The following is a 102082-nucleotide window of genomic DNA, read 5'->3' as shown; positions in this document are numbered from 1 at the left end:
TGCTGCTGCTCGTGATCGCCGCGGTGCCGGTCGTCGCGCTGCTGACCGCGGGCCTGCTCGCCGAGCTGCCCGTGCTGACCTGGGCGGGGACCCCGGTCGGCCTGCTCATCGGGGTCGGGCTCGGTTGGTGGTGGGGTGCGCTGGCCGAACGGCGGCTGGCCCGGCGCATGCCGGAACTGCTGGCCGAGGTCCGGGCGAGCTGATCAGTCCTCAGTGGACACCGATCAGCTCGCGATGGTGACGTGGCTGCGGATCAGCGTGGGATCCGCAGCGGCGCGCAGCAGCGCGTCGGCCAGATCAGCGCGCGGCAGGCTGCGCGCCCGGGGCAGCGGCTCGTCGATCGCGGTGCGGTAGCGCCCGGTCCCGGCACGGTCGGTCAGCCGCGGCGGGCGCAGCACCGTCCACTCCGCATCGCTGTCGGCGAGAACGTGCTCCATCCGGCGCATGTCCGCGTAGACCGCACCGAACACCCGGTGCAGCAACGGATGCACCACCAGGCGTTCCAGCGCGGTCTTGTCCTGCTCGGCGATGAGCGGCTCGGCGGTGACCGCCACGATCCGACGCACCCCGGCCTCGCGCATCGCCGCCAGCACCGCCGCCGTGCCCGCCGAATACACCCCGGCAGGCCGAGTGCGGTCCCGGCTGCCCAGCGCCGACACCACCGCATCCGCCCCGTCGACCGCCGCGCCCAGCTGCCCGGGCTCGGCCACGTCCCCGCGCACCACCCGCAGCTGCGGGTGCGTGCCATCGAGGGCGGCCGGGTCACGGGCCACCGCGGTGACCGCGTGCCCCGCCGCGAGCGCCTGCTGCAGCACCTGGCGCCCGGTAGCACCGGTCGCGCCGAACACAGCCAGTTTCACGACACCTCCCGGGACGGGTCCGAAGCTGCCGACCACGGTAGCGGCCGTGCCGCCGCGGCAGGGAGATCCCGGCTCAGCGGCGCTGCGACCCGCGCAGCAGCGGCACGGGCAACTGGCGGAGCTCCGGGCTGCGCGTCAGCAGCAGCACCAGCCATGCCGCGGCCAGCCCGCACACCGATGCGGCGGCCAGGCACGGCCAGGCCCAAGCGGGCGAATCCGGCAGCGCCCACCGCACGGCCAGCGCGCAGGCCCCAGCCGCCGCCGCGGCCGCCGCGGACCGGGCCAGCGCCGGGGCCACGTCCCGCCGCGCCCCGCCCAGCCGCGCGCGCAGGCACAGCTCACCGGCGACCCAGCCCACCACGAACGAACAGGAGTTGGCGAACACGACCCCGTGCACCACCTGGTGCGCGGGCAGCAGCACCGGCGACAGCATCGTCAGCGCCACCTTCACCGCCACGATCAGCAGCATGATCAGCGCCGGCGTGCGGGCGTCCTTGAGCGCGTAGAACACCCGCAGCTGCAGCAGCGTCACCGCATAGGGCAGCACGCCGAAAGCGCCTGCCACCAGCGCGGTTCCGACCGTCCCCGCATCGCTCGCGCCGTGCCCGACGGAGAACAGCGCGGTCGCCAGCGTCGCGCCCAGCACCACCAGCAGCGCGGTAACCGGCAGCATCACCACCGCCGACAACCGGGTCGCCAGCGACAGGTCGCGGCCCAGGCGCGGCAGGTCGCCGTCGGCCGCGGCACGGCTCATCCGCGGCAGGATCGCGGTGACCAGCGCATAACCGAGCACCCCGTAGGGCAACTGCACCAGCAGCCACACGGTGTTGTACGTGGTCAACCCACCGTGCGCGGTGGTCACGTTGATCACCGCGAGCACCCCCAGCTGGGCCAGCAGCGCATAGGCCACCGTCCAGGCCGCCAGCCCGCTGAACTCGCGGAACCGCGGATCCCAGCCCCATCGCCAGCGGAACCGGAAACCGCTGCGCAGCAACGCGGGAACCAGCGCTACGGCCTGTACCGCCACGCCCAGCGTGCTGCCCGCGCCCAGCACCAGGACGTCGGTCGCCGACAGCTGCAGCGGATCCAGGCTCAGTAGACCCGGGGCCAGGTAGAGGCCGAAGGCGGCGATGAGGATCACGTTGTTGAGCACCGGCGCCCATGCCGGCGGACCGAACACCTCCCGCGCGTTCAACGTCGCGCCGAACAGCGCCGACCAGCCGTAGAACAGGATCTGCGGCAGCAGCAGGTAGGCGAACGCCGTGGTCAGCCCGGGATCCGCGCGCCCGGTCGACTCGTCGACGAGCACCGAGGTCAGCACCGGGGCGCCCAGCACCGCCAGTACCGTGACCAGCAGCAGCGCGCAGGTCGTCATCGTGAACAGCCGCTGCGCGTAGAGCTCGCCGCCGTCCGGATCGTCCGCGCGGGCCCGCACCAGCAGCGGCACCAGCACACTGGTGAGCACCCCGCCGACCAGCAGCTCGTAGACCTGGTTGGGCATGCTGCCCGCGGCGTTGTAGGCGTCCGCGGCCACCGAGAAGCCCAGGACCCACACGATCACCACCGTCCGCAGGAACCCGGTGATCTTGCTGACCAGCGCGGCCACCGCCATCGACCCGGTCGCGCGGCGCGCCGACACCGGTGCCGCCCGCTCCTGCTGAACGTCCTGCACCCCGCCCGAACACCTCCGCTGGAACCGCGCCCGCGAGCACGGGCAGGTAGCAACATACGCCCGCCGGCCTCCGCGGTGGCCGACTTCGGACGACGGCCCGATGACCGGGGAGGGAGTGCGAACCGGGTGCCCGATGCCGCTATGTTGGGGGACGATGTTCGCCGGTCGCGGCTCCGGCGCGGCGGGCGTCCCGGGTGCCGAATCGTCGAATGCAGGAGGCCGCGGTGAGTCTGGTCCGGACGCTGTCGAAGGCGGAGGGTGCTCCGGCCGCGTTGTCCGACGCGGAGTACGTGCAGCTGCTCGGTGCCGACGGCGACGAGCTGGCGGCGCTGTGCCGCCTGGCCGATGAGGTGCGCCGCAGCGCGGTCGGCGCGGAACTCACCTACGTGGTCAACCGCAACCTGGACACCGGGCAGGTCGCCGGGCAGCACGCGCTGGTCGGTGACCTGGTGCGCGAGGCGTGGTCGCTCGGCGCGACCGAAGTGTGCATGCAGGGCCCGGTGCCGGCCGACGCCCCGGCGCAGGAGTACCTGGACCTGGTGCGCACGATCACCGCGGCCGCCCCGGTGCACCTGCACGCCTACCGCGCCGCCGAAGTCGCCGACGCCGCGCACCGGCTCGACACCACCCCGCGCGAGTTCCTACAGGAAGCGGCGGCCGCCGGTCTGGCCACCGTGCCCGGCACGGCCGCCCGCATCCTCGACGACGACGTCCGCGCCCGGCTCGCCGGTGGTCCGGACCTGCCGGTGCAGCGCTGGATCGAGCTCATCGGCACCGCGCACGAGGTCGGCCTGCGCTCCACCTCGACCATCGTCTACGGCCACGTGGAAACCCCGGAGCAGCAGGTCGCCCACCTGCGCACCCTCGCCGAAATGCAGGACCGCACCGGCGGTTTCACCGAGCTCATCGCCATGCCCATGACGCCGGAGGCGATGCCCGCGCACCTGACCGGCATCGCGCGCCCGGGACCGTCCGCGCGGGAGACGCGCGCGCTGCACGCGGTGGCCCGGCTGCTGCTGCACGGCCGCATCGACCACATCCAGGCGGCCTGGCCCAAGCTCGGCACCGAACTCAGCCGCGCCGTGCTCGCCGGTGGTGCCGACGACTTCGGCGGGCTGCTGCTCGACGGCACGCGGTGGCCGGCCGCGGGCGCGGAATCCGGGCTGCAGCTGTCCCGGGCCGAGATCGACTCCTGCGCCGAGCAGCTCGGCAGGCGGCCCCGGCAGCGGGCCACCGACTACGGCACCCCGCCGGTGACCGGGCGGCTCGGCACGGCGCGCGACGGGGCGAACGCAGCGCTGTGAGCGGCGCGGATCCGGACGGCGCGCCCGTCGAGGTCGCGATCGTCGGGGCGGGATTCGCCGGGCTGGGCACCGGGATCCAGCTCGCCCGCCGCGGCTGCCGGTCGTTCGTGATCCTCGAACGTGCCGACGACGTCGGCGGAACGTGGCGGGACAACCGGTATCCGGGCGTGTGCTGCGATGTGCCCGCGCACCTGTACTGCTTCTCGTTCCTGCCCAACCCGCACTGGTCGCAGTTCTTCGCCCCGGGCGAGGAGATCCAGGAATACCTGCGTTCCTGCGCGCGCAGCGACGGGCTCTACGAGCACATCCGGTTCGGCGCCGAGATGCACGGCGCGACCTGGCACGAAAGCACCCAGCTGTGGCGGATCGACACCGGCGCCGGGGTGTGGTGGGCGCGCACCCTCGTGATGGCGGCGGGACGCCTGTCCGAGCCCAGCTATCCCGATGTGCCCGGGATCGACGACTTCGACGGGCCGGTGCTGCACACCGCGGGCTGGCAGCCCGGTCTGGACCTCAGCGGGCGCCGGGTCGGCGTGGTGGGCACCGGTGCCTCGGCGGCCCAGCTCGTGCCCGGTCTCGCCGGTTCGACCGCCGGCCTGGTCGTCTTCCAGCGCAGCGCGCCCTACGTCGTCCCGCGCGGCAACCGCGCCTACTCGGTCGGCGAACGCGAGCACTTCGCCCGCAACCCGGCCGCGCTGCGCGACGCGCGCGAGCAGCTGTTCGCCGAGGCCGATGCGGCGATCGGCCAGCGGCACCGGGTGCGCCCGGACATCGACGCACTGCGCGCCCGCGCCCTGCAGCACCTGGCCGACAGCGTGCCGGATCCGCAGCTGCGCGCCCGGCTGACCCCGGACTACGAGATCGGCTGCAAGCGCGTGCTGCTGTCCGACGACTACTACCCGGCGCTGAACCGGCAGGACGTGGTTCTGGAACCCGGCGCCCTGGACCGGGTGGAGGGATCCGCGGCGGTGTCCGCGCACGGCCGCAGGCACGAGCTGGACGCGCTGGTGCTGGCCACCGGATTCCTGTCCACCCGGCCGCCGTTCGCGGACCGCATCGCCGGGCGCGGCGGCAGATCGCTGGCCGAGCACTGGAGCGGCGGGATGACCGCCTACGCCTCGACGACCGTGCACGGGTTCCCGAACATGTTCGTGCTGGACGGCCCGAACGCCAGTCTCGGGCACAATTCGGCGATCGAGATGATCGAGACGCAGATCGACTACGTGCTCGGGGCGCTGCAGCACCTGCGGCGCCACGGCGCGCGCACCTTGGAAGTCTCGCTGGAGGCCGAGCGCGCCTACACACGGGACATCGACCGGCGCAGCCGCTCCACGGTCTGGCTGACCGGGGGCTGCCGCAGCTGGTACGTCGACGAGCGCTCCGGTCGGCTCACCCTGCTGTGGCCGGATTCGGCGCGCGCCTTCCGCGAGCGCAACGGAACCTTCGACCCCGCGCCCTACGTCGTGCAGGAGTGACCGGCCGGCCCGGTCAGGGGTGCTCCCCGCACTCGTCACCGGGGCAGTGCCCGGTCTCGGCGGGCAGGTCCAGCATCGGGTTGCCGTCGAAGAAGCCGAACGGCCGCAGCCGGGTGGAGATCGCGGTCACCGGCATCACCGGCCAGTCCTCCGGGCGCACCACGTGGTGCGCGCTGAGCGTGCACCACAGCACGAGATCGCAGTCGTCCAGGTCGCGGTCGGCGGCGGTGTAGGCGGGAAGCCCCTCCCCGCCGCTGCTCTGCGCGACGTAGCGGCCCGCGGCGAAGTACTCGTCCGGGTCGAACGGGGTCGCCCACAGCTGGCGGGTGGCGAAACCGCCGCGCGCGGCCTGTTGCGAATCCGGTTGCCACAGCGGTGCGGTGTAGGGGCCGGGCTCGATCCGGTACGCGGTCGGTGCGCCCAGCGGGCCGGTGCGGTCCGCGCTCTGCACCAGCCAGGCGCGGCCCGCGAGCGGATCGGGTAGCCGCTGCGCCTCGGACTCGCTGCGCAACCGGCGCTGCCGGCTGCGCCAGGCGTTGCCGTGCGGGTTGTCCGGTCCCGGGGGAACGGCGACCGAGTCGACCTCGACGAGGTTGTTCCGGTCCCCGTCGACCCGCATGTCCAGCCGCAGGCTGAAGTAGTGCTCGTGGTGCGGACCGTACAGCCCCGGCGCGACGAGCGTGCCGAAATCCGGGGTTTCGCCGACGGGCAGTGCCCCGGTGGACAAGATCCCGGTCAGCTTCACCTCGAACTCGATGGACCCGTCCAGGTACAGGTGCCAGTAGAACCCGTACTCGTAGTTGCCGACGGTGGTGATGAATGAGATCACCAGCCTGCGGTTGCGGCGCACCTCGGCGCGGCCGGTGCGGAAGTCGGTGTGCTTCCAGCCGATCGAGGCGTCTTCCTCGTGCAGGCAGATCGCGTTGCCGATCGTGGTCGGCATGCCGTCCTGGTCGTTGACCACCGCGTCGAAGTAGCGGATCTCGCCGAGGCAGTCGCAGCCCAGTTCCAGCGAATTGGCCAACCAGCCGACCCCGTACTCGCCCTCGTCGAACACGTTCTTGTTGTGGTGTGTGGCGCCCGGATCCCCGTAGGGGACGTACATCTCGGCCAACGAAGCGCGGTGCAGAACCGGGCGCAGCCGCCCCCGGTCGACGTAGCCGACCTCGTGCAGCACGAGCCCTTCCCGCGGGGTGAACCCGATGCGCAACCGCCAGTTCGCCCACGCGATGGCGTGCCCCTCGACGCGGAACGACGGTCCGGCGGGCTGGTTGATCTCGATGGGGTTGAGCGGTTCGCGCTGCCCGGCGAATTCGGGGACGTTGTCCGCGGTGAACGCGAGCTCGGGGTAGTAGTTGCCGGGCCGGTCGGGCAACGGGACGGCGCCGTGATCGGTCACCTCCAGCACGCGCATCTCGTCGAGGTCGACGGTGACGATGAGCCCTTCGACCGGGTGCGCGTAGCCGTTGTCGTCCGGTCCGGCCCGCACGAACGTCAGCGGCCGGGCCAGCCGGCGCACGCCCGGATCGTCGTGCTCGCCGGTGTACCCGGCCGCCCAGGGGTCGACCATGGCCAGCTCCAGGTCCTGCACCCCGCGCTCGCGCATCGCGGCGATCCAGCGCTCGTCGCCGCGCACCACCGACTCGCAGGCCAGGAACTCCTCCTTGGTCATCGGCGCCTGCACGCCGCGCACGTCTCGCCAGCCGACCACCGCGGCCCGGCTCAGCGAGACCACGACCTCGCTGATGCAGCCGCGCGCGGGATCGCGCAGCAGCGCGTTCGCCGTGCGGTCCCACGCCGCACCGGGTGCGAAGGCGGCGAGATCGTCCTTGCCGGGTTCGGCCAGCTCGACGTAGACGAAACGGGCCGCCGGGGCGAACCGCGCGTCGCCGCGCACCAGCGCGGAAGCGGCTTCGATCTCGGCGCCGGTCAGCGGTTCCAGCGGGTGGGCGGGCAGCGGGGTGCCGGCTCGGGTGGTGGTCTCGCCCAGGGCGGTCATCGGCGTCCTCCAGAAGTCGGGATCGGTGTCCGGCGCGCGGGTGGTGCCCGGCGCGTCACCAGGGTTCGGCCAGCCCGAGCGCGACGGCCCGGGCGGTCACCTGCACGCGGTTGGCAGCTCCCAGTTTGCGCAGGATGTGCTCGACGTGCGTGCCGACGGTGCGTCGGGACAGCACCAGGTCCGCGGCGATCTGGGCGTTGGACATGCCGGCGGCGAGCAGGCGCAGCACGTCGGTCTCCCGCGGGGTCAGCGGTGCTGCGGAACGGACGCCGGCCGCAGCCGACAGCTCGGCGAACACGGCGCGCAGCTCGGCCAGGAAACCCAGCCAGGAGTCCGGGAACGTGCCCTGGCGCACGCTGATGTGCAGCGCCCCGACCTGGTGCCCGGACCCGTCGCGCAGGCACAGCGACGATCCTTCGCCGAAGCCGCTGGGGCGGAAGAACTCGGTGACGCTGACCGTGCGGGTGTAGCCGGGCAGCATCCGCCAGCACATCACCCGGTCCGGGTGCGTGCGTGCCGCGGCGTAGCCGGGGTCCCGGTGGATGAAATCGGTCAGCAGGTAGTCGGCGACCCGCGCGGAGTACCCGGATGCGGCTAGCGCCCGGTGCCCGCCGTCGGCCGGGTCGACGTAGCTGATCATCGCCGCCGCGTACGGCGCCGCCCGGTGCAGCTGCCGCAGGATGCCGTGCGCGCGCACCGACGGCGGTGCCGTCCGGGAGCAGGCCGCCGCGAGCTCGCCGACGGGGGAGCGGCGAGCGTCCATGGACCGACACCGTACGCGGCGGATCCGGTGCTGAGAACCGCTCGCGGGCAACGACATCCGTGCGCACCATCAGAAGTCGTCCCCCGGTCGGTGCTGCTGCCAGGGCTGTGCGGCCTCGAAGCAGGCCGCTGCGCGCAGCAGGGTGTCCTCCCGGTGCTGCGTGGCGCACAGCTGCAGGCCCACCGGCCGTCCGTCGGCGGTGAATCCGGCGGGCACGGTGATCGCCGGGGTGGTCAGCATGTTGAACGGATAGGTCAGCAGCCACCCCAGCAGCCGGCGCCGCAGCGATTGCCCGTCCAAGGACAGCGGCGCGAACCGGTCCAGCGGGAAGGTCGCCTCGCACAGCGTCGGGGTCACCAGCAGGTCGTACTCGGCCATGAACGCGGTGAACACGTCCCACATCCGGCCGCGGAACGCCTCGGCCCGGCCCACGTCCGTGGCGCTGACCCGGTCGCCCTCGGCGAAGAGCTCCAGCAGCTCGTCGTCGACCTGCCCGCGCAGTGAGTCCCAGTCCAGCAGGTCGCGCTCGGCGCCGTATCCGGGTACCCAGATCCCGTGCCACATGGCCTCTTCGGGGTCGCCGAGGGCGGGAGTGGCCTCTTCGACGACGGCGCCCAGCTCCGCGAAGACCTGCACCGCCTGCCGGCACACCTCGGTGACCTCGGGTGCGACCTCGGCGAAGCCCAGGTCCGGGGACCACGCCACGCGCCAGCCGCGCACATCGCCGCGCAGCGTCGCGGAGAACGAGAAGTGCGCGGGTGGTGTGGGCAGCGACAGCGGGTCGGCCGGGTGCGGTCCGCTGAGCACGTCGAGCATCAGCGCGTTGTCGGCGACGGTGCGGGTGATCGGGCCGTGGTAGGCCCACGTGGCGTAGCGCGCGGGCAGGATCGTCTGCGGGATGCGCCCGGGGGACGGTTTCAGGCCGACGACGCCGCACAGCGACGACGGGATGCGCACGGATCCCGCGCCGTCGCTGCCTTCGGCGAGTTGCCCGAGCCCGGCGGCCACCGCGGCCGCCGCGCCACCGCTGGATCCGCCCGCTGTGCAGCCGGGTTTCCACGGGTTGTGCGTCGGGCCGAACAGGTGGTTGTCGGTGCCGCCGTAGTAGCCGGCTTCCGGGGTGTTCGTCTTGCCCAGGAACAGTCCGCCCGCTCGCCGCAGCCGCTCGACGGCCACGGCGTCGTGCGCGCAGTGCTCCTCGGCCAGCGGACGCAGTCCGAACGTGAGGGGGAGTCCGGCCACGGCGGTCAGATCCTTGATCGTGAAACCGACGCCGTGCAGCGGTCCCAGCGGTTCCCGGTCGCGTTGGGCGCGTTCCAGTTCGGCGGCATCGCGCAACACCTGCTCGCGGTCGAAGCTGACCAGCGCGTTGAGCTCGGGGTCGATCCGCTCGATACGGTGCACCGCGGCTTCGGCGATGTCGATGGGGGACAGGCGGCCGGCCCGGACTTCGCGGGCCGTGTCCGCGGCGGAAAGCCAGCACAACTCGTCGGCGGTGGCGGTCGGAACCGAAGTCATAGCAACGCTCCTCGTTCGCGCCGGTGGTGATCTGCCTGCCGAGGCTAGGAAATCGACCGGTCCGCGCGGTATCGGTCAGCTGACCGATACCGCGCGGTGGGAGCAGGAGCATTCCCGGGAGTTCGGGGCAGCGCTGCCCGCATTCCGCGCCGCAGGAGCGGCACGTCGGCGGATCAACCCCCGTTCGAGGTCGGTTTCGAACGCGTTCCGCGGTGTCCGGGAATTCCAAAGAACCTTCATGTTGCTGCCTGCCGGGCGTTTCGAAGCGCGACATTGCGGACACGCTCCTACGGTGGTGCGTGCGCGTCGCATCGACGCGCATTCACCGCCCGGGTGAGCGAGAAGGCGCTCACGGTCCGGACGATCAGAGGAAAGGTGTGCTTCATCATGGCGAAGCTTTCGACCCGCCGAGTCGCCGGAGTTGCCGTCGCGGCCGGTGCCCTGCTGTTGTCGGCCCCTGCTGCGGCACTCGCGGACGGCTACAACTCCGAGGCGTCCTACGTCGGCCCGGGAGGGGTCGGTTCGCAGGAGCAGACCGCCGTGGTCGATGAGGACGGCAATGTCTTCTGGCACGCGGAAGCCAGCCACGTCGGCCCGGACGGCATCTACAGCGGTGAGCTGTCGGGCTGGGAGGAAGGTCGCTGACCCCAGCGGCGGCGACGAGGTGGCCGGAGCCCGGAAGGGTTCCGGCCACCTTCGTGCGCACGGGTCATGCGGGCAGCGGCATCTCCAGCACCGGATCGGTGGTGGGCTGCGGCGAACCGCCCGCGGGCTCATCGGTGACGCCCATGGCCTGGGTCCCGGGCGGGACGCCCGCGACCACCGGACGCATCGTGCCGTCCGCGGATTCGGTCATCACCCCTGCGGAGACGTAGCCGTAGTCGCCGATGAACCACAGCTGGTAGGCGCGGTCCGGCGGCGGGCTCTGCGCGGCCTCGCCCATGAACACCGTCTTGCCCTGCTCGGCCGAGAGTACGCTGGTCGCCGACACGTCCGGTCCGCCCGCGTTGACGATCCGGGCGTCCGGCGCCCCGAACACCTCGGCGATCTCCCCACCGCGCTGGCTGCCCTCGGCGAGCTGCCTGCGCGCGTCGTCCAGCTCGGACTGCGTGTGCAGCGCGACCGCGCCGAACGCACCGGCCAGCGCGATACCGACGACCGCGGCGGCCGCCGCCAACCGGGTGCCCCACGACCGGCGCCGCCGCGCGCGGTCGAGGTCGACGACGCCGCTGCCCGCATCGTCGGCGGGGGTCTGCGGCGGCTGCTGCCGGGTCTCCCGGATCTCGGCCAGCACCCGCTGCTTGAGCCGGTCCGGCGGCGAGGCCGCCGACGCCGCCCCGAGCCGGGCCGCCGTCTCCTGCAAGCTGCGGACTTCGGCGGTGCAGTCCGCGCACATCGCCAGGTGCCGCTCGAACTCCGCGCGTTCGTCCCCGGTGAGCGCATCGACCGCGTAGGCACCGGTCAGCGTGGGCATGTCGGTGGTCACGCGCCCACCCCCAGGCAGTCGCGCAGGCGGATCAACCCGTCGCGCAGTCTCGTCTTGACGGTGCTCAACGGCGCCTCCAGCAGCCCGGCCGCTTCCGGGTAGGTGTAGCCGCGGTAGTAGGTCAGCACCACCGACTCGCGCTGCAGCTCGGTGAGCGTGGACAGGCAGCGGCGCACCTGGCGCTGCTCCCAGCGAGTGGCCACCGCATCGCTGACCTCGTCGAACGGGCGCCGGTAGTCCTCGGCGCCCACGCGCGACTCGCGCTCGCGGGTCGCCTGCGCGGACCGCACCCGGTCCACGGCGCGGCGGTGCGCCAGGGTCAGGACCCAGGTCATGCCGCCCGCGCGGTCGGACCGGTAGCGGGTGGCCGTGCGCCAGACCTCCACCAGCACTTCCTGCGCCACCTCCTCGGACTGCGCCGCGTCACGCAGGATCCGCTGCACCAGGCCGAAAACCGGGCCGCTGACCAGGTCGTAGAGCTGCTCGAACGCCCGCTCGTCCCCCTTGGCGACCTCGGTCAGCAGTTGTTCGGCCGCGGGATCGTCCTCCTGCTGCTGCCGGTGCGCGGTGAACCGCGGTTCCCGCTGCGGACCGGTCGGTTCGTCCATCTGCTCCTCCTCGTCGGTCCGGTCGGATCAGCTGCCGTGCGGCTCGCCGAAGACGAGCTGGTGGACGTCCAAGTAGCCCGCGCGGAATCCGGCTTCGCTGTAGGCGAGGTAGAACTCCCACATGCGGCGGAAGTTCGTGCTGAACCCGAGCGCGGCGACATCGTCCCACCGTTCGAGGAACCGGGTGCGCCACCGGTGCAGCGTCTCAGCGTAGCTGGCCCCGAACGATTCCCGTTCCCGGACGCGCAGCCGGGTCAGTTGCGCCACGTGCTGCTCGATCGCCTCGACCGAGGGGATCTCCCCGCCCGGGAAGACGTACTTGTGGATCCAGGTGTAGGTGCCGCGGGTGGCCAGCACGCGCCGGTGCGGCATGGTGATCGCCTGCAGCGCGACTCTGCCGCCCGGCGCCACGAGCGCGTCCAGGGCCCGGAAGTAGTCCGGCCAGTACTCCGCGCCGACCGCCTCGATCATCTCCACGCTGACCACCGCGTCGTAGCGGCCCCGCTCGTCGCGGTAGTCGCGCAGGTGCACCGCGACCCGCTCCTGCAGACCCGCCGCGCGGATCCGCCGCTCGGTCAGCGCCTTCTGCTCGTGCGAGAGCGTCAGCGTGGTCACCTGCGCGCCCCGCGCGGCCGCGCGCAGCGCCAACTCGCCCCACCCGGTCCCGATCTCCAGCAGCCGGGTCCCGGTGCGCACCCCGGCCGCGTCCAGGATGCGGTCGATCTTGAGCCGCTGGGCTGCGGCGAGGTCCTCGATGCCCGGGCGGAACAGCGCCGCGGAGTAGGTCATCGTCTCGTCCAGGAACGTGGCGAAGACCTCGTTGGACAGGTCGTAGTGCCGGGAGATGTTGCTGCGCGCCCCGGCGGGCGTGTTGCGCTCCGCCGCGGGTTTGCGCGGATCCACCCACCGGCGCAGCGCCTGCAGCGGACGCGGCACCAGGGTCGACATCCGCGCGGCGAACGGGGTCAGCAGCGCGGCCGGATCCGGGCTGTCCCACTCGCCGGCCATGTAGGACTCGCCGAACCCGATCTTGGAATCGGCGCCGAGCCGGTGGAACAGGCCTGCCGGATCCGGTACGCGCATCAGCGGGGCGTCCGCGCCGCCCGCCCCGAGGCGTTCCCCGCCGGCCAGCGCCACTCGGACCGGCAGGTCGGCCACCACCCGGCGGAACAGGGCTTCGGCCGCGCGGGCGCGCAGCGGGGAATGCGGCGGCCCCTGCAGCGCATCCCAGATCGGCGGCGCGGCGGTCGTGATCGTGCTCATGCGTGGTTCTCCTGGTTCCGGCTGCTGGGCGCCCCGCGCAGCTTCAGACCGATTCCGTGCTTGCGGATGAGCGCGGCCACCCGCTGCGGGACCAGCGGCTGCCGCAGCAGCAGGCGCAGGAACTCGCGCCGGGTCGCCGGCCGCCGCGTGCCGGTCAGCGCCGCGGTCAGCAGTGGGGTGCCCGCGTCATCGCGCAGTTGAACCCGCACGCGCAGCGTCGTGCCGGGTTCGTCGAGGGTCATGGCGTAGTGCCCGCTGTTCGGCAGGAACGGCGAGACGGGGAACCGCTTGTCCGCCCGCGCCCGCCCGGCCCGGTCGGGACGCAGCACGTAGCAGTGCCTGCCGCCGTAGGTGTTGTGCACCTCGGCGAGCACGCAGGCCGGCTGCCCGTCCGGGTGGTAGCACCAGAACACCGAGATCGGGTTGAACACGTAACCCAGCACCCGGGCGTGCGCGAGCATCACGATCCGCCCGCCGCGCAGGTCGATGCCCTCGGCGGCCAGCCGGTCGTCGATGTTGTCCCGGATGCTGCGCCGCGGTGACCCGATGTGGTCGCGGGCGTCGAACCGGGCGAAGGGCCGCAGCCAGCGCGGCAGCGGATGCGGTTCGTCGAGGTCGACCAGCCAGGTGTGCAGCCGGTGCCGGAACGCGCCGCCGATGCGGTCGTGCCGTGCGTGGCCGACGGTGGTCTCGTACAGCGCTGGCGTGCGCACCGTCACCACCCCGCTCCCAGGTCCTGCGCGGCGCGCACCCCCGAGGCGCACCCGTCCTCGTGGAACCCCCAGCCGTGGTAGGCGCCGGCGAACCTGATCCGCTCGTCGCCGACCTCGCCGAGCCTGCGCTGCGCGGCCACCGAATCCGGTGTGTACACCGGGTGGCGGTAGGTCATCGTCGCCAGCACCCGCTCGGCGCGGATGTCGCCGGTGCCGTTGAGCGTGACCACGTAGTCCTCGGGTTCGGCCAGTCGCTGCAGCCGGTTCATGTCGTAGCTGATCTCCACCCGCCCCGCGTCGTTGCGGCAGGACGGCTTGCGGTGGTTCCACGAGGCGCGCGCACGCGGGGACCGCGGCAGCGCCCGCGGATCGGTGTGCAGCCAGGTCTCGTTCGCCGAGTACTCGAACGCGCCCAGTACTTCCTTCTCCGCCCCGGTCGGTTCGGCCAGCAGGTCCAGCGCCTGATCCGCGTGGCAGGCCAGCACCGCGTGGTCGAACGCGTGCTCCGCGCCGGCACCGTCGAGCACCCGGACTCCCCGCGCGGTCCGGTGCACCGCGCGCACCGGGTCGTTGAGCCGCACCGCGGGCAGCCGTTCGGCGATCCGCCGCACGTACTCCCGGGAGCCGCCCTCGACGGTGCGCCACACCGGCGAGCCGCGCACCGAGAGCATCCCGTGGTGGCGCAGGAACTCGAACAGGTAGCGGGCCGGGTAGGAGCGGCTGGTCGCCCGGTCGCTGGACCACACCGCGGACACCAGCGGCAGCGCGAAGTGGTCGGCGAAGTACGCGGAGAACCCGCCCTCGGCCAGGAACCGCCCGAGCGTGACCGCGTCGCCGGTGTCCGGGGAATCCAGCAATCGGGCGGCCCGCCGGTGGAACTCGGGAACCTGGGCCAGCATCCGCAGGTACTCCGGCCGGGCCAGGTTCCGGCGCTGCGCGAACAGCCCGTTGGCCCGCTTCGCACCGGCGTACTCGAGCCCGCATCCGTCGCAGCGCACGCTCAACGACATCTCGGATTCCCGCGTCGGGACGCCGAGTTCGTCGAACAGCCGCAGCAGGTTCGGGTAGGTGCGCCGGTTGTGCACGATGAATCCGCTGTCCACCGGCAGCGCGCGGCCGTCGGCGGTGGACAGCCCGTGCGTGTGCGCGTGCCCGCCGAGTCGGTCCGCGGCCTCGAACAGCACCACGTCGCAGTCGCGGCGCAGCAGGTACGCGGCGGTGAGACCGGAGATCCCGGAGCCGATCACGGCCACTCGGCGCCGGATCACGGCCGCTCCTCCCGGCTGTGCAGCAGCGTGCCGGTGAACCTGCGCACCAGTCCGTCCCAGCGCCGCCTGCGGCGCAGCAGGGCGTGCCCGGCGTTCGGCACGGTCTCGAACCGTACTGATCCGGCGTGCGCGGCGGCCCGGTCGGCGAAGTCCGCAGCGGCCGCCGCCGAGGTGGTGCGGTCCCGGGTGCCGTGCGCGATGAGCACCGCCCGGCCGTGCAGCTGGCGCACCGGATCGCCCGCTTCGGTCCAGGGCGCCAGGGCGCACACCCCGGTCACCGCGTCCCGGCCCGCGGCGCGCAGGGCGGCCCGGCCGCCCATCGAATGCCCGACCAGCACGACCGGCACGTCCGGGTGCCGCGCGGAAATCCGGTCCAGAGCCCAGCTCGCGTCCGTGACGGGGTCCCGGTCGGGTTCGTTCCAGCCGCGCAGCCGGTTGCGCAGCTGCCAGACCGCCACCCCGTTCGCGGCCACCGCGCGGTGCAGCTTGCTGCTGAGCAGCCGCATCCGCAGGTAGGCGAGGTGGTGCCCGCGCACCCGCCGGCGGTCGGTGGCGCGGCCGCCGTGCAGGACGAGGACCACGGCCCGCGTCTCCGCTGCGGTCGAGGCCAGCTCGCGCAGACCGGGCAGCGCTGCGTCGGGGGTCGGCGGGTCCGCCGAGGGTGCTTGCTGGTGCATATCGGTGGTTCGGTGCCATCCGGACGGTGGACGGGTCGGTGTGGCGGGCGACACAGGACCAGTCCGCGCCGGCGGCGGCTCCGAATGGCCTGTGCGAAACGGATCGGTTCAGGAGGACGAGTTGGTGCAGCGAACCACCCGGCACGCGGCGGCGCGGATCGAGCAGCTCATCCGCGAGCTCGTCGACGTGCCACTGCCCGTGGGGCTGACCGCCTGGGACGGCAGCGAGGAGGGTCCGGAGCAGGGCCCGCGCGTGCTGCTGCGCAACCGCCGCGCACTGCGCCACCTGCTGTGGCAACCCGGGGAGCTCGGCCTGGCCCGGGCCTTCGTCTCCGGGGACCTCGACGTGCGCGGTGACCTCACCGAGGCGCTGCGCCGCTGCTGGGCGGTGGCGCGCGCCCAGGACCGCGGTCCGCTCCGGCTGCGCGGGCGCCACTGGGGCCGGCTGGCCCGCGCGGCGCTGCGCCTCGGCGCCCTCGGTCCGCGCCCACCCGTCCCACCCGGCGAGGCCCGCCCGTCCGGGCGGCTGCACAGCCGGGGACGCGACCGCTCGGTGATCGCGCACCACTACGACGCGGGCAACGCGTTCTACGAGCTGCTGCTGGACCCGCAGATGGCGTATTCCTGCGGCTACTTCACCGCACCCGACGACGATCTCGAACAGGCCCAGGACGCCAAGCTGGACCTGATCTGCCGCAAACTCGCGTTGCAACCCGGGATGCGGCTGCTCGACGTCGGCTGCGGGTGGGGATCGCTGGTGCTGTACGCCGCGCGCCGCCACGGAGTGCGCGCCACTGCGGTGACCCTCTCGGCCGAGCAGGCCGACTACCTGCGCCGTTGTGCCGCGGAGCTGGGCCTTCAGGAGCAGGTGCAGGTGCTGCACCAGGACTACCGCGCGATCGGCGGCGAACCGTTCGACGCGGTCGCCTCGGTGGAGATGGGTGAGCACGTCGGCGCGGACAACTACCCGCGCTACGCGGCGACCCTGCACCGGATGCTGCGTCCCGGCGGGCGGTTGCTCATCCAGCAGATGTCGCGCGCGGGCAACGCGCCTGGCGGAGGCGCGTTCATCGAGTCCTACATCGCCCCGGACATGACGATGGTGCCGATCGGCAGCACCCTGGACCTGCTGGAGAGCGCCGGTCTGGAGGTCCGCGACGTGGAGGCGATGCGCGAGCACTACGTGCGCACCGTGCGCGCCTGGCTGGCCGCGTTGCAGGAGAACTGGTCCGCGGCGGTGGCGCTGATGGGCGAGCAGCAGGCGCGGGTCTGGTGGCTGTACCTGGCCGGCGGGGCGCTGGCCTTCGAGGAGAACCGGATGGGGGTGCACCAGGTCGTGGCCGTGCGCCCGGACGCCACCGGTGCCAGCGGGATGGCGCTCGGCGACCGCGCCGCGCTGCCGGGCCGGGGAGTACCGGCATGATGCCGCTGGTCTGGACGGCGGTGATGTCGCTGGTGACCGCGCTGGCCGTGGTCTGCGCGGCGTTCGGCATCGCGGCGCTGCGCGGCCGCTACGACACCATCGACATCGCCTGGGGGTCGGGTTTCGCCGCCATCGCCGCCGTCGCGGCGACCAGCGCGGCCGCGCTCGGGCGTGGGCCCGGATTGCCGGGTGCGCTGCTCGTCGTGCTCACCGCGGCGTGGGGGCTGCGGCTGGGCGCACACATCGCCGCCCGCGGCTGCGGAGCAGGGGAGGATCCGCGGTACCGGGCGATGCTGGCGCGGGCCCGGCGCTACCCCCGGTGGCGCATGTTCCTGCGCACCTACCTCACCCAGGCGGCGGTGATGTGGTTCGTCTCGCTTCCCGTCCAATTCGGACAGTTCGTCCCGACGGGGTCGCGGGTGCTGCTGGTGGCGGGGAGCGCGGTGTGGCTGCTCGGGATGGTCTTCGAGGTCGTCGGGGACGAGCAGCTGCGCCGGTTCCGCGCGGACCCCCGGAACGCGGGCCGGGTGCTGGATCGCGGTCTGTGGCACTACACCCGGCATCCGAACTACTTCGGCGACGCGTGCGTGTGGTGGGGGCTGTTCCTGGTGGCATGCCAGCAACCGTGGGTCGCGGCCGCGGTGGCCTCCCCGCTGCTGATGACTTGGCTGCTCGCGCGGGGCAGCGGAAAACCGCTGCTGGAGCGGGCATTGCGCCAGAACCGGCCCGGCTACGCGGAATACGTGCGGCGCACCAGCGGATTCGTCCCGGTGCCGCCGAAGCGCTGACGGACGCGCAGCCGCGGGCGGCCCGCGGCTGCGCGCACCCGGTCAGCTCCGCGTCGTGTACGCGGCCGAACCGGCCCCGGCCAACGCTCCGCGCTGCACGATGAGGTACTCGTCGCGGATCGGCGAGCCGGCCAGCCAGCTCTCCAGGATCTCGCGGGTTCCCGCCGCGTAGCGGGCCTGCGCCGACAGCGTTGTCCCGGACACGTGCGGCGTCATCCCGTGGTTGGGCATGTCCCGCCACGGGTGGTCGCGCTCCGGCGGCTGCGGGTGCCAGACGTCGCCGGCGTACCCGGCGAGCCGCCCGGACTCCAGCGCCCGGACGACCGCATCGCGGTCGCAGATCGCCCCCCGCGCGGTGTTCACCAGGTACGCGCCCCGCTTCATGCTGCCGAGCAGATCGTCGTCGAACAGCCCCTCGGTCTCCGGGTGCAGCGGGGCGTGGATGGACAGCACGTCCACGCTGCCGGCCAGCGAGCGGATGTCCTCGTGGTAGGTCAGGCCCAGCTCCTGCTCGATCCCCGGGGCCAGCCGCTGCTTGTCGGTGTAGTGCAGCTGCACGTCGAACGGTGCCAGCCGGCGCAGCACGGCCAGGCCGATCCGTCCCGCGGCCATGACACCGACCGACATGCCCTGCACGTCGTAAGCCCGCCGCGCCGCGTCGGCGATGTTCCAGCCGCGCTCGTCGGTGACCCACCGATGCGCGGGCAGGTAGTTGCGCACCAGGGCCAGGATCTGCATCACCGCGTGCTCGGCGACGCTGAGGCTGTTGGACTGCGTGACCTCGGCGACGGTGATGCCGTGCTGCTTGGCGGCGTCCAGGTCGACGTGGTCGGATCCGACGCCGGCCGTGATCGCCAGCTGCAGCCGCGGCGCCCGCTCGATGCGATCGGCGGTCAGGTACGCGGGCCAGAACGGCTGCGAGATGACCACGTCGGCGTCCGGGAGTTCGCGGTCGAACGCGGAATCCGGCCCGTCCTTGTCCGAGGTGACCACCAGGGTGTGCCCCGCGTCCTCCAGGAACCGGCGCAGGCCGAGCTCCCCGGAGACGCTGCCGAGCAGTTCGCCCGGCGTGAAGTCGATGTCGGCCGGTTCCGGTGCCGTCTGCCCGTCTGGGTAGGTGCTGATGTGCGGTACCTCGTCGCGCGCGGAGGTCGGCGGGTATCCGTCGACCGGGTCGTCGTAGAGCACGCAGACGATTTTCGCCATGGTTGCACCACCTTTCGCCTCGTTGCGCGCGGCGGTTTCCCCGCCGCGGTGCCGATCAAACACGGTCGGCGGAAGAGTCCGGTGTGGAGCGTCCGGTGGGTGGGCGGGCGGCGGAGGCGCCCGGTGCCCGGGTCTGCATCGCGACCTCGGCGTTGATCCGCTGCTCGCGCTGGCGGCGCCGCGTCCGGGTGAGCAGCGCCAGCACGATGCCGTGCGCGGCGGCCGTGATCAGCAGCAGGACGCCCAACCGGGTCACCACGTCCGGGAACCCGCCGCTGCCGGTCCCGGCCACCGACAGCAACGCCAGGATTCCGAGCATGCTCAACGAGAACAGCGTGGTGATCATCCGGTTCAGCGAGTCGGCCGAGCGTGGGTCGGAGTAGGCTCCCTCCAGGTAGGTTTCGCCGTGACGTCGGATGAGGTAGGCGTCGACGGCGATCACGGCGATGCCGATGGCCGTGACCGACGTGAACGAACCGATGTCGAGCACCGCGCACCTCCTTGCGGGCGGATCGTGCAGCGTGCCCGGTGATCTACCCGCGGTGATCGACGGACAAACATCCACCCGGTGAGAAGGGGAGGCGCTGCATGCAGCGGATCGGTTTCACATTGCCGCAATTCGGTTCCCAGGCGCAGGAAGGCGGCGAAGTCGCCCGGTTCGCCCGGGAAGCCGAGCGGCTCGGCGCGGACAGCCTTTGGGTCGGCGACCGGTTGCTGGCGCCGGTGGACCCGAGCGTCGGTTACGCGGGCGGGGACGCGATCCCGGAGGTGTTCCGCTCCGCGCTGGACCCGTTCGCACTGCTGTCGGTGGCCGCGGCGGTGACCGAGCGGCCGCTGATCGGTGCCAACGTGCTCAACGCGCCGTGGTACGCCCCGGCGGTGCTCGCGCGCTCGCTGACCACGATCGACCAGCTCAGCGGTGGGCGGCTGCTGCCCGGGTTCGGCACCGGTTGGTCGCCGGAGGAATACGAGGCCAGCGGGGTGCCCATGCGGCAGCGGGGTGCCCGGTTGGACGAGTGCCTGGACGCGCTCGGTGAACTGTGGTCGCACAACCCGGCGGAGTACCGGGGGACGCACTGGACCGTCCCGGCCACCTACGCCGATCTCAAACCGGTGCAGCAGCCGCGGCCGCCGATCTACCTGGCGGGTTTCGCGCCCGCGGCGATCGCCCGGGTCGCGCGGCGCGCGGACGGCTGGCTGCCGGTGCACGTACCGGGGCGGGGCGCGTTCGATCCGGAGGCGGTGAACACGGTGCTGGGCCGCATCCGCGAGCTCGCCGCGGCCGAAGGGCGCACCTCGGTCCCGCTGGGCGCGGTGTTGCGCATCTCGCCGGCGACCGACACCCCGCTGGAGGACGTCGTCGACACGATCATGCGCGCCGAGCGGGATACCGACATCCGGCACTGCTTCGTGGAACTGATGAACGCGGCCGATTCGGTCGACCAGGCCCTGGAGATCGCCGACGCCGTGCTGCGGCGTGTCCGGGGCTGATCAGCCGCGCGGGCTCACGCCGCGGCGATGCGCGCCGCCTCCTCTTCCTCGATCGCGCGGTTGAACTCGGCCTTGCCGGCCTGCCAGGCGTCCTCGTCCCCGCCCCGCTTCCAGTACCCGGAGATGGACAGCTGCTTCTTCGGGATGCCGTGCTCGACGCGCAGCAGCGAGCGCAGCTCCTTGACGAAGTTCGCCTCGCCGTGCACGAAGGCGTGCACCGCGCCGTCCGGGAAGTCCAGTTCGCGCACCGCCGGAACCAGGGAGGTGCCCACGCGCTGCTGCCCGCGGTGCAGCCAGGTGACCTGCACGCCGTCCGGCACCGCCACGTGCTGTTCGTGCTGCGGGCCCTCGACCTCGACGAACACGTGCGCGCGGCACCGGTCGGGGAGCGCCTCCACGGCGGCCGCGATGGCGGGCAGCGCGCTGTCGTCACCGGCCAGCAGGTGCCAGTCCGCCCACTGCCCGGGGGCGTATCCGCCGCCCGGGCCCATGAAGTGCAGCCGATCACCGGGTCGGGCCGCGGCCGCCCACGGCCCCGCGACGCCGCGGTCGCCGTGCACGACGAAATCGATGGTGAGCCGCCGCCGGTCGGGGTCCCAGGCGCGCACGGTGTAGGTGCGCTTGACCGGCCACTCCGACTTGGGGTGCTGCTCGCGGAACCGCTCGTAGTCGAACGGTTCGGGCAGCGGCCCGCCGTCGGCGCGCAGCAGGAGCTTCACGTAGCTGTCGGTGCACCCGTCGATCTCGAACCCGGACAGCCCGTCCCCGCCCAGCACCACCCGGACCATGCCGTCGGTGAGCCGCTCGGTGGACTCGACCACGCCGGTGTGCACCGCTTTCGGCCGCTTGCGCTGCTCGCCCACGGAAAACCTCGCCCTTCTCGCGCGTACCTCCGGCCGCTCCGGACCTGGCCTTTTAGGTTAGGCAACCCTAATGCACGCGACCATAGCGCTGCTCGCGACCCCGCGACAACCCCCAGGGCGCCGATGACGGCGTTGCGCGGTGCCGATAGCGTCGCACCGACCATCATGAGGGCCCCGGGTGCCGGCTCGGGGCGTGCCACCGGGAGGCGTCGTGGCCACGTTCGATCACGCACCTGTGCTGACCGTCCTCGGCGCGGGCGGTATGGGTCTCGCGACGGCCAGGAGGATCGGCAGCGGACACCGCGTGCTGCTGGCCGATTTCGACGAGGACGTCCTGGCCGCGGCCACCGAGCGGCTGCGCGACGAGGGCTTCGAGGTGACCGCGCAGCGCGTGGACGTCTCGGTGCGTGCCGAGGTGCGGGCCTTGGCCGACCGCGCCGCCGAGCTCGGTCCGGTCGCCGCCGTCGTGCACACCGCCGGTCTCTCCCCGGAACAGGCGTCGGCCGACGCGGTGCTGGCGGTGGACCTGGTCGGCGTAGCCCTGGTGCTGGACGAGTTCGCGCGGGTCGTGGCAGCGGGCGGCGCCGGTGTGATCATCGCCAGCATGGCCGGGCACCTGCCGTCCGGCACGCCCGATCCCGAGCGGGATGCGGCGCTGATGCGCGCACCGGCCGAGGATCTGCCCGACCTGCCCGCCGCCGATTCGGCGGTGCGCACCGAGGCCGGCGCCGCCTACGCGTTCGCCAAGCGCGCCAACCTGCTGCGCGTGCAGGCCGCGGCCGCCGCGTGGGGCGAGCGCGGCGCCCGGGTGAACAGCATCAGCCCCGGGATCATCTCCACCGCGATGGGCAGGCAGGAACTGGCCGGGGACAGCGGGGGCCACATGCGCGCGATGATCGACGCCTCACCGACCGGGCGGGCCGGCACTCCGCACGACATCGCCGGCGCCGCCGAGTTCCTGCTCTCCCCGGCGGCCGGGTTCATCACCGGCAACGATCTGCTCGTGGACGGCGGCGTGGTCGCCGCGGTGCGCGCCCAGTACGCCGGCGACGGCTGATCCGCTCCGGACCCCGCGTGCCGGTGCGGGAGTGCGCCATGTCCCGGTAGGACGGCGCCGCGGCCGCCTTGGCCGAACGCAGCGGCGGGGTAGTGCTTTCGGCCGAGGCCGAAGAGCGCAGCCGAACGGCGCGCGTTCCGCGCTCACCCGGTCCCGCCCCTGGTCGCGCGGTATGCCGGGGGACTCCTTCCTGCCGTGCCGCCCGGCGCGGGATGGGTCCGGGCACCGTCCGGCGGGGTGGCCCAACGGCCCCGCGGTCTGTCCCTTCGGTCGATCCCGCGGCCCGGTGCGGGCTCCTAATGTTCCCGTCGTCAGCCAGCACGGCGAGCGTCGGGAGTGGATAGACATGGCAGAGCACGGCGAAAACCGGCCGCGCAGAAGGAGAATGGCGGTCAGCGGCGCCGTGGGGGCCTGCGCGGCGATGGTCGCGCTGGTGCCGTCGGCGGCGGCCGGGGTGCAGCCCTACATCGTCGGCGGGCACGAGGCCACCGAGGAGTACCCGTTCATGGTCTCGCTGCAGTCGACCGAGGGGCAGCACAGCTGCGGCGGGTCGCTGGTCGCCGACGACTGGGTGGTCACCGCCGCGCACTGCGTACCGGTCGAGGGGCAGCTGCAGGCCCGGGTCGGCAGCGCCGACCGCGCCGCGGGCGGCACCGTGGCCGGGGTCAGCGAGACGGTCGTGCACCCCGGATTCAACTTCGGGAACACGGCCGGGGGCGACGACATCGCGCTGGTCAAACTCGATCGGCAGGTTCCGCAGCAGCCGGTCCGCATCGCCGAGGAAGCCGGACCGGCCGGTACGCCTACCCGGATCCTCGGTTGGGGCGTGACCTGCGACAACAGCCAGGAATGCCCGGAAACGCCGCAACAGCTGCAGGAGCTGGACACCGAACTGGTCCCGGCCGAGCGGTGCACCGAGATCAACGCTGAGCGCGAGCTGTGCATGGACAGCCCGACCGAGGGCGCCCAAGCCTGCTACGGCGACTCCGGTGGACCGAAGCTGCGCGGCAAACCGGGCGACTGGGAGCTGATCGGGGCGACGAGCCGCGACGGCGACGACGACCCGGCGTGCGGGACCGGGACCGGTATCTACACCGACGTGACCGCCTACGGCGACTGGATCGCGCAGCACATCGCGGCGTGACGCAGTACCCCCGGACCGCTGCGCGGGGGACGGCGGTGCGGGCCGACGTCCGAGGAGCGCCGGGGTTGCGCGGGGGAGAGTGATCGCACTGTTCGCCTCCACCGCGCATCCACCGCCGCCCTCGGACGTCTTCGGAGAACAGAGAACGCGGAAACGACCGAGGAGCACGAGCATGGCGAACGCACCGAGCAAGCGCACCACCCTCACCGCCGGCCTCACGGCGATGGCGGTGTCCGGGCTGGGCATGGCGACGATGGCCACGGCCCAGGCGACCCCGCCACCGCCGCCGCCCGCCTGCACCGCGGGTGACGTGTCGGTGTCCACCGCGGAACGTCCGTCGCCGAGCGAGCAGGAACGCCGCTACGAGATCGTCGTCGACGCGCAGCCCGGGGCCGTCTGCGAACTGAGCGGGACGCCCGAGGAACTCGCCTTCCACGGCCCCGGTGGACCGCTGCCCATGCCGGTCGAGACCGAACCGGCCAGCGGCGAGCGGATCACGCTGTCCGGCAACCACTCCGCGGCGGCGCTGCTGACCGGTCCGGCGACCGAGGGTCCGGCCCGGGCGACCTCGGTGAGCCTCACGCTGCCCGGGGACGACACGCCGATCCGGACCGGCTGGGTCCGCGGCGGCGTCGACGGTCCGCTGCGCGCGGGCTCGTTCACCGCGGGCGGCTGACCCCGCCGACCCCGGGCCGGAGAAGGGGAGAGCTCCGCGCCCGGTGCGGCGGGACCGGATACCGGTGATGGGGGCCGCCGGTCCCGCCGCAGGACAGGCCCGGTGTCGACGACCGGACGCGCGGCCGGACAGCTGATCGGCGCGACCGGACCGGTTGTCACCCGCCGCCGGGGAGCGCGGCGAAATCCGGCTCGCGCCCCTCGGCGAACGCGGTGAGCGCTTCCAGGTTCGCCGCAGAACCGAGGAGTTCGGCGAACTGCGCGTTCTCGCGCTCGCGGGCCGCGGCGATCTCATCGCGCAGCGGTGCGATCATCGTGGCCTTGACCGCCCGGAGACTGGACGTCGGCCGGGCCGCGATGGTGGCGGCGTGCTGCTGCGCCGCGCCCATGAGGTCCTCGGGCGGGCACACCTGCCAGACCAGCCCCATGTCGTGGGCCTGCTGCGCGCTGATCCATTCCGCGGACAGCAGCAGCCACGCGGCGTTCTGCCTGCCGACCAGGTGCGGGAGCAGGTAGCTGGAGGCGGCTTCCGGAGCCACGCCGAGACTGGTGAACGGACAGCGGAACCGGGCCTCGGTCGAGGCCAACGCCAGGTCGGCGAACCCGAGGACGGTCAGGCCCAGGCCCACGCCGAGCCCGTTGGCCGCCACGACCAGCGGCTTGTCGAACTCCGCCAGGGCGTCGATGAGCCCGAGGAAGCCGTGTTCGCCGGGCACGAAATCCGGATCGGTGCTGCGGGCGTACATCTCCTTGAGGTCGGTTCCGGCGCAAAACGCCCTGCCGGAGCCGGTGAGCAGCACGACACCGACACCCGGGTCGTCCGCCGCGCCGCGCAGCGCCTCGGTCAGCTCATCGTAGAGCGCTTCGTCGAACGCGTTGAGCGCGTCCGGCCGGTTCAGGGTCAGGGTGCGCACGCGGTCGTTGTCGGTGGTGGTGAGGATGGGCACGATGCGCTCCGGTCCCGTCGTGGCCGAACCCGGCCTGTAGTGTCCGATGTGGAACAGAAGTTACGACAGGAACCACCGCATGATCCGGTTCCCGAATCCGTAGCGGACCACCGCGTCCAGATTGCGGGCCACGGCCGCGGTGTAGGGGTACCAGACGTTCTCCTTCTTCAGCGGCCACCGGCTGAGCAGCAGCGGCTGCGGGTGGGTGAACCCGCGCAGCGAGTCGACGCCGTTGACCTGACCGACCCCGCTGTCCTTGCGGCCGCCGAACGGCGCTTCGGCGACGCCATAGATGACGGCCGCGTCATTGTGCACGACTGATCCGGTCTTCAGGCGCTTGGCGATCGCGGCCGCCTTCGCCGCGCTGCGGGTGAACACGCTGCCGCCGAGGCCGAAATCGCTGTCGTTGGCCCGGCGGATCGCTTCCTCATCATCGCGCACCCGCATGATGGCCACCACCGGCCCGAAGGTCTCCTCGCGCATGATGTCCATGTCCGGTCTCGCGTCCAGGACGACCGTGGGCTGGAAGTACAGGCCCTTCTCCGAGGCGCGCTTGCCGCCCACCGCGATGGTGGCGCCCTTCTCCTCGGCATCGCGGACGTGCTTGTCGACGATGTCGAGCTGCGTGTCCGAGAACAGCGGTCCCATGTCCGTGTCCCCGCTGCCGCAGGTGACCGCGGCGGCTTTCTCCCGGACGAGACGGGTGAATTCCTCGGCGACCTGATCGGCCACGTAGATCCGTTCGACGCTCAGGCACACCTGCCCGGTGTTGAACATGGACAGGTACACCGCACCGTTGGCGGCGCGCTCCAGATCGGCGTCGGCGCAGACGATCATCGCGTCCTTGCCGCCCAGTTCCAGGGTGCACGGGACGAGCCGTTCTCCGGCGCGTGCCGCGATGCTGCGACCCGTCCCCACGCTGCCGGTGAACGAGATCTTGTCCACGTCGCCGTCGACGAGTGCCGCGCCGGTCTCGCCATCCCCGTGCACGACCTGCACCAAGTCCTCGGGAACCCCGGCCGCGTGCAGGATCCGCACCGCCCACTCCGCCGAGCGGGGCGTCATCTCCGAGGGCTTGAGCACCACGGCGTTGCCGGCCAGCAGGGCTTGGGCGACCGGGTTCAGCGACAGCACGAACGGCGCGTTCCACGGGGTGATCACCCCGACCACGCCCAGCGGCTGGTAGTGGATCCGCAGCTTCTTCAGCGGCCGGATGTAGCCGTGCACCGCGCGGCGTTCATCCTGCAGGACGCGGTGGGCCCGCCTACTCCAGTGGTTGAGGAAGTCGCACGCCGGCACGATCTCGATGGTCAGCGCTTCCGCGCGCGGCTTGCCGGTTTCGGCCTGCAGCGTCTCGATGATCTCCTCGCGCCGCGCGACCACCTGGTCCACGGCCGAGCGCACGATGGCGGCCCGCTCCTTGATCGGCCGCTCCGCCCAGGCCACCTGCGCTGCTCGCGCGCGCAAGATCGCGTCGTCGACGTCGTTCTTGGTGCTGACGTCGAGTTCACCGACCGGTTCCTCGTCCACCGGGCTCGCCAGGCGGAGGCGGCGGCGCCCGTCGGCTGCGCTCGGGAGCTGGTTCACGATGGCCATGGGTGGATTCCTCCGGGGTGGCGCGTGTGCTGGACGGGTACCGGCCGGGGTGCTCGCGCTCCTGCTCGTTATGCAACAGGTTCTCGTGCAGGAATCGAAATTCCTGGTGAGAGGCTGGTTTCTGCCGCAAAACTGTAGATGTGCTGGTCGGCCGACGCAAGGGTTCCGAATGCACCGGCGGTCGCGGTGCGCGTGCAGTGGCGCGTTCCGTCCGCGATTGAATCCATTGAGGACGGACGTAACCACCTGCTTCTCGGCGGAAGAGCCGATGTTGGTCTTTTCGGGGTGGTGCGCAGGACCCGCGAACTCCTGACGGCGGGACGGGGAGGAAGAAACCGATGGACGATGGACAGCGTGTGTAACACGTTCTACTCTACTGGTAGTCGTCCCGATCGTCGTCGAGGTGTCGGGCGGAACCGACCGGAGAAGGGCGCCACACCATGTCTCAGGCTGACTACGTCGTGGTAGGAGCCGGCAGCGCGGGATGCGCGGTCGCACGCAGGCTCGCGGACAGCGGAGCCTCGGTCGTCCTCGTGGAGGCCGGGGGTCGGGATGACCGGGGGCCGCTGAAGAGCCTGTTGCGCATCCCGGGCGCCATCGCGGCGATGCTGTCGACACCCGAGCTGAAGAAGAACTTCGACTGGGGCTACAAGTCGGTTCCGCAGACCGACGCGTGGCAGCGGGTGGTCCCGCAGACCCGCGGCCGGGTGCTCGGCGGGTCCAGCTCGATCAACGGAATGCTGTTCGTGCGTGGGAACCGGCAGAATTACGACGATTGGGCCAGTGACGGGTGCAAGGGCTGGTCGTTCGACGACGTGCTCCCCGCGTTCAAGCGGCTGGAGGACTGGGAGGGCGGCGCATCCGAGCTGCGCGGTTCCGGCGGCCCCATCCGCGTGCGGCGGGTGAACACGATGACCGACGCCGCGAGCGACTTCATGGACGCGGCCACCAGCAGGCTCGGGGTTCCTCGGGTCGAGGACTACAACGGGGAGAGCCAGGAGGGCATCTCCGCGTTCCAGCTCAGCGCGGACCGCGGTGTGCGGTACTCCTCGTCCAAGGGTTACCTGCACGACGACCGGCCGAACAACCTGGTGGTGCTCACCGACGCCACGGTGACCAAGGTGGTGTTCCGCGGCTCGCGCGCGACGGGCATCGAGGTCGCGGACAAGAAGGGCACCAAGCACACCGTGCACGCCGGTAGCGAAGTGGTGCTGTCCGCAGGGGCTTTCGGTTCGCCGCAGATCCTGATGCTGTCCGGGGTCGGCCCCGCCGAGCACCTCCGCGGGCACGGCATCGAGCCGCGCGCGGACCTGCCGGTCGGTGACAACCTGCACGACCACCTGTTCGTGCCGATCTCCTTCCGGATGGACTCGGCGCTGCGCAAACCGACGCCCGCGTACTTCGCCGGCGGGCTGCTGCGCGAGATGATCCGCCCCGGACGCGGGTGGGCCGCGGGTTCGCAGTTCGAGGCCTCCGGTTTCGTGCGCACCTCCTACGCCGGATCGGTCCCCGACTTGCAGCTGCTGAGCCTGTACTGGGTGTACCCGGTGCCGAACCAGGACTCGGACAAGGGGCTCCGGCCGCCGACCACCAAGCCCGGCCAGAGCGTGTTCCCCACGCTGATCTACCCGGAGAGCCGGGGGACCGTGCGGCTGAAGAGCGCGGACCCGCTGGCGGCACCGCTGATCGACCCCGCCTACCTGAAGGCGCAGCAGGACACCGAGGTCCTGCTGGAAGGCGTGCGGATGGTGCGCGAGACGATGGCCGGCGTCGGGGACAGCCAAGGCGAGATCGGGCCGGGGGAGGAGTACCGCGACGAGCGCGAGATGCGCCGCGTGCTGCCGAACTTCGTGCACAGCGTGTACCACCCGGTGGGCACCTGCCGGATGGGCTCGGACGAGCGCGCGGTGGTCGGTCCGGACCTCAAGGTCCGCGGTGTGGACGGACTGCGCGTTGCGGACGCGTCGGTCATCCCGTCCATCACCGGTGGCAACACCAACGCCCCCGCGATCATGATCGGTGAGCGCTGCGCGGAGGAGATCCTGCGCTGAGCGGGCATCCAGGTGTTGGCGGGGCGCCGCTGCAGTCCGGTGGACGGGAGAATCCCGCCTCCCTTCTTGGCGCGAATGCCCGGAACAGTGCATTGAAACGTGTTCTACCTTGCAGTACTGTCCGAGAATATGGGACGTGTCGACGGCAAGGTCGCAATCATCACCGGTGGTTCCCGTGGAATGGGAGCCGCGCACGCGCGCTCGCTCGTCGCGGAGGGCGCGAAGGTGGTCATCGGGGACATCCTCGATGACGAGGGCAAAGCGCTCGCCGACGAACTGGGTTCTGCTGCGCGTTACGTGCCGCTGGATGTCACCGAACCCGACCAGTGGCAGCACGCGGTTTCCACTGCGGTTCAGGAATTCGGCCGGATCAACGTACTGGTCAACAACGCGGGCATCGTCAACGGCAGCGCCATCCAGAAGTTCGACCTGCAGCAGTGGCAGCGGATCCTGGACGTGAACCTCACCGGCAGCTTCCTGGGTATCCGGGCGGTCACCGACCCGATGATCGAGGCGGGCGGCGGGTCCATCATGAATGTGTCCTCGGTGGAGGGCCTGCGCGGCAGCCCGTGGGCGCACGGTTATGTGGCCACGAAGTGGGCGGTGCGCGGGCTGGCCAAATCGACCGCGCTCGAACTGGCGCAGCACAACATCCGGGTCAACTCGATCCATCCCGGCCTGATCCGCACCCCGATGACCGAGGGCATCCCGGACGACATGATCAAAGCCCCGCTGGGGCGGCCCGCCGATCCGGCCGAAGTGGCGACGTTCGTGCTCTTCCTGGCCAGCGACGAGTCCTCGTACGCAACGGGTTCCGAGTTCGTCGTGGACGGCGGTCTGGTCGCCGACGTCCCGCACAAGTGACCCGGTGCGCCGCGGCGCCGGTGGCCGGTGCCGCGGCGCCGCGCTACTTGGCGAAGCGTCTGCCGGTGACCAGCGGCATGTCCAGGGCGGTGCGAATACCGGCCGGTGCGGCGACGACGGCCGGAACCGCGTTGACGATGCGGCCCGCCGCGGCGACGATCGCGGCGTGGTTGTGGTCGCCCTGCACGCTGCTCGGGCAGATGTCGACCGCGTAGGACGGTTCGCCGGTGATCTCCACCCGGTATGAGCCACCGGCCTGCGCCGGCTGCGCCCAGTCCGGGCGCAGGTCCTCGCGCAACCGGGTCACGTGCTCCACGACGATCGCCGGCTCCCCGCCGACGATCCCGGTGATGGTGAACCGCACCGCGGCCGTGCCGCCCGCCGGGATGTGCCCCGCGGCCACCTCGAACGCCTCCGGGGCGGGCTCCCGCTCGCAGGACTCGGTGATCTCGTCGACCTCCATCCCGAGTCCCGCCGCCAACTGGCGGATCGCGGTGCCCCAGGCCGTGCTGAGCACACCGGGCTGGAACAGCATCGGGACTTCCTCGGTGGGTTGGCCGAAGCCCATCACGTCGAACATGACGGTCGCGCCGTCGTAGGTGGCGTAGTCGGCGATCTCGGTGCAGCGCACCTGTTCGATGTGCTGGCACGTGCTCGCGAACGCCAGCGGCACGAGGTCGTTGGCGAAACCGGGGTCGATCCCGGTGATGAACAAGCTCGCCGCGCCCCGCTCCGCGGCCTGCGCCACCGGTTCGATGAAGCGGTCCGGGAGCACGCCCCACGGGTACTGCAGCGAGACCGGGGCGGAACCGACGACGTCGATCCCGGCGTCCAGGATCCGTCGGCAGTCCTGCGCCGCTTCGGCGAGGCGCACGTCGCCCATGGCGCAGTACACGACGCAGTCCGGTGCGGTGGCCAGCACCGCGTCCAGATCGTCGGTCGCGAGCACACCGGTGGTCCGGTCCAAGCCGGCCAGTTCCCCGGCGTCCATGCCGATCTTCGCCGGGTTGGACACGCCGATCCCGGTGAGCTCGAAGTCCTCGGCGGTCAGGATCCCGGCCAGCGCGAGCTTTCCGACGTTGCCGGTTCCGATGTGTGCCACACGGATGCTCATGTGCACGTCCCCTCGCGCCGGTGTCGGTGGAAGTTCGGCGCATTCCCATTGTGGCCGGTTGTCCAGACGCGTGTCCATTGCAGGTTCGGTCGAGGGGAGAACCGGGCCGGGGGCTGGACGTGCGCGAGGCGGGCGACCACGGGGTCGCCCGCCTCGGCCTCGCTGCCATCGGGTGGCGGAATCGGTCTGTTACGACGGGAGGTCGTCGTCCAGGTGCGTCGCCGCGTTGTAGGCGGTCTCCAGCGGCGCCCAGCCGTTCTCCGTTTCCTGCGTCGGCTCGCCCTTCTCCCAGTACCGCAGCGAGAAGGCGCCTTCGCCGATGGTGCGCAGCCCGTCGTGCGTCACCGCGTCGGCGTCCTCGGGATCGTCCTGGTAGCCGAACTTCTTGTCAGCGCGGTTTCCCTCGTCGATGGCGGAGGTGTACGTGACGGTCTTGTCCTCCGCGGACCCGACGAGCGTCCAGTCGGTGCCGGCGGCCCAGTCCGCGTCGAGTCCGTTGCCGTCCGCGCGCAACCGCTTCATGAACCCGGAGTGCGGCCGCATCTGCTCCCACTGCCCGGCGTCGTGCTGGTCGGGGTCTGCGATGCCTTGGTGCGGCGTGCCCAGGGTGACCACGTTGTTCACCGGCAGCTTTCCGTCCGGGAAATCCGGTTCGGTCCACTCCTGCGCGGAACCGAGCAGCGCCACGCGGGTGACGAGCCCGCCCATCGAGTGCCCGACGATGTTGACCGGCCGGACCGAGCTGTAGTGGTCATCGACGTAGTGGGCCAGATCGGCCGCGACCTCCTGGATCGGGGTGTCGTTGTCCGAGGCCGGGAGGTCCACGTCGCAGTCGTCCGTGCCGCGGTACCCGACGGTCTTGACCGCCCCCACGTGCACCTGCTCCTGGAAGTGGTCCTTGGCGGCGTTGAGCGCCGAGCAGTCGCTGCCGAAACCGTGCACCAGCAGGATGTCCGCGGTCTTGTCGGGGATATCGGCCGCTGCGGCCGGAAGTCCGGCGAACGCCAGTGGTGCCGCTGCCGCGGCCGCCACCAGAGTCCGCATCCCCCAGAGAAATGCCATCGGGTGCTCCTTCATCAGCGGCCGGAGCCGCGGTGTCCACCGAGTCGCGCGGGGCGGATCGGGACGATGACCCGAATTCGCCCACATCGGCAGAAAGTAGCACCAGGGTCACGTGGTTTCCGGTGTTTCGGGCAACTGCACCCGTCCGGTGGACCCGGTTCGCCGCAGTGTCACCGACCCGTTCCGGCCATGTCGCGGGCCGCGAGGTAGCTGAACACCATGCTGGCGCCGATCGGGTTCCCGCCCGCCGGATACGTGGTCCCGCTGACCGCGGCCATCGAGTTGCCCGCGGCGTAGAGCCCGGGGATGGGCTGGTCCGCCGCGTCCAGCACCCGCGCACTGCCGTCGGTGCGCAGCCCGCCCTTGGTACCGAGGTCGGACAGGCCGAACGCCGCGGCGTGGTACGGCGCGCGCTCGATCGGCACCAGCGTCGACCCGCCTTCCTCGACGAAAGCCCGGTCGTAGGGCTCGTCTCCGCGGTGGAAGTCCTCGTCCGTGCCGGACGCCGCCATCCGGTTGAACCGGGCCACGGTCCGCTCCAACGCATCGGCCGGAACGCCGATCCGGCCGGCGAGCTCGGACAGGCTCCCGGCGCTGTGCCAGAGCCCTGCCGCCTCGTAGGCGCCCGGCTCGGCCAGCGGCACGCTCGCACTGCCCACCGGCGGGATCGCGCCGGTGCGGTCGTCGTAGATCATCCAGAACGGGGTGTGCAGGGTCCCCTCGTCGATCCCGGCCAGCACATCGCGGCCGATCCGGTCGTAGGGCCAGGATTCGTTGGTGAACCGCTCACCCAGCGCGTCGACGAAGATCCCACCGGAGAACAGCAGGGAGAACGTCGAGGTGCCGTCCGGGTGGGTCAGTCCCGGTGCCCACCAGGCCTGATCCATCAGGTCGGTGCTCGCCCCGGCCGCCAGCGCCGCCCGCAGCGCGAGCCCGGTGTTGCCCGGGCAGCCCATCGTGCCCGCCACGTCGCCGGGAACCCCCCACTGCTCCCGGAGCTCGGCGTTGCGCTCGAAACCGCCCGCGGCCAGCAGCACACCGCGCCGAGCGCGGATCCGGACCGGCTTCCCGCCGCGGGTCGTGCTCGCACCGACGACCGCACCGCCTTCCACGAGCAGGTCGGTGCACGGCGCCTCGCGGTGCAGGGTCGCGCCGGGCTGCTCGGACAGCGCGGTGAGCAGCCGGCCGATGAGTGCCTGGCCGCCGGCGAGCTTGTCCGGGGGCGGTTGCTCGCCGCGTTCCGCGTCCAGCGGAACCCGCAGCGCGTCGCGCAACGAGCCGAGCCGCTTCGCCGAGCACGGTTTCGGGACGATGTGCCTGCCCTGCGGACGGGCGTGCTTCTCCGAGCCGAAATAGTCCGGCCAGGGCAGGACCTGGAACTCCAGGTTCGAATCGGTTTCCAGGTAGTCGATCAGCGGCGCGCCGTTGTCCAGGAACGCGTCCTGCAGTTCGTGCGGGGTCCGCTCGCCGACGACGGAGCGGAAGTAGGCGCGAGCGACCTCGATCGTGTCGTCATCACCGGCGCGGCGCAGCACCGCGTTGCACGGGAACCACATGCCACCGCCGGAATAGGCGGTCGTGCCGCCGAACTGGTCGGTCGCCTCCAGCACGGTGACCGAAAGCCCTTCGCGCGCGGCGACGTAGGCGCCGGTGAGCGCACCACCGCCGGATCCGACCACCAGCACGTCACAGTACTCGTCCATGAGCGACCTCTTCGCCGAAAACGGGTGCCGGGGTTGGCGGCGTGCGCCGGTTCCGGTTTCCTGCTGGGTGTTTTCGGTAACGCACGCTACGGTCTGCCACGGGCGCGGGCCGGTGCGGTCCCGGTCAACGGGAGCCCTGCGGTACTACGGGCGCAGCGCCTCGGGTTCCGCGTCCGGCCGGGCGGAGCACGCGTAGCTGCGCGCCCAGCTGTAGTCGGCCTTGCCCGCCGGAGAGCGCACGATTCCCGTGCAGCGCAGGATCGTCTTCGGCAGCTTGTAGCGCGCGATGTGCTTGGCGCACTCGGCCAGCAGCTCCGCATCGCTGGTGGCGTCGGCCGGGTCGAGCTCGACGAGCGCGACGACCTCGTCGCCCCAGCGTTCCGACGGCCGGCCCACGACCACCACGTCCCGGACCTCGGGATGGGCGGCCACCGCGCGTTCCACTTCCTCGACGAAGATCTTCTCGCCCCCGGAATTGATGGTCAGCCCTTCCCGGCCGAGCAGCTCGATGCGCCCGTCGGCGCAGGCGATCGCACGATCACCGGGAACGCTGTACCGCCGGCCGCCGATGACCGGGAACGTGCGCGCCGTCTTGCCCTCGTCACCGAGGTAGCCCTGCGGAACGCGCCCCTTCGTCGCCAGCCAGCCCTGCCCGCCGCCCGGGGGCAGTTCGCGGGCGAGGTCGTCGGCCACGACGGTGGTGGTCGCGTCCGGCGTGAACACCGCGGTGTCGGCTTCGGCCGCGGCGGCCGAGGTGTGGTTCATCTGGATCCCGGTCTCCGAGGAGCCGACCGCGTCGAGCAGCAGCACGTGCGGCAACGCCTCCAGCAACCGGGTCCGCACCGCGGGGGAGAGCGGAGCACCACCGTTGTTGATGGCCGCCAGCCCGGACAGGTCGAACCGGCCGCCCTCCAGCGCGGCGAGCATCGGGCGGGCCATGGCATCACCGATGATCGGTATGCTGATCACGCCCTCTCGCGCGGTGGCCGCCAGCGCGTCCTCCCAGTCCAGCCGGGTGTTGTCCGCGGGCAGCACGAGCCTGCCGCCGGTGGTGACGACGTGGAACGTGGACCACTGCGCGGCACCGTGCATGAACGGCGCGGTCATCAGCAGCCGCATCCCGTCGCCGCCGTCACGCGCCGCCTCGGCGATCTGCTCGTAGGAGTCGAACGGCTGGTCGCTACCGAACGGAGTTCCGCCCATGGCGCGTACGAAGATGTCGTCCTGGTGCCACAGCACGGCTTTCGGCAGTCCGGTGGTACCGCCGGTGCAGATGATGTAGAGGTCGTCGCCGGCGGGCACCGGCATCGCCGTACCCGGCGGGGTGCGCACGGCCTCCTCGTAGTCGACGGCCCCGGGCAGCAGGTCGTTGCCGCTGTCGTCGGCGACCTGGATGAGCACCTCCAGCTGCGGTAACCGGGCACGCAGCTCGGCGACCTGCGGGGCGAACTCGGCGTGGTAGACCAGCGCGCGGACCTGCGTGTCGGACAGCAGGTGGTGCAGTTCCTCGTCTACGTAGCGGTAATTCACGTTCACCGGCACGGTGCGGGCGCGGTACCCGGCGATCATGCTCTCCAGGTATTCGTTGCCGTTGCGCAGGTACAGCCCGAGGTGGCTCTGGTGCGAGACGTGCCCGGCCAGGTCGCCGCGGTTGCCGTGGCAGGCCAGTCCACGCTGCACGAGGTGGCGGGCGAGCCCGTCGATGCGGGCGTTCATCTCGCGATAGCGCAGCCGGAGACCGCCCCACACGAAGACCTCGCGTTCCGGAACGGCGCGGGCGACGGTGTCGAAAACGGTGGACAGGTCGAACGTCGTGTTCGGAGCGGACATGGATCGCTTCCTTCCACTGTGCCGGCTGCGGTTCAGCGCGCGGGGGTGATCGGCAGCGAGCGGCGCGGCTGGAAGGTGAACCCGGCTCCGCTGCTGACCCGGGTCACCGCGACCTCGTCGAACTCCGGCGCTGCGGCCGGATTGCGCACCACCCGCGCGGTCCACGCGGAGGCGTCGCCGTCGACCCGGACGTCCAGGTGCGGGTCGACGGCGCGCACGACGGCCTGCAGCGGCGCCGGATCGTCCGGGCCGCAGAGCGTGATCCACGCCCCGTCCTCGTGCGCGGGGCCCGGGTCCACGTGCAGCGCGCTGTCGGTGACCTCGGCGGTGACGTACGCCGCGGGGTTCAGCAGCGGGTGCAGGGACAGCACGCGCAACGCCGCATCGGCGTCGGCGGGCAGCCGCAGGGCGCGGTGCAGGCGCTCGGCGGCGATGCCCGCGATGCCCAGCAGCTGCTTCGCGCAGATCTCGCGGGCCTGCTCCGGCCCGGTCCTGCGGTGCACGGCGTGCACGAAACCGAGGTTGAGCAGCTGCATCTGCAGCGACACCTCGTCGGCGATGCGCACCAGCGCCGAATGGGAGAACGCGGCGAAGTCGACGTCGCTGCGCAGCGGGCCCGTGTAGTCGCAGGCACCGTCCTGCGCCGGGTCGATCGCGCCGAGCTCGACGTCCGCCGCCCGGCTGCGCTGCAGCCGCAGGCAGCCTTCGGATTCGGTCACCGGCGGGTGCGCTTCGTCGATGATCACCGTCCAGGCGCAGTGCGGGTTCCGGTCGGCGGGCACGCGCGGCGGCCGGTGCACCGGCCGCACCTGGGCGCGCGGGTTCGTGGCCACCGCGGTGGCGTCGAACGTCGGGTCCTCGATGTCGTGGCACATGGCGCGCACGTAGCGCTCGCCCATCGGTTCCACGTCCATCAGCGCGCCGCAGTGGTCCAGGTGGAACTCGCCGTGCCACCGGTCGTGCACGGTGTAGCGGAAGTCCATGAACTGCGGGGGAGCGCCGATGTCCAGCTGCAGGCCCTTGAAGATGGTCAGGACGTCATCGCCCTCGTACTGCAGCGCGCGCTGCATCCGCCGGGTGTAGATGGGGCTGGCGGCCATCCACTCCTCGATGGCGATCCGGGTCATCTCTTCGCGGCCGAAGGCGGAGATGCACCAGGCCATCGCCGAGCGGTCGATGAGTTGTCCGGCCAGCAGCAGTTCCGGGACGAGAACGGCGAGCTGGTCGTGCTGCAGGGTGCCGTACCGAGATCGCACCGCGTCCTCCGATTTCCGGCGCCGCGCTGCGCGGCGCGGTGGTGGTGGGCTGTCGTCGGGGGGAACGGGGTCGCTCCGCGCCTGGGACCGCGGTGGATGCCGGTGCGGAGGCGTGAACATGTTGCGAATATTTGTCTGGACACGTGTCCATCGGACTCGGAGTTTGGCGGAAACCCGATCAGTTGTCCAGACCCCGGGGCCCGGGAAGTACTCCGGGAGGTCGTACGCTGCGAGCGTGCGCAGGAGCTGCATGCGCCCGTTGTTGTTGCCGACCGTTTCCTGGAGTAGTGTCCAGACGCGTGTCCGAGAATCTCGCGAACGAGTCCACCCGCCGCCGGTTGAACTCGCGCCAAGCCGACACCGTCCGCGGGCTGACCGAAGCCGCGGTGGAGGAGCTGCGGTCTGCGGGTTATTCCGGGATGACCGTGCGCAATGTGGCCTCCCGCGCGGGCGTCGCCCCGGCAACCGCCTACACGTACTTCTCCTCGAAGAACCATCTGATCGCCGAAGTGTTCTGGCGGCGGCTGCAGGCGCTCCCGCCCGTTGCCGATGAGCCCCGCGAGGTCCATGCCCGCGTCCGGGGAGTGCTCCGCGAAGTCGCGCTGCTCGTCGCCGATGAAGCGTCGCTCGCGCTGGCCTGCACCAACGCCATGCTCGGCGACGACCCGGATGTGCAACACCTGCGGGTACGCATCGGTATGGGCATCCGGGACCGGTTGTCGGCCGCGCTGGGCGACGACGGGGACGATGACGTGCTCAACGCGCTGGAGTTCGCCTGGATCGGCGCGATGGTGCACGCCGGGATGGGGTACACGACCTACGACCGGGTCGCCGAGCGGCTGACCAGCACTGCCGACCTCATATTGAGTCGACGTGGTTGAGAACCGGCCGGTCGACCTCGTGCGCCGCGCGGTCGGTCGGGGAGGGGTCAGAGCACCTCGATCCGGCTGATCTTCCATTCCGCACCGACCCGCTGTGCGGTGATGCCCAACTGTGCCGAACCGGAGCGCCGCTCGGGGCTTTCGGCGCGCACGCCCTGCTGGTCGACGAACAGCAGCAACTCGGCGCGATCATCCACCAGCCGCGTCACGCCCGCGGAACGCACCGTCGTGGCGAACTGCAGCCCCTGCTCGACCGCGACCCGCTCCACCTCCCCGAACAGCCCGTTGTACTGCTGCACCGCATCGCCGATCAACACCTGCTGAGCCTGCTCGCGGGTGGCGGCGGGGTCGGCATGGTTGTAGGAGAACGCTGTCCGGACCGCCGCGGAAGTCTGCTGCACGACGGCCTGCGTAGCCCGTCCGTCCACCAGCGCCTGGTTCTCGGAAGCGCCCGAGCGCAGACCGTGCGCGGCCACGCCGAACCCCGCGGCAGCTCCCGCGCACAGCACGCTGAGCACGCTGAGCAGCACGATCGAAGTGCGCTGCCCGGGAAGCTGTAGCCGAAACCGGGGTCGGAGCCCGCGAAGGTAGCGCAACCGGGCCGCGCCCGACCGGACTCCGACCGCCGAAGGGTCGGCATCCGTCGGCGGATCCGCGGAACCGGGAGACTCGGCATCCCGGTGGGTGTGCGCGGTCGCGCTTGCGGCCGACGGCTTCTCGGGCCGCTCGGGTTCACCTGCGCGGGTGTTCCGGGGACGGCCGGCGACGTGTCGCCGGCCGGATGGCTTCGTTGCCACGATTGCGTTCTCCTGCTTCCGGTCAGCTCGACACGCCCACCACGTGCACTCCGCTGAGCTTCCAGTCGGCGTCGACCTTGGTGAGCTCAGCCTGGATCCGACTGCGTTTGGTCACCGGCTCGCTCCCCTCGGCGCGCACCGTCACCTGCAATGCCGCCATCGCGGTCGCTTCCCCGGCATCGGGATCGATATCGGTGACCGCCGAATCCAGCACCTCGGCGGTGGTCGTGGTACCGGCTCGTTCCATCGCCGCGACGTTGTCCTCCCGGTTGCGGGCGACCTCCTCGGCCAACGGACCGGTCACCTGCTGCTGCCACCGGTCCAGGTCTTCGGCAGCACGCCGGTGATCGAGCGTGTTCATCTGCACGAGCCGGTGTCCGGCTTGGCGGAGCACCTCGTCGCGGGCATGGCCGGTGGCCAGGTCGGCATCGCCGAGCGCGCTCGCCCAGGATGTGGCGGCGAGACCGGCAGCGGTTGCCGACAGCACCGCGACGCCCGCCAGCAGCAGCACGGGCAGGCGCCGTCGCCGTGATTCCGGACCGCTGAGTCCGGTGTCCGATGTGGACACGTGATCTCCTGTTCGTCGTGCGCTTACTCGCCGAGTCCGAGCAGCTCTGCCATGTTCCGCGGATCCCGGCCGGGATCGACTCCGCTGATCGGCCCCGGCAGCCGGGCCTCACGCAGGCCCTGCAACTGCGGAGGCGGTGGTTCCGGCACGGCCTCTGGTTCCGGGCCGCGCGGCGCGTTCTGCGAACCGCGGACCCCGGTTTCGCTGTCCGGCGGTTCCGCGCAGTGCGCGTCGAAGTTCGTCGGCGCCGGGGTGAGGTCGTTCGCCGGCCGACGCGGGGTACCTTCGTACCCCTCGGTGCAGGAAACCGGATCACCGTAGTTGAACACGAAAGCCTGGTGCCCGGTGTCTTCGTCATCGGTCATGCCCGGTGTGAACGCGGTCATCACCGGCAGTTCCACGAGCATCTGCTCGATCGCGTCGGTGCGGCTCGACGTGATCTGCGTTGTGGTCAGCAGGTTCGCGGTGAGCACGCCCAGCTCCGACCCGGAGTTGTGCAGCAGCTGGTCCACGTGCTCGGCGGTTTCGGGTGCCTGGGCCAGCAGGCCGCGCACCGCCGGGTCGGAGTCGGAGAGCTCACCGGCGACCTCGTTGACCGAGCTGCTGAATCGGCGGATCTGATCGGCATCCTGCTGCTGCGTCTCCAGCACGGTACGACCCTGCGCGAGCAGCGATTTCGTCTGCGGCAGGTTGTCGGTGGCCTCCTGGGTCAGCGAATGCGCGCTGTCCAGCATCGTCTGCAGGTGCGGCCCGACGCCCCGGAAGGCGGCGTCCCCCTCATCCAGCACGGTACGCAGCGAATCCTGCGGGATACTGGAGGCCAGGCCGTCGAGACTGGTCAGCAGCTGCTCCGGCGGCGGCGGCAGTCGTGGCTGGTGGTGGCGCAATTCGGCGCCATCGGCCAGGTACGGCGGCCCACCATCGCGCGGCTCAAGATCCAGGAACTGCTCGCCGATGGCCGACCGGTTGGCCACGACCACATCGGTGGCCGCCGGGATCGGCGGCGCGCTGTCCTCGATGCGCACCTGAGCTCGGACCCCCGTCTCAGTGAGTTGGATGTCCTGGACACGACCCACCGCCACGCCGCGGTAGGTGACCTCGGCGTTGGGGAAGATCCCGCCGGATTCCGGTAACGGCACCACGATCGAATAGCCGTTTCCCCCGAACAACCGGTCCAGCCCGGCGTAGTTGCCGCCCACGTAGACCACCCCTGTGGCGGCGATGACCACGAAGAGGACGAGCTGCAGTCGCATCCAGCGGGTGATCATCAGGAACCTCCGAACGGGTCCAGCAGCCCACCGGCGTCCCGCTCCGGCGGTTCGGGGCGCGGTGGTGCAGGGTCACCGGGATTGCCGTGCAGTGGCAGCGGGAGATCCGGCTCACCCGGAGATTCCGCGTTCGGTTCGGACTCCTCGCCCGCTCCGTCGTCGGGTGGCGGGGTTCCCGGAGGCGGTTGGTTGGTGAGCATGTTTTCCACGATCGTGCTCAGATCGAGGTCGATCGTGAGATCGGCGTTGAAGTAGTCGCCGCGCAGCGTGTTCACCGCCGCCGGCGGGAACGGGTAGGTGACGAAGAACTCCATCGCGCGCGGCAGGTTCTCCCCGGTCTCCTGCAGCTTCTGCAGGGTGGGTCCGAGCGCCCGCAGATTGGCGAGCATGTCCTCCTTGCTGCGGTCGACGGTGTCCACCGCCAACCCGGAGAGTCGGTCGAGCTGGGCGAGCATCGCCACGAGCTGGTCGCGCTGCTCGTTGACCACCTGAAGTCCCGGTTGCAGATCGCGCAGGCCCTCGTCGAGCTTGTCGCGTTGCGCGTTGAACTCGCCGGAAAGCCGGTCGAGGGAGTCGATGGCACGGGTGATGTCGCCGCGCTGGCCGTCCAACCGGGCAGTGAGGTGCTCCACATGGGCCAGCAGGGAGCGCAGTTCCGCTTCGTTGCCGGACATCGCCGAGTTGAGTTCGGTGACGATCGTGTTCAGCTGATCGACGTTGCCGCCGTTGAGCAGCGCCGACAACGCCCCCAGCACTTCCTCGATCTGGGTGTTGCGGTTGGTGCTCTCCACGCCGATCACCGCGTTGTCCGCAAGCTCGCCGCGAGGTGGTTCCGCAACGGGTTCCGCCAGCTCCACGAACTTCTCACCGAGCAGGCTGGATTGGCGTAGCCGCGCCTCGGCGTTTTCCGGCAGCCGGACCTGATCGGCGACCAGCAAGGTGACCACAGCCGTGCGCCCGTCCCGGGCCAGGCCGATGTTGTCCACCCGGCCGGCGGCGACGTCGTTGACCTTGACGCTGGACTGCGGCACCAGGTCGAGCACATCGGTGAAGTGCACGATCACCCGGTCTGGCTGCTCGCCCAGGTCCGCCCCGCCCGGGAGCGGAACATCGTAGAGACCGCCCGAACCGCACCCGCTCAGCGTCACGCCGGCGACCAGCGCCAGGACAGGAACCCGTCTGCGCGCTCTCATCGCGGACCATCCCCGAGCTCCTCGTCGCGGCGCTGCTGCTCCACGGCATCCAGCAGTGGTAGCGGCATACCGGACTCGTCGGACGGGTCGGACTCGTCGGGCTGAGCGGGCTGCGCGTTCGACTTGATGATGTCGTGCGGCGGGGGCACGCCGAGGCCATCGTCGATCGCCGGGCCCAGGTCTTTGCAGATGTCGGTCAGCGCCGGGGGGATCTCCTTCGGCGTGGCTCGTTCGATCAGCAGGCACACCATCGTGACCGGGGGATAGGTGAACTCGTTGAGGTTCAGCCGCACCGCCACCGTTCCGGACGCCGCATCGTAGGAGTTGATGTAGTTCGACGCCGCCAACGGGGCCACGTCGATGATCTCCGCGATCGCGGCGCGCTGATCGACCAGGCCCTTGGTGGTTTCGCTGAGCTTGTTCACGTTCGATTCCAGAAGCCCCCGGTTCTCGCCGACGAAGCGGTTGACCTCGTCCAGCGAACCGGACATCGTCTCCAGCGCCGTCCCGAGCTGTTCCTTGTCGTCGGCCAGGCTGCCGGCGACATCGGCGAACCGGCCGTGGAACTCGTGGATCTGGTCGTCGCTGCGCGCCAGTGCCGCGGTGAACTCGTCGAGGTTGCGGACGGTGCCGAACAGGTCGCCCTGCGAGTTCTGCATTGTTTCCGCTGCCTCGCCGAGGTCGCGGATCGTCTCGTTGAGCGGTTTGCCGTTGCCCCGAAGATTGGCCGCACCGGTGTCCAGCACGTCGGAGACCGCGCCGCGTTCGTTGGCGCCGTTCGGTCCCAGCGCCGTGGCCAGGTCGTCGGCGCTGCGGTACAGATCGTCGATCTCCACCGGCGTCGAGGTCCTCTCCAGCGGGAACTCACTGCCGGTGGGCAGTTCAGGTCCGCCGGTGTACGCGGGGGTCAGCTGCACGTAGCGGTCGCTGACCAGGCTCGGTGCCACCACGACCGCGCTCGCGTCCGCCGGGATACGGACACCGGAATCCAGGGAAAGCTCGGTGCGCACCACTTCGCCCGCGGGCTGGACGTCGTCCACCGTGCCCACCTCGACGCCGAGCACCCGCACCTTCGAACCCGGGTGCACGCCGATCGCCTTCGGGAACACCGCGGTATAGGTGGCCCGGGACGCACTCGCGGTCCACCAGACCGCACCGGAGACCACCACCGCGGCGGTGGTCAGCAGGGCGACGGCCAGCAGCAGCCTGCGCCTGTTCCGCCGGATCATGATCCACCTCCGGTGTCCGGGTTCGGCGGTACGCATCCCTCGGGGTTGACGGTGAGCAGCTCGTTCAGCAGCGGCGGCGGGATGATTCCGCACAGGTAGCCGTCGAACCACCGACCGTTGCCGATCGTGTTGTTGAACACGCGGATGAACGGCGCCATCTCGCGAATGCCCTGCGAGATGTTGTCCTGCTGGCGCTGCAGCAGCGAGGACACCTGGTCCAACTCCTGCAACGCGGGACGCAGCTGCTCCTGGTTGTCGCCGACGACACCGCGCAACTGGTTGCCCAGATCCTCGGTCCCGCGCAGCAGCCGGTGGATGGCTTCGTCGCGGATCTGCAGTTCGGCCAGCAGCTGGTTGCCGTCGGCGAACAGCTTTTGCACCTGCTCGCTGCGCTCGGCTGCGATGCCGCTGAACTGCCGGGTGTTGGCCAGCAGCGCCGCGAACTCCTCGTCCCGCGAGGAGATCGTCTCGGATAACCGGGACAAGCCGTCGATCGTGCCCTGCACGTGCTCCGGGGTGTTGCGGAAGGTGTCCGAGATGACCTCGAAACTCCGCGCAAGCTGGTCCGAATCGATGTCGTCGGCCGTGCGGGAGAGCTCGTGCAGGGCATCGGTGACGTCGAACGGCGACCGGGTGCGGTCCAGCCCGATCGGTGCGTCCGGATCCTGTTCCCCGCGCCCTTCCGGAGTCAGCGCCAGGTACTTGTCGCCCAGCAGCGTTTTGATCTCGATGGAAGCGCCGGTGCGTTCGCCCAGCCACGAGCCGTCCGTGCTGAACTGAACATCCACCCGGTCGCCGCGCAACGACACGTCGGAGACCTCGCCGACCTTGACCCCGGCGATTCGCACGTCGTCGTCGGCGGCGATCCCGGCCGACTCGCGGAAAACCGCTGTGTAGCGGTTGCCGCTGAACAGGTCCTCGGCGAAGAACGCCACGTAGGTCCCTGCCAGCAATATGACCAGGAAGATTGCGCCGATCGCGGCCTGGTTGCGTTCCCGGAGTGGTCTCATCGGGTGCACCTCTCCGGCAGTTCGGAGGTCGGGAGCGGCACGATCGGGAGTTCGACACCGATCGAGTCGATGGAGATGTCCCCGCGCATCTGGCAGGAGTAGTAGTTGAACCATCCCGCGTAGCTGGCGGTGCGCGTCACCGACCCGATCCGCTCCGGGAACCCGCTGAGGAACCGATCGAGTTGCGGTTCACGGGCGTTGAAGTTCTCCGCCAACGCGTCCAGTTCGCGGATGTCCTTCTGCAGCGGCGGCCGGGCTTCTCGAAGCAGTCCGGACGTGCGCTCGGTCAGATCGGCCAACGACCCGGTGGCTTCGCCGATCGGCTCCCGCTGCTCGGCCAGCCCGGTGACGAGCTGCTGCATCTCGTCGATGAGCCCGGCCAGTTCCGGGCTGCGCGCGTTCGCGGTGTCCAGCACTCCGTTGAGGTTGGTGACGACGCGCCCGATGACTTCGTCCTTGTCGGCGACGGTGGAGGTCAGCGATGCGGTGTGCGCCAGCAGGCTCTCCACGGTCCCACCTTCGCCCTGCAGGACCTGGATGATCTGGTGCGAGAGCTCGTTGACCTCGTCGGGATCCAGCGCGCGGAACAGGGGTTTGAACCCGTTGAACAGCGCGGTGAGGTTCAGCGCCGGGCTGGTGCGCTCCAGCGGGATCGTCGAACCCGGTGGGAGGGAGTTGCGCACATCTCCCGAGCCCACGTCCAAAGCGATGTACCGCTGTCCGATCAGGTTTCGGTACTTCACCGCCGCGGTCGTCGTCGTCGGCAGCGGACGGTTTCCGTCGATGGTGAACCGAACCTCGGCGACCTTGCGGTCGGCCACCTCGATCGTATCGACGGTCCCGATTCGAACCCCCGCCATTCGGATCTCGTCACCGGGGTTGAGCCCGGTCGCATCCGAGAACCGGGCGCTGAACTCCGCGTCATTGGTGAAAGTCCGGTTGGCGATCGTGGTGGCCAGCACCCCGGTGAGCAGGACGGTCACCACCGCGAAGATCAGGAATTTGACCAGCTGCGGCAGGTAGCTTCTCACTCCAGGACCACCTCCGTTCCGCGGAAGACCGGGGCCAGCAACAGGGATCCCCATTCGGGCACGTCATCGGGGCGACGTTCGGTGGCGTGCGCGGACAGCGCGGTCACCAGCCGGCGCTCTTCGTCGGACCCGGCGACTAGTGGTACCCCGTTCGACGCGCCGGACGTGGTGTCTCCGGCGGAGGCGGGCGCCGTCGCTGCGCCGGTGAAGTTCTGCGGCGCGAACGTGTCCATACCCCATTCCTTGTCCACTGCAGGAGGTTTCGAAGTGCCGTCCTCGACGGGACCGCCGGGCGGGTACTGCGGAAACAGGTTCTCCGGAGACGCCTTGTCGTAGCAGCGCGGACCGCGCTTGTCGTCGTAGGAAGGCGTGTCCTTGCCGGGTTCGTACTTGCCGCGACTCTGGGTGAATTCGATGGTCAACCGGGCCACGTGCGGGTTCTCCTGTCCCTGGCCCATCGTCCGGTTCCCGGGTTCGATCTGATCGGCCATCTGCTTGATCATGCAGGGATACTGGGGCGCGTAGTCCCTGAGCAGTTCCACGGTCGGCCGGGACGTGGCGACCAGGTTCACCATGTTCTCCTGGTTGATCTCCAGGAATTCGCTGAGGTTGGCCGATGCCCCGCCGAGGTTGTGCACCAGAGCGGACACCTGCGTGCGTTCGTCGACGAGGGTCCTGCTCGTGGTGGACAGGTCCGACATGGCCTCGATGAGGTCGGGGCCGGCGTCGCTGTAGGCGTCGGCCACCACGGAAAGTGCCCGGGTGTTGGCCTCCACATCGGGCAACGCCGGGTTGATCTCGGACAGGTACTCGTTCAGTTTCACCGCGGTGTCACCCAGTTGCTCACCACGGCCGTCCAATGCCTGGGAAAGCGAGGTCAGTGTCGACGAGACCTTGTGTGGCTGCAGGGTCTGCAGCAGGGGCATCAGATGATTGAGCGCCTCTTCGATCTCGATCGCCGAACTGCTGCGGTCCTGCCCGATCACCGTCCCTTCGGTGAGTGTCTCGTCCGGCGGGCCAGGTGGCGCTTCCAGCGACACGTAACGTTCGCCGAACAGCGTCTTGGGCAGCAGACGAGCGGTGACCGAAGCCGGGACCTGGTCCAGTTTCGCCGGGTCCATCGCCAGGTTGAGCTCGGCGGCATCGCCCCGAGCGCGAACCGCGTCCACTTCGCCGACCACGACACCGCGCAGCTTGACGTCAGCACCTTCACGCAGCTGGTTGCCGACGTTGTCGGTGCGCAGCAGCACAGGTTCCTGATCGGTGAACGCCTTGCGGTACGCGGCGATGCTGGCCGTGATGAACAGGGCGCACACCAGGAGGAAGACCAACCCCAGCACCTGGAAGCTGACCTGGGTCCGACTGAACACGCTCATCGGTGCTCCGTTCGGTGGTTGTGCCGGCCTCTCCGGTGACGGATGTGTCGGCGCGGTGCGGTGGGAAGTCCACGCGCGTCGCGGTGGTGGATCGGCATCCGATCACCCCGCGATCCGCACGGTGGTCGTGGATCCCCAGATCGCCAAGCTCAGGAAGAAGTCGATGGCGACCTGCAACACGATGGCCGTGCGCACGGCGCGGCCGACCGCGACGCCCACGCCGGCCGGACCACCGCGGGCGGTGTAGCCGTAGTAGCAGTGCGACATGATCACCACCGAGCTGAACACCAGCACTTTCAAGAACGACCAGAGGACGTCCTCCGGGGGTAGGAAAAGGTGGAAGTAGTGGTCGTAGGTGCCTGCGGACTGCCCGTAGAACAGCACCGTGACTTGACGGGAGGCCAGGTACGAGCTGAGCAGGCCGACCACGTACAGCGGGACGACGGCGACGCAACCGGCCACCACGCGGGTCGTGACGAGGTAGGGGATGCTGCGGATGCCCATCGTTTCCAACGCGTCGACCTCGTCGGAGATGCGCATCGCGCCGAGTTGCGCGGTGAAACCGCATCCGACGGTGGCCGACAGCGCGAGACCCGCTGCGAGCGGGGCGACCTCGCGGGTATTGAAGTAGGCGGCGATGAACCCGGTCAACGCCGAGGTGCCCATCTGGTTGAGCGCCGCGTAGCTCTGCAGGCCCACGACCGTGCCGGTGAAGAAGGCCATGCCGGTCATCACGCCGAGTGTTCCGGCGATGATCGCCATCGCCCCGGAACCGAACGTCACCTCGGTGAGCAGCCGCAGGATCTCCCGCGGGTACTGCACCAGGGTGCGCGGGACCGAGATGAGCACGCGCAGGTGGAAGAACAGCTGGCGGCCGAGGCCTTCCAGCTGCAGGAAGGGGATCGCTGCGGTGCGCAGCGCGCGTTGCGCCTCAGCGGACCGCTCCGGGGTGCCGGTCGTCATCGGATCACATCCCCTTCTGCGGGACGAGCTGCAGGTAGAGGCCGGTGATCACGACGTTGACCAGGAACAGCAGCAGGAACGTCACCACGACGGCCTGATTGACCGCGTCCCCGACCCCTTTCGGTCCGGGTGCGGGGTTCATGCCCCGGTACGCGGCCACGATTCCGGCGAGGAACCCGTAGAGCACGGCTTTGAGCTCGCTGACCCACAGGTCCGGCAGTTGGGCCAGCGCGTTGAAGCTGGCCAGGTACGCCCCCGGGGTGCCGCCCTGCAGCACCACGTTGAAGAAGTATCCGCCGAGCACACCGACGACGCTGACCAAGCCGTTGAGCAGCACCGCGACCACGACGGCGGCCAGCACGCGGGGAACGACGATGCGGTGGATCGGGGAGACCCCCAGCACGACCATCGCGTCGATCTCCTCGCGGATGGTGCGCGCCCCGATGTCGGCGCACACGGCCGACCCTCCCGCTCCGGCGACCAGCAGTGCGGTGATGAGCGGGCTTGCCTGCTGGATGATCGCCAACGCGCCGGCAGCGCCGGTGAACGACTGGGCCCCGATCTGCTGGGTGAGCGAACCGAGGTGCAGCGAGATGACCGCACCGAACGGGATGGCGACCAGCGCGGTGGGCAGGATCGTCACCGCCGAGAAGAACCAGCACTGCTGGAAGAATTCGCGGTGCTGGAAGGGGCGCCGGGGTATGCCGCGCAGCACCTCCCAGGCTAAGGTGGCGATCCGACCGATGTGGTGCAACGCGGCACGGCCGGGAAAGCTCACCGGTGCACCTCGGGTGCTCATAACCGTACCGCTGTCCGACGAAGTCCACGATGGACCACGGAAAGCCCGGTGCGATCGGGAGAATCGCACTCGTGCTGTCGGTGCGGGGGCAGGGCAGCCCGGACAGCGGGTCCGGTGTGGTGGCGAGTTGTTCGCACGGCTCCTCCGTTCGCGGCGCACCGCTGCAGGACGGATCGAGGAGCGGGCGCGCGGTAGAACCGGTTGCAGTTCAGGATGGCGTGGTGGGGCGAGCCCGCCCATGGCGGGATCGGATTTCCGGGATCTCTCGGGGATGGGCGGAGCCGGTATCGTCGCTGGTCGATGGCGTCGTTCCTCGGCGGATCCGACGGTGTTCGGACGTGCCGGTAGCCGGTTCGCACCAACGACCTTGTGTGCTTATGTGACGCAGGCTACTGTCTGAACAGCTGTCCATCAAGTCATCGGGTAGCGCGGGGAGGCCGGAGCCGAGCGACCGCCCGGAACTCCGGGCGGTCGACCGAGTGCGGTCACCGTCGGTGCGAAACACCGGTTCCTCGACATACTTCGAGTGCGAACACCGGTCCCACGAGGGGGCGTACAGCATGACCGAACAGCCGAGCCGATCCGACATCCATCTCGTCAGCGGTGACTTCTGGGGGCGTGATCCGCAGGAAGAGCTGACGTGGATGCGCCACCACGCCCCGGTCTACTGGGACGAGAACAGCGGGTTGTGGGGAATCAGCAAACACCGCGACGTGCAGTACATCTCGAAGCGGCCGGACCCGTTCTCCAGCGCCCAGGGCATGCGTCCGGACGCGGACGCGATGCCGATGATGATCGATACGGACGATCCGCAGCACGTGGCGCGGCGCAAGCTCGTCAGCCAGGGGTTCACCCCGCGCCGCGTGGCTACCCAAGAGGACCGGATCCGCGAGATCTCCGACGCCATCTTGGACAACGTCTGCGAACGCGGCGAATGCGACTTCGTCTGGGACATCGCGGCACGATTACCGCTGATCGTGATCGCGGACGCGCTCGGATTCGACCCCGAGGACTGGGACCGCCTCCTGGGCTGGTCGGATGACATGCTGCGCGGTCTGGTCGGCATCGCCGATGACGAGCGTCTGGTACTCGCCACCGAGGCGTTCGAGGGGTATAGCGCCTACATCTCCGAGGTCATCGAACGTCGGAGGGCGGAGCCTCGTGATGACCTGGTCGGGGTGCTCGTGCGCGCCGAGGTGGACGGGGACAGCCTCGATCGGGATTCGTTGATCTACGAGTCGTTGCTCCTGCTCATCGGTGGGGACGAGACCACGCGCCATGTGATCTCGGGTGGTGCCTACCAGTTGTTCAACCATCCGGAGCAGTACCGGAAACTCGTGCAGGACCCTGCGAAGATCCCGGTCGCGGTGGAAGAGATGTTGCGTTGGGTCAGTCCGATCAAGAACATGGCGCGGACCGTGACCCGCGATGTGGAGGTCGGTGGCCGGCTGCTGCGCGAGGGTGACAAGCTGCTGCTGTTGTACCCTTCGGCGAACCGCGATGAGGACGTGTTCGAGGATCCGTTCCGCTTCGACATCGAACGGAGCCCCAACGATCACCTCGCCTTCGGTGTCGGGTCCCACTTCTGCATGGGGAACAGCCTGGCACGGCTCGAACTGCGGGTGATGTTCGAGCAACTGCTGCAGCGGATCCCGGATCTTGCGCTGTCCGGGACCGAGGAGCCGGAACGGCGACCGGCGAACTTCGTGTCCGGCTACGAGTCGATGCCGGTGACGTTCACCCCCCAGCCGAAGCGGGAACCCGCCGTGCGGTGATGTCCCGCCGAAACGCCGCCGCACCGGGTGTGCCCCGGTGCGGCGGTGGTCGCGCGGTGCGCCGGCGGGGTCTCGGTCCCGGTTGGCACGCCGCGGTCGGGTATCGCGGTCGTGCGCGCGATCAGGCGCGTTCGTCGTCGCTGATGGCCTTCTCGGCGACCATGTTGAACTTGGTGCCGAGCGGCCAACCGACGTAATGGGTCAAAAACAGCGCGATCTCCCGGAGCTGTTCGGCGTCGACCTCCCCGTTGCCCAGGGCCGAGCGAACCTGGATATCGGCGACGTCGTCGAGACCTTGGGCGGTGAGCGCGCCGAGGAGCAGCAGGCGGCGGTCGCGCAGGCTGAGTCCGGGCCGGGACCAGATCTCGGCGAAGAGGTGATCGACCGTGGTGGCGAAGAAGTCGCCGGGTCCGTCCTGCACGTCCCATCCGTAGACCTGGCGCATGGTGTCGAGTCCGTGTTCCCGGCGAGAATTCATCCTGGTCTCCTGAGCTCGGCGTTATGTCGGAAATCGTGGGGTGACCGCGTTCGTGGGGATCGCGTTCCGGAATCAGGTGCGGGCCACGGGTTCGGGGTGTCGCCATGCGCGGGTACGCGCGGAAGGTGGTGCACCGGCGCGGATCCGGCATCTGTGTGTCGGCACAGCTCTGCGGTGAGCCGCTTCTCGGGCACGACGGCTCCTCTGGGCCGCGCCTCGGACGGCCAGCCGGCCGCCCCGTGGTCAGCCGAGTGGTTCGGCACGCGGCGCGGATCCTGATCGCCCGGCCGAGATAGCGCCGGGTCCGGGCATCCTCACCGTATTCGCCGGTCGATCGAACTGTCCAGAACGTGTTCCAGGCGCTCGCGAGTACGCCCGCTGTTGTCCCCGAAGCGATCGCTATAGTACTGTCTAGACAGCTGTCCGGAAACGGGAGGTCATGTCTTCCGTTCGCAGGTGGGCCGCACTGGCTTCCCGGGCGGGCCACGGGCCGTGCCGCCGAGTGCCCTCGAACTTCCCACGGAGTGATCCATGACGACGAACACCGGATCCACGCCTCTGGCGTTCAGTCCGTACGACTACGTGTTCCACGAGGATCCCTACCCGACCTACGCGCGGCTGCGCACCGAAGCTCCGGTGTTCCACAACGCTGAGCACGGTTTCTGGGCGCTGTCGCGCTATGACGACGTGGCTGCGGCGATCCGGGACAGCCAACGGCTCTCCAGCGCGAACGGTGTGTCGCTCGACCCGGCGGCGTACGGTCCGCACGCGCATCGCACCATGTCGTTCCTGGCCATGGACAACCCCCGGCACAACCGGATGCGATCCCTGGTGGGCAAGGGATTCACCCCGCGCCGGGTCAATCGCTTGGAACCGCGGATCGCGGAGCTGACCCGGCAACACCTCGACGCGGCGTTGCACGACGACGAGTTCGACTTCATCTCCGCCTTCGCGGGCAAACTGCCGATGGATGTGATCTCCGAGCTGATGGGTGTGCCATCGGCGGATCGGGACGCGTTGCGCCACTTGGCGGACAGCGTCGTACATCGGGACGAAGGAGTGTACGACGTCCCCGAGGAAGCCATGAGTGCCTCCCTGGAGCTCGTGCAGTACTACGCCGACATGCTCGCCGAGCGCCGGCGCAACCCGGCCGACGACCTGACCTCGGCGCTGCTGGAGGCCGAGATCGACGGCGATCGCCTCGACGACGAGGAAATCATCGGCTTCCTGTTCCTCATGGTGGTCGCCGGTAACGAGACCACGACCAAGCTCCTCGGCAATTGCGCGTACTGGGGGTGGCGCAATCCGGATGAGTTGGCCAAGGTGCTGGGCGATGTCGAACGCGTGCCGGACTGGGTGGAGGAGACGCTGCGCTACGACAACTCCACCCAGATGCTGGCCCGCACGGCCACCGAAGATCTCGAATACTACGGCCGGACGGTCCCGGCGGGGGACTGCGTGCTGCTCTTGGTCGGTTCCGCGAACCGCGACGAGAACGCCTTCCCGGAGCCGGACCGGTTCGACATCGACCGGGACACCTCCTCGCAGATCGTCAGCTTCGGCGCGGGGACGCACTTCTGCCTCGGTGCCCACCTCGCACGGCTGGAGGCGCGCATCGCGCTCACCGAACTGGTCAACAGGGTGGCGGATTTCGACCTCGACGTGGCGCGCGCCAGCCGGGTTCACTCGTCGAACGTCCGCGGTTTCGCTGAACTGCCGATGAGTGTCCGGCGCCGCTGATACCGACGATCGACGAACCAGAGGAGGCGAGCATGAGCGTGCAGGAGCCGACACGGGTGTCCGGTGCCAGTGGTGAGCACGGGCATCTGGAGGAGTTGCGAACCGATCCCATCGGGTTGTTCGAGCGGGTCCGCCAGGAGTGCGGGGATGTGGGGAGTTTCCAACTCGCCGACCGCCGAGTGGTCCTGCTGTCCGGGGCCGAGGCCAACGAGTTCTTCTTCCGGTCCACCGATGAGGAGCTCGACCAGGGCGAGGCGTACCCGTTCATGAAGCCGATCTTCGGGGAAGGCGTGGTCTTCGACGCCTCGCCGGAGCGCCGCAAGGAGATGCTGCACAACCAGGCGCTGCGCGGCGAGCACATGAAGGGCCACGCCGCGACCATCGCCGAGGAGGTCGAGCGCATGCTTGCCGACTGGGGCGAGGAAGGTGAGATCGACCTGCTCGACTGGTTCGCCGAGCTCACCATCTACACCTCGTCGTCGTGCCTGATCGGCAAGAAGTTCCGCGAGGAGCTCGATCACCGGTTCGCCGAGTACTACCACGAACTGGAACGCGGTACCGATGCGCTGTCGTTCGTCGATGCCTATGCGCCGATCGAGAGCTTTCGCCGTCGGGACGAGGCGCGGGCCGCGTTGGTCGACATGGTCCAGGGGATCATGGCGGGTCGACGTGCCGGGCCGAAACCCGCCAAGGAAGACCGGGACATGCTCGACGTCCTCATGTCGGTCAAGGACGACGACGGCGAGCCGCGGTTCTCGGCCGATGAGATCACCGGCATGTTCATCTCGATGATGTTCGCCGGGCACCACACGAGTTCCGGGACCGCTGCGTGGACGCTGATCGAGCTGCTTCGCCACCCGGAGATGATGGACACCGTGGTCAAGGAGCTCGACGCGGGTCAGGCAGCCGGTGGGGAGGTCAGCTTCCGCGCGCTGCGGGAGATCCCGAACCTGGAGTCGTCGATCAAGGAGACGCTCCGGCTGCACCCGCCGCTGATCCTGCTGCTGCGCGTGGCCAAGGACGACTTCGAGGTGAACGGACACCGAATCCACCAGGGCGATTTGGTGGGGGCTACCCCTGCGGTGTCCAACCGGCTGCCGGAGGATTTCCCGGCTCCGGACTCCTTCCAACCGCAGCGCTACGCCGAACCGAGGCAGGAGGACCTGGTCAACCGGTGGACGTGGATCCCGTTCGGCGCGGGCCGGCACCGGTGCGTCGGGGCGAACTTCGCGATGATCCAGCTCAAGGCGATTTTCGCCGTGCTGCTGCGCGAGTACGAGTTCGAGTTGGCTCAGCCGGAGGATAGCTACCGCAACGACCACAGCAAGATGGTGGTGCAGCTGGCCCGCCCCTGCACCGTGCGTTACCGGCGGAGGAAGCGATGAGGATCGAGGTCGACGACGACCTGTGCCAGGGGCACGCGATGTGCGAGCTGGAGGCACCGGAGGTGTTCCACGTGCCCAAGCGCGGCACGGTCGAGGTCCTCGCGGAGCAGCCCGCTCCGGAACAGCACCCGGATGTGCGGCGTGCCGTGGCGTCCTGTCCGACGCAGGCGCTGCGGTTGGTGGAGTGACCGGGCGCGGTCCCGCTGGGTGGTCCGAGCCCAGATCAGAGAGCGGCCTGCTTGCTAGGGTCCGCGCGCCGCGGGTCCGCGCCGGTCGCGGGAGCCACCCGCACCGAACACGTCCCGGAGAGAGGTCATCCGTTGCGCCACGGAATCACGTTGTTCGCCAGCGATCGCGGGATCACCCCGGCGGAGGCGGCGAAAGCCGCCGAGGAGTCCGGATTCGATACCTTCTACGTGCCCGAGCACACGCACATCCCGGTCAAGCGGGAAGCCGCGCATCCCGGAACGGGAGGTGCGGAACTGCCCGATGATCGGTACCTGCGCACCCTCGATCCCTGGGTGGGACTCGGGACGGCCGCTGCGGTCACCTCCCGCATCCGATTGGCGACCGCGGTCGCCCTGCCCGTGGAGTCGGACCCGATCACGCTGGCCAAGTCCATCGCCACCCTGGACCACCTGTCCGGCGGGCGAGTGGCGATCGGCGCCGGGTTCGGCTGGAACACCGATGAATTGGCCGATCACGGCATTCCCGGGAAGCGGCGTCGTACGGCGCTGCGTGAATACGTCGAGGCGATGCGCGCGCTGTGGACGCAGGAAACCGCCTCCTACGAGGGCGAATTCGTCCGGTTCGGCCCGTCCTGGGCGTACCCGAAACCCGTGCAGCAGCACCTGCCGTTGCTGATCGGCGCCGGTGCCGGGCCGAAGACGTTCGCGTGGATCGCCGCGCACGCCGACGGGTGGATGACCACCCCGGGGGAGCAGGACGTGGCGGGCAACGCGGATCGGCTGCGCAAGGCGTGGCAGGAGGCGGGCCGTTCCGGTGAGCCGGATATCCGCGTGCTCGCCGCCGCCAAACCCGATCCGGAGATGCTGTCGGCGTGGGAGGCGGCCGGGGTTTCCGAAGCGATTTGGGGTGTGCCGGACAGGTCGGCCGCGGAGGTCGTCGCGGCGATCGGGCGGCACGCGCAACGGCTCGGCATCGGGTGATCCCTTGTGCGGCGCAGGCCGCCCGAGGCAAGATGGACAAGTGTCTGGACGGAAGTCTTGTATGGCGGGCTGACTCCAGGACCGGCTCCGGCGGCCGCGTTCGCGCGAGATCAGCAGGACGGAGGATGCACATGGCCGGCTTCTCGCGGGCGACGATGGAACAGTTCTGGCAGCGATGGCTCGATGCCAACCGGGACGCCGAACGAGTCCGCGACTGGCGACTGTTGGCCGACTTTTACGCACCCGAGGCCAGCTACGGGTGGATGTACACCCCGGAAGAGCACTTCATGGCCATCGGCAGGGACGAGATCCGGGACTACGCCCTGGGAACCGAGATGTTCGGTCTCGATGGCTGGCACTACGACTACGTCGCCACCGTCATGGACGAGACGAACGGGATGATCATCGGGTTCTGGAAGCAGCGCGCAGGTGTCCACGACGAGAACGGCCGGGAATACGAGATCGCGGGTATCGGTGGCAGCTGGTTCGGCTATGGCGAGAACGGCGACGGAACCGGCCATTTCGCGTGGCAACGCGACTGGTTCGACCTCAACGCCGCGGCGAAGACGTTCCTGGCGATGGCCGAATCCGGCAAGGCCGGACAACCGCTGCTGGACCGGATGGCGTTGCACGGCAAGGAACAGCCCGGGCATTACCAGGTCGCGGACCTGCCGTCGACCATCTGGCCGCCCGTCGTGGAGGAGGCCGACCGATGAGCCTGGACCTACCGCAACCGCTGCAGTGCGTGGACGGCGCGCTCCGGCGCGCCTCCGACGAGCGGAGCTACCCGATCACCAATCCGGCAACCGGTGCCGAGATCGGTACCGCCCCGGACGCGACCGCCACCGACGTGGACGCGGCCATCGGCGCGGCCCGGCGCGCCTTCGACAACACCGACTGGTCCAGCGCTCACCAGTTCCGGGTGCACTGCCTGCGGCAACTGCACCGGGCGCTGGTCGAGCGCGGTGCGGACATGCGGGAACTGACCACGGCCGAAGCCGGGGCGCCGGCCTTCCTCACCAGCGGCCCGCAGTACGACGCTCCGGTGGAGGCTCTGTCCTGGACGACCGAGTTGGCCGCTGAGTACGCGTGGTGGACCGATCTCGGCACCGCCGAACCCATGGGAATCCCGACCAGCCGCGCGGTGCACCGGGAAGCAGTGGGTGTGGTCGCGGCCATCACCCCGTGGAACTTCCCGAACCAGATCAACCTGGCCAAGATCGGGCCGGCGCTGGCGGCGGGGAACACGGTGGTCCTCAAACCCGCGCCGGATACCCCGTGGGTGGCAGCGGAGCTCGGCCGAATCGTGCTGGAAGAAACCGATATTCCGCCCGGTGTCGTCAACGTGGTGACCCCGCGGGACAACGACGTCGCGTCCCAGCTGATCTCCGACCCGCGCATCGACCTCGTGTCGTTCACCGGTTCCACCGCGACCGGACGTGCGGTCATGGCAGGTGCCTCGACGACGCTGAAGAAGGTGTTCCTGGAACTCGGCGGGAAATCCGCCGCGCTCGTGCTCGACGACGCCGATCTTCCCTCCGCAGTCGGTGCGGCCGCGTTCGGCGTCAGCGTGCACGCCGGGCAGGGATGCGCGCTGACCACACGGTTGGTCGTGCCCCGCGCGCGGTACGACGAGGCCGTGCAGGTCGCTGCGAGCACGATGGCCAAGATCGGCGCCGGTGATCCGCTCGATCCCGGAACCGTGTGCGGTCCGGTGATTTCCGCGGTGCAGCGCGACCGCGTGCTGGGCTACCTGCAGCTCGCCGCGGAGGAAGGCGGCAGGTTCGCGACCGGCGGCGGCGTGCCCGCGGACAAGGACCGGGGGTTCTGGATCGAACCGACGGTGATCGCCGGCCTGGACAACGCCTCCCGGGTGGCGCGCGAGGAGATCTTCGGACCGGTGCTGGTCGTCCTCCCGCACGACGGGGACGACGATGCGGTGCGCATCGCCAACGACTCGCCGTACGGGCTGTCCGGATCGGTCGACAGCGGATCCGTCGAGCGGGCGCGGTCGGTGGCGGCCCGCGTCCGCAGCGGGACGTTGGCGATCAACGGTGGCGTCTGGTTCAACCCGGACGCCCCGTTCGGCGGGTACAAGCAATCCGGCATCGGCCGCGAGATGGGTGTGGCCGGTTTCGAGGAATACCTGGAGACCAAGCTGATCGCCGAACCGGCGTGACGGAGGCGGACATGGACAAGCGGTTCGACGGCAAGGTCGCCGTCGTCACGGGCGCTGCCCGCGGGATCGGTGCGGCCTACGCGCACGCCCTGGCCGGCCAGGGCGCGAGCGTGCTCGTGGCCGACCGGGACGACGACGCGGGGAAGAGCACGGCTGCGGACATCGAATCGGGCGGCGGGCGTGCGGTTTTCGCGCACACCGACGTCGCCGACCGGGATTCGGCGGAGCAGGCCGCCGAGCGCGCGGTCGCGGAGTTCGGCGGCATCGACCTGCTCGTCAACAACGCCGCCATCTACGGCGACATGCAGTTCGACCTGCTGTTGACCGTCGACTGGGACTACTACCGGCGGTTCATGTCGGTGAACATGGACGGCGCGCTGGTGATGACCCGGGCGGTGCACCGGCACATGCAGCGCCGCGGGGGCGGCGCGATCGTCAACCAGAGCTCCACGGCGGCCTGGCTCTACTCCGGCTTCTACGGGCTGGCCAAGGTCGGCGTCAACGGACTGACGCAGCAGCTCGCGCACGAGCTCGGCGGGATGAACATCCGGGTCAACGCGATCGCGCCCGGCCCGACCGACACCGAAGCCACCCGCAACCAGGTCGGCGCGGCCGCCGACGAACTGGTCGGCCAGCTGGCGCTCAAGCGCCTGGGACAACCGCAGGACATGGTCGGCGCGTGCCTGTTCCTGCTCTCCGACGAAGCGGCCTGGCTGACCGGGCAGATCGTCAACGTCGACGGCGGTCAGGTGATCCGGTGAGTACCGGCGAGCCCGCTGCGGTCGGCTTCGTCGGACTGGGCAACATCGGCGCGGACATGGCCGCCAACCTGGTGACCTGGCCCGGCGGGGTCTGGGTGCACGACCTCGCGCCGGAACCCGTCGAACAGCTGCGCCGACGCGGTGCGCGAGTGGCGCGGGACCTGGACGAACTGGCCCGTCGAACCGAGCTGATCTGCATCATGGTCCGCGATGACGCGCAGGTCCGTGCCGTCCTGGACCGGCTGCTGCCCGCGATGTCGGCAGGACACGTGGTGGCGGTGCACTCGACGGTGGCGCCGGATACGCCCGCCGAACTCGCCGCCGCGGCCGCCGACCGCGGGGTGCAGCTGGTGGATGCCCCGGTCAGCGGCGGCGCACCCGGCGCCGCGGACGGCAGCCTGGCCATCATGGTGGGGGGTCTGGACGAGGCGTTCGCCGCGTGCCGGAAACCACTGGGGCTCATGGGTTCCGAAGTCGTGCACGCGGGCCCGATCGGGGCAGGGACCCGGATGAAGCTCGCCCGCAACCTGCTGCACTTCGTGGCGTTCACCGCGGTCGGCGAGGCCCAGCGACTGGCCGAGGCCGCCGGGCTGGACTTGCTGGCGCTCGGCCGGATCGTGCGGCACACCGACGCGATCACCGGCGGTCCGGGGGCCATCATGCACCGGCCGACCGCCGCGCCGATCCCGGATGGCGACCCGTGGGCCGAGATTGTCGAGCACGTGCGCACGCTGGGGGAGAAGGACCTCGGGTTCGCCACCGAGCTGGCCCGCCAGCTGGGCGTGGACGTGCCGCTGGCCGAGCACGCCGCGGGCGAGTTGGCCCGCGCCCTGGGACTCGCGCCGCACGGGGGCGGCACCGGATGAGCGGGCCGCGCACCGGGCAGGTCGCCGTGGTGACCGGATCCAGCAGCGGCGTCGGCCGGGCCGTGGCCGAGCACTTGGCCGCGGAGGGCGCCGCGGTCGTCATCAACGGCCGCGACGCGGACGCGGCGCACCGAGCAGCAGCCGAGCTGGCCGCGGGAGGCGCGCGGGTGCGGGCGGTGCCGGGTTCGGCCGCCGATCCGGCCGTCGCCGAAGAACTGGTCGCCGCGGCCGAGCAGTACTTCGGCCCGGTGGACGCGCTGGTCAACTGCGCCGGAACCGCCGAGCCCGCGGGATCCTCGATCCTGGACATCAGCACCGAGCAATGGCACGAGCTGCTCGAATCCCACCTGACCAGCGCCTTCGTCCCTTGCCGCGCAGTGGTGCCCGGCATGGTCAGCCGCGGACGCGGCGCGATCGTGAACACCGGTTCGCACGCCAGCACCGGGGCGTTCGGCGGAACCGGATATCCGGCGGGCAAGGGCGGGGTCAACGCGCTGACCAGAGCACTGGCCGCGGAACTGCGCGAATTCGGCATCCGGGTCAACGCGGTGTGCCCGGGCGCCCGCACCCGCCTGTCGACCGGCAGCGAGTACGAGCAGCACATCGGGGACCTGCAGCGCCGGGGGATGCTCGACGAGCCGACCGCGCAGGAGGCGCTGCACCCCGCCGAACCGCGCTACGTGGCCCCGCTGTACGGCTACCTGGTCAGTGATCTCGCGGCCGGCGTCTCCGGGGAGATCTTCGCCGCGGCGGGCGGGTTCCTGGGCCGGTTCCCGCGCCCGGCGCCCGAACTCCTGGCGTGGCGGGACGCCGCGCAGCACCCGCCCTGGACACCGGACGACGTCGCGCACCACATGACGGCCCGCCGCGACACCCCGAGTTGAGAGGAGCCCGAGATGCCGAGGTTCGATCCCCATCCGCAGCGCAGGCCGGCGGTGGTGGCCGGTGCGTCGTCGGGCATCGGCCTGGCGACCGCGCAGGTGCTGGCCACGGCCGGACATCCGGTCGCCCTGGGTGCGCGCCGGGTCAGCGCGTGCGAGGAGACCGCGGCCACGATCCGCGCCGGCGGCGGGGAAGCGGTCGCTCTCCCGCTGGACGTCACCGACGGCGACTCGGTGAAGGGATTCGCCGCAGCGGCCGAAGAGGCGCTCGGGCCGATCGAGGTCGTGGTCTCCGGCGCGGGCGACATCGATGCGGCGCTGATCCACGAGCAGGACCCGGATACCTTCGATCAGCAGGTCCGGGTCCACCTCGGCGGCGCGCAGCGGCTCACCGCCGAGCTCGTGCCGCCGATGATCCGCCGCAGGCGCGGGGACGTGGTGTTCCTGAGCTCGGACGTCGCGCGCAGCCACCGCCCGCGGATGGGCGGCTACGTCCCGGCCAAGACCGGTCTGGAAGCGATGGTCCGCACCATGCAGATGGAGCTGGAGGGAACCGGGGTCCGGGCGTCGATGGTGCGGCCCGGTCCGACGAAGACCGGGATGGGCACCACGTGGGAGGCGGACGTGGCCACGGCGGTCCTGCAGGACTGGGTGCACTGGGGCCTGGCGCGACACCCGTACTTCCTGCGGGCCTCCGACGTGGCCGCGGCGGTGGCCGCAGTCATCGGCACCCAGCGCGGGGCGCAGCTGACGGTGGTGGAGGTCGAGCCGGAAGCCCCGCTGCGCGACGAGGATCCCGCCGCGGGCTAGTACCGAGGCACCCGCGAGCGGTACCGGGGATCCGCCGCGCGGCGGGAGATCGCGTCGTTCGGTGCGGGTGCGGTCCAGGACGGAAGTCGACGAGGTCGCGGGCGTAGCAGTGCACCGACTCCTCGACCTGCTCGCGCGCGGGGACGTGTGCACCCGGTGCATCGCCGGCCGCAGAGCGTGTCCAGGATGAGCGTGACCGAGGCCTCTTCGGGGAGCTCGCCGCGCGCTCGATGGCGTGCCGCACGATCGCGCGCGGCGAGCACCTGCGATTCGCGGATGGCGTTCCAGTGCTCGGCCACGCCGGGGATGCGGTCGGCCTCCAGCATGCTGCGGAACACGGCGCGTCCGGCATCGCCCGGCCGCAGCAGCTGGACGGCGAGTTTCGCCGAGGTCGGGTCCCGTGTGAGCGATCTCGCCCTCGCGCTCGGCACCGACCTGGAATCGTGGGAGATCAACCCGCTGCGGGTCTCCGGGGCGACGGTGGAGGCGCTCGACGCGGTCGTCACGGGGACGCCCGGCGCGCGTTGACCGCGCGGGAAACGCAGTCGGAGGAATTCGGCGACACGCCAGGAGGAACGATGACCGACCCAGATCCGCGGACACCGGTGCTCGTCGGTGCCGGGCAGGCGTCCGAACGCGTCGACGACCCCGGGTACCGGCGGTTGTCAGCGGTGGAGCTGGCCGCGGAGGCGTCCCGTGCGGCGCTGACCGATGCCGGAGCGGACGGCATCGCCGCCGCGATCGACACGGTCGCCGGAGTGCGCCAGTTCGAGATCTCGACCCCGGGCGCACCCGCCCCGCTGGGCAAATCGGACAACTACCCGCGCTCGGTGGCCGGTCGGATCGGGGCCGCCCCGCAGCGGGCGATCCTGGAGGTCACCGGCGGGCAATCGCCGCAGCACCTCGTCACCGAGCTGGCCGGGACGATCGCCGCGGGCGGGGCGGAGGTCGCGCTCGCGTTCGGGTCGGAGGTGATCTCGACCAGCCGGGCGTTGGCCGGCAGCACGGACGCACCCGACTTCACCGAGCATGTCGACGGCGACCTCGACGACCGGGGTTACGGGCTGCGCGGCCTGTTCAGCAGGCACCTCGCCGCGCACGGGCTGCTCGTGGCCCCCGAGCAGTACGCCTTGTTCGACAACGCCCGCCGCGCCCGGCTGGGGTGCTCCCGCGACGAGTACGCCCGGGCTATGGGCGAGTTGTTCGCCCCGTTCACCGCGGTCGCCGCCGCCAACCCGCACGCGGCGGCCCCGGTCGAGCGGGACGCGGCGGAGCTCGTCGAGCCCACCGAGCGCAACCGGATGATCGCTGATCCTTACCCGCGGTTCCTCGTCGCCCGCGACCAGGTCAACCAGGGCGCGGCCGTCCTGGTGATGTCGATCGCGGCCGCTCGCCGGCTCGGGGTTCCCGAGGACCGCTGGGTGTTCCTGCACGGGCACGCCGACCTGCGCGAACGGGACCTGATGGACCGCGCAGACCTCTCCCGCAGCCCGGCCTCGGTGCTGGCCGTGCAGCACGCCCTCGACGTCGCGGGCATCACGCAGCAGGATGTGTCCATATTGGACATCTACAGCTGCTTCCCGATCGCGGTGAGCAACATCTGCGACGGCCTGGGGCTGGCCGAGGACGATCAGCGCGGACTCACGCTCACCGGCGGGTTGCCGTTCTTCGGCGGTGCGGGCAACAACTACTCGATGCACGCCATCGCCGAGGCCGTCGCCCGCACGCGCGCCGAACCCGGCAGCTACGGCCTGGTCGGGGCGAACGGCGGCATGCTGAGCAAGTACTCCGTGGGCATCTACTCGACCGCACCGACCGGGTGGCGAGCCGACCGCAGCGCGGAACTGCAGGCCGAGATCGACGCGTGGCCGGCACCGACCGAGGCCCGGCAGGCCGACGGGTGGGCGCGCATCGAGACGTACACCGTCAAGCACGGCAAGGACGGCACCACCGGGATCGTCATCGGGCGCTTGGAGCGCGACGACCGCAGGTTCGTCGCCACTACCCACCCCGACGACGCGGAGACCCTCGACCTGCTCGGGCGGGGGGAACCGATCGGCGCCCGCGTCCACGTGCGCTCGTTCGGCTTCGGCAACCGGGTCACCACCACCGGGCAGCGGATGCAGGAGCTGTTCCCGTCCCGGCCGCGCGTGCTGCGCACCGACTACGAGCACGTGCTGGTGCGCCGCGACGGGCACCTGCTGGAGGTCACCATCAACCGGCCGGAGGTGCGCAACAGCCTCACCCCGGAGGCGAACGAGGAACTCGACGAGGTCTTCGACGCGTTCTTCGCCGACCCGGACCTGTGGGTGGCGATCTTGACCGGAGCCGGGGACAAGGCCTTCTCCGCGGGAAACGACCTGCACTACTCGGCATCCGGGAAGCCGATGTGGGTGCCCAAGAACGGGTTCGCGGGCCTGACCAGCCGCCGGGACATGACCAAACCCGTCATCGCCGCCGTCAACGGGTACGCGATGGGCGGGGGCTGCGAGATCGCGCTGGCCTGCCCGCTGGTCGTCGCTGCGGACACCGCCACGTTCGCGCTCTCCGAAGTCCGGGTCGGCCTGGTGGCCGGCGCGGGCGGGCTCGTCCGACTGCCGCGCACCGTGCCGCCGAAGCTGGCCACCGAGATGATCCTGACCGGCCGCGGGCTCACCGCCGCCGAGGCCCGCGACGCGGGGATCGTCAACCGGGTCGTTGAGGCGGGCGGCGCGCTGGACGGAGCCCGCGACCTGGCGGCCGAGATCCTGCGCGGGTCGCCGACTTCGGTGCGCGCCTCGCTGCAGATCATGAACGAAACGGCGGGCATCGCCGATACCGTCGAGGCCGTCGAGCACCCGTCCTCCGCGCTGGACGACCTGATGACCAGCGAGGACAGCATCGAAGGGGTCGCCGCTTTCGCCGAGAAGCGCGAACCGCACTGGCGCAACCGCTGACCCGCCCCACCGAGGTCCCGACCTGTCGGGGCGCGGACCGCCGGACCCGAGGAGTTCCCGTGCGCACCACGATGACCCGGACGCTCGGCGTCGAGCACGGCCGCCGGGCGGAGGCGCCGTGCCGGCACCCTGCGCGGGAACGCCGCGCAGACCGCCGTTTCCGTCCCGGTGGCCAGGAGCTCAGAGCAGTTCCACGCCGTCGATGAGCCACCGGTCGTCCTGGTGCACCAGCGTCATCTGCATCCGGTTGCGGTCCACGCGCGGTTCCGGGTTGCTCTTGTTCGTGATCTTCTGATCCACGAACAGCGCCACCACCGCCTTGTTCTCGTCCGACTCGACCAGTCCGGCCGAGTGCACCGAACCCTCGGAAACCGCCTCGTTCTCCTTGATCAATTGGGTGAGGCTGGAACCCACCTGCTCGTACTGGTCGGCGAACGAGCCGTGCGCGTTCTCGCTGATCGCGGTGAAGTTCTGCTCCAGCTGCCGGTAGTCGTACGTCGACAGGTCGGCCGCGTAGCGCCGCGCCGAGTCCAGCGCGGCCGCCCGGGTCGCTTCCCGCTGCTGCGCCGCGTACTGCTGCCCTGCCAGGTACCCCGTGCTGAGCAGCAGCGTGGCGATGACGGCCGTCGTGATCAGCACCCGAGGACGGCGCAACCGGGCCAGCGGGCGCACCGCCGCCGCGGCACCCCGCCGGATCCGCGACTGGCCCCGGTCCTCGCCCGCGGTCTCCTCGCCGGGCGCGGCGGTGCCGGTGTCGACATCCTCCACGGAGGGGACTTCGGATCGGTCGCGTCCGGTGCTCCGCCCGGCCACCTTGCGCGGTCGGGTCGTCGACCGGCCGGTGCTGCCGCCGGTGTTCGTCGTGCGCATCATCGAACTCCTTGCAACGGGATCGCGTACCAGGAACGGGGGCCGAGCACCTCGCTCTGCCCACCGGACGAACCGAGCTGGAAACCGGCGCCGGTGTCCCCGGTGGCCGGGTCGTAGGTCGTGGTCGGGCGCGGGGCGTTGGCCGCACCGCGCTGCTGCTGGCGATCCCGATCGCCGGGGCAGTGCCAGTTCAGGTCCGGCTCGCGCGGTTCGGTCCGCGTCGGCGACCGCCGCTCGGTCGGCGAGATGCACACCGGTCCCTGGGCGACCACCAGGTCGAAGTCGGCCGTGTCGTCATGCACGACGCTGCCCAGCTTGCCGAACGTGTCCGGCAGCGTGGTGAGGCCGTGCTGCAGTGCCGGAGTACGCACGTTGACCACCTGCCCGGTCGTGACGAGGTTGCCCAGCAGCGCGGTCACCGACGGTTCGTTCTCCCGCATCAGCTCCGCCACCCGCTTCGTGGTGTCCGGTGCCGTGCCGAGCAGCTGCCGCGCCTGCGGTTCCTGCGTCCGGGCCTGGTCGGTCAGCGAGCGCATCCCGGCGGCCAGCGCGCGCAGGCGGTCGCCGCGCTCGCCGTCCGGTCCGGCGAATTCGCGCCCGTTGTCCATCGCGCGCTGCAGCGCGGGACGGCTTTCCCGCGCGGTGCGCAGCAGGCTTGCCGTGTTGTCCAGGATTCGGGTCAGTTCCGGGCCGGTCCCGTTGAACCCGGTGGACAGCGAATCGGCGATCTCGCTGACAGCACGTGTGTCCACGCTGTCCCCGAGATCGGTCACCCCGGTGAGCAGCTTTTCCAGCGACAGCGGCCGTTCGGTGCGCTCCGGGCCGATCACCGACCCGTTGCGCAGGTACGGCCCGGAATTCGTTTCGGGGCGCAGATCCACGTGCTGCAGCGCGATCGGTGTGTCCTGGCTGACCACCGCCCGGGAATCCGCCGGCACTCGGGCGCCGGGGTCGATGGCGAGCACGACGTCGACCCCGCCGCCCGGGTCGAGCGCTACCTCGGCGACGGTGCCGATGTCGACCCCGCGGTAGGTCACCGGCGATTCCGCGGTGATGCCGCCACTGTCCGGCATGCGCGCGGTGACGCGGTGCGGGTCCTGCACGGACGCCGCATCGAGCACGTTGGTGACCAGGTAGACCGCACAACCGATGCCGATCAGGACGAACAGCGCGATCTGGGCGAGCACCTCGCGGCTCAGCTTCACCGCGTACCCCCTTCCAGCAGGTCCCGCACCGGGTCCCCGTTCGGGGCGCGCGTCTGCGAACCGATCTGCGGGTTGAGCAGCTCGCCCACCGTGCCCGGCACGTCGAGATCGCCGTTGAACAGCACGTAGTCACCCGGGGTGGCCCGCTGGAACAGCTTCGAGAACCGCTCGAGCCCGCCGAGCGTGTTGCCGATGCCTTCGTTGAAGCCCCGCAGGTCCTCCAGGACCGGGCGCAGCTGCCGGACCTGCCGGGTCACCGACTCGTCGGTGCGCTGGACCAGGTCGTTGGAGGTGCTGCTCAGCCGCGCGGTGTTGTTCAGCAGCTGCGCGAACTGCTCCTGCTCCTGCAGCAACACGTCGATGCCCGGGCGGATCTCGGTGAGCGCGGAGTCCAGCAGCGGTTCGTTGTCGGCGACCTGCTCGGAGACCTCGTGCATCGAATCGAGCGCGCTGTCGATCTCCCCGCGCCGCCGGTCCAGCGCGGCCAGCACGGTGTTCAGCTCGTGCAGCAGCCCGCGGGCGGTGTCCTCGCGCCCGCGCAGCGCGGTGTTGAGCTCGCTGACGATCGTGCGGGCCTGGTCCAGCCCGGAGCCGTTGAGCACGGTCCCGGCTGCGGCCAGCGTGTCCTCGATGTCCGGACCCCGCGCGGTCTTCTCGATGCCGATCACGTCGCCGTCGGCCAGCGGTGGTCCCGCCGTCGGTGAGTCGGGGCGTTCCAGCATGACGAATTCCTCGCCGAGCGGGGAGCTCAGCTGCAGCCGCGCCTGCGTGCCCGCGGGAACCCGGAAGTCATCGGCGATGTCGAGCTCCACCACGGCGTGAAAGTCGCGGGTCTCGATCGAGGCGACCCGGCCCACCGCGGCTTGTCCGGACCGCACCAGCCCGCCCAGCGGCAGCTGGCCCAGATCGGTGAACACGGCGGTGATCCGCTTGCTCGGCCCGGCCTGCTCGGTGCCGAAGCTCGCGTTCTGCAAGCTCAGCCCGCACGAGCTGACCAGCAGCACCGTCGCCAGCAGCAGGGGAGCGATACGCCGCGCGCCCATCAGCCACCACCCCCGTCGTCCGGCGTGTTCTGCGCGAGCTGGTCGACCACGTCGGGCACGTTCGGAGGGAACGGGATGGGGTTGACCAGCCCGGCCCCGTCGCACAGCGGCAGCGGCAACTGCTCGCACAACCGCGCGGTCGTGTCGAACTGACTCAGGTTGGTCGACACGTCCAGCCGCAGCCGCATGCGTTCGTCGGGCGTCACGGTTCGCCCGAGGTTGTCCATCGCCAGTGGCAGGGTGTCGAGCGTTTCGGCCAGCTGGTGCTGGTGCCGGGCGATGGTGCCCGACACCTGGGCGAGCTGGTCGACATCCGCGGTGAGCCGGTCGCCGTGCGTGCGCACGAGATCGTTGACCCGGGTCAGCGCGGACGACATCCGGGTGAGAGTGTCGCCCAGCGCGTCGCGTTCGGCGTCGAAGGTCTGCGAGATCCGGGTCGTGGTGTCGGTGAGCTCGTCGATCGTGTCCTGGTGGCGCACGAGCAGCCGCAGCAACTGGTCGACGTTGTCGATGACCGCGCGCAGGTCGCCGCTGCCGTTCACCGCGACCTCGCTGGCCTGGGTGACGTTGCGGATCGCGGCGCGGATGCGCTCACCTTCACCGCCGGTGAGCTTCGCGCCGGTGCGCACGAGCTCGCCCAGCCCGCCCCGGCCGTCGTCGTCCGGGCCGAGCGCGGACAGCACCACGTCCAGCGATGTGGACAGCTCGTCCCACTTGATCGGCGCATGGGTTCGTTCGACGGGGATCCGCGCGCCGTCGGGCATCGCCGGGCCGCCGGTGTAGGCCGGGTCGAGCTCCACGTAGCGGTCGCTGATGATCGACGGGCTGACCACGTAGGCGTGCGCGCCTTCGGGGATCCGTTGATCGGCGGGCAGCGACATCGTCACCCGCACCGCGGAACCGCGCGGCACGACGGATTCCACGTTGCCGACCGGAACGCCGAGCACGGAGACCCGGTTGCCGGGGAAGATGCCGTCGGCGAACGCGAAGTCGGCGGTGACCGACAACGTGTCGCCCGGCCGCAACACCGTGTACCAGCCGCCTGCTGCCACCAGCGCCAGCACGCACGCCACGATGACGATCTTCTTCACAGTCCGCACCCCTCCAGCAGTCCGGCGCCGCAGAGCACGTTGTCCGGGATCGGGCCGAGCGGTGCCGACACGTCGCCCCACGGTCCGTTGCCGCTGGCGTTGGCGATGTGGCGGCTGGCCGGCCCCAGCTGGCGCAGGCTCTCGCCGATGGCCTCGTCGTTGCGCTGCAGCGAATCGGTGATCTCGTGCAGGTCGTCCAGCAGCGGGCCGATGACGTCCTCGTTGTCCGCCAGCAAGGTGTCGAGTTGGACGGTGATCTCGTGCACGTCGGTGATCAGCTGGCGCAGCACCCCGCGACGCTCGTTGAGCACGTCCGCGAGCATCCGCGCGTCCCCGAGGATCGAGGTGAGCGAATCCTGCTGGGAAAGCAGCGAATCCGTCAAGGTGCGGGTCCCGTCCAGCAGCTGCTGGATCTGCCCCTGCCGCTTGCCCAGCACCTGCGAGGCGGAGCTGATGCCGTCCAGGGCCTGGCCGGTCAGCTGCCCGTCCTCGGGGGCGACGTCGTCGAGGGTGTCCACCATTCGGCGCAGACCGTCCACGTCGAGCTGCTCCTGGGTGGACACCGCACGGTTGCCGACGTCGTCCAGGTTGTACGGGACGGAGGTGCGTTGCACCGGGATCGGCGTTGTCGAGTCGATCGTGCCCGGACCGGCCGGCTGCACCTGCACGAAGCGCGTACCCAGCGCCGTGCGCAGCTTGATGGCCGCCCGCGTCGCGGTACCGAGGTCCTGCTCGTCGTCGAGCCGGAACGTCACCCGGACCCGGTCGCCGGCCAGCTGCAGGTCGGTCACCCGTCCCGCGGGAACCCCGGCGACCTCCACCGGTGTGTCCACGGTCAGCCCGACCGCGTTCTCGAACTCCGCGGTGTACTCGTTGGTCCGGGCGTGGAATGCGAACCCGGGCACGAGCAGCGCGGCCAGCAGCAGGACGATGATCGCACCCGCGGCGATCGAGCCGCCGACGATCGGGTTGCGCGGACCGGAGCGGGCGCTCACCGGCACACCTCCGAATGCGGGCCGGCGCCGAGCGACAGCGGTTCCCCGCCGACGGAGACGCTCAGGTTGCAGATGTAGACGTTGATCCACGAGCCGTAACCGCCGGCGCGGTTGATCGCGTGCAGGAACGGGGGCAGGTTCTGCATGGTGCCCTCCATCTCCTCCTGGTTGCGCACCAGCGAGTCCGTTACCTGGCGCATCGACCGCACGTCGTGCGACAGGCCCGGTCCGATCTCGCCGAGCGCGTCGGACAACGATCCGGCCAGCGCGGATCCGCTGTCGAGGGTTTCCGCGATCTGGCCCCGGTTGTGCGCCGCCTCGGAGGTGAGCTCGTCGAGACCGGTGATGAGCCCGCGCATCTCGTCCTGGTTGCGGTTCATCGTGCCCAGCACCTGGTCGAGGTTGGACACCACTTCGCCGATCACCTGGTCGTGCTCGGAGATCGTGGAGGTGACCGCGACGACTTGGGCGAGCAGCTCGGCGATCGTGCCGCTCTCCCCGTCGAAAACCCCGACGATCCGCGCGGACAGCTCGTTGACCTCCTGCGGATCGATCGCGTCGAAGAGCGGTTTGAAGCCGTTGAGCAGCGAGGTGAGGTCCAACGGGCCGCGGGTGCGGTCCAGCGGGATGGTGGCCCCCTCGTCGAGGGGCGCACCACCTCGTCCGGAGGTCAACGACAGGAAGCGTCCGCCGAGCATGTCCGCGTAGCGGACCACGGCCATGCCGGTGCCGGGCAGCTGCTGGTCCTGCGCCACGTCGAAGGTCACGAACGCGTTCCCATCGCGCAGCTCGACATCGTCGACCGCGCCGACCCGCACGCCGGCGATCATCACGTCGCTGCCCGGGTGCAGACCTTCGGCATTGCTGAAAACCGCGTGGTATTCCCGAGTGCTCTCGGCGACCGGGTTGTGCAGGGTGTTGACCACGACGACACCGGACAGCACCGCGACGAGCACGAAGGCGGTCAACCGGAACCACGGCGTGCGCTTCACGGCGTCACGACCTCCTTGCCGCGGACCATCGGCCCGAGCATCAGGCTGAGCAGATCCGGCGAGGGAGGCGCATCTCGGGAGTCCGCATCGGTTTTTTCCCGCTCCGGTCCCGGCACGGGGAGCAGCGGCCCCAGTCGGCGCATCGCTTCCTGCTCCTGCGGGCCGCCGACCGGACCGATCGGACCCACCGGTTCCCGCTCGCAGTTCGGCCCGCTCATGCCCGGATAACGAGGGCAGTCCCGTGCGGAGTACGGGTGGGGTTCTTCGAGGCTGGCCTTCGCGCGGATGTCGAAGAAACCGGTGGCAAATGCGCGGTTGGCCCCGTCCAGGAATGCGTCGATCCCGCGCTTGCCCTCGGTCAGCGCACCCGGGTTGTTCGCGAGCAGCTCGGTGACCGGTTCCGCGGACTCGACGAGATCGATGGTGCGCTCGCCGTTCTCGTCGAGCGCTGCCTGCGTCGCATCGGTGGCGCCGATCCCCCCGCGGAGCAGTCCGGAGATATTGGTCCGCTCGTCGGTGATCGTGCGGGACAGCGACACCGCGTTGTGCAGCGTACCGATGAGGTCGGGGGAGCTGGCGCGCAGGTCGTCGCCGAGCGCGGCGACGGTGCGCAGGTCCTCGTCCAGGCCCTCCACCATCGGGCGGCTCTCCTCGGCCAGCGCGGCGGCTTCGTCGATCATGCGCCCGATCTGCTCACCGCGGCCGCGCAGCGCGTCGGCCATCCCGCTCAGCGCGACCTGCAACTTGGCCGGTTCGAGCGCGTCGAGCACCCGGTACATGCGCATGTAGGTGTCGTAGAGCTGCACGGTGTCTTCCGAGGTGTCCGGCGGCAGCTGCGCCCCCGCGGCAAGTGGTTCCGCGGCGGTGCGTCCGGCAGGTGCGGTCAGGTCCAGGTACTGGTCGCCGAACAGCGTGCGGGGCAGCAGCCGCACCTGGACGTCGGCCGGGATCCGGCCCATGTGCGCGGGTTCGAGCTGCAACGTCAACCGGGAACCGCGGTCACCGGCGTCGATGTCGGTGAGCTCGCCGACCCGGACACCGCGGAACTGCACCGGCGTGTCCTCCCGGATCGGCCCGGCCGCTGCCGACAGCGCCGTGGTGACTTCCGGCGGGCTGCGGAACAGGCCCGCGCCGCCGGCGAGCACACCGCCCCCGGCGAGCGCGAGGACGACCACCATGGCCAGTCCGCGGACGATGAAGGATGTCCGCTCGTCACGAGCGTTTCGCCGGGGCATCGGTCATATCCCCAACGCGGGCAGGGACGGCTGCAGGCCCCAGAAGCAGATGCTCAACAGCACGTCGAGGAGTCCGATCGCCACGATGCTGGTGCGCAGCGCACGTCCGGCCGCCTTGCCGACACCTTCCGGCCCGCCGGTGGCGTAGTAGCCGTAACCGCAGTGCACCGCGGTGACCAGCAGGGCGAAGATGACGGCCTTCAGCAGCGAGAAGCCGACGTCGCTCGGGGCGAGGACGAGTTGGAAGTAGTAGTTGTAGGTGCCCGCGGAGCCGCCGTTGATGAACACGAACGCGAAGCTCGTGGCCACGTAGGAGGCGAACAGGCCCACCAGGTACAGCGGGACGACGGCGCAGAACGCCGCGGCCATGCGGGTGCTGACCAGGTAGCGCAACGACGGGACGGCCATCGTCTCCAACGCGTCGATCTCGTCGGCGACGCGCATCGTGCCGAGCTGCGCGGTGAACCCGGTGCCGACCTTGGCCGCCAGCGCGATGCTGGCCACGATCGGTGCGATCTCCCGGGTGTTGACCAGCGCTCCCATCAGCCCCGTCATCGGCGACAAGCCGAGCAGGTCCAAGCCGCGGTAGCCTTCCAGCCCGACCTGGGTGCTGGACACGAAGGACATGGCGAACACGACGCCGATCGTTCCGCCACCGGCCAGCAGGGACGCCGAGCCGAAGCTGATCTCGCCGACCGAACGCGCCACGTGCCGCGGATAGCGCAACAGCACCACGGGAACGCCGAGCAGGGCCTTCACGTGGAACGTGCCGTGCCGCCCCAGCCGTTCCAGCGCGTCGACCAACCCCCGCAGGGCTGCGCGCACGGGCGCGCGGCGCGATTTCACCGGCGGAGCCGCCATCAGTACTCCCCTTCGGCGGGCACCAGCACCGGGTAGAGCTCGGTGAGCGCGGTGTTGGCGACGAACACGCAGACGAACGAGATCACCACGGCTTCGTTGACCGCGTTGGCCACACCGCCGGGGCCGCCCTGCGCGGTCATGCCCTTGAAGCAGGCGACCATCCCGGTCAGCACGGCGAAGCAAGCGGCCTTGATCAGCGCCACCACGAAGTCGGAAACGCGGGAGAACTCGACGAGGGTCGACAGGAACATCCCGGAGGAGTCGCCGAGGACGTACACCTGGAACAGCAACGTGGTGGAGATGCCCACCAGCATCACGATGCAGGCCAGCAACATCGTCACGGCGACGGCTGCGACGACCCGCGGCACCACGACGCGCTCGATCGCCGACAACCCCATGACCTCCATGGCGTCGATCTCCTCGCGCACCGTGCGGGCACCGAGGTCGGCGCACATCGCCGAACCGCCGACACCGGCGATCATCAGCGCGCACACGAGGGGAGCGGCCTGCCCGACGACCACGAAGGCCACGACGGCACCGCCGTAGCCCTCAGCGCCGATCTGGCTGGCCAGCGAGCCGACGTTGAGCGCGACGACGACGCCGAGCGGAATCGTCACCAGCAGCGCGGGCAGCGTGGTCACGGCAGCGAGGAACCAGGCCTGGTCCAGGCATTCGCGCCAGGCGAACCGCGCGCGCAGCAGCACCCGCCCCGTCGCCGCCGAGGTGCGCACCCCGAAATCGAGGAGCATTCCGGCCTGTGCCAGGGCATCCGCGAGCGGACCGCGTGGTGCAGGTCGTAATCGTTGCATCTGCCGATCTCCTCGTCATCGAGGTCACAGGTCGGCACTACGGGGTGCGTGATCTGTGGAGCGCGATTGTTACGTATCATGCGTTACGTATCAAGCGTTGCGTTGTACCGGTCGGTCTCAGGTGAGTTGATGGCACGGAACATTCGGGATCCACGAAGTCAAGAACGCATCGTCGAAGCGGCGTGGAGACTCGTGTCGAGAAGCGGTGCTGAGGCGACGACGATGCGGGCCATCGCCGCGGAGGCGGGTGTCACAACTGGTTCCGTGACGCACTACTTCGAGGACAAGGCCGACGTGATGACCGCTGTGCTGGAGCACAACAATCGTTATTCCCTGCAGCGCATCACCGAGGCGTCGGAGGGGTTGCGCGGGCTGGCGGCAGTGCGCGCCTGTGCGCTGGCGCTGATGCCCACCGAAGCCGGGGTCATGTCCATGTGGCGGGTGTGGTTGGCCTTCTGGACGAGCGGATACCCGGACCCGTCCGGCGCCTGGGAGCTGCAGGGCGGCTACCACTCCTGGCGCGACGGCATGCGCGCGCACTTGGCCGAAGCCGTGCGGGACGGGGAGATCCCGAGCGGGTTGAACCTGCGTTACGAGGCCGACCGGATAGGCGCCCTCGTCGCCGGGGTGGGGCTCGTGTTCGGCCCGGCGCACCTGAACCGGGCGGGCTCGACCCGGACGCTGCGGATGCTCGACGACCACCTCGCCGGGATCGCCGAGGGCGTGCACCGCGGTTGATGGCGATCAGCGGTGTTCCGGACCTGTGCACCGGGGAACGGCGCACCGTGTCGGCGAGGTGTCACGTGGCCGGGTCGCGGCCCCAGGTCCGCCGGTGTGGTCAGAGCATGTCGCCGGCGGCCAGGAACAGGGCGGCGCAGCGCTCGACGATCTCCTCCTGGCTCGTGTCGAGCGTGCCGGACAGCCAGGCCGACAGCACTTGGGCGAGTCCGCCGACCAGGAAGTCGGCCAACAGGTCGGCGCGCGGGTCCTCCTGCGTGCCGTAGGTGCTGCGCGCCTGCTCCCGCAACAGCTGCACGAACATGCGGGTGGACCGGGCTCGCCGGGTGACGAGCACCGGGCTGTTCAGCGCGGAGGAGAAGAGCAGGCGTCCACGACGGGGGTCCTCGGCGATGCTGCCGACGATGGCGCCCAGCCCCGCGCGAGCCCGGTCGTGCAGGTCGGGCACGTCCTCGATCGCTCGAAGCGCAGCGGCCGCGACCTCGGACACGACCCGGTCGAACACCGCGATGACGAGCTCGTCCCGATCGGCGAAGCTCTCGTAGAAATACCGGGTGACCAGGCCGGCTTCGCTGCACGCGCCGCGCACGGTCAGCTTGGGGTCCTCTTCCGCGCCCAGCAGGTTCAGTCCAGCCTCGACGAGGAGCGCGTGGCGCTCGGAGCGGCGCTGTTCGCCGGAGAGGCCGCCGTAGACCCGGGAGCTCGTCGAGGACATGGCCGCATCGTCGCATCTCCGCGGGCCTTGTGTGCGCGCGGCGATCTGATAACGTCCGTAATCAGATGGCTCCCGAGACGGGCAGGAGCGCAACATGCCAACTTCGCCCACGCAGTCCGCACGCCGCTTCGACGACTTGATCAGCGGTGCTGGTCTGCTGGCCGGCGCCGCGAACGTGATCATGCAGCTGGGGCATCCCGGTGTCGGGTACGGCGTGCTGGAAAGCACCGTGCACAGCGGAAATCTATTCCGCCATCCGTGGAAGCGGGCACGCACCACCTTCACCTACCTCGCGGTGGCCACCACCGGCAGCGACGAGGAACGAGCCGCGTACCGGAAAGCGGTCAACCGCCAGCACGCCCAGGTCCGCTCCGGGGCGTCCAGCCCGGTGAAGTACAACGCCTTCGATCCGGAGCTGCAGCTGTGGGTGGCGGCCTGCCTGTACAAGGGCTTCGAGGATTCCTACGAGGCGCTGGCCGGCGCACCGATCCCGAAAGACCGCCGCGAGGAGGTCTACGCCGCATCGGCTCCGCTCGGCACCACATTGCAGGTGCCCGCCGAGAAGTGGCCGACCGATCGCGAGGCGTTCGAGGAGTACTGGCAGCAGGGGTTGGAGAAGGTCTCCATCGACCCGCCCGTGCGCGACATGCTGCTGTCCATCGCCGAGCTGCGATTCCTGCCGCCTGTGCTCGGGGCGCCGTTCCGCCGGTTCAACCGGTTCGTCACCACGGGCTTCCTGCCGCGGACGTTCCGCGCGCAGATGGGGCTGCGCTGGACCGCGAAGGACCAGCGTCGCTTCGACTCGGTGTGCCGCGGGATCGGCGCGGTCGTGCTGAAACTGCCGCGGGCCGCGCGCCAGTTCCCGCTGAACTTCTTCCTGCTCGATCTCCGGTGGCGCATGCGCACCGGACGCCCCCTGGTGTGATGTCGACGTCGATACCGCGGAGGTTGTGCGCACTCGCCCCGCGGATCTCCAACCGGCCCGACGGTTCCCGCACCACGTCTTTCACGGCGGTGCGGTCGTCGAGGTGGTGGCCGGTGCTGGTATCGCTGACGCGCAGCCCGAGATCCGCGCTGTCGTTGCTGGTGGCCACGCCCATCGTGCCTTCCTGCGCCGGTGCAACCGCGGGTTCGGAACGCACAGGATAGCCACCACGGACGACAGGCCGGAGGCGATTCAGGGCGGGGGAGGTCCGGTGGTCGTCCCGGGACGCAGGGTAGTGGTGAGCCGGACCGGATCCGGGGTGGTCCCGGACAGCAGGGATACCACCATCCGCCCGGCTTCCCGGCCCTTGCCGGTCATGGGTTGCTGCACGGTGGTCAGCTCCAGCGGGCGCAACCACGGCACGTCGATCCCGTCGAAACCGGCGACGCTCACGTCGTCGGGCACGGTGAACCCGGCCGTGCGGGCGGCTTGGACGACACCGGCCGCGAGCAGGTCGCTCTGCGCGACGATGGCGGTGGGGCGCCGCGGTGAGTCCAGCAGCGCGTGACCGGCGCGCTCGCCCTCCTCGACGAGCCCGCTGGCGGTTTCCCACGTCGGAACTCGGTGCCCAAGGGTGTCCTCGACCCCGCGGAGCCGGTCGGACCAGGTCGGGAGTTCGGTGCGCCCGCGTCGTTGGTCATCGACCCACCCACCGGGGCCCGGCGGCTGCGAGGCCGGCAACGTCACCACCCCGAAGTCGCGGTGGCCCAGGGCGAGCAGGTGCCGGGTGAGCGCGGCGCTGGCGTCGTAGTTGTCGATCTGCACGGTGGGCGCGTCCGGGATGCGCGGGCCCTCCACCACGACCAGCGGAACTCCCCGGGCGTGCAGCGAGGCCAGCGCGGGCTCGTCGGTGCTGCTGCAGCTCTCCACCACCGCGGCGTCCAGCGGGGCCTTGGCGACCTGGTCCGGCGGCGGGCCGGTGTGCTCGCCGCTGCCGGACAGCAGCAGTGGTGCGCACCCGGCCGGGGTGAGCTCGTCGGTGAGCCCGTCCAGCAGCGCCACCGTCACCGGGTCGCGGAACGCGTAGCGGAGCCGTTCGCCGATGAGCACGCCCACGATCCCGGACCTGCCCTGGCGCAGCGAGCGCGCGAGCGGATCCGGGCCGGTGTAGCCGATGCGGGCCGCCGCCCGGTGCACCTTCTCCCGCGTGGCCGCCGAAACCGGGCCCGCGCCGGAGAACACCAGCGACGCGGTCGACAGCGACACCCCGGCCTGCGCGGCGACCTGCGACAGCGTCGGCCGCCCCGTTCCCGCAGCCATCCGTGCTCCCTTGACCCGTTCCGGTGGTGGCTGAATACTACGCGCCGACCGTTGATCGAATCGTTTCGACCGCACCGGCCGGTGCGCGCGGTAGCCACCGACCGACCGGGCCGGGAGCGGGACACCGACGAAGGAGTCGCATGTCCACGAACGAGATCGACCGCCGCACCTTCGGCAAAGCCGCGGGCATCGCCGGACTGACCGCGCTGGCCTGGAGCCCGGCCACCGCCGCGCAAGCCGCGGGCGAACCCGTCACCACCACCTCGCCGGACGGCACCATCACCGCGCACTTCCGGGTGCGCGACGGACGACCCGAGTACTCGATCACCTGCGGCGAGCAGGTCGTGCTGGACTGGTCGGGCATGGGCTTCGAGCTCGGCGGCGGGATGCGGCTGGGCGAAGCGGCCGAATTGCTGGCCACCGCGGCCGACGAGCTGGACGAGACCTGGCAGCCGGTATGGGGTTCCCACGAGGAGATCCGCAGCCACTGCCGCAGCACCGTGCTGCACCTGCGCGAGCAGATCGAGTTCACCGTCGAGTTCCGCGTTTTCGACGACGGCGTGGGATTCCGCTACTTCTTCGTGCCGCAGCCGGGATTCGGCGACTTCGAGGTCCTCGACGAGTTCACCGAGTTCCGGTTCACCGCCGACCACACCGCGTGGTCCACGCCGGCCAACTACGACTCGGTCGAGTACCTGCACACCGAGACGCCGCTGAGCGAGGCGGGCGGATTGCACCCCTGGCAGGAGTCCCGCGACGACGCCGAGCGGCTCGGCGATCTGGCGACCCCGCTGACCCTGCGCCTGGCCGACGACCTGTACCTGGCGGTGCACGAAGCGGCGTTGTTCAACTACCCGGACATGACGCTGACCAAGATCGACGGCGGGCCGAGCCTGCGCAGCGCGCTGGTCCCGCGCAAGGGCGAAGGCAGGCGCAAAGCCCTGCTGCGCGCGCCGTTCCCCACGCCGTGGCGGACCTTCCTCATCACGCGGACCCCCGGCGAGTTGGTGGAGTCGAGTCTGGTGCTCAACCTCAACGAGCCGTGCGCGATCGAGGACACCTCGTGGATCCGGCCGGGCACGTTCACCGGGATCTGGTGGGAGATCCACAAGGGTCGCAACACCTGGATCGAGGGTCCCGACCTCGGCGCCACGACGGAGAACACGCTGCGCGCCATCGATTTCGCCGCCGACAACCAGGTCCCCTACGTGGTGGCCGAGGGGTGGAACAAGGGCTGGCAGACCGGCGGCGACTTCGGCGATGACCAGGACTTCCTGACGCCGAACTCGCAGTTCGACCTGCAACGGGTGCTCCACCACGCCCGCGAGCGCGGCGTCCAGTTCCTCGCGCACAACGAGACCGGCGGCGGCATCGACAACTACGAGCAGCAGATGGACCGCGCCTTCGCGATGTACGAGGAACTCGGCATCCCCGGCATCAAAACGGGCTATGCCGGGGACATCGACGCGCACTACCACCACGACCAGTGGATGGTGAACCATTACCAGCGCGTGATCCACAAGGCGGCCCGGCACCGCCTGATGATCAACGCGCACGAGCCGATCAAGGGCACCGGGATCGAGCGCACCTACCCCAACTTCGTGACCCGCGAAGGCGCCCGCGGCATCGAGTACGACGCGTGGTCGCAGGGCAACCCGCCCGAGCACACGGTCACCCTGCCGTTCACCACGATGCTGGCCGGCCCGTTCGACTACACGCCGGGGATCTTCGACATCACCTGGTACCCGCCGCAGAGCCCGCAGGACGACCACGGCACGGACAACGACGGCACCCGCGTGCACACCACCCGGGCGCACCAGCTGGCGCTGTACCCGGTGCTACTCAGCGGGATGCAGCAGCTGGCCGACGTCCCCGAGCACTACACGGACGTGCCGGAATTCGAGTTCCTGCGCGGGATTCCGGCCAGCTGGGACGAGACCCGCGTGCTGCAGGGCGAGATCGGGGACTACATCACCATGGCCCGCCGCAGCGGTGCGGACTGGTACGTCGGGACGCTGACCGACGAGCAGGCCCGCTCACTGCAGGTTCCGCTGGACTTCCTCGGTGAGGGCGGTTACGTCGCCGAGGTGTACGGCGATGCCGCGGAAACCGACCTGGACACCAATCCGCACGCGGTGCGCATCGAGCGATGGCTGGTCGACGCGGCGACCGTGGTGCCCGCGGAGCTGACCCGCGGCGGCGGGCACGCGATGCGGATCTCGCCCGCGGGCCCGGACGACACCGGGACGGCCGCCCACCCGTGACGGGGGCGGGCGCGTGCATCCCCCCACGAAAGCACGCGCCCGCGCGCCGGGCCCCTGGGCGAGGGCCCGGCCGTCATCCGCCCGGTACCAGCGCGCGAGCGGCCTGCGGCACGCACGTGCAGGTCACCGGTAGCGGTGCGAACAGCTCGCCGTCGGCGAAACCGGTAATGTCCGGTGTGGACAGCCGAACGCTGCGCGCGCGGTAGGTCGTCACCTCCGGGTGGTCCAGGTGCGCGCCGGAGTAGATCGTGGGCAGCAGCTTCAGGACCTTGGCGCGCGGCCCGTGTGCGATGACCGTGATGTCGAGCAGCCCGTCGTCGAGGTCGGCGTGCGGACAGATCCGCATCCCGCCGCCGTAGGTCGGGCCGTTGCCCACCGCCACCAGCATCGCCTGCACGTCCAACCGCTCACCGTCGAGCTCCAGCAGGTAGTCCCGCGGGCGCATCGCGGCGAGTTCGGTCACCAGCGCCGTGTGGTAGCGCAGCGCCCCTCGCGGGAAGCTCAGCCGGTTGGTGCGTTCGCTCACCTTGGCGTCGAACCCGCCGGCGAAAACGGTGCCGAACCAGCGGTTCCCGGCCCGGCCCAGGTCGATCCCGCGCACCTCGCCGCGGGAAACGACCCGCGCGGCCGCTTCCGGGTCGTGCAGCGGGATTCCCAGCATCCGGGCGTGGTCGTTGCCGGTCCCGGACGGGATCACGCCGAACGGAACCGGTGTGCCCGCGACCGCCTGCAGCACGAGGTTGACCAGGCCGTCCCCACCGCAGGCCACCAGCGCGCCCGTGCCGCGCGCGACCGCCTGCCGGGCCAGCTCGGCCGACTCCGCGGCATCCCGGCCGACCAGGACGGTGACCGCGATCCCGGACGCGCGCAGGTGTTCCAGCGCGCGCAGGGCGACCGCCGCGCTGCGCCCGCGCCCGGAGCGCGGGTTGACCAGCAGGCTGATCTCGGTGCTCACGGGATCAGCTTGCCGGGGTTGAGCACTCCGGCGGGATCGACGGCGGACTTGACCGCGCGCAGCACGTCCACCCCGAGTTCGCCGACCTCCTCGGTCATCCACGCCCGGTGATCCAACCCCACCGCGTGGTGGTGGGTGATGGTGGCCCCGCACTCGGCCATCGCCGCACCGGCGGCCTGCTTGGCGTGGCGCCACTGCGCCACCGGATCCGCACCGCGCGCGCAGGCCACGGTGAAGTACAGCGAAGCGCCGGTGGGGTAGACGTGCGAGATGTGGCACATGATCAGCGGCGGAGTGCCGTGCTGCTGCAGCGATTCGGTCAGCGCGGCGTGCACGGCGGAGTAGGTGGCGTCCAGATCGGACCAGCCGGTGGCGGTCTCCAGGGTCTCGGCCAGCGCGTTGACGTCGAGCAGCGCATCGCGCAGGTAGGGCCCGTGGTAGCGGCCGCGCGCCCAGTCCTCGGCCGGTTGCGGGCCCAGACTGGTGCCGCCGACCCGGCCCAGCAGATCCGCGGCGCGTTCGCGGGTGGCGACCCGGGCGCCTTCGTAGCGGGTGACCAGCAGGCAGCCCCCGGACGGCCCCTCCGCACCGACGTCGTGCGCCAGCGCGAGGTTCAGCCCGGTCTCGGTCTCGTCGGACAGCCGGGCCACGGTGGGCAGCGCTTCGTCCTGGGCCAGCGCGCGCAGCGCCCGCGAACCGGTGGCGAAATCCGGGAAGGACCACGCCTCGGACACGATCTCCTGCGGTGTGGGCTGCACGCGCACGGTCACCTCGGTGATCGTGCCCAGCACCCCTTCCGAGCCGAGGAAGAGTTGGCGCAGGTCCGGTCCGGCCGCGGAGGCGGGGGCGCGACCGAGGTCGAGCGTGCCGCGCGGCGTGGCTACCCGCATGGCCACCACCATGCCGTCGAACCGGCCGTAGCCGGCCGAGGCCTGCCCGGAGGAGCGGGTGGCCGCGAAGCCGCCGATGGTGGCGTGCTCGAAGCTCTGCGGGAAGTGGCCGAGGGTGTATCCGCGCGCGCCCAGCAGCGCTTCGGCTTCCGGCCCGCGCAACCCGGCCTGCAGCGTCGCGGTGCGGGACTCCTCGTCCAGTGCCACCAGGGCGTCCAGCCGGCGCAAGTCCAGGGTGATGACCGCGCGCAACCCCGCGCCGTCGGGTTCGAGCCCGCCGACCACGCTGGTCCCGCCGCCGAACGGGACCACCGCCACGCCCTGTTCGGCGCAGCGGGCCAGCACCGCGCACACCTCGTCGTGGTCGGCGGGCAGCACGATCGCGTCCGGTGCGGATTCGGCGTCGCCGCCGCGGCGGCGCAGCAGGTCCGGGGTGCTCTTGCCGCCGGTGCGCAGCAGTCGGGCGTCGTCGTCGGTGCGGACGTGCTCGTCGCCGACGGCTTCCGCCAGCGCGGCGCGCACGTCGGCGGGCAGCGCGGACGGGCGGAGCCGAACCTCGGACCGCGGCACCGAGGGCGTGTCGCGGTGCGGGACGCCGAGCCCTTCTTCCACCAGGGCGCGCACGGCAGCGGGCAGCGGGCTGGCGGCGTCGGCCGTGCCCCAGGCGTTCCACACCGGGTCCGGGGTGCGGCGATCAGGTTCCGTCATGCGTTACAGTTTTACATGTGCCGTCAATGCGTAACGATGAGGCCATCCTGGATGCCGCCGAGCAGACCGTGCTCGCGGTCGGCATGCGGCGCACCACGCTGGCCGAGATCGCCCGCCGCGCCGGGGTGAGCCGGCCGACGGTCTACCGGCGCTGGGCCGATGTGCGGACGCTGACCGCCGACCTGCTCACCCGGGAGTTCGTCGCTCTGCTGCCCGGCGCCGAAGCCGGCGCCCCGCGCGAATCGGGCGTCGACCGGATCGTGCGCACCGTCGCCGCCGCCCGCGCGCACCCGCTGCTGCGCAAGATCCTGGAGACCGATCCGGAACTGCTCACCACCTACGTCTTCGACCGCCTGGGCACCAGCCAGCAGCACATCCTCGACCTGCTCGCCGCGGAGATCCGGCGCGGCCAGGGCGACGGCACGGTCCGCACCGGCGAACCGGCCGAACTGGCCGCCACGGTGCTGCTGGTGGCGCAGTCCGCGGTGCTGTCGGCCCGCATCGTGGCCGAGGTCCTGCCGCCGGACCGGCTCGACGCCCAGTTGCGCGCGGTGCTGGAGTCCTACCTGCGTCCCGAGGAGTGATCCCGATGTCTTCGCTCAACGCCGATCAGCGCACCCGAGACCTGGCCGACCTGGCCGATCGGGGAGTGGTCGACGTCCTCGTCGTCGGTGGTGGTATCACCGGCGCGGGAGTCGCGCTCGACGCGGCCTCGCGCGGTCTGCGCACCGCGCTGGTGGAGAAGCGCGACCTGGCTTTCGGCACCAGCCGGTGGAGTTCGAAGCTGGTGCACGGCGGCTTGCGCTACCTGGCTTCCGGGGATGTCGGGATCGCCTACGAGAGCGCGCTCGAACGCAGCATCCTGATGCGGCGCACCGCTCCGCACCTGGTGCGCCCGTTACCGCAGCTGGTTCCGCTGGTCAGCGGGGTCGCGGCCCGGCAGGCCGTGCTGACCGGGATCGGTTTCCTGGCCGGCGACCTGCTGCGCCGCAGCGCGCGCACGCCGAGTGCGGTGCTGCCCGCCCCGCGGCGGGTCCCGGCCGCGCAGGTGCGCCGGATGGTGCCCGCGATCCGGCAGGACCGGCTGCGCGGCGCCCTGCTGTCCTGGGACGGGCAGCTCACCGACGACGCGCGGCTGGTGGTCGGCGTGGCCCGCACCGCCGCGGCGCACGGCGCGCAGGTGCTCACCCGGTGCGCGGCCGAGCAGGTCACCGGGGACGGTGCCGTGCTGCGCGACGAGCGCACCGGGGAGACCACCCGGATCCGGGCCCGTGCGGTGATCAACGCCGCCGGGGTGTGGGCCGGTGAGGTCGCGCCGGGCCTGCGGCTGCGGCCGAGTCGCGGAACTCATCTCGTGGTGGACGATTCCGCGTTCGGCGGACTGGATGCCGGGCTGACGGTGCCGGTTCCGGGAACGACCAACCGCTACGTGTTCGCGCTTCCGGCCGGGTACGGCCGCGCCTACGTCGGGCTCACCGACGAGGAGCAGACCGGCCCCGTCCCGGACGTGCCCGCGGCCACCACCGAGGAGGTCCGGTTCCTGTTGCGCACGATCAACTCGGCGCTGGCCCGGCCGATCCGGGACGCCGACGTGCTGGCCACCTTCTCCGGGCTGCGCCCGCTGCTCGACGGCGGCGACGGCGACAGCGCCGACCTCTCGCGCAGCCACGCGGTGCGCACCGACGACGCCGGCATCGTCAGCGTCGTCGGCGGCAAACTCACCACCTACCGCACGATGGCCGAAGACGCGGTCGACGCCACCGGGCTACCCGCGCGGCCGTGCCGGACCCGCGATCTGCCGCTGCTCGGCGCCGCGAGTCCGCGACAGCTGTCCACAGTGGATGCGCCGCTGCCGCTGGTGGCACGGTACGGGACCGAAGCCCCGGCCGTCGTCGCCACCGCCGGCGGGGACGAGCGCCTGCTCGAACCGATCGAGGGCCTCGGCATCACCCCGGCCGAGCTGCACTACGCGGTACGGCACGAAGGTGCCCTCGACGTCGAGGACCTCCTCGACCGCCGCACCAGGATCGGACTCGTCGCCGCCGACCGGGAACGCGCAAGGCCCGCGGCGGAACGAGCCCTGCACGAGGCGCCCACCGGCCGCTGAAATGCCCCGCCCCCGCGTTCCCGGTAGCCGCGCGCACGCGTCGGCACCGGGCGGCGGGAGGGGCGCCGTCCGCCGTTGGGACCCCGTCACCCCGGGTAGGCGGCAGGAGATGTGTTCGCAGGCGAAAGCTCGATCCGGAAACCGAGCACGCGGCCGGGACCGGGCCGTCGGCCTCGCCGCCGGACTGGCCGCTGCCGCCGGCATCGGCCTCTACCGCAAGGTGCGCGCGGCCGCGGGCCGGAATCCCCACGCCGGACGTCGAACCCAATTCCTGGGAGACCGGCCGCACCGTGCAGACGCGCGCCGCGGACGTCGTCGTCGACCGCGATCACCGCTAGCCGGTCCGCTCCTGCGCCGCGTCAGCGCTGCGATCCGCCGTCGTCCTCGCGCTCTCGCACGTTGCGCCACGCGCGGCGGTGTTCCCGCCGGCGCTGCTCGGCCATCTCACGCGCGACGAGTTCCTCCTGGCGCGGCGTCGGATGGCCTTCCCCCATGGCCATCTCGGCCTCCAGCATCTCCTGCTCCTCGGCGGAGACCGATTCCGCCGCCTCCTGCTCCTCGGGCGCCGGGCGCTTGCTGCCGAGCGGGTGCGCGCGCCGGTACGGGTTGTCCGGCGGCAACCCTCCGGACAGGCGCCCGTACGCGCCGAGGAACCCGAGCGCGAGCCCGACGACCAGGCTGAACACGATATTGGAGAAACCGAACGCGAAGATGTTCCAGCCGGTGCCGAGCACCGCCAGGTGCACGAGCCCGGAAACCAGGAAGAGACCACCCGCGGCCATCGCCACCGTCGACGAGATCGGATCGCCCCACCACGCGGCGACGAGGAGGACCAGCCCCACCACGACGGAAACCGTGGCCAGGGCGCCGTTGGTCCCCAAGCCGAGCACCACGTCGCCGTCGCCCCCGAACAGCGACGAAGCGCTGGCGAAGCCCAACGCCCCGAACACGCACAGGAAGACACCCAGCAACGCCGCCCCGACGCGGTGAACGAGGTGCACGGGATGTCTGCGCGGAGCTTCGGTCGTCATCTCGCCTCCTCCGACAGGGGGCACGACTCGCAGCCCGCATCATTCCCCGCCGTGCCGCGCGGGTAAACACGCGAAGCCGGCTCGCGCGCTCGGCGGAGTGGTGGAAAAGCCCCCGATCGCTACCGTGGACGCGTGGCGGCGCATCCGAGAACGAGCCCGTTCCCCCGGCGCCGGGTCCCGGGCGTCGTCGCGGTGATCGTGCTCAGCGCAGGACTGCTGCTGTGGGTCAAGTGGATCCCGTACGGCAGCCAGGTCACCGAGCTCACCGGCACCGGCTCGTGGGACGGGTCGGACGTCCTGCGCACCGGTGGTGTGCGAGCGGGTGATCCACCGAGTTGGTCAGCCGCGATCAGCTTCACCACCGCCTACGTCGCGGCCGTCGGCGAGGCGCTGCTGGCCGCGCTCGTGATCAGCGCCGCTGTGCAAGCCTGCCTGCCACCGGACTGGACGGCGCGATTGTTCACCCGGCGCAACGGCCTCGGCGCGGCGGCGGCGGGCAGCGCGCTGGCGACCCCGGGCATGCTGTGCACCTGCTGCGCGGCTCCGGTGGCGGCGACGCTGCGCCGGCACGGCGCCCCCACCTCGGCGGTTCTCGCGTACTGGCTGGCCAATCCGCTGCTCAACCCGGCCGTCCTGGCGTTCCTGCTGCTCGTGGCCCCGTGGCAGTGGAGCTTGGTGCGCGTGGTGTTCGGGGTGCTGCTCGCGGTCGGCGCTGCCGCGCTCGCGGCACGTCTCGTCCCGGCGACCGCTCCCGCGGTAGTCGGCAACGACGTTCCTGCGCCGCGCGAATGGCCGATGCGTTTCCTGCGCGCGTTGACCCGGACCAGCATCACCGTGCTGCCGGAGTACCTGGTGGTGGTCATGCTGCTGGGTGCGACGCGGGGCTGGCTGCTGTCCGCGGTCGGTACCGGGCCCGGGGTCGCGGCCGTACTGGTGGCCGCGGTGGTGGGCACCCTGCTGGTCCTGCCCACTGCCGCCGAAATCCCGATCCTGCAGGCGCTGGCCCTGGCCGGTGCCCCGCCGGCGGTGATCGGTGCGCTGCTGATCACCCTGCCCGCGGTGAGCGCCCCGGGGATGGCGGTGCTCGCCGCGGCGCTGGGTTGGCGCAGCACGGTCGTCACCGCGCTGCTCGTGGCACTCGGCGGTGTCGCGGCCGGCGGCGTGCTCGCGCTGCTGTGACACCGTGGCCGCGGAGGTCCTCGGTCGTTGCTTCCACCCTGCCGGTGCCCGAGGATGTGCTCGTCTCTGAACGCCGGCTCCCGGAATGCGAGAGGCGATGCGCCCGGACACCTACACGCACGGCCACCACGAGAGCGTGCTGCGCGCGCACCGCTGGCGCACCGTGCAGAACTCCGCCGCCTACCTCGCCCCGTGGCTGGGTCCGGGGACCGACGTGCTCGACGTCGGGTGCGGTCCGGGCTCGATCACGGTCGATCTCGCCGAACGCGTCGCCCCCGGACATGTCGTGGGGCTGGACAATGCCGACGCCGCGCTGCGCGCCGCCCGCGCCGCGACCACCCGAGCCGGAATGTGCAACACCTCGTTCACCGGCGCAGACATCTACCGGTTGCCGCACGCCGACGCGTCCTTCGACGTCGTGCACGCCCACCAGGTGCTGCAGCACCTCACCGATCCGGTCGCCGCGCTGCGCGAGATGCGCCGGGTGTGCCGACCGGATGGGGTGGTGGCGGCGCGCGATGCGGATTACGGCGGGATGCGGTGGTCGCCGGACGACGAAGGGCTGGACCGGTGGCTGACGCTCTACCACGCCATCGCCCGGCACAACGGCGCGTCTCCCGACGCCGGACGCCACCTCAAAACCTGGGCGATGGCAGCGGGATTCGCCGAGACCACCTGCAGCGCCACAGCCTGGTGCTTCAGCACGCCCGAGGACAGGTCCTGGTGGGGCGGGCTGTGGGCCGACCGGGTCCGCGAGTCGTCGTTCGCGACGCAGGCGCTCGCGCAGGGCCGCGCCGACTCCGCCGAACTGGACCGACTGGCCGCGGCCTGGCACGCGTGGGCGGCCGACGACCGGGGCTGGTTCCTCGTGCCGCACGGCGAGATCCTCGCCCGACCGGGAAACGATTGACGCAACGGGATCCGCGTCCGGCCGCTCCGCCGCGGGCATCGAGCACGCTGCGGAAGCAGCTCGGCACCGAGGCCCCGCTCGGTTCTTGTCAGGATTGCGAGAACTCCGTGGCTGCGCGCCACGTCGGGTACTGGCAGGGGCGTTGCTGCACTGGAGCAACGTGTCTCGGAGGGCACTGCTCCGGTCGTGGGAAATCCAGTATCGCTTCCTGACCCGCCCGTGTCGGGATGCCGACCACGCGGCCGCTGGGTACACGCCCGCAGCACCCGCGCCGGGTCCTTTGTGGCTGGTCACCGGCCCGCAGCGGGGGTGTTGACCGTGTCGCGGTGACCGCGCACCGTGACAAGCGACCGAACGCCCCGGAATCCAGGATCGGGGGACATTTTCCTGGTGCTGTGGCGCGGTTTTCACACCCACACCCCGCCCTTGGGGTTGTGCCCCCGCGTGGTTGATTCAGGTTGGTGCATGAATGAGCTACAGTACGGGCACATCGCACACGACGAACAGGCGCACTATGCACCATCCTCCTGCGAAATACATGGTAGCCGCATGCGCAGGGTTCATTTTTCTCGTTTCAGTGGTACTATCATCTCGGCGGGTAATCACTCTGATCGGCGAGTCAACCCCTTGGGGAATAGTTTCTTACTCGGCCTTCCTCGTTTTGGCGGCTGGAGCAGCTTACTTCATAGTTCGTGTAATCGATACATTAGTAAAATCGATTACGTTTAGTTCCAAGCGCAGCAAGGCCGGGATTGCGGTATATGCATTATTTGGAATTGGTTCGTGGTTCTTGTACGCTGCACGGTCTTACTCGGCCGGGATTGCGCAGGAGGCCCCTTTTGCTTGCTCTCTAGCTGCGATTCAAGTGTTCTTCTTCGTAGGAATCAATCGGAAACTTTACTGATCTCTTCGATAAAACCTGACAGGTCACTCGCGCACTTGTCCACGTCCTGGTCGGAGATCATTCATGATCGTCGATCGCTCCCTCGAACCACCCAAGGCAGACCCCCGGGCGTCGGGAACTTGTGGTAATCCAAGGAAGACGGAGAAGGTAGCCGTTTCGGCCGTGCCCTTCGCGTTCCCGTAGCAGCGGGCAAGCCCGGCCAGCAGGAGTCCGTGCGGACAACCCAGTGCCGGGTCCCACCACCTCTGACCAGGGGCCACGCTTCTGCTTCCCAAGCTGAGAAAGCGGATTCGATCCCCGTCATCCGGTCCAAGAAGTTTTCCCGCCATACCGGCACTTGTCGGGCGCCTGCTCGGCTGCACGTCGGTGACGGTGGGCAGCTCGGTGGTCGCCGGTCACCTCGGCCGGGCGAGGAGCCGGGCTGCTGCGGTGCACGCTTCGTCGGTGATGATGTGCTCCGCGCCCGGGTCGATGCGCAGGTCGACGTGCGCTCCCGATCGCCGCAGCACCTCCGCGGTGTCGGCGACCCGCTGCGGCGGCACCCAGGGATCCCGGTCGACGGTGCGCAGCAGCGCGTCCACCCCGCGCAGCGCCGGTTCGGGTGGGGGAGCGCCATCGCCGTCGGGGCCGAGGTAGCCACCGGTGAACAGGATGATCCCGCCGAACCGCGCGCGGGCCCGGGTGAGCGCGTAGTGCGCCAGCAGGCAGGCGCCCTGCGAAAACCCCCACAGCACCGTGCGTTCCGGTGGGAAGCCCCGATCGGCCAGCAGACGGGTGCAGCCGGCGAGCACGTCCAGCGAATCCTCCAGCGCCGGCTGGTTGTCCGCAGGCGGATCGCGGAACGAGCCCGGATACCAGCTGCCGCCCGCGGCCCGCGGAGCGTGGAAGCGCACCGGCAGATCGCCGAATCGCAGGGCGGTCCGCTGCAGGAAGTCCGGTCCCTGACCGCGTCCGTGCACCGCGAGCACGGCTCGTTCGGCATCCGCCGGGTCCGCGCCCCATTCCAGCAGCGGACCCGTCCCGGCTTCCGCGGTCACGGTGCTTCCTGCAGGTCGAGGAACACCCACCCGGACCGCGGTGCCAGTCCGGACAGCCACTTGCCGCAGTTCTGCAGCGCCACCGGACCTGAGGTGACGTGCTGGGTTCCCGCGTGCAGATCGCGGAAGAGCGCTGCAGCGCCCCTCGGCGCAGGGCAGTGGTCCCGGCCCACTTGTGCACGGCCCGGCCGACGGCGTGCGCCGACCACGTGGTGTGGTTGAGCATCAAGCGGGTGATCGTCTCCTGCTCGGTGCTGAGCGGTTCGCCGCGGTCCAACGTCGCCTCGTTGTCCGCCCACACCTCCATCGCCCACGCGCGCGCCGCCCGCAGCCGGGCTTCGGCCAGGGCGTACTCGGCGTGGAACTGCCCGGTGTCCACGGTCGCGCCCGGTGCACCGGACTTGCTGACGGCCAGCGCGCGCATCTCGTCCAGCAGGCGGCGGCCGACGCCCAGCGCCCACGCCGTGTGGCATACCCCGGCCATGTTCGCCAAGCCCATCCGGTAGATCGCGCCGCCGTTGCGCACGTCCATCGTGCTGCTCGGGTACGCGTAGCCCTCCGGCACGAACAGGTCCTGGCAGGTGTAGTCGATGCTGCCGGTGGCGCGCAGCCCCATGACGTCCCAGTTGTCCACCAGCGTGGCCTGCTCGACCGGCAGGGTGAGGATGAGAGTCTCGCCGGTTTCCGCGCACAGCGCGGCGGTGTGCACGTGGCTGGCCATCGAGATCCCGGAGGCGAAGTGCCAATGCCCGCTGATCCGGTAGCCGCCGTCGGTGCGCACCGCGGTGCCGAATTTGGTGCCCTGACCGGCGACCAGCGCGTGCCGTCCGCCGCGCACGTCCGGGAACAGCTCGGCGGCGGCCGGCCGCCCCAGGTACGCGGCCGTCGTCCCGGTGATCATCTGCAGCGCCATGAACACCCAGCCGGACGAGGCATCCGCGTAAGAGATCCGCGTGACGGCCTCGATCACTTGGCGCGGGGAGAACTCGTCACCGCCCAGTTCCCGGGGGATCCCGATCCGCAGGGCGCCGCTGTCGCGCAGGGCCTCGGCCGCTTTGTCGGTGAGCCGTCCGAACTCCTCGCCGCGCTCCGCCTCGTCCTGCAGCACTGCGGCGATGCCGTCCAGGCGGGTCAGGACGGCATCGAACTCATCACTGATGTGCAGCTGTCCCATGTCCCCTCCTACGGGGTGATCGGTTCGAGCCGGTCGAGGATCTCGCGGCGCCGGTGCTCGAAGTGCTCGGGCAACTGGAACCGGGTACCGAGCTCCTGCGGGGATTCGTCGCAGGTCCACCCGCCGTCCTCGTGCGTGATGGCGAGTTCGAACAGCGCGCCGCCCGGTGTGCGGATGTAGGTGCTCTTGAAGTACTTGCGGTCCTTGATCTCCGAGATGTCGGTGTATCCCTGGCCTTCCAGCTCGAACTTGACGTCGTTCTGGTTGGCCGCCGTGTCCACGTTCCAAGCGAAGTGGTGGCAGGTCCCGGCCCCGAAACGCCAGGTGCCCTGATCATCGGTGCGGTTGGCGGTGATCTCCAGGTGGTTGCCGTGCGCGGCGGTGCCCACCTGCAGCGCGGCGACGTCGCCCTCCTCGGTCAGTCGGCCGTGCGCGTGGAACGACTCGTCGGCGAACTCCACCATCCGGTCCGGGCTCGCCACGTGCACGCCCACCCCGTGCAGGCCGTGGATGGCGTGCTCCTGCGGCACGCCGTAGCCGGTGTGACCGATGCGCTCATCGCCGTTGTTGCCGACGAAGACGTACTCGATGCCGGACGGGTGGCGGAACGCCAGGCGCCGCTGCTCGAAACGCTGCACATCGGCGACTTCGACGTCGTGCTCGCGCAGCCGCCGCTGCCAATAGTCCATCGACGCGTGCGGGATCGACAGCAGCACTTCGCGCGCCTGGTTCGTGCCCCGTTGCCCGGTGACGCCGGCCTTCGCCCAGGGGAACGTGGTCAACACGCTGGACGGGTCGCCGCGCGCGTTCGTGTAGTAGAGGTGGTAGATCGGTACCGACCCGTCGAACAGCACGGTGCGCTTGATCAGGCGCAGCCCGAGGATCTTGACGTGGAAGTCGACGTCGTCCTGGGCGTACCCGACCGACAGGGTCACGTGGTGCGAGCCTTCGACGTAGGCCATGTGTGGTCTCCCGGTTGCGGTGTGCTCCCGGTTCCGACGCTACGAATCGGCCCGGCACCGGGGCATTGCGCGAGCGCGCACAGTGCTGTCGCACCCCCGCACGCCTTGACGGTGATCTGCATCACGTGGTTACGGTACTGCAGGGCGCTGCCTGGAGCGGCGCAACGACCGTGGAGGCGACGATGGTGTCCGTCGCGGAGCACGCCGCCGATCTCGCGCCGAGCCCCGGTGAACCGGAGGTGGCGTTCGGGTCGTGGAAGCGCGCCGTGCGCCGGGATGTCATGCACTTCCACTTCGACTGCCCCCGGCCCGGTTCGTTCACCGGGGTGATCAGTAACCGGCACCTGGCCGGGATCAACTTCATCAACATGTGCTGCGGCAAGCACGCCGCGTACCGGGACGCCGCCGCGATCACCGAGTCCGACACCGACTCGTACGTGCTGACGCTGCAACTGTCCGGGCGGCTGCGGCTGACCCAGGACGACCGGCTCGCGGTGCTCGACCCGGGCATGTTCGCGCTCTACGACTCGTCGAAACCCGCCACCATCGTGGCCAGCGATGACTACCAGTCGACCTGTATCCGGTTCCCGAAGCGGCACCTCGACCCGCACCCGCCGGACGTCCTGGCCGCGATCACCGCCACCCCCTTCGACTACGCCCCGGGCTTGAGCGCCGCCGTCTGGGACGTGCTGATCAGCCTGAACCGCAACCTGCTCGCACTCGGCGAGTGCGCGCCGGCCGCCGTGCGCAGCGCGATGGACCTCGTGCGCACCCTGCTGTGCGCCGAGCTCGCAGTCGGGACGACCCCGCGGGCCGACCTGGTGCAGTGCATCGACCAGCACATCGAGCAGCACCTCGGCGATCCGGACCTGACCCCGGCGCACATCGCCCGCGCCCACCACATCTCGCCGCGTTACCTGCAGCAGCTGCTGCAGCGCACCGGGACCAGTCCGGCGCGGTCGATCCGGCGCAGGCGCATCGAGCGGTGCTGCCGGGATCTCGCCGATCCCGCGATGAGCAACACGACCGCGGCGAGCATCGGTGCGCGCTGGGGTTTCCCGAGCCCACCGCACTTCAGCCACGCGTTCAAACGGGAAACCGGGCGAACCCCCGGCGAATACCGCACGCGAGCGGAGCGCCACAACGAGCGCTGAACCGTCCGCAATGGACACCCCTCCGCCGGGTCTGGTCCTGCCGGGCGGTGCACTAGGCTGCGGGGCAACAGGGGAGGAGGGGGACCGTGGCCGCCGCGCAGGAGATCGGCAAGGAACCCGGCAGTCCGCTGGGCGAGCAGGTGCGCCGCGCATTGCGGGCACGGATCGCCGAAGGCCGGTTGCAGCCGGGCGACCGCATCTACGAGCAGGACATCGCCGCGGAGTTCGGGGTCTCCCGCGTCCCGGTCCGCGAAGCCATCCGCCGCCTGCAGGGCGACGGTCTCGTGGAGGTGCGCGACCGCCGCCGCGGGGTGTTCGTGCGCAGCCTGGGACGCCGCCAGATCGAGGAGCTGTTCGACGTGCGGGAAGCGCTGGAGGCGCTGGCCGCGGAACGCGCTGCCGAACGCGCCGGTCCGGATGGTGCCGCGCGGCTCGGCGCGCTGGTGGAGCAAGCCCGCCGATCGCTGCAGCGCGGTGATCTGGCTGCGATGACCGAGGCCAACGCCGCCTTCCATGACGAGCTCGTCGCGGCCTCCGGGCACGAGCTGTTGGCCGGTGTGCTGGAACCGCTGCACGGCCGGCTGGCCTACCTGTTCCGGTTGAACCGGGAACCCGAGCGAGTCTGCGCCGAGCACGAGCAGCTGCACGAGGCCATCGCGGCGGGGGATGCCGCGCGAGCCGGTGCGCTCGCCCGCGCGCACGCGGCCGCGAGCCGCCGGATGGTCCTCGACGATCTGGGCTGACGAGCTGAGTAGCCCCCGCGGTCGATCGGGCCGGCGGGAGGTGTCAGCCGCCCGGCGTCCGCGCAGCCGGTCACCCGGCCCGCGGCGGCCAGTTGGTGAACCGCTTCGGGCGCACGGGCGCGTAGCTGCGCACCTTGGACGTGCGCAAACCCAGGCGCACCAGCGATTCGGCGGTGGTCACGGCCGCGGTCACCCCGTCCACGACCGGAGCGCCGGTGCGTTCCAGCACCCGGTCGGCGAGCCCGGCCATACCGCCGCAGCCCAGGCAGATGACCTCGGCGTGGTCCTCGCGCACCGCCCGGAGCGCCTGCTCGGCAATGGCTTCCACAGCGGCATCCGGGTCCCGGTCGAGGTCGAGCACCGCCAGCCCGCTGGCCCGCACCGAGGCGCAGCGGGCGGTCAGCCCGGCCGTGGCCAGCCGGTCCTCGATGAGCGGCACCGTGCGGTCCAGGCTGGTCACCACCGAGTAGCTGCGCCCGAGGAACTGCGCGGTGCTCGCCGACGCCTCGGTGATGTCCACCACGGGCACCTCGACCAGTTCCTGCAGCGCTTCCCGCCCGTGTTCCCCGTATCCGGCCTGGATGACCGCGTCGAAGGGCTCGGCGTGGGTCCGCACGGCTTCGAGCACCGCGACCGCGGCGAGGTGGCTCTCGTAGTAGCCCTCCACGGACTCGGCGCCGAACGGCGGTGTCACCGGCACGATCTCGGTGTCCGGTGCGGCGACGGCGGCGGCCTGCCGGCCGATGGAGTCGGTGATGGCCTGCGTGGTGTTCACGTTGACGACGAGAATGCGCATGCTCGGGTCCTCTTGCCGGTTTCGGGTGTGCTGGGGCGTCATTCCGGGGCCACGGCGATCGGTTCCCCGTCCACGTCCTGCGCCGGGTGCGGGCGCCGATCGCTGATCAGCAGGTAGGACAGCGCACCCAGCAGCGCCCCGATGAACCAGGAGAACCCGGCCAGCGCGCTGAAGGCGGGCACCAGCGCCAGCACGACGGAGATCGCCGCGGACGGGATGAAGGCCCAGACGGCCTTCGGGTTGTAGCCGCGCCGGTAGTGGTATTCGCCCGCCGCGTCCTCGGTGTAGAGGTCCGGGATGTTCACCTTCGCCCGGCGCAGCAGCCAGTAATCGGCGGTGATCACCCCGAACAGCGGACCGAGCAACGCCCCGAGCCCGCCCAGGAAGTAGTTCACCACCACCGGGTTGTCGTAGAGGTTCCACGGCAGGATGGCCAGCCCGATCACCGCGCTGAGCACGCCGGCACGGCGGAAGTTCAGCTGCCGCGGGAAGAGGTTGACCAGCACGTAGATCGGCGCCACGAAGTTGGCCAGCAGATTCACCGCGATGGTCAGCACCACGAGCGCCAGCGAGGCGGCGGCCAGCAGCGCCGTGTTCGGGATGGTCTGCACGATGTCGGTGGGGCTGGTGATCACCCGCCCGTCGAGCGAGAACTGCGCCCCGCTGAGCACGATGACGATCCCGGCGAAGAACAGCATGTTCACCGGGATGCCGATCAGGTTCCCGCGCACGATCGCGCGCCGGCTCGTGGCCGAGCGGGTGAAGTCGCAGAAGTTGAGCACGAACGTCCCGTAGATGACCACCCACAGCGCCGCGCCTTCGAAGATGTGCCGCCACATCGCGCCGCCGGTCAGCGGCTGGTCGGTGGACAGGGCGATGGAGCCGCCCGCGCGCACGAACAGCCAGATCGCCAAACCGCACATCGTGATCAGCGTGATGGGCGCGGCCACCGCCATGTACCTGCGGATGACGTGCATCCCGTAGCTGACGATGAGCACCTGCACCGCCCACAACGCGAGGAAGGTGATCCAGCCCAGGCCGGACAGCCCCAGGAACGACATCTCCTGCAGCGGTTGCGCCGCCGGGAACAGCGCCAGGACCAGCGCGTCGAGCACCGCGGAGGCCAGGTAGGTCTGGATGCCGAACCACGCGATGGCCACCAGGCCGCGCACGGCGGCCGGGATCTGCCCGCCGCTGGTGCCGAAGGCGATGCGGCTCAGCACCGGGAACGGCACGCCGGTCTTGTGCCCCATGTAGCCGGACAGCGTGAGCAGCAGGAACAGCACGGCCGAGGCGAGGATGAAGGCGAGCAGGATGCCCCACACGTTGAGCCCGAGCGCGAACAGGCCGATCGCGAAGGTGTAGTTGCCGAGGCTGTGCGCGTCGTTGGCCCACAGGGTGAAGACGTTGTACGTCCCCCAGCGGCGGCCGGTCTTCGTGGTGGGCGCCAGATCGTAGCTGTACAGGCGGGGGCTGGGCGGTGCCGCGGCGGCGGAACCGGGTGGGGCGTCCGGGAGTTCGCTGGGCATCGCGCTGTCTCCGGTCTCCGGGCGGGCTGGGTGTGCTGCGCAATCGGTACCCGACGTAATGCGGTTAATTCCGTATTACGAAAGTATACTTTTGCGATGCGAGGGAAATTAGTGCTCGGTCCGTGCCCAGTCAAGAGATCGCCGCGCCGGAGACGTGCGCGGCACCCGGGCCGCGGCGATGACCCGGGAGCCGGAGCAGGTCGCTCAGCGGTGCCAGAACAGCATTTCCGGATCGGCGGCGTTGGGTCCGTCCAGGATCGGTTGCGGCCGGTCCCGCAGGTGCCGGTCGAGGAAGGCCGCCACGTACCGGTTCGCGAGCTCGGCGCTGCGCGCTCCCGGCAGCGGCTCGCCCGGGTACTGGATGCCGTTCTGATTGGCCAGCATGTTCACGTCGGTCGCCGAACCGTGCCCGGAACCGCGCATCGTGATCCAGCGCTTCCAGCCGTGCAGGCGCTGCCACGTCTCGTCCCAGCTCGATTCGAGTTCACTGCCCGGGTTGTGGTGCTCGGCGCCGAGCATGAGGAACGGGCGGTGCAGTCCCTCGTCCGGCAGCGGTGCCGGAAACGTGCCGTCGAGGTTGACGCCCGCGTCGATGCGCGGATCGGTGGCCATCGCCTCCGCTGCGCTCGCCCCGCCGATGGAATGGCCGACCATGGCGATCCTGCGCTCGTCGATGAGCGTGCTGAAGCGCGGATGTCCGGTGAGTTCGTCGAGCACGAACCGCGCATCCACGGCCCTGCCGCGCGCGACCGCCCCCATGTCGTCGGTGTGGCACGCCACGCACGGAGTGACCCGCCCGTCCGGGAATTCGGTGCCGGCGGACTCGTGGTTGTGCCCGATCGCGGCCACGACGTAACCGCGGCTGGCGAGGTCCTCGGCCATCCCGGTCAACAGCGCCCGCGGGTAGGAGTGCCCCGGCGAGAGCACCACCAGTGGATGCCCGTTCGGTGTGCGCAGCGCAGGGGCGTGGTCGCGGGCGTGCGTGCCGACCGTGCTCAGCACGTCGGCCGGCTCGAACGGGGTTCCGCCGTAGTCCGCCTGCAGCTGCACGAACCGGCGCGACTCCTCGGCGCTCAGGTACCGGGCCGGTTTCGTGCCCGGCCCCGCCGCCGGGTACCAGGTGGTGACCATCAGTTCGCGCGGTTGATCGGGCACCCACGGGTCCGGACGCGATGCGTCCCGCACGTGCAGGACGTCGGTGCCGACCGGATGGGAGCCGGTCGGCGGCGGCAAGGCGAGATCGGTGGGTTGTGCTGCGGTCGCGGAACCCAGCGGTGCGGTCAAGGCCAGCAGTGCTGCTGCAAGGGCGATTCCGGTGCGGCGAAGGGACATCCGGCTACTCCGTCTTCGGCGGTGGTGATCCGTGCCGATCACTGTGCCGTCCGCGCGCCCCGTCCGCCTCCGGGACATCACCGATCCCGCACCGGATCGGACCCGGTGCGGAGTGCGGGCTGATCGTGGTCCCACACCCGGAGTCGGCTTTTCTGGCGACCGCGGCCCCGCCGCAGGTTCAGCGCAGGACGCCGACGGCTCCGAACGAGTTCGCCGCCGCGGCCTGCTCCTCGGACACCGGACCATCGTTGCGCCAGTGCGCCAGCGGCACGACACCCGGCTCCAGCCACGTGTATCCGGTGCCGATCCGATCCATCTCCGCCCGGGTGGTGAACCGGGTATGCGGGGTCGGCGTGTGCCGCATCATCTCGCGGAACGCCGCGACCTGGTCCTCGGTGATGGACAGCCGAGTCATGTGCGAGACGACCAGCGCACTGCCGGGCACGCAGGCGTTCCGGTAGGCCGCGGTGAGCTCCCCGGCATCCACATCACCGATCACTTCCAGGATCGCCACGGCCAGCACCGCGACCGGGCGGCGAAAATCCAGCAGGCCGGCCACGCCCGGAGCGGCCAGCACCGCGCCCGGATCGCGGGCGTCGGCCCGGGTCACCGTGACCCGCTCGTGCCCGGCCAGCATGCGACGCGCGTGCGCGACGGCGACGGCCTCATGGTCGACGTAGGCCACCCGTGCCCGCTGGTCGACCTGGTGCGCGATCTCGTGCACGTTGCCCTTGGTCGGCACGCCCGACCCGAGATCCAAGAACTGGTCGATGCCGTGCTCGGTGGCAAGATGGCGCACCGCGCGGCCGAGGAATGCGCGGTTGGCCTGGGCGTGCGCGTAGGCCCAATCGGCGTTGCCCGGTAGCTGGGCGTTGAACTCCTCGGCGGCCGCGCGATCCACCGCGAAGTTCGCCGATCCGCCCAACAGGTAGTCGTACATCCGCGCGATGTTCGGCGCCGCGACATCGACATCCTCGGTTTCGGTCACCGTCCACCTCCCGTTTCGGTGCGCCCGCAGAGCCTCGCACAGCTCGCGCCCTCCCGGAAGCGCCGAGGCGCGATGCGGACCTGTCCGCAAGGTTTTCCGCGTTCGGCCCCTGCGGGCCACTACCGGCTGCGATCATGCGGTGATCTGGTGGTGCTGCTGGAGGAGCGGTTGATGGCCGTTGAGCTTGCGGAGTTGATCGGCCGGTTGCGCGCGGAGTTGTCCGACGCGCTGCACGCCGGTGCGGACAGCGATGTGCGGTTCGAGCTGGGTCCAGTGGAGCTAGTGGGATGCCTCGGATCCGGAGCATCCGCGTCCGCTGGGCCCGCCGCTACCGGACAGCGACGGGCTGTATTCGGTGGCGTTGAGCGCGGACGAGAACACCATCGTCACCAGCAGCACCGGCGCGGGTGAAGTCCGGTTGTGGGATGTGTCCGACCCGGAGCACCCGCGTCCCCTGGGACACCCGCTACCGGACGGCGAAGGGATGAGTTCGGTGGCGGTGAACGCCGACGGGAGCACCGTCGTGACCGACTCCGCTCAGTTGCGGTTCTGGAACCTGAACGACGCCGTGCACCGGATCTGCGCGACGACGCAGAACAACCTCGGTCCCGAGGAGTGGAGCCGATACATCCCGAACCAGCCGTTCGACCCACCCTGCGCGTGAGCCCCGACGTCCGCTACCCGGCGAGCGCTTCGATACCGGAGGCGCCGAAGTACAACGCGAACACGACCGCCAGCGCGCCGACGAACCACCCGATCTCGCGCACTTTGCCGCGGGCGATCTTGATCGCGACGAACGCGATGATGCCCGCGCCGATCCCGTTGGTGATCATGTAGGTGAACGGGATGACCGCGATGGTCAGAAACGCCGGGATGGTGAAATCCGGGTCTTGCCAGGGGACGTGGCGTACCTGGGCCATCATCAACCCGCCGACCAGCACCAGCGCCGGTGCGGCGGCCTGGGCCGGGACCACGGTGGCCAGTGGGGTGAACAGCAGCGTCGCGCAGAACAGCAGCCCGGTGACCACGCTGGCCAGCCCGGTGCGCGCCCCTTCGGCGACCCCGGCCGCCGACTCCAGGAAGACCGTGTTCGGCGACGAACCGGTCACCCCTCCCGCGGCCGCAGCCACTCCATCCACGGCCAGGATGCGGCCCATGCCCTCGATCCGGCCGCCACGCAGCAGACCGGCCTGCGTGCCGACGCTGGTGATCGTGCCCATCGCGTCGAAGAACCCGGACAGCACCAGGGTGAACAGGAACACCGTCGCCGCCACACCACCGGCCGCGGCGAACCCGCCGAACAGGTCCACCTGCCCGAACAGGCCGAAATCCGGTGAGGTGACCAGCTGCTCGGGCAGCGCCGGCACCACCGTTCCCCATTCCTGCGGGGCGATCGGCAGTGCCGCGTTCGCCGCGATCGCCACGACCGTGCCGAAGCCGATGCCGATCAGCAGCGCGCCCGGCGTGCCGCGGGCCAGCAGCGCGATCATCACCAGCAGGTTCACGCAGAACACGGCGATCGGCACCCCGGCAAGCTGGCCGTCCTGGCCCAACTGCACCGGCACGGTGGACTCGGCCGCGTCCGGAACCCGGGTGACGAAACCTGCGCTGACCAGCCCGATCAGCGCGATGTAGAGCCCGATTCCCACGGTCAGCGCCACCTTGAGCGCATCCGGGATCGCGTTGATGATCTTCTCCCGCAGCCCGCTGACCGCCAGGACGATGATCACCAGCCCTTCGAGCACGACCAGCCCGAACGCCTGCGCCCAGGTCATGGTCGGCGCGATGGTGAAGGCCACCACGGCGTTCACGCCCAGGCCCGCGGCCAGCGCCAGCGGGGCCCTGCCCACCACGCCCATCAGCACCGACATCACGCCGGCGGTCGCGGCGGTCGCGGTGGTGACCTGCTCCGGCGGGAGCTGCGCCCCGGTCACGTCGGTGCCGGAGCCGAGGATCAGCGGGTTGAGCATGACGATGTAGGCCATCGCGATGAACGTCGTCACGCCGCCGCGGATTTCCCGGGACAGCGTCGAACCGCGAGCGGTGATGCCGAAGAAGCCGTCCGCGCCGCGGCGGCGACCGGTCGCCGGTGATTCTCGTGTGGTCATCGGGACTCCCGAGTCGCAGGGCTGGGGGCGTGGTGGACCGGGTCACCGCGTCGCGGCCCGGGCGCGCAGCTGTTCGCTCGCGCGCACGAGACCGGCGGTGAGTTCCTCGGTTTCGGATTCGGTGACCAGGCGGCCGTCGTCGACGAGGGTCTTGCCTCCGCGCAGCAACCGCGCCAACCGCGGCAGGCGCCCCAGCACCAGCGCGGCCACCGGATCACGGATCTCGGCATGCGCGAGCCCGTCCATGCGCCAGACCGCGATATCGGCGAGCTTGCCGGGCTCCAGCGAACCGAGTTCGCCGTCCCGACCCAGGCAGCGCGCCCCGCCCCGGGTGGCCAGCCACAATGCCTCCCGCACGGACAGCGCCGCAGGGCCACCCTGCGCCCGCGCCACGAGCAGGGCCTGGCGCATCTCCTCCCCGAGACCGCCGGACTCGTTCGAGGCCACTCCGTCGACCCCGAGCCCGGTGGGCATCCCGGCGTCCAGCATCCGCCGCACCGGGGCAATGCCGGCCCCGAGCCGCGCGTTGGAACTGGGGCAGTGCGCCGCGCCCGTCCCGGAATCGGCCAGCCGCGCGATCTCCGCGTCGGCGAGGTGCACCGCGTGCGCGACCCACACGTCCGGACCGGACCAACCCAGCTGCTCGGCGAATTCCGCCGGGGTGCAGCCGAATTCGGCGCGGCACCGGGTTTCCTCGTCCGCGGTCTCGGCCAGGTGCGTGTGCAGCCGGACCCCGTTGCGGCGGGCCAGTTCCGCGGACTCGCGCAGCAGATCCGTGCTGACCGAGAACGGCGAGCACGGCCCGACCGCCACCCGCACCTGCGCCCCGGGATCGGGATCGTGCCACGCGTCGATGGCCCGCTGGGTGCCCTCCAGCGCAGCATCGAGGTCCTCGACCAGGGAATCCGGCGGCAGGCCACCGCGGGAGCGCCCCCGGTCCATCGATCCGCGCACCGCGTGCAGCCGCGGCCCGACGCGGTCCGCCGCGGCCACGACGGCGCCGAACACATCACCGCCGCCGCGCGGGAACACGTAGTGGTGGTCGGCGGCCGTGGTGCAGCCGGACAGCGCCAACTGCCCGAGACCGGCCGACGCGGCGGCGCCGGTGATCTCCGCGTCCAGCCCCGCCCAGACCGGGTACAGCTCGGTGAGCCAGCCGAACAGGTCCGCATCGGCCGCGTACCCGCGGGTGGCCCACTGGTAGAGGTGGTGGTGCGTGTTGACCAGGCCCGGGGTGAGCAGGCACCCGGTGGCGTCGATCCGCACCACCGGGCCGGACTGCCGCGGCGCCGACCCCGGCCCCACCGCCACGATGGTCGTCCCGTCGAGGACGACGTGGCCCTCGGTGAACTCGGTCCCGCTGTCGTCGACGGTGGCCACGGCCCCGCCCTCGATGACGGCCCGCGGACCCGCGGGCTCGGCTTGTTCAGTGGTCAAGGCCCCTCCCGGCTCGCAACGCTCGCTCGCACCGGCGCGATCCCGGGGAGCGGTGTCGTGCTGTCCGGGGCGGACCGTCACCACGTCGGCAGCGGGTTCCCGCGGCGTGGTCCGGACCGGCCGGACAGGTGGCCGTCAGTAGACCCCCGCGGTGCGCACCGCGGCTAGCGGCGGAAAACCCGAAAACCGCCCGGCCCGAGCGGGGCCCGGTTGTAGGTTCCGACAACCACCCGTAGCGCGGTGCCCGGACACACTCGTTGCCTGCGCACTGCGGAACGCCGCTGCGCCGGACGGGAAATCCGGCCGCGTCGAGCGCCGCGCCTGATAGCGGCGATATGCGGCGTTTCGGACCTGGTGGATGACGGCATCGTTGCCCTTCTGGAACGTGGTGAGCGGTGGATTCGCCAAGGGAAGGCTCCAGTGGGGCCATCGCCCTACGGGCAACTGCTCGGTCCGGTCGCGCGAGACCGGGGGAGGGGTCGAGCGGGGAATCGGAGGAAACAACCGCCGGACCCGGGACGACGTGCGGTCTCGCACGACAACACAACCGCAGGCCAACCGCGATCCGCAGTGTGCGGCAGGAACAACGGCAGCTATCAGCCGAGCTGCGTGCCCGATCGAAGACGGGGACCGAGGTGGCGCAGGTGGGTTCAGCTCAGCACGGCGACGACCACGGACCCGCGCGTGAACGTGCCGGAGGCGATCCGTTCGACCAGGCCGTACATCATCTTTGCCTCGTATACCCAGTCCAGTGTGATGCCGTGTCGAGAACTGAAATCCGCGATGAAGTCGTCATGCACGTCCACGGCGCGAGGTTACGTCACAGCCACCGGTACTCCCGGCGATCCGCGCAGCGGTATCGGGCATCGAGGTAGCTGCGTCCCCCGAACCCGTCCGTCGTGGGGCGTTGCGGACCTCCGCTGGGGAGGACCGTTTCCTCCCAGGATGTGTTCGTCCCTTCTCGTCGGGGTGCTCGGCTCGCAGAGTGGGTTCGTGGGGCGGGGTCGAAGCCCGCCCTGAACGACGACGCAGCACACCCGCGGAGATGAACATGCAGACCGATGTGCGCTTCCCGAGCAGCGGCTTGGCGCTGGCCGGCCGGATCTACATCCCGGAACGCGCAGCCGGGGAGCCCGGTCCGGCCGTGGTGATCGGCCACCAGACGACAGCGGTCAAGGAGCAGTCCGCCGCGCAGTACGCCCAGCGGCTGGCCGAACTGGGCTTCATCGCGCTGACGTTCGACGCCGCCTACCAGGGGGAGAGCGAAGGCGAACCGCACGGGCTGGAGGATCCGTTCCAGCGCGCCGAGGACTTCCGGGCCGCGGTGTCGTACCTGACCACCCGCGATGAGGTCGATCCGGAACGGATCGGGGTGCTCGGCATCTGCGGATCCGGCGGGTACGTGCCGTTCGCCGCGCAGACCGACCACCGGATGAAAGCCGTGGCCGGGGTCAGCGGAGCCGACGTGCCCGGGTTCTTCCGCGACGCCGACCCGCAGGGCTGGCGCGCGCTGGTGGCCCGGGCCGGGCAGCTGCGCAGCGACGAAGCGGCGGGCAAACCGGCCACGCTGGTCAGCGCCGTGCCCGACGAGGTCGATGACGCGACGCCCGCGCTGGTGCGGGACTTCCACGAGTACTACAAGACGCCGCGCGGCTACCACCCGCGCTCGACGAACCGGTGGGTCGCGCGCAGCGCCGACGCCCTGGACCAGTACGACTCCTACGCCGAGGCGCACAAGATCGCACCGCGGCCGCTGTTGATGATCGCGGGCAGCGAGGCCGCCACCCTGGCGCACAGCCGCCGCGCCGTGGCCAACGCCGGGGAGACCGCCGAGCTGCACCTCGTCGACGGCGCCGGGCACGTCGACCTGTACGACCGGGACGAACCCGTCGCCGAGGCGGTCGGCAAGCTGGCGGAGTTCTTCGGCAGGCACCTGGCCGCCCGGTGAGAGAATGGTCGCGGTAAGGCGTCCGCGCCTCGGTGGAGAGGGGAGTTGTGGGGGATGAGCAGCAGCAAGTCCCCGCGCAGCGAGCTCGGTGAGTTCCTCAAGGCCCGCCGCGCCGAGCTGGGCCCGCACCAGGTGGGCCTGCCGGACACCGGGGCGGTCCGCCGGGTGCCCGGCCTGCGCCGCGAAGAGGTCGCCCAGCTCGCCGCGATCAGCACCGACTACTACACGCGCCTGGAGCAGGGCCGCATCGCGGCCTCGGCCTCCGTGCTCGGTGCGCTGGCCCGCGTGCTGCACCTCGACGACGACCAGCGCGACTACCTCTCCGAGCTGGCGGGCAAGGAGGCCGTGCGGCCGCG

The 102082-nt window shown here is 70.9% G+C and carries 94 protein-coding genes and 2 pseudogenes (1 of these 96 running past the window's edge); 39 read left to right on the top strand and 57 right to left on the bottom strand.

Translation table 11 applies throughout. From position 1 onward, the window contains the following. Positions 1 to 203, top strand: a pseudogene (locus IQ251_RS05200) (hypothetical protein); the annotation flags it as partial. A 21-nt stretch (positions 204 to 224) separates the two neighbouring features. Here IQ251_RS05200 and IQ251_RS05195 read toward each other — a convergent pair. Both IQ251_RS05195 and murJ read right to left on the bottom strand, forming a co-directional pair. Then, the gene (locus tag IQ251_RS05195) at positions 225 to 860 is read right to left on the bottom strand and encodes an NAD(P)-dependent oxidoreductase (RefSeq protein ID WP_193927269.1); all 636 of its coding nucleotides are present in this window, start codon (positions 858 to 860) and stop codon (positions 225 to 227) included. A 73-nt stretch (positions 861 to 933) separates the two neighbouring features. Next, positions 934 to 2532: a murein biosynthesis integral membrane protein MurJ gene (gene murJ, locus IQ251_RS05190; protein WP_193927268.1), complete on the bottom strand. Its 1599-nt coding sequence runs from the start codon at positions 2530 to 2532 to the stop codon at positions 934 to 936. 224 nt (positions 2533 to 2756) lie between these two features. Here murJ and IQ251_RS05185 point away from each other — a divergent pair, with 224 nt between their 5' ends. Together IQ251_RS05185 and IQ251_RS05180 are read left to right on the top strand one after the other, a co-directional pair. Continuing rightward, positions 2757 to 3836 carry an FO synthase gene (locus IQ251_RS05185; protein WP_370591215.1) on the top strand — a complete coding sequence of 360 codons (1080 nt, stop codon included), beginning with the start codon at positions 2757 to 2759 and terminating at the stop codon, positions 3834 to 3836. Continuing rightward, complete coding sequence (locus tag IQ251_RS05180; protein ID WP_193927266.1) at positions 3833 to 5311, top strand: flavin-containing monooxygenase; 1479 nt, start codon at positions 3833 to 3835, stop codon at positions 5309 to 5311. The genes IQ251_RS05185 and IQ251_RS05180 overlap by 4 nt, the downstream gene beginning before the upstream one ends. Positions 5312 to 5324: 13 nt before the next feature. Here IQ251_RS05180 and IQ251_RS05175 read toward each other — a convergent pair whose 3' ends face one another. The 3 genes from IQ251_RS05175 to IQ251_RS05165 all read right to left on the bottom strand — a co-directional run bounded on the left by IQ251_RS05175 (position 5325) and on the right by IQ251_RS05165 (position 9591). Then, entirely contained in the window at positions 5325 to 7310 is a 1986-nt protein-coding gene (locus tag IQ251_RS05175; protein ID WP_193927265.1) for a primary-amine oxidase, read from the bottom strand. A gap of 55 nt (positions 7311 to 7365) precedes the next feature. After that, positions 7366 to 8073, bottom strand: coding sequence for a helix-turn-helix transcriptional regulator (locus IQ251_RS05170; RefSeq protein WP_193927264.1), 708 nt, complete (start codon positions 8071 to 8073; stop codon positions 7366 to 7368). 69 nt (positions 8074 to 8142) lie between these two features. Then, positions 8143 to 9591 carry an amidase gene (locus tag IQ251_RS05165; RefSeq protein ID WP_193927263.1) on the bottom strand — a complete coding sequence of 483 codons (1449 nt, stop codon included), beginning with the start codon at positions 9589 to 9591 and terminating at the stop codon, positions 8143 to 8145. A 387-nt stretch (positions 9592 to 9978) separates the two neighbouring features. Between IQ251_RS05165 and IQ251_RS05160 the strand changes: the two genes are divergently transcribed. Next, positions 9979 to 10236, top strand: a complete 258-nt coding sequence (locus IQ251_RS05160; protein WP_193927262.1) for a hypothetical protein — start codon at positions 9979 to 9981, stop codon at positions 10234 to 10236. 64 nt (positions 10237 to 10300) lie between these two features. On the opposite strand, the gene IQ251_RS05155 is transcribed toward IQ251_RS05160, so the two are convergent. From IQ251_RS05155 to IQ251_RS05130, 6 genes are read right to left on the bottom strand one after another with little or no spacing between them, the layout of a single operon-like run. Beyond that, on the bottom strand, positions 10301 to 11077 hold the full coding sequence (locus IQ251_RS05155; protein ID WP_193927261.1) for an anti-sigma factor: 777 nt from the start codon (positions 11075 to 11077) through the stop codon (positions 10301 to 10303). Further along, on the bottom strand, positions 11074 to 11685 hold the full coding sequence (sigK, locus tag IQ251_RS05150) for an ECF RNA polymerase sigma factor SigK (protein WP_193927260.1): 612 nt from the start codon (positions 11683 to 11685) through the stop codon (positions 11074 to 11076). Before sigK ends, IQ251_RS05155 begins: the two co-directional genes overlap by 4 nt. Before the next feature lie 27 nt (positions 11686 to 11712). Further along, the gene (locus tag IQ251_RS05145; RefSeq protein WP_193927259.1) at positions 11713 to 12948 is read right to left on the bottom strand and encodes a class I SAM-dependent methyltransferase; all 1236 of its coding nucleotides are present in this window, start codon (positions 12946 to 12948) and stop codon (positions 11713 to 11715) included. Continuing rightward, the gene (locus IQ251_RS05140; protein ID WP_193927258.1) at positions 12945 to 13661 is read right to left on the bottom strand and encodes a DUF1365 domain-containing protein; all 717 of its coding nucleotides are present in this window, start codon (positions 13659 to 13661) and stop codon (positions 12945 to 12947) included. The genes IQ251_RS05145 and IQ251_RS05140 overlap by 4 nt, the downstream gene beginning before the upstream one ends. A gap of 2 nt (positions 13662 to 13663) precedes the next feature. Further along, entirely contained in the window at positions 13664 to 14929 is a 1266-nt protein-coding gene (locus IQ251_RS05135; RefSeq protein WP_193927257.1) for an NAD(P)/FAD-dependent oxidoreductase, read from the bottom strand. After that, positions 14926 to 15606, bottom strand: coding sequence for an alpha/beta hydrolase (locus IQ251_RS05130; RefSeq protein WP_228046110.1), 681 nt, complete (start codon positions 15604 to 15606; stop codon positions 14926 to 14928). The genes IQ251_RS05135 and IQ251_RS05130 overlap by 4 nt, the downstream gene beginning before the upstream one ends. A 121-nt stretch (positions 15607 to 15727) precedes the next feature. Here IQ251_RS05130 and IQ251_RS05125 point away from each other — a divergent pair, with 121 nt between their 5' ends. Both IQ251_RS05125 and IQ251_RS05120 read left to right on the top strand, forming a co-directional pair. Then, entirely contained in the window at positions 15728 to 17029 is a 1302-nt protein-coding gene (locus IQ251_RS05125) for an SAM-dependent methyltransferase (protein WP_228046109.1), read from the top strand. Then, the gene (locus tag IQ251_RS05120) at positions 17029 to 17817 is read left to right on the top strand and encodes a DUF1295 domain-containing protein (protein WP_193927300.1); all 789 of its coding nucleotides are present in this window, start codon (positions 17029 to 17031) and stop codon (positions 17815 to 17817) included. The genes IQ251_RS05125 and IQ251_RS05120 overlap by 1 nt, the downstream gene beginning before the upstream one ends. A 42-nt stretch (positions 17818 to 17859) precedes the next feature. Here the strand turns inward: IQ251_RS05120 and IQ251_RS05115 are convergent, their stop codons facing one another. Both IQ251_RS05115 and IQ251_RS05110 read right to left on the bottom strand, forming a co-directional pair. Beyond that, positions 17860 to 19023, bottom strand: a complete 1164-nt coding sequence (locus IQ251_RS05115; protein WP_193927256.1) for an NAD-dependent formate dehydrogenase — start codon at positions 19021 to 19023, stop codon at positions 17860 to 17862. 55 nt (positions 19024 to 19078) lie between these two features. Continuing rightward, positions 19079 to 19513: a hypothetical protein gene (locus IQ251_RS05110; RefSeq protein ID WP_193927255.1), complete on the bottom strand. Its 435-nt coding sequence runs from the start codon at positions 19511 to 19513 to the stop codon at positions 19079 to 19081. 98 nt (positions 19514 to 19611) lie between these two features. Between IQ251_RS05110 and IQ251_RS05105 the strand changes: the two genes are divergently transcribed. Then, the gene (locus tag IQ251_RS05105; RefSeq protein ID WP_193927254.1) at positions 19612 to 20514 is read left to right on the top strand and encodes a TIGR03619 family F420-dependent LLM class oxidoreductase; all 903 of its coding nucleotides are present in this window, start codon (positions 19612 to 19614) and stop codon (positions 20512 to 20514) included. Between the two features lie 14 nt (positions 20515 to 20528). Here IQ251_RS05105 and IQ251_RS05100 read toward each other — a convergent pair whose 3' ends face one another. Further along, positions 20529 to 21377 (bottom strand): siderophore-interacting protein, encoded by an 849-nt coding sequence (locus tag IQ251_RS05100; protein ID WP_193927253.1) that lies wholly within the window; start codon positions 21375 to 21377, stop codon positions 20529 to 20531. A 211-nt stretch (positions 21378 to 21588) separates the two neighbouring features. Here IQ251_RS05100 and IQ251_RS05095 point away from each other — a divergent pair, with 211 nt between their 5' ends. From IQ251_RS05095 to IQ251_RS05085, 3 genes are all read left to right on the top strand, one after another. Beyond that, on the top strand, positions 21589 to 22434 hold the full coding sequence (locus IQ251_RS05095; RefSeq protein WP_370591214.1) for an SDR family oxidoreductase: 846 nt from the start codon (positions 21589 to 21591) through the stop codon (positions 22432 to 22434). Positions 22435 to 22819: 385 nt separating this feature from the next. After that, positions 22820 to 23578, top strand: a complete 759-nt coding sequence (locus tag IQ251_RS05090) for a S1 family peptidase (RefSeq protein ID WP_193927252.1) — start codon at positions 22820 to 22822, stop codon at positions 23576 to 23578. 172 nt (positions 23579 to 23750) lie between these two features. Next, positions 23751 to 24254: a DUF4232 domain-containing protein gene (locus IQ251_RS05085; protein WP_193927251.1), complete on the top strand. Its 504-nt coding sequence runs from the start codon at positions 23751 to 23753 to the stop codon at positions 24252 to 24254. A 157-nt stretch (positions 24255 to 24411) separates the two neighbouring features. Here IQ251_RS05085 and IQ251_RS05080 read toward each other — a convergent pair whose 3' ends face one another. Then, on the bottom strand, positions 24412 to 25200 hold the full coding sequence (locus tag IQ251_RS05080) for an enoyl-CoA hydratase/isomerase family protein (RefSeq protein ID WP_370591213.1): 789 nt from the start codon (positions 25198 to 25200) through the stop codon (positions 24412 to 24414). A gap of 60 nt (positions 25201 to 25260) precedes the next feature. Next, the gene (locus IQ251_RS05075; protein ID WP_193927250.1) at positions 25261 to 26796 is read right to left on the bottom strand and encodes an aldehyde dehydrogenase family protein; all 1536 of its coding nucleotides are present in this window, start codon (positions 26794 to 26796) and stop codon (positions 25261 to 25263) included. A gap of 440 nt (positions 26797 to 27236) precedes the next feature. On the opposite strand from IQ251_RS05075, the gene IQ251_RS05070 reads away from it, so the two are divergent. Continuing rightward, positions 27237 to 28847, top strand: a complete 1611-nt coding sequence (locus IQ251_RS05070; RefSeq protein ID WP_193927249.1) for a GMC family oxidoreductase — start codon at positions 27237 to 27239, stop codon at positions 28845 to 28847. A 129-nt stretch (positions 28848 to 28976) separates the two neighbouring features. Further along, positions 28977 to 29711, top strand: coding sequence for a glucose 1-dehydrogenase (locus IQ251_RS05065; protein ID WP_193927248.1), 735 nt, complete (start codon positions 28977 to 28979; stop codon positions 29709 to 29711). Between the two features lie 43 nt (positions 29712 to 29754). On the opposite strand, the gene IQ251_RS05060 is transcribed toward IQ251_RS05065, so the two are convergent. The 5 genes from IQ251_RS05060 to IQ251_RS05040 form a co-directional block, all read right to left on the bottom strand. Further along, positions 29755 to 30825 (bottom strand): NAD(P)H-dependent amine dehydrogenase family protein, encoded by a 1071-nt coding sequence (locus IQ251_RS05060; protein WP_193927247.1) that lies wholly within the window; start codon positions 30823 to 30825, stop codon positions 29755 to 29757. A 189-nt stretch (positions 30826 to 31014) separates the two neighbouring features. After that, the gene (locus IQ251_RS05055; protein ID WP_193927246.1) at positions 31015 to 31887 is read right to left on the bottom strand and encodes an esterase/lipase family protein; all 873 of its coding nucleotides are present in this window, start codon (positions 31885 to 31887) and stop codon (positions 31015 to 31017) included. Between the two features lie 170 nt (positions 31888 to 32057). Then, on the bottom strand, positions 32058 to 33590 hold the full coding sequence (locus IQ251_RS05050; protein ID WP_193927245.1) for an FAD-binding protein: 1533 nt from the start codon (positions 33588 to 33590) through the stop codon (positions 32058 to 32060). Between the two features lie 144 nt (positions 33591 to 33734). Continuing rightward, positions 33735 to 35420: an acyl-CoA synthetase gene (locus tag IQ251_RS05045; RefSeq protein WP_193927244.1), complete on the bottom strand. Its 1686-nt coding sequence runs from the start codon at positions 35418 to 35420 to the stop codon at positions 33735 to 33737. 32 nt (positions 35421 to 35452) lie between these two features. Beyond that, complete coding sequence (locus IQ251_RS05040) at positions 35453 to 36676, bottom strand: hypothetical protein (protein WP_193927243.1); 1224 nt, start codon at positions 36674 to 36676, stop codon at positions 35453 to 35455. 299 nt (positions 36677 to 36975) lie between these two features. On the opposite strand from IQ251_RS05040, the gene IQ251_RS05035 reads away from it, so the two are divergent. After that, on the top strand, positions 36976 to 37557 hold the full coding sequence (locus IQ251_RS05035) for a TetR/AcrR family transcriptional regulator (protein WP_193927242.1): 582 nt from the start codon (positions 36976 to 36978) through the stop codon (positions 37555 to 37557). A 47-nt stretch (positions 37558 to 37604) separates the two neighbouring features. Here IQ251_RS05035 and IQ251_RS05030 read toward each other — a convergent pair whose 3' ends face one another. The 10 genes from IQ251_RS05030 to IQ251_RS04985 form a co-directional block, all read right to left on the bottom strand. Then, entirely contained in the window at positions 37605 to 38087 is a 483-nt protein-coding gene (locus IQ251_RS05030) for a hypothetical protein (RefSeq protein ID WP_193927241.1), read from the bottom strand. Positions 38088 to 38376: 289 nt separating this feature from the next. Then, positions 38377 to 38922, bottom strand: a complete 546-nt coding sequence (locus IQ251_RS05025; protein WP_193927240.1) for a hypothetical protein — start codon at positions 38920 to 38922, stop codon at positions 38377 to 38379. A 23-nt stretch (positions 38923 to 38945) separates the two neighbouring features. Beyond that, positions 38946 to 40190: an MlaD family protein gene (locus tag IQ251_RS05020; protein ID WP_193927239.1), complete on the bottom strand. Its 1245-nt coding sequence runs from the start codon at positions 40188 to 40190 to the stop codon at positions 38946 to 38948. Continuing rightward, entirely contained in the window at positions 40190 to 41383 is a 1194-nt protein-coding gene (locus IQ251_RS05015; RefSeq protein WP_228046107.1) for an MCE family protein, read from the bottom strand. The genes IQ251_RS05020 and IQ251_RS05015 overlap by 1 nt, the downstream gene beginning before the upstream one ends. Further along, positions 41380 to 42612, bottom strand: coding sequence for an MCE family protein (locus IQ251_RS05010; RefSeq protein WP_193927238.1), 1233 nt, complete (start codon positions 42610 to 42612; stop codon positions 41380 to 41382). Before IQ251_RS05010 ends, IQ251_RS05015 begins: the two co-directional genes overlap by 4 nt. Further along, positions 42609 to 43622 (bottom strand): MCE family protein, encoded by a 1014-nt coding sequence (locus tag IQ251_RS05005; protein ID WP_193927237.1) that lies wholly within the window; start codon positions 43620 to 43622, stop codon positions 42609 to 42611. Before IQ251_RS05005 ends, IQ251_RS05010 begins: the two co-directional genes overlap by 4 nt. After that, the gene (locus IQ251_RS05000) at positions 43619 to 44653 is read right to left on the bottom strand and encodes an MCE family protein (RefSeq protein WP_193927236.1); all 1035 of its coding nucleotides are present in this window, start codon (positions 44651 to 44653) and stop codon (positions 43619 to 43621) included. Before IQ251_RS05000 ends, IQ251_RS05005 begins: the two co-directional genes overlap by 4 nt. Continuing rightward, complete coding sequence (locus IQ251_RS04995) at positions 44650 to 46029, bottom strand: MCE family protein (protein WP_193927235.1); 1380 nt, start codon at positions 46027 to 46029, stop codon at positions 44650 to 44652. Before IQ251_RS04995 ends, IQ251_RS05000 begins: the two co-directional genes overlap by 4 nt. A 102-nt stretch (positions 46030 to 46131) precedes the next feature. Next, positions 46132 to 46992, bottom strand: coding sequence for an MlaE family ABC transporter permease (locus IQ251_RS04990; RefSeq protein ID WP_193927234.1), 861 nt, complete (start codon positions 46990 to 46992; stop codon positions 46132 to 46134). A 4-nt stretch (positions 46993 to 46996) separates the two neighbouring features. Continuing rightward, a complete protein-coding gene (locus tag IQ251_RS04985) occupies positions 46997 to 47791 on the bottom strand; it encodes an MlaE family ABC transporter permease (RefSeq protein WP_193927233.1) in 795 nt (264 codons plus the stop codon). Between the two features lie 560 nt (positions 47792 to 48351). On the opposite strand from IQ251_RS04985, the gene IQ251_RS04980 reads away from it, so the two are divergent. Then, positions 48352 to 49566: a cytochrome P450 gene (locus IQ251_RS04980; protein ID WP_193927232.1), complete on the top strand. Its 1215-nt coding sequence runs from the start codon at positions 48352 to 48354 to the stop codon at positions 49564 to 49566. 121 nt (positions 49567 to 49687) lie between these two features. Here the strand turns inward: IQ251_RS04980 and IQ251_RS04975 are convergent, their stop codons facing one another. Beyond that, positions 49688 to 50044 (bottom strand): carboxymuconolactone decarboxylase family protein, encoded by a 357-nt coding sequence (locus IQ251_RS04975; RefSeq protein ID WP_193927231.1) that lies wholly within the window; start codon positions 50042 to 50044, stop codon positions 49688 to 49690. Between the two features lie 531 nt (positions 50045 to 50575). Here IQ251_RS04975 and IQ251_RS04970 point away from each other — a divergent pair. The 12 genes from IQ251_RS04970 (at position 50576) to IQ251_RS04915 (ending at position 62771) form a co-directional block, all read left to right on the top strand. Beyond that, positions 50576 to 51784 (top strand): cytochrome P450, encoded by a 1209-nt coding sequence (locus IQ251_RS04970; RefSeq protein WP_193927230.1) that lies wholly within the window; start codon positions 50576 to 50578, stop codon positions 51782 to 51784. A gap of 32 nt (positions 51785 to 51816) precedes the next feature. Beyond that, complete coding sequence (cyp51, locus tag IQ251_RS04965) at positions 51817 to 53169, top strand: lanosterol 14-alpha demethylase (RefSeq protein WP_193927229.1); 1353 nt, start codon at positions 51817 to 51819, stop codon at positions 53167 to 53169. Beyond that, a complete protein-coding gene (locus IQ251_RS04960; RefSeq protein WP_193927228.1) occupies positions 53166 to 53357 on the top strand; it encodes a ferredoxin in 192 nt (63 codons plus the stop codon). Before cyp51 ends, IQ251_RS04960 begins: the two co-directional genes overlap by 4 nt. A 132-nt stretch (positions 53358 to 53489) precedes the next feature. Next, on the top strand, positions 53490 to 54338 hold the full coding sequence (locus tag IQ251_RS04955; RefSeq protein ID WP_193927227.1) for an LLM class F420-dependent oxidoreductase: 849 nt from the start codon (positions 53490 to 53492) through the stop codon (positions 54336 to 54338). Positions 54339 to 54469: 131 nt separating this feature from the next. Next, positions 54470 to 55054, top strand: coding sequence for a nuclear transport factor 2 family protein (locus tag IQ251_RS04950; protein ID WP_193927226.1), 585 nt, complete (start codon positions 54470 to 54472; stop codon positions 55052 to 55054). Then, positions 55051 to 56517: an aldehyde dehydrogenase gene (locus IQ251_RS04945; protein WP_193927225.1), complete on the top strand. Its 1467-nt coding sequence runs from the start codon at positions 55051 to 55053 to the stop codon at positions 56515 to 56517. The genes IQ251_RS04950 and IQ251_RS04945 overlap by 4 nt, the downstream gene beginning before the upstream one ends. Before the next feature lie 11 nt (positions 56518 to 56528). After that, a complete protein-coding gene (locus tag IQ251_RS04940) occupies positions 56529 to 57278 on the top strand; it encodes an SDR family oxidoreductase (RefSeq protein ID WP_193927224.1) in 750 nt (249 codons plus the stop codon). After that, the gene (locus tag IQ251_RS04935; protein WP_370591211.1) at positions 57275 to 58144 is read left to right on the top strand and encodes an NAD(P)-dependent oxidoreductase; all 870 of its coding nucleotides are present in this window, start codon (positions 57275 to 57277) and stop codon (positions 58142 to 58144) included. Before IQ251_RS04940 ends, IQ251_RS04935 begins: the two co-directional genes overlap by 4 nt. Beyond that, the gene (locus IQ251_RS04930) at positions 58141 to 59028 is read left to right on the top strand and encodes an SDR family NAD(P)-dependent oxidoreductase (RefSeq protein ID WP_193927223.1); all 888 of its coding nucleotides are present in this window, start codon (positions 58141 to 58143) and stop codon (positions 59026 to 59028) included. The genes IQ251_RS04935 and IQ251_RS04930 overlap by 4 nt, the downstream gene beginning before the upstream one ends. 12 nt (positions 59029 to 59040) lie before the next feature. Continuing rightward, the gene (locus IQ251_RS04925; RefSeq protein WP_193927222.1) at positions 59041 to 59835 is read left to right on the top strand and encodes an SDR family oxidoreductase; all 795 of its coding nucleotides are present in this window, start codon (positions 59041 to 59043) and stop codon (positions 59833 to 59835) included. Positions 59836 to 60111: 276 nt separating this feature from the next. After that, positions 60112 to 60363: a hypothetical protein gene (locus tag IQ251_RS04920; protein ID WP_193927221.1), complete on the top strand. Its 252-nt coding sequence runs from the start codon at positions 60112 to 60114 to the stop codon at positions 60361 to 60363. Between the two features lie 50 nt (positions 60364 to 60413). Continuing rightward, positions 60414 to 62771, top strand: coding sequence for an acetyl-CoA acetyltransferase (locus IQ251_RS04915; protein WP_193927220.1), 2358 nt, complete (start codon positions 60414 to 60416; stop codon positions 62769 to 62771). Between the two features lie 180 nt (positions 62772 to 62951). Here the strand turns inward: IQ251_RS04915 and IQ251_RS04910 are convergent, their stop codons facing one another. From IQ251_RS04910 to IQ251_RS04870, 9 genes are read right to left on the bottom strand one after another with little or no spacing between them, the layout of a single operon-like run. Then, the gene (locus IQ251_RS04910) at positions 62952 to 63644 is read right to left on the bottom strand and encodes an Rv1363c family protein (RefSeq protein ID WP_193927219.1); all 693 of its coding nucleotides are present in this window, start codon (positions 63642 to 63644) and stop codon (positions 62952 to 62954) included. Further along, complete coding sequence (locus tag IQ251_RS04905) at positions 63641 to 64846, bottom strand: MlaD family protein (RefSeq protein WP_193927218.1); 1206 nt, start codon at positions 64844 to 64846, stop codon at positions 63641 to 63643. Before IQ251_RS04905 ends, IQ251_RS04910 begins: the two co-directional genes overlap by 4 nt. Further along, positions 64843 to 65889 (bottom strand): MCE family protein, encoded by a 1047-nt coding sequence (locus IQ251_RS04900; protein WP_193927217.1) that lies wholly within the window; start codon positions 65887 to 65889, stop codon positions 64843 to 64845. The genes IQ251_RS04905 and IQ251_RS04900 overlap by 4 nt, the downstream gene beginning before the upstream one ends. Next, positions 65889 to 66980 (bottom strand): MCE family protein, encoded by a 1092-nt coding sequence (locus tag IQ251_RS04895; protein WP_193927216.1) that lies wholly within the window; start codon positions 66978 to 66980, stop codon positions 65889 to 65891. The genes IQ251_RS04900 and IQ251_RS04895 overlap by 1 nt, the downstream gene beginning before the upstream one ends. After that, positions 66977 to 67975, bottom strand: coding sequence for an MCE family protein (locus tag IQ251_RS04890; RefSeq protein ID WP_370591210.1), 999 nt, complete (start codon positions 67973 to 67975; stop codon positions 66977 to 66979). Before IQ251_RS04890 ends, IQ251_RS04895 begins: the two co-directional genes overlap by 4 nt. Continuing rightward, on the bottom strand, positions 67972 to 68967 hold the full coding sequence (locus IQ251_RS04885) for an MCE family protein (protein ID WP_193927214.1): 996 nt from the start codon (positions 68965 to 68967) through the stop codon (positions 67972 to 67974). Before IQ251_RS04885 ends, IQ251_RS04890 begins: the two co-directional genes overlap by 4 nt. Continuing rightward, positions 68964 to 70202 carry an MCE family protein gene (locus tag IQ251_RS04880; protein WP_193927213.1) on the bottom strand — a complete coding sequence of 413 codons (1239 nt, stop codon included), beginning with the start codon at positions 70200 to 70202 and terminating at the stop codon, positions 68964 to 68966. The genes IQ251_RS04885 and IQ251_RS04880 overlap by 4 nt, the downstream gene beginning before the upstream one ends. Positions 70203 to 70205: 3 nt before the next feature. Continuing rightward, the gene (locus tag IQ251_RS04875) at positions 70206 to 71063 is read right to left on the bottom strand and encodes an MlaE family ABC transporter permease (protein WP_193927212.1); all 858 of its coding nucleotides are present in this window, start codon (positions 71061 to 71063) and stop codon (positions 70206 to 70208) included. Beyond that, the gene (locus IQ251_RS04870) at positions 71063 to 71872 is read right to left on the bottom strand and encodes an MlaE family ABC transporter permease (protein ID WP_193927211.1); all 810 of its coding nucleotides are present in this window, start codon (positions 71870 to 71872) and stop codon (positions 71063 to 71065) included. Before IQ251_RS04870 ends, IQ251_RS04875 begins: the two co-directional genes overlap by 1 nt. A 78-nt stretch (positions 71873 to 71950) precedes the next feature. On the opposite strand from IQ251_RS04870, the gene IQ251_RS04865 reads away from it, so the two are divergent. Beyond that, a complete protein-coding gene (locus tag IQ251_RS04865; protein WP_370591209.1) occupies positions 71951 to 72610 on the top strand; it encodes a TetR/AcrR family transcriptional regulator in 660 nt (219 codons plus the stop codon). Between the two features lie 100 nt (positions 72611 to 72710). On the opposite strand, the gene IQ251_RS04860 is transcribed toward IQ251_RS04865, so the two are convergent. Further along, positions 72711 to 73325 carry a TetR/AcrR family transcriptional regulator gene (locus IQ251_RS04860; protein WP_193927209.1) on the bottom strand — a complete coding sequence of 205 codons (615 nt, stop codon included), beginning with the start codon at positions 73323 to 73325 and terminating at the stop codon, positions 72711 to 72713. Positions 73326 to 73419: 94 nt separating this feature from the next. On the opposite strand from IQ251_RS04860, the gene IQ251_RS04855 reads away from it, so the two are divergent. Continuing rightward, on the top strand, positions 73420 to 74250 hold the full coding sequence (locus IQ251_RS04855) for an oxygenase MpaB family protein (RefSeq protein ID WP_193927208.1): 831 nt from the start codon (positions 73420 to 73422) through the stop codon (positions 74248 to 74250). Positions 74251 to 74502: 252 nt separating this feature from the next. Here IQ251_RS04855 and IQ251_RS04850 read toward each other — a convergent pair whose 3' ends face one another. Further along, positions 74503 to 75570: a LacI family DNA-binding transcriptional regulator gene (locus tag IQ251_RS04850; RefSeq protein WP_193927207.1), complete on the bottom strand. Its 1068-nt coding sequence runs from the start codon at positions 75568 to 75570 to the stop codon at positions 74503 to 74505. A 140-nt stretch (positions 75571 to 75710) separates the two neighbouring features. On the opposite strand from IQ251_RS04850, the gene IQ251_RS04845 reads away from it, so the two are divergent. After that, positions 75711 to 77834, top strand: a complete 2124-nt coding sequence (locus IQ251_RS04845) for a glycoside hydrolase family 97 protein (protein ID WP_193927206.1) — start codon at positions 75711 to 75713, stop codon at positions 77832 to 77834. Positions 77835 to 77907: 73 nt separating this feature from the next. On the opposite strand, the gene IQ251_RS04840 is transcribed toward IQ251_RS04845, so the two are convergent. Together IQ251_RS04840 and IQ251_RS04835 are read right to left on the bottom strand one after the other, a co-directional pair. Then, the gene (locus tag IQ251_RS04840) at positions 77908 to 78789 is read right to left on the bottom strand and encodes a diacylglycerol kinase (RefSeq protein ID WP_193927205.1); all 882 of its coding nucleotides are present in this window, start codon (positions 78787 to 78789) and stop codon (positions 77908 to 77910) included. Next, entirely contained in the window at positions 78786 to 80387 is a 1602-nt protein-coding gene (locus IQ251_RS04835; protein WP_193927204.1) for an FAD-binding oxidoreductase, read from the bottom strand. The genes IQ251_RS04840 and IQ251_RS04835 overlap by 4 nt, the downstream gene beginning before the upstream one ends. 26 nt (positions 80388 to 80413) lie before the next feature. On the opposite strand from IQ251_RS04835, the gene IQ251_RS04830 reads away from it, so the two are divergent. Beyond that, positions 80414 to 80971, top strand: coding sequence for a TetR/AcrR family transcriptional regulator (locus tag IQ251_RS04830; protein WP_193927203.1), 558 nt, complete (start codon positions 80414 to 80416; stop codon positions 80969 to 80971). Positions 80972 to 80976: 5 nt separating this feature from the next. Continuing rightward, positions 80977 to 82494, top strand: a complete 1518-nt coding sequence (locus IQ251_RS04825) for a glycerol-3-phosphate dehydrogenase/oxidase (RefSeq protein WP_193927202.1) — start codon at positions 80977 to 80979, stop codon at positions 82492 to 82494. Between the two features lie 359 nt (positions 82495 to 82853). Here IQ251_RS04825 and IQ251_RS04820 read toward each other — a convergent pair whose 3' ends face one another. Continuing rightward, on the bottom strand, positions 82854 to 83525 hold the full coding sequence (locus tag IQ251_RS04820) for a DUF4383 domain-containing protein (RefSeq protein ID WP_193927201.1): 672 nt from the start codon (positions 83523 to 83525) through the stop codon (positions 82854 to 82856). A 132-nt stretch (positions 83526 to 83657) separates the two neighbouring features. Here IQ251_RS04820 and IQ251_RS04815 point away from each other — a divergent pair, with 132 nt between their 5' ends. Next, positions 83658 to 84704, top strand: a complete 1047-nt coding sequence (locus IQ251_RS04815; RefSeq protein ID WP_193927200.1) for a permease — start codon at positions 83658 to 83660, stop codon at positions 84702 to 84704. Between the two features lie 85 nt (positions 84705 to 84789). Next, entirely contained in the window at positions 84790 to 85614 is an 825-nt protein-coding gene (locus IQ251_RS04810) for a methyltransferase domain-containing protein (protein WP_228046105.1), read from the top strand. Positions 85615 to 86913: 1299 nt separating this feature from the next. Here IQ251_RS04810 and IQ251_RS04805 read toward each other — a convergent pair. From IQ251_RS04805 to IQ251_RS04795, 4 genes and pseudogenes are all read right to left on the bottom strand, one after another. Next, positions 86914 to 87555 (bottom strand): alpha/beta hydrolase, encoded by a 642-nt coding sequence (locus tag IQ251_RS04805; RefSeq protein ID WP_193927199.1) that lies wholly within the window; start codon positions 87553 to 87555, stop codon positions 86914 to 86916. Further along, positions 87552 to 87728: a hypothetical protein gene (locus IQ251_RS19630; protein ID WP_228046104.1), complete on the bottom strand. Its 177-nt coding sequence runs from the start codon at positions 87726 to 87728 to the stop codon at positions 87552 to 87554. The genes IQ251_RS04805 and IQ251_RS19630 overlap by 4 nt, the downstream gene beginning before the upstream one ends. A 17-nt stretch (positions 87729 to 87745) precedes the next feature. Beyond that, a pseudogene (locus IQ251_RS19625) lies at positions 87746 to 87979 on the bottom strand (acyl-CoA dehydrogenase family protein); the annotation flags it as partial. 758 nt (positions 87980 to 88737) lie between these two features. After that, entirely contained in the window at positions 88738 to 89691 is a 954-nt protein-coding gene (locus tag IQ251_RS04795) for a VOC family protein (protein WP_193927198.1), read from the bottom strand. A gap of 182 nt (positions 89692 to 89873) precedes the next feature. Here IQ251_RS04795 and IQ251_RS04790 point away from each other — a divergent pair, with 182 nt between their 5' ends. Together IQ251_RS04790 and IQ251_RS04785 are read left to right on the top strand one after the other, a co-directional pair. Then, positions 89874 to 90845 (top strand): helix-turn-helix domain-containing protein, encoded by a 972-nt coding sequence (locus IQ251_RS04790; RefSeq protein WP_193927197.1) that lies wholly within the window; start codon positions 89874 to 89876, stop codon positions 90843 to 90845. Between the two features lie 86 nt (positions 90846 to 90931). Then, positions 90932 to 91588: a GntR family transcriptional regulator gene (locus IQ251_RS04785; RefSeq protein WP_193927196.1), complete on the top strand. Its 657-nt coding sequence runs from the start codon at positions 90932 to 90934 to the stop codon at positions 91586 to 91588. A 70-nt stretch (positions 91589 to 91658) separates the two neighbouring features. Here IQ251_RS04785 and IQ251_RS04780 read toward each other — a convergent pair whose 3' ends face one another. The 4 genes from IQ251_RS04780 to IQ251_RS04765 form a co-directional block, all read right to left on the bottom strand. Next, entirely contained in the window at positions 91659 to 92384 is a 726-nt protein-coding gene (locus IQ251_RS04780; RefSeq protein WP_193927195.1) for an aspartate/glutamate racemase family protein, read from the bottom strand. Positions 92385 to 92422: 38 nt separating this feature from the next. Then, positions 92423 to 93913, bottom strand: coding sequence for an NCS1 family nucleobase:cation symporter-1 (locus IQ251_RS04775; RefSeq protein WP_193927194.1), 1491 nt, complete (start codon positions 93911 to 93913; stop codon positions 92423 to 92425). Positions 93914 to 94117: 204 nt separating this feature from the next. After that, positions 94118 to 95245: an alpha/beta hydrolase family protein gene (locus tag IQ251_RS04770; RefSeq protein WP_193927193.1), complete on the bottom strand. Its 1128-nt coding sequence runs from the start codon at positions 95243 to 95245 to the stop codon at positions 94118 to 94120. A gap of 178 nt (positions 95246 to 95423) precedes the next feature. Then, positions 95424 to 96233 (bottom strand): SAM-dependent methyltransferase, encoded by an 810-nt coding sequence (locus IQ251_RS04765; protein WP_370591208.1) that lies wholly within the window; start codon positions 96231 to 96233, stop codon positions 95424 to 95426. Between the two features lie 72 nt (positions 96234 to 96305). Here IQ251_RS04765 and IQ251_RS20210 point away from each other — a divergent pair, with 72 nt between their 5' ends. Beyond that, a complete protein-coding gene (locus IQ251_RS20210; protein ID WP_370591216.1) occupies positions 96306 to 96644 on the top strand; it encodes a trypco2 family protein in 339 nt (112 codons plus the stop codon). Beyond that, the gene (locus tag IQ251_RS04760; protein WP_193927192.1) at positions 96589 to 96897 is read left to right on the top strand and encodes a WD40 repeat domain-containing protein; all 309 of its coding nucleotides are present in this window, start codon (positions 96589 to 96591) and stop codon (positions 96895 to 96897) included. The genes IQ251_RS20210 and IQ251_RS04760 overlap by 56 nt, the downstream gene beginning before the upstream one ends. Before the next feature lie 13 nt (positions 96898 to 96910). Here the strand turns inward: IQ251_RS04760 and IQ251_RS04755 are convergent, their stop codons facing one another. The 3 genes from IQ251_RS04755 to IQ251_RS04745 all read right to left on the bottom strand — a co-directional run bounded on the left by IQ251_RS04755 (position 96911) and on the right by IQ251_RS04745 (position 100584). Beyond that, positions 96911 to 98341 carry an NCS2 family permease gene (locus IQ251_RS04755; RefSeq protein ID WP_193927191.1) on the bottom strand — a complete coding sequence of 477 codons (1431 nt, stop codon included), beginning with the start codon at positions 98339 to 98341 and terminating at the stop codon, positions 96911 to 96913. Between the two features lie 42 nt (positions 98342 to 98383). Further along, on the bottom strand, positions 98384 to 99778 hold the full coding sequence (locus IQ251_RS04750; RefSeq protein WP_193927190.1) for an 8-oxoguanine deaminase: 1395 nt from the start codon (positions 99776 to 99778) through the stop codon (positions 98384 to 98386). A 650-nt stretch (positions 99779 to 100428) separates the two neighbouring features. Further along, complete coding sequence (locus tag IQ251_RS04745) at positions 100429 to 100584, bottom strand: hypothetical protein (RefSeq protein WP_228046103.1); 156 nt, start codon at positions 100582 to 100584, stop codon at positions 100429 to 100431. Positions 100585 to 100823: 239 nt separating this feature from the next. Here IQ251_RS04745 and IQ251_RS04740 point away from each other — a divergent pair, with 239 nt between their 5' ends. Then, complete coding sequence (locus tag IQ251_RS04740; protein ID WP_228046102.1) at positions 100824 to 101726, top strand: alpha/beta hydrolase; 903 nt, start codon at positions 100824 to 100826, stop codon at positions 101724 to 101726. A gap of 54 nt (positions 101727 to 101780) precedes the next feature. After that, positions 101781 to 102082, top strand: the start of a protein-coding gene (locus tag IQ251_RS04735; protein WP_193927189.1) for a helix-turn-helix domain-containing protein. The gene runs 577 nt beyond the window's last position; only the first 302 of its 879 coding nucleotides appear in the window; it begins with the start codon at positions 101781 to 101783; the stop codon falls past the right edge of the window.

Origin of the sequence: Saccharopolyspora montiporae (genome assembly GCF_015209505.1) — a bacterium.
GTDB lineage: Bacteria > Actinomycetota > Actinomycetes > Mycobacteriales > Pseudonocardiaceae > Saccharopolyspora > Saccharopolyspora montiporae.
Note: the sequence above shows the minus strand (reverse complement) of the source record. Positions and strands in the feature narration are given on the sequence as shown.

Excerpts from the sequence above, each read along its gene's own strand:
- IQ251_RS05175 (WP_193927265.1), bottom strand. The coding sequence starts at position 7,310 with ATGACCGCCCTGGGCGAGACCACCACCCGAGCCGGCACCCCGCTGCCC.
- IQ251_RS05170 (WP_193927264.1), bottom strand. The coding sequence starts at position 8,073 with ATGGACGCTCGCCGCTCCCCCGTCGGCGAGCTCGCGGCGGCCTGCTCC.
- IQ251_RS05165 (WP_193927263.1), bottom strand. The coding sequence starts at position 9,591 with ATGACTTCGGTTCCGACCGCCACCGCCGACGAGTTGTGCTGGCTTTCC.
- IQ251_RS05160 (WP_193927262.1), top strand. The coding sequence starts at position 9,979 with ATGGCGAAGCTTTCGACCCGCCGAGTCGCCGGAGTTGCCGTCGCGGCC.
- sigK (WP_193927260.1), bottom strand. The coding sequence starts at position 11,685 with ATGGACGAACCGACCGGTCCGCAGCGGGAACCGCGGTTCACCGCGCAC.
- IQ251_RS05145 (WP_193927259.1), bottom strand. The coding sequence starts at position 12,948 with ATGAGCACGATCACGACCGCCGCGCCGCCGATCTGGGATGCGCTGCAG.
- IQ251_RS05130 (WP_228046110.1), bottom strand. The coding sequence starts at position 15,606 with ATGCACCAGCAAGCACCCTCGGCGGACCCGCCGACCCCCGACGCAGCG.
- IQ251_RS05120 (WP_193927300.1), top strand. The coding sequence starts at position 17,029 with ATGCCGCTGGTCTGGACGGCGGTGATGTCGCTGGTGACCGCGCTGGCC.
- IQ251_RS05115 (WP_193927256.1), bottom strand. The coding sequence starts at position 19,023 with ATGGCGAAAATCGTCTGCGTGCTCTACGACGACCCGGTCGACGGATAC.
- IQ251_RS05105 (WP_193927254.1), top strand. The coding sequence starts at position 19,612 with ATGCAGCGGATCGGTTTCACATTGCCGCAATTCGGTTCCCAGGCGCAG.
- IQ251_RS05090 (WP_193927252.1), top strand. The coding sequence starts at position 22,820 with ATGGCGGTCAGCGGCGCCGTGGGGGCCTGCGCGGCGATGGTCGCGCTG.
- IQ251_RS05085 (WP_193927251.1), top strand. The coding sequence starts at position 23,751 with ATGGCGAACGCACCGAGCAAGCGCACCACCCTCACCGCCGGCCTCACG.
- IQ251_RS05075 (WP_193927250.1), bottom strand. The coding sequence starts at position 26,796 with ATGGCCATCGTGAACCAGCTCCCGAGCGCAGCCGACGGGCGCCGCCGC.
- IQ251_RS05070 (WP_193927249.1), top strand. The coding sequence starts at position 27,237 with ATGTCTCAGGCTGACTACGTCGTGGTAGGAGCCGGCAGCGCGGGATGC.
- IQ251_RS05065 (WP_193927248.1), top strand. The coding sequence starts at position 28,977 with ATGGGACGTGTCGACGGCAAGGTCGCAATCATCACCGGTGGTTCCCGT.
- IQ251_RS05060 (WP_193927247.1), bottom strand. The coding sequence starts at position 30,825 with ATGAGCATCCGTGTGGCACACATCGGAACCGGCAACGTCGGAAAGCTC.
- IQ251_RS05055 (WP_193927246.1), bottom strand. The coding sequence starts at position 31,887 with ATGGCATTTCTCTGGGGGATGCGGACTCTGGTGGCGGCCGCGGCAGCG.
- IQ251_RS05050 (WP_193927245.1), bottom strand. The coding sequence starts at position 33,590 with ATGGACGAGTACTGTGACGTGCTGGTGGTCGGATCCGGCGGTGGTGCG.
- IQ251_RS05045 (WP_193927244.1), bottom strand. The coding sequence starts at position 35,420 with ATGTCCGCTCCGAACACGACGTTCGACCTGTCCACCGTTTTCGACACC.
- IQ251_RS05020 (WP_193927239.1), bottom strand. The coding sequence starts at position 40,190 with ATGATCACCCGCTGGATGCGACTGCAGCTCGTCCTCTTCGTGGTCATC.
- IQ251_RS05015 (WP_228046107.1), bottom strand. The coding sequence starts at position 41,383 with ATGAGAGCGCGCAGACGGGTTCCTGTCCTGGCGCTGGTCGCCGGCGTG.
- IQ251_RS05010 (WP_193927238.1), bottom strand. The coding sequence starts at position 42,612 with ATGATCCGGCGGAACAGGCGCAGGCTGCTGCTGGCCGTCGCCCTGCTG.
- IQ251_RS05005 (WP_193927237.1), bottom strand. The coding sequence starts at position 43,622 with ATGAGACCACTCCGGGAACGCAACCAGGCCGCGATCGGCGCAATCTTC.
- IQ251_RS04995 (WP_193927235.1), bottom strand. The coding sequence starts at position 46,029 with ATGAGCGTGTTCAGTCGGACCCAGGTCAGCTTCCAGGTGCTGGGGTTG.
- IQ251_RS04990 (WP_193927234.1), bottom strand. The coding sequence starts at position 46,992 with ATGACGACCGGCACCCCGGAGCGGTCCGCTGAGGCGCAACGCGCGCTG.
- IQ251_RS04985 (WP_193927233.1), bottom strand. The coding sequence starts at position 47,791 with ATGAGCACCCGAGGTGCACCGGTGAGCTTTCCCGGCCGTGCCGCGTTG.
- IQ251_RS04980 (WP_193927232.1), top strand. The coding sequence starts at position 48,352 with ATGACCGAACAGCCGAGCCGATCCGACATCCATCTCGTCAGCGGTGAC.
- IQ251_RS04975 (WP_193927231.1), bottom strand. The coding sequence starts at position 50,044 with ATGAATTCTCGCCGGGAACACGGACTCGACACCATGCGCCAGGTCTAC.
- IQ251_RS04970 (WP_193927230.1), top strand. The coding sequence starts at position 50,576 with ATGACGACGAACACCGGATCCACGCCTCTGGCGTTCAGTCCGTACGAC.
- cyp51 (WP_193927229.1), top strand. The coding sequence starts at position 51,817 with ATGAGCGTGCAGGAGCCGACACGGGTGTCCGGTGCCAGTGGTGAGCAC.
- IQ251_RS04960 (WP_193927228.1), top strand. The coding sequence starts at position 53,166 with ATGAGGATCGAGGTCGACGACGACCTGTGCCAGGGGCACGCGATGTGC.
- IQ251_RS04950 (WP_193927226.1), top strand. The coding sequence starts at position 54,470 with ATGGCCGGCTTCTCGCGGGCGACGATGGAACAGTTCTGGCAGCGATGG.
- IQ251_RS04945 (WP_193927225.1), top strand. The coding sequence starts at position 55,051 with ATGAGCCTGGACCTACCGCAACCGCTGCAGTGCGTGGACGGCGCGCTC.
- IQ251_RS04940 (WP_193927224.1), top strand. The coding sequence starts at position 56,529 with ATGGACAAGCGGTTCGACGGCAAGGTCGCCGTCGTCACGGGCGCTGCC.
- IQ251_RS04930 (WP_193927223.1), top strand. The coding sequence starts at position 58,141 with ATGAGCGGGCCGCGCACCGGGCAGGTCGCCGTGGTGACCGGATCCAGC.
- IQ251_RS04925 (WP_193927222.1), top strand. The coding sequence starts at position 59,041 with ATGCCGAGGTTCGATCCCCATCCGCAGCGCAGGCCGGCGGTGGTGGCC.
- IQ251_RS04920 (WP_193927221.1), top strand. The coding sequence starts at position 60,112 with ATGGCGTTCCAGTGCTCGGCCACGCCGGGGATGCGGTCGGCCTCCAGC.
- IQ251_RS04915 (WP_193927220.1), top strand. The coding sequence starts at position 60,414 with ATGACCGACCCAGATCCGCGGACACCGGTGCTCGTCGGTGCCGGGCAG.
- IQ251_RS04910 (WP_193927219.1), bottom strand. The coding sequence starts at position 63,644 with ATGATGCGCACGACGAACACCGGCGGCAGCACCGGCCGGTCGACGACC.
- IQ251_RS04900 (WP_193927217.1), bottom strand. The coding sequence starts at position 65,889 with ATGGGCGCGCGGCGTATCGCTCCCCTGCTGCTGGCGACGGTGCTGCTG.
- IQ251_RS04880 (WP_193927213.1), bottom strand. The coding sequence starts at position 70,202 with ATGCCCCGGCGAAACGCTCGTGACGAGCGGACATCCTTCATCGTCCGC.
- IQ251_RS04875 (WP_193927212.1), bottom strand. The coding sequence starts at position 71,063 with ATGGCGGCTCCGCCGGTGAAATCGCGCCGCGCGCCCGTGCGCGCAGCC.
- IQ251_RS04870 (WP_193927211.1), bottom strand. The coding sequence starts at position 71,872 with ATGCAACGATTACGACCTGCACCACGCGGTCCGCTCGCGGATGCCCTG.
- IQ251_RS04865 (WP_370591209.1), top strand. The coding sequence starts at position 71,951 with ATGCGTTACGTATCAAGCGTTGCGTTGTACCGGTCGGTCTCAGGTGAG.
- IQ251_RS04860 (WP_193927209.1), bottom strand. The coding sequence starts at position 73,325 with ATGTCCTCGACGAGCTCCCGGGTCTACGGCGGCCTCTCCGGCGAACAG.
- IQ251_RS04855 (WP_193927208.1), top strand. The coding sequence starts at position 73,420 with ATGCCAACTTCGCCCACGCAGTCCGCACGCCGCTTCGACGACTTGATC.
- IQ251_RS04850 (WP_193927207.1), bottom strand. The coding sequence starts at position 75,570 with ATGGCTGCGGGAACGGGGCGGCCGACGCTGTCGCAGGTCGCCGCGCAG.
- IQ251_RS04845 (WP_193927206.1), top strand. The coding sequence starts at position 75,711 with ATGTCCACGAACGAGATCGACCGCCGCACCTTCGGCAAAGCCGCGGGC.
- IQ251_RS04835 (WP_193927204.1), bottom strand. The coding sequence starts at position 80,387 with ATGACGGAACCTGATCGCCGCACCCCGGACCCGGTGTGGAACGCCTGG.
- IQ251_RS04830 (WP_193927203.1), top strand. The coding sequence starts at position 80,414 with ATGCGTAACGATGAGGCCATCCTGGATGCCGCCGAGCAGACCGTGCTC.
- IQ251_RS04825 (WP_193927202.1), top strand. The coding sequence starts at position 80,977 with ATGTCTTCGCTCAACGCCGATCAGCGCACCCGAGACCTGGCCGACCTG.
- IQ251_RS04820 (WP_193927201.1), bottom strand. The coding sequence starts at position 83,525 with ATGACGACCGAAGCTCCGCGCAGACATCCCGTGCACCTCGTTCACCGC.
- IQ251_RS04810 (WP_228046105.1), top strand. The coding sequence starts at position 84,790 with ATGCGAGAGGCGATGCGCCCGGACACCTACACGCACGGCCACCACGAG.
- IQ251_RS04795 (WP_193927198.1), bottom strand. The coding sequence starts at position 89,691 with ATGGCCTACGTCGAAGGCTCGCACCACGTGACCCTGTCGGTCGGGTAC.
- IQ251_RS04790 (WP_193927197.1), top strand. The coding sequence starts at position 89,874 with ATGGTGTCCGTCGCGGAGCACGCCGCCGATCTCGCGCCGAGCCCCGGT.
- IQ251_RS04780 (WP_193927195.1), bottom strand. The coding sequence starts at position 92,384 with ATGCGCATTCTCGTCGTCAACGTGAACACCACGCAGGCCATCACCGAC.
- IQ251_RS04775 (WP_193927194.1), bottom strand. The coding sequence starts at position 93,913 with ATGCCCAGCGAACTCCCGGACGCCCCACCCGGTTCCGCCGCCGCGGCA.
- IQ251_RS04770 (WP_193927193.1), bottom strand. The coding sequence starts at position 95,245 with ATGTCCCTTCGCCGCACCGGAATCGCCCTTGCAGCAGCACTGCTGGCC.
- IQ251_RS20210 (WP_370591216.1), top strand. The coding sequence starts at position 96,306 with ATGCGGACCTGTCCGCAAGGTTTTCCGCGTTCGGCCCCTGCGGGCCAC.
- IQ251_RS04755 (WP_193927191.1), bottom strand. The coding sequence starts at position 98,341 with ATGACCACACGAGAATCACCGGCGACCGGTCGCCGCCGCGGCGCGGAC.
- IQ251_RS04740 (WP_228046102.1), top strand. The coding sequence starts at position 100,824 with ATGAACATGCAGACCGATGTGCGCTTCCCGAGCAGCGGCTTGGCGCTG.